Raw genomic sequence first — 115,343 nt, forward strand, 5'->3', positions numbered from 1 at the left:
TTGCGAGTCTGCCCAACCGTTGATTGGCAGCATCCACAAGATACCAGTTTTGTTCTATGGAGTCTTGGGGTGGAACGTAAGTTTTATTCATTGACTGAAGTCTGCAAAGGTTTGTAGGTTGTCATAGTGATTGACTTTTGATCTTGGGAATCATTTAAGAAATTATCTTTCGATCAATCATCAACATTGAGGACTAAATGTAAATTTAGGCATAGTGTCATGCCAGATTTCTGGTGGAAAAGGAAAGTTATCATAACCCACTCGCAAAAGACAAAGACCATGAGCGGGGGCAGCGTACTTAACTTCTTCTCGGAGTTCGTTCGTCCAAAGTTGGTTAAAATTTTCCAGCGATCGCTCACCTCGACCAACTTGGACTAACATCCCGACCAGTAGCCGCATCATCCCATAAAGAAACCCATTAGCCTGTACTTCTATATGAACGAATGGCCTATGCCGATAACAGATAGCTTCTTGTACATCCACCCAAGAGTGCTGCCGTTGGGATCCAGCCCGATGAAAAGCCGCCAAATGGTGATGACCAACCAAAGGACGGAGAGCCGCTTGAACTAATGATTCATCCAACGCTTCATAATAATAATGCCAAGTAAATGGCTGAACAAAAACATTGGGCTGTGAATCGGTGTAAAGGGTGTAGCGATACCGTCGCCACTTCGCCGAAAACCGAGCGTGCCAGTCTAAAGGGACTGCTGCTGATGCCAGAATTTGAATATCCTTGGGCACCGCATTATTCAAAACTGCTGCCCATTTATGGGCAGGAATTGAACTACTCGTGTTAAAGTGAGCGACTTGGGCGGCAGCATGAACCCCTGTATCAGTTCTACCGGCAGCATAGACTCCCACTGGTTCACCGAGGATCTCAAAAAGAGCTTTTTCCATCTCTTCTTGTACCGTTCTAGCTCTAGGTTGTCGCTGCCAACCATGAAAATTAGTGCCTAAGTATTGAAAAACTAAGGCAATTCTTTGGTTGGGGATAACACCAGTGGAATACATCATATTAGTCAACAGTGGCAAGTAAAAAGTCTGCAAGTTTGGTCAGAATATCTTTTTACCAGTCACGGATTTAAACTAGCTCAATAATTGCCATTTCAGCATTGTCACCCCGACGAGGGATGGTTCGCAGGATGCGAGTATATCCACCGTTACGATTACCGTAACGTTCTTTGGCTTGCTCAAATAGCGCATGAACTAGCTGTTTATCATACATATAGCCCAAGGCTCTCCGCCGAGCGGATAAGCTACCATCTTTGGCTAAAGTAATCATGCGTTCGGCTTCTGACTGCACTGCTTTAGCACGAACTTTCGTCGTGGTAATCCGACCATAACGAATCAATTCTGTACTCAGCGATCGCAACAGTGCTTTTCGCTGATCGGCGGGTTTACCTAGCTGAGGGACACGACAACGGTGACGCATAACGATTAAGTTTTACTGATGAACAATCAATTTATGAAATGAAAAATGCTTGGCAATGGGTGATCTTGAAAAATTTTTTTACAAAATCACCACAGCTTTTTCACCCTTGAGTCAAAAATCATAAAATACTAATACCTCCGGCACGCTCCGCGATCGGAAGATCAGCTACTAGACTTAGCAGATTTTTCTTGAGGCAACGTAATCCCTAAACGTTTTTGCAGAGCTTCAATCACTTCTTCTGCTGATTTTTGACCAAAGTTCTTAATTTCCAGCAGGTCTTCCTGACTGTAGCCAAGCAAATCTGCCACGGAGTTAATTTGTGCCCGCTTCAGACAGTTATAAGCTCGGACACTCAACTGTAATTCTTCAATCGGAATCTGACTGGTGGGATCAGAATCATCGGTAGATTCTTTGTGGGTCGATTCTAGATTGACTTCTTTAACCTGGGTAAACAGATCGACCAAAATATTCGCAGATTGGCTGAGTGCTTCTTGGGTTGAGATACTGCCATTTGTCCAAATTTCCAGAATCAATCGGTCTTGTTCTAGAGATTCCCCAATTCTAGCGGCCTCAACGGTATAGTTAACCTTGCGAACTGGCATAAATACCGCGTCAATCAAGAGAAAGTCCAAAGCCGTGTTATCTTCGCGATCGCGATCCACGGCTCGATATCCTTTCCCCTGTTCCACTCTAAATTCCATTTCTAGAGTGGCCCCTTCTGAAAGAGTCGCAATATACTGACTCGGATCAACAACTTCTACCTCTGAGGGCAACTCAAAGTTAGCCGCAGTAACAGTTGTTGAACCCTGAGCCAATAATCGACCAATCTGGGGTTGAGAGGAATGACTTTTGAGGACAATTTCCTTCATATTCAGGAGGATTTCCAAAACATCCTCCCGGACACCGGGAATTGTAGCAAACTCATGATTGACACCAGCAATGCGAACGGCTGTAACTGCTGCGCCTTCTAAATTGGACAGCAGAACTCTTCTGAGGGCATTACCGACAGTGATTCCTTGGCCCCGCTCCAGCGGCTCCAGAACAAATTTGCCGTACTGACTCTGGTTTTTGTCAGTGCTTGACTCTACACACTCAATCTGAAACTGCGCCACGGAGTGACCTCCCTTCTCCTTTCTCCCTGGATGGCTTTCATAGCCTTCCTAGCCTTCCTATTTTGGTGCATAAACGATCGCCAGCGATCCAGAAGCAAATTTAATCTGTTTGTCTCTGCCAACTGACGATGAGCAGATTGACTAATCAATAGCCAATAATTATGCTGAAAACCTAAAAACCAATTCCTAAACTCGACGACGCTTGGGTGGTCGGCAACCATTGTGAGGAATTGGGGTAATATCTCGAATCAAGGTAATTTCCAGACCAGCGGCTTGCAGCGCTCTAATGGCTGTTTCCCGACCCGATCCCGGACCACTAACCATCACCTCAACTTGGCGCATACCTTGATCCATGGCTCGACGGGCGGCATTTTCTGCTGCCGTTTGTGCCGCATAAGGAGTGCCTTTTTTTGCCCCTTTAAAACCACTGGAACCGGCTGAAGCCCAAGAAATCACTTCACCATTGGGATCGGTAATTGTGACGATCGTGTTGTTAAACGTAGACTGAATGTAGCCCACACCATTGGGTACATTTCTTTTTTGTTTACGAGATCCGCTCTTTTTAGTTGATTGTCGCGCCATATCTATAAATTTTTTCGACTATTTCATCAATCGCGATTACAGCAGAATACAGGTGGGCTTGTTTATCCCACCCTGGTCGCCACTGTCTATTTCTTAGCGGGAGCCTTCTTCTTACCGGCCACAGTGCGACGGGATCCCCGACGAGTCCGTGCATTGGTTCGAGTTCTTTGACCACGAACAGGCAAGCCCATCCGATGGCGACGGCCTCGGTAGCAGCCAATATCCATGAGGCGCTTGATATACATGGCCTCTTGGCGTCTGAGGTCTCCTTCGACTTGATAATTTGTTTCCACGGCTTCTCGCAAAGCCGCCACATCAGCCTCACTAAGGTCTTTGACTCTGGTATCTGGATTGACACCTGTTTGAGCGAGGACTTCTTTAGCCCGGGTTGGGCCAATTCCATAGATATATCGTAGACCGATTTCTACTCGCTTATCGCGAGGAAGGTCTACCCCGGCAATCCGTGCCACGCTTTTGTACTCCTTTGTCTTACGCTGTTGCTACAAATTTTGCGGGTGACAGATGTCTGGTTTAGACACCTGAAACTGAAGGTAAATGTACTAACCTTGGCGTTGTTTATGTTTGGGGTTAGAACAAATTACCATCACCCGACCACGACGACGAATGACGCGGCATTTCTCACACATTTTCTTGACAGATGCTCTAACTTTCATGTTGTTTTTGCAACACTACAAACTTAATATTATATCATTTTTGCCTAATTTGACAACAGGAAATTAGATTTACCTGTATTCTTTAACATAGATAGCAGAAGGCTGACCTGCTGTTACTTTTTCCGGAGACGATAAGTGATTCTTCCTTTGGTTAAATCATAAGGAGTCAACTCGACTTTCACGCGATCGCCTGGCAGAATTTTGATGTAATTTCGCCGAATTTTCCCAGAAATATGCGCTAAGACGTTAAAACCGTTATCCAGGTCAACTCGAAACATCGCATTAGGTAGGGATTCTGTCACCGTACCTTCCATTTCAATCAAATCTTGTTTAGCCAAATCCTCTTAACCTCCCTCCTAAAAATCTAGTAACCTGATTGCTCCAAAGTGCAACAAGCTGCTTTTAACTTAGTGAAATCGTCGAAAATAATGACGCATTTAGTTTTAGAACTTGCCAGCAGTAGAAGCCAAACGTTTATACACCTTAGCCCGGACTATCTGGATGTCAATTTCTGGAAATTTTATGAGAGCAACCAGTCAAGTAATTTCCCAAGAAACTGAATGACTGGCAAGCTCTCTGATTGGTGAGTGAGACATTAAAGAAAGAATTAATCGGATTACGGATGAATCACCTTTGTCAACTCTGAAGTCACCTCATCCATTGACAAATTGCCATTCACCGAAACAAGCTGATTCCGTTCCCGATAGTAATCAATCACCGGAGCGGTTTCGTGATGATAAATTTCCAACCGATGTCGAATGGTTTGTTCATTATCATCTTTGCGTCCCCGTCCCAACATCCTAGAGACCAAGGTTTCGTCTGGGACTTCCAGATTCAGCACACAATTGCACCTTTGATGAATTTCTGCTAAAAGATGATCCAAAAAAGATGCCTGAGAAACAGTACGGGGGAATCCATCAAGAATCCATCCCTTCGCCACATCATCATCTTCCAGACGATGCAGAACCAGGTCTAACATCAGATCATCAGGAACTAAATCCCCCTGATCCATATATTCTTGAGCTTTTTTACCCAGAGGAGTTTGCTCTTGCACAGCAGTACGCAGCAGATCCCCAGTAGAAATATGCGGAATTTCATAGAGATTAGCCAATCGCATGGCTTGAGTTCCTTTTCCCGCTCCTGGTGGCCCCAAAAAAATTAAGCGTGAAATTAAGCCGGTCACTACTGTTTCACCATTCCTTCATAACGCTGGGAAATCACATAAGTCTGGATTTGCTTCGCCGTATCAATGGCCACACCGACAATAATCAGCAGTGAAGTGGCACCCAGACCGCGAAATGTCTGCACTCTGGTTGCACTTTCCACCGCTGTGGGTACAATTGCCACCAGACCGAGAAAAATCGCCCCCAAAAAAGTCAAGCGATTCAACACCCGTTCTATATACTCGCTAGTCGTGCGTCCAGGACGAATTCCAGGAATACTAGCCCCCATCTTCTTCAAATTTTGAGCCATATCCACAGGATTGATAATCAAAGAAGCGTAGAAATAGCTGAAGAAAAGAATGAGCAGTAGATAAAACGAGACATAAAGCCAAGGCGTTGGACCACCTGGACTCAAGTAATTAGCCACTTGAATTAAAAAAGAATTATTGGCAAATTCTGCCAAAGATCCAGGGAGAATCAAAACCGCCGAAGCAAAGATAATTGGCATAACGCCACCTTGATTCAAGCGCAGGGGTAAATAGCTACTCCGCTCACGGTAAAGCTTTCGTCCCACCTGGCGTCGGGCGGATAAAATCGGAATTCTGCGGGTTCCTTCTTGGACAAAAACAATCCCGACAATCATAATCAGGAACACCAAAAGCAGAAGAATCACCCGACCAACAATCGCTTGATCTTGTTGAGCCAGTTCAATGGTTTGACCCAAAGATCGTGGCAGAACTGCCACAATATTCAGAAAAATTAACAGAGAAGCCCCATTGCCAACACCCCGCTCAGTAATCAGTTCAGAAACCCACATGACAAACATGGATCCTGCGGTCAGAGCGAGAGCGGTTTTAAACAAGAATACTGGGCCGGGGTTTTCCGCATAAGAGCTAACCCAAATGGCAATCCCAGTGCTTTGCAGCAAAGCCCATCCTAAAGAGACATAACGAGTAATCTGAGAGATTTTTCGCCGTCCTGCTTCCCCTTCATTTTTCTGCAAATCTTCCAAACTAGGCAAAGCAGCCGTTAAAAGTTGAATGATAATCGAAGCATTAATGTAAGGCAAAATGCCTAAAGCAAAAATTCCTAACGCCCGTAAGCCCCCGCCAGAAAATAAATCTAAAAAACCGATTAATGGGCTACCACTGACGTTTTGTTCAAATGCTTCTCGATCAATGCCTGGAACTGGTAAAAAGACCCCAAACCGCACTAAAATTAACATGCCAACGGTGACAAGCAGCCGACCTCTAAGGCCAGCTGCTTGAGCCATCTGCATAAAAGTCTCCTGAGCCGTTGGTGCCTTATCTCTACTAACAACCATTAAGGAGTCCCTCTACTTATAATTGCAGTGGCATCGCCAGGGTTAAGCACTTAAGCTGACATAAGGTATTTGACCTTATGTCATCATTAGCCGCTTGATTGGTTAGTTCATCTCTCAAGATGAATAATGCCCGCATCCTCTGCTAACCCCTAGCGGTATCCACAATTTCGCAACTCCCCCCTGCGGCTGAAATCTTGGCACGGGCATTAGCGGTAAAAGCAGCGGCTTTCACATGCAGGGCAACATTGAGTTCCCCATCACCCAAGATTTTCAGAGGGCCGTCATTGGTTGTAACAATGCCAGCCTCCATCAATGAGGCAAGTGTCACCTCACTGTTGGCAGAGAGAGATGCTAATTTACTGACATTAATAATAGTGTAATGTTTTCGATTGATGACAGTAAAGTGTTTTAGTTTAGGTATGCGACGATAAAGAGGCTGTTGTCCGCCTTCAAATCCGGGTCTAGTGCTGCCACCTGACCTAGATTTTTGACCGCGCATTCCCTTACCGGAACTCGCACCTTGACCAGCCGAAATCCCCCGTCCTAAACGTCGAGGACGCTTTGATGAGCCTTTTTTTGGCTGTACATCTTGCAATCTCATTACTTAAAACCCCTCCCGAGTAGGAACTTAAAATTTATGATGCATAGAGCTTTTCGATCGCAATCCCACGTTCTTGTGCCACATCCGCTAATGTGCGAAGACTATCGAGGGCTTCAACTGCTGCTCTAGCATTATTTAGAGGATTGCTGGAACCAAGTTGCTTGGCCAAAATATTGCGAACTCCGGCCAACTCTAAAACTGTTCTGACCGCTCCACCAGCAATTACACCAGTACCAGGGGCAGCCGGTCTCATAATCACTTTGGCTCCGCCACTGCTCCCATTGGCTGGGTGGGGAATTGAATTAGATTTATTCAGGGGTACATCAACTAGGTGCTTTTTGCCATCGGCCACCCCTTTTTTGACGGCGCCGATCACATCACCGGCTTTGCCAACACCTACACCGACTTGACCGCGTTCGTTACCGACAACCACCACAGCCCGGAAACTGAGTTTTTTACCGCCCTTTACCACTTTGGTAACGCGACGAATCTGAACTACCCGCTCTTGCCAATCGGTTTCTTTTTCCCGATTACGACTACTTTTTTTCCGACGATCTGCCATAATTTTGTCCGTTATCAGTGTTTCGTTTGCCGTGTACCGTTGACGCTTGATGAACTCTTTACATTTATTTAAAAAGGGAAGGTCAACGGGTCAACTTCCTGGATGATTAAAAATCCAAACCAGCTTCACGAGCCGCATCAGCTAAAGATTTAATCCGGCCATGATAAAGATTACCACCCCGATCAAAAACCACTTTTTCGATGCCTTTTGCTTTAGCACGTTGGGCAATCAGTTGCCCAACTTGAGCCGAAGCATCACAGGTAGCACCAGTGCTTAATTCAGGTTTTAATTCATGATCCAAAGTTGAGGCAGATACTAGGGTATGGTGCTTGGTATCGTCGATCACTTGAGCATAAATATGCTTATTTGACCGAAACACTGCCAAACGAGGACGTTCTGATGTCCCAAAGACCTTGCGCCGGACGCGCTGATGCCGACGCTGAATAAATTCCTTACGAGTCAGCTTCATAATCTATTTCTTCCCTGCCTTGCCAGCTTTAAGTTTAATCACTTCGCCCTCATAGCGAATGCCTTTACCTTTGTAAACTTCTGGGGGGCGTACCGCACGGATTCGAGCCGCTTGATTACCAACCAATTCTTTATCAATGCCGCTGACTATGACATTGGTATTGGTTTCTACGGCCAACTGGATGCCTTCAGGGGGAACAATCTCTACAGGTTTACTGTAACCAACGTTTAAAATCAGATTTCGGCCTTGGATTTGCGCCCGATAGCCAACTCCCTGAATTAATAAACGTTTTTGAAAGCCTTTGGAGACCCCCTCAACCATATTCGCAACCAATGTGCGAGACAAACCATGACGTTGACGGGCATTGCGAGATTCATCTCGCCGTTTCACCATCAGGGTATCATCCTGTTGTTCCACGATGACTTCAGGTGGTAGCTCTCTAGTGAGAGTCCCCTTTGCCCCTTTGACGGATACGTTCTGCCCCTCGATGGTAACCGTCACTTTGTCAGGAACTTTGATGGGGCGCTTACCAATTCGAGACATAAATCTTGTTACTCCTTGAGAATTTAGAATTCATAATTCAGTTTTTTTCAGGAAACTGTCCTGTGTGCGAAAAGCTGAATGCATGAGTTCTTTTCTACCAGACATAAGCCAGCACTTCTCCACCCAAGCCTTGGCTGCGGGCATCTCTGTCGGTCATAATTCCCGATGATGTCGAAATGATGGCAATGCCAATCCCGCCTAAAACCCGTGGTAACTCTTTCCTATTAGAGTAAACTCGTAAGCCCGGTGTACTTACTCGCTTTAGGGTTTTGATAATAGGCTGACGGTTTTTGCCTTTATATTTCAATGAAATCATCAAGGTTTTTTTGACGCCTTCCCCAACTTCTTTATACTCCGTAATAAAGCCTTCTTCCAAAAGGACTTTGGCAATAGAACGGGTCATTTTTGTTGATGGAACTTCAGTTGTTTGGTGCCTTGCCAGACTAGCATTGCGGATGCGTGTAAGCATATCTGCAATCGTATCGTTAGCCGCCATTATTCCCTCCTTAATTAACCCGCTATTTGTCCCGGAAGGGCATACCCATTTCTTTGAGCAAGGCGCGGCCCTCTTCGTCTGTGTTTGCCGTTGTGACGATTGAAATGTCCATTCCTCGGATTTGATCGATGCGATCGTATTCTATTTCTGGAAAAATTAGCTGTTCTCTCAAGCCTAGGTTGTAGTTGCCTCGGCCATCAAAGCTTTTTGGACTAATGCCGCGAAAATCCCGAATTCTTGGTAATGCTAAGTTGATCAAGCGATCCAAAAATGCATACATCCGGTCGGAACGAAGTGTCACCATGACGCCAATCGGCATTCCTTGACGGATTTTAAATCCGGCGATCGCCTTCTTTGCCCGAGTAACAACTGGCTTTTGACCCGTGATCAGAGCAATTTCTTGAATCGATGATTCCAGAGCTTTGGCATTCTGAGAGGCATCACCTAAGCCTCGGTTGACAGTGACTTTCACCACCTTCGGCACCTGATGGATGTTCTTGTAGCTAAATTGTTCCATCAATTTGGCTACAATTTTATCTTCATACCGATTTTTGAGTGTTTCTGACATAGTTTTTTAGGGTTTTACTTTTCCTGGTCTTTGTCAGGATCGTGATATACTTTTGCCCAATTTTTAGTGGCTTTTCCATAAATTTTGGGCGTTTTTTTGTTGTGCTTTAGTCAATAATTTCACCAGTTTTTTTGAGCATACGCACTTTCCGTCCTTCTTCGGTGAAAGTGTAGCAGACTCGGCTGGCTACTTCATTTTTAGTCGAATAAAGCATCACGTTAGAGCTATGAATCGGCGACTCAAAAGTTTCGATTCTACCGGATTCACCCTCTTGTTGAGGTTTGACGTGCTTAGTTCTAATATTCACGCCTTTCACAACCACTTGGCTAGTCTTGGGAAGTGCTTTAATAATTTCGCCAATTTTGCCTTTTTCTTTGCCAGCAATCACTTGTACAGTGTCACCTTTTTTAACGTGCATCTTGTAAGTGTTGGGCGCTTTGCTTTGCTTGGTCGCCATCAGAGTACCTCCGGCGCTAAGGAAACAATTTTAGTGTAGTTTTTATCGCGTAATTCGCGAGCCACCGGACCAAAAACGCGAGTTCCTTTGGGGTTCCCATCTTGGTTCACAATCACGGCAGCGTTGTCGTCGAACCGAATGCTCATACCACTGGAACGGCGAATTCCTTTACGAGTACGCACGACAACGGCTCTAACGATATCGGACTTTTTCACTGCCATATTGGGAATGGCATCTTTAACCACGGCAATAATTACATCACCTACACCTGCGTAAGTTCTGTTGCCACCTAAAACCCGGATGCACATTAATTTACGAGCTCCGCTGTTATCGGCAACATTAAGATAAGACTCTTTCTGAATCACCTTCAGTCTCCCTTTTTCCTAGCGTCCGCTGTCGCTGGTCTGATTAAGAATTTCGATGACCTTCCAGCGTTTGGTTTTACTCAGCGGTCGAGTTTCCTGAATTCGGACGCGATCGCCTTCATTACACTGGTTGTCCTCGTCGTGAGCTTTATAGCGCTTGGTTTTAACGACGATTTTTCCGTATTTAGCGTTGGGGGCGCGGTTTTCCACCGCCACCACCACCGTTTTATTCATTTTGTTGCTTACAACTAAGCCGACTCGTTCTTTAACTGCCATTGCAACTTACTCCTTAATCACCATTAACTCTCAACTGATTTCTGTTGGCTACGTTTTCTTTCCGATTCAACGGTTAGTAATTGAGCCAGCCGATGTTGAGCATGAGTGAATTCGTGAGTTTTCTCCAAACGGCGAGTTGCTTTTTGCAAACGAAGTTCAAATAGCTGTCGCTTTACGGTGATAACTTCCTTGACGATTTCTTCGTCGCTCAAAGCTCGCACTTCTGAAATCTTAGGCAATGCCATAATCTTAAGACTTCTCCTCTTCTCTGGTGATTACCTTGGTCTTAATCGGCAATTTATAAGCCGCCAATCTCATAGCCTCACGGGCTGTTGATTCTGGCACACCGCCAATTTCAAATAAAACTCGACCGGGCTTAATCACGGCGACCCAATACTCTGGGGAACCCTTACCAGAACCCATCCGGGTTTCTGCTGGACGCATAGTAACGGGTTTATCTGGAAACACACGAATCCAGATTTTGCCACCTCTGCGGATATAACGAGTCATTGCTCTACGGCTGGCCTCGATTTGTCGAGAGGTCATCCAGCAGGGTTCTAGAGCTTGTAAGGCAAACTCGCCAAAGTTGACTTGATTACCCCTTGTGGCTAGGCCCCTCATTCTTCCCCGCTGTTGCTTGCGGAATTTAGTTCTTCTAGGACTTAACATGACTTTTCTCCTGGGTTATTCCTGAGTGCAAAAACAAAGAATTATTTGTTTAACCTTTGTTTAACCTTCACCCGATCGGTCTTCAAATTGTTGGCGACGACCCTTCCGGCGTCGCGGACCTCCTGCACCGATGGCAGCGTTTTGTTCATCTTGTCCAGGAATAATTTCCCCTTTGAATATCCAAACTTTCACCCCAAGAATGCCATAAATGGTTTTGGCGGTGCAGTAAGCGTACTCAATATCCGCTCTCAAGGTATGAAGCGGCACCCGACCTTCCCGAGTCCATTCAGTGCGAGCAATTTCTGCCCCATTGAGGCGTCCACTGACTTGCACTTTGATCCCTTCTACCCCAGCTTTTTGGGCGCGTGTAATGGCTTGGCGGACTACTCGGCGGAAAGAAACCCGCCGTTCTAACTGTTGAGCAATATATTCCCCAATCAGGGTGGCATCAGCATCTACTTTGGCAACTTCCACCACGTTGATGCGGATTTGTCGATTGCTATTGCCTAACAATTCTTGTAAACCCGTTCGCAACGACTCAATCCCCGTGCCACCACGTCCAACCACAACCCCGGGTCGAGCGGTGCGGACTTCCAAATCAATTTGGTCGGCTTTTCGCTCAATGCGGACTTGAGAAATTCCCGCATTATTGAGGGTTTTTTGCACGTACTCGCGGATTACAAAGTCTTCTTGCAATAATTCTGAGTAGCGATTGCCATCGGCATACCAACGAGAACGATGTTCTTGAGTCGTTCCCAGCCGAAAGCCAATTGGATGAATCTTCTGTCCCACGGATAAAATCCCTTTAATGTTGTGCTGATTTATTCTTGGTTTATGACCGAAGAAGTCATAATTAATCTTCTTTTTCTTCAGGAGCCACTTTCACAGTAATGTGACAGCTTGGCTTGCGAATCATGTAAGCACGACCCTGGGCGCGAGGGCGATAACGCTTCAAGCTAGGGCCGCCGTCAGCAGATGCTTGAGAGACAACTAAGGTTGCCGGGTCTAAGCCAGCATTATGCTCGGCATTGGCAACTGCTGAACGCAGAACTTTTAGCACAGGATCACAAGCGCGGTAAGGCATGAATTCCAAGATAATCAACGCTTCTCTGTAGGAGCGACCGCGAATTTGATCGAGAACTCGTCGCACCTTATAGGGAGACATCCGAATGTAACGGGCGACAGCTTTTACTTCTTTAGTAGTATCAATAGGCATAGATTTCTCCTGTTGAATCCGGAATTGAATTTTGAATCATGGCTTGTGAATCTAGACAAAATGCCTACGCAAAATTCAAAATTCCCCCATTACCTCCGGGCTTTTTTATCACTTTTTGAATGTCCCCTAAAGGTGCGTGTTGGAGCAAATTCTCCCAGCTTGTGACCCACCATTTGTTCAGAAATATACACAGGCACGTGCTGCCGGCCATTATGAACGGCAATGGTATGCCCTACCATATCTGGAATGATGGTTGAAGCTCTTGACCAGGTTTTTACAACCTGTTTTTCACCTTTTTCATTCAATTTTTCTATTTTTGTTAGGAGATGGTCGGCAACAAAAGGCCCTTTTTTTAGAGAACGACCCATAGTCTTTAATGTCTAAATTTTGATCAGAATGAACGAACAATTAAGGCGTCACTAATTGATTGACGATTAATTCAGATTGACTCCTAAGAATCCATTCTGGATTAAACATTTCTGCCGCCCCGACGCCGCTTGGAAGAACTGCGACGACGACGGACAATCAAAGAGTTGCTTAATTTCTTTTTCTTCCGAGTTTTTGCGCCTAAAGCTGGTTTGCCCCAAGGGGTTACCGGTCCACTCCTGCCGATTGGTGCCCGACCTTCACCACCACCATGAGGGTGATCTACGGGGTTCATCACACTGCCTCGAACCTGTGGTCTGCGACCTTTCCAACGATTTCGGCCAGCTTTACCGATCTTGATGTTTCTGGCATCAATGTTGCCAACTTGACCGATGGTGGCGTAGCAATCTTTGCGGAATTTTCTGAATTCACCAGAAGGTAATTGCAGGGTGACAAATTCACCTTCTTTTGCTTTGATTGTCGCGCAGGCTCCGGCACTTCTCACCATTTGTCCACCTCGACCTGGTGTGAGTTCTACGTTGTGGACACTGGTGCCTTCAGGAATATTGCTCAGTGGCAAGGCATTGCCAATATTGTCCACCGGTGAGTTCGGTCCAGCGATGACCACGGTGCCAACTTTTAACCCTTCAGGATGAAGGATGTACCGCTTTTCTCCATCTTGATATTGGAGCAGAGCGATTCTGGCGTTACGATTGGGATCGTATTCAATTTCTACGACTTGGGCAGGGATATTGTGCTTGTCGCGGCGAAAGTCGATCATTCGATATAGACGCTTGTGACCACCACCGCGATGTCGGCAGGTGATGATGCCACGATTGTTCCGGCCTTTGGCACGGTGAATCCATACCGTTAGGGATTTTTCTGGCTCATTCCTGGTGATTTCCGCAAAGTCTGAACCTGACTTTTGGCGACTACCAGGAGTGTATGGCCGATAAAAACGAATACCCATAACTGGAGAATTTTTTCCTGACAATTGTTTGGTCTACGGATGAGACATGGATGTCTCTAAAATGTCGATCGCTTTTGAGGCGATCGCCTCGGAAAACTGATTAGACTTCCGGGAAGAAGATATTCTGTAAAGAATAGCCTTCTGCCAATGTCACAATTGCTCTCTTATATTGCGACCGATAGCCGACAAATTTACCAACTCTGCGTTGTTTACGCGGCGGTTGATGGGTGTTAACACTCTGAACTTTGACGTCAAAGATTTGTTCGATCGCTGCTTGAATTTCTGGCTTTTTGGCTTTAGAAACAACATCAAATGTGTATTTGTTTTGTTCCATTAGCATAGTCGCCTTTTCAGTCAGGATCGGGCGAATGACTAAATCTATGATGTCGCGAGCATGATATTTAGTCACTGTAAACCTCCTGAATTTTAGCAATCGCCGCTGCGGTCGTTACAATTTTGTCCGCTTCTAGCACATCATAAACATTCAGACTATCTGCCGGAATCATCTTCAAGGAAGGTACATTACGAGCGGACAAATAAATGTTTTCTGCAGGTTCTGCTAAAACTAATAGCACTTTTGCGTTAGATTCGATGCCCCAGCGATTCAAAGCACTCATTAGTTCTTTGGTTTTAGGCCGTGGCAGATTTTCCGCAAAACTTTCTACTACAATTAAGTCTTCGTAACGACTCTGAAACGCGGTTCTCAATGCTAACCGACGTTCTTTGCGGTTCATTTTGATGCCATAATCTCTGGGTTGCGGCCCAAAGATCACACCGCCACCTCTCCAGAGAGGCGATCGAATTGAACCGGCACGAGCTCGCCCTGTTCCTTTTTGTCTCCAGGGTTTTCTGCCCCCGCCTCGGACTTCAGCTCGGGTTTTACTGGCGGCTGTTCCCTGACGACCATTACACATAATCCGTCTGAGAGCCTTGTGGACAATATGAGAAGCATTTTCTTCTACGGCGACTTTTAATTCTAAAGTCGCTTGTCCAACTTCTTCCCCTTGCCAATTTTTTACGACACAGTTAACCATTTCAGATGTCCAAAATATGCCTGTTTGTCGATTGTTGATTGTTGATTGGTGAAATGGTCATTATGGTTGCAAAACAACAAGACGCTCATCACCGACAACGCAACCAACAACAATTTGGGCTTAATTTATTTGCCCACGATTTTGGTCGGGCGAATATTTACCAATGCACCAGGTTTACCGGGCACTGACCCTTTCACGAGAATTAGGTTGCGTTCTTTATCCAGTCGCACCACTGTCAGCTTTCTGGTTGTGACTTGTTTACCACCAAGACGCCCCGCCATTCTTTTCCCAGGATAGACCCGCCCAGGGGTTGTCCCAGCACCAATTGAACCGGGCTGGCGATGATTTTTTGAGCCATGAGACATTGGTCCGCGGCCAAAGTTATTCCGTTTTTGGTTTCCGGCGAAACCCCGACCAATGCTGTTCGATGTCACATCGATGATTTGTCCGGATTCAAAAATATCGACCCCAATTTCCTGACCTAGCTCATAATTTGCTGTGTCTTCTAGGCGATATTCACGCAAGTGACGCAGTAGCGGCGCTCCTGCTTTCCGCAGATGCCCCTGCTCAGGATTTGTCAAATATTTATTGACGGTTTTAGGCGTTTTGGTGTTTAGCTGACGGGTTTTGTCTTTGACTTCACCATAGCCCAACTGAATGGCACTGTAGCCATCAGTTTTTGGTGTTTTAATTTGTGTAACGACGCATGGCCCTGCTTGGATGACAGTGACGGGAATTGCTTTCCCTTCTTCGTCAAATACTTGGGTCATGCCGAGTTTTGTGCCGAGAATACCGACAGACACGGCTTTCTGGTCTCCCCTTTATCTGCACTACAATATGGAGCTTTTCAAGCAAGATCCACAGAATACACAAGCAAGTTCTCCGCTTTTGGGCGGCAAAGTTAGTCTCTTGGTCATCGACCTGAGACGGCTTTGTAGAATTTATGCAATATATCTAGAAGAAGAATAGAAACTATTCTTTGGTCGAGCGATTGCTCTAACCTTGCTTGGTTCTGGCCAGGACTTGAGTAGTAATCTGCTCAGTATCCTTGTACGGCCAATCTGAAAGCGTTGGTTAAGGTTTTTTAGCTAGGATGACGAGCGCTGATTGGCTCTGACTTTCGCTCCTAGATAAATGGATGCCGTTAACTTTGGCGATTTGATTGGCGGACGATATCGCCCATAAGCTCCGGTGGTGACTCTGTAATTAATCGCCGATTCATTGCTTTGGATTCACTTAGGCTGTTGTTCGCTAAAATTAGCTGATAGCGCTTTTAGCTAGTGAGTTTCCTTAATTCCTGAATGGCGATCGCTTAATTTGAGCCACAATTTAACAATATATATAATTTTTAGGCATTTGTCTAGTCTATCAAGAGATTTTTTTGACATTTCCGATCTTAATTTGCAAATTTTTATATAATTTAAATGTGTAATTATTTTTTTTTATTTGAGCAGGGTAGAAAATATGCAAAACGAGTCATAATGGGTAATGGGCTATGGATTTGATGCAGCAGGTAAAAACAGGGCAAAACTCGGGCTTTTTGGTGATAAAATACTGAAACCCGAGGATAGAGGGTCTATTCTGCTATTGGCAGGTTTAAAAAAATAAACATTTAAAATAACTATTTTATTCGAGCATAACCCCTTAGCCTCTATATCTGCTCTATATCTGGTCTATATCTAGGAGAGGCAATGGATGAGTTTGTTCTCCCAGATACTCCCAGATACTCCCAGATACTCCCAGATATCCAGCCAGATACTCCCAGATATCCAGCCAGATATAGAGGGTGGGGTGATGCCCGCTTGGTCAGTGCTGTTTTTTACACATCATTGATCGCTTACAGGAAGATCGGCAGTAGAAGCGGGAAAGCGAACCGCCCCTAAATTGTATTGATGTGTCACCGCCTCGGAACGGCACCCTACAGAGGCGTTGCGTAAGTCCTGACTTAATTAGTAGATATTTAAAAAGACTCGGAGACAGCCGACCAGTTATACTTTTTGAAGATTTTGGTTGTCTTACTCAGTCCGGCGGTGATTGATGAATTTCTTGTCTCCATCTGGGGGAAGATATGAGCAGATTAGCAGATCACCGTTGGTGAGTGAGTCGGCAAGCGAAAACTATCACAATAAAACAGATCGGGTAGAACTTAACATTTATGGCACTGATTACAACTGGCAAGCCACTGATTCGGGATCTGGAAAAAATGGGATCCGTGGCAGTGTATGCGCCTTTAGAAGGAGGATTTGAAGGTCGATATATCCGGCGGCTGAGAGCAGCGGGTTATACGAGTTTATCTCTTTCGGCTCGAGGACTTGGCGATTTGTCGATGTACTTAACTGGAGTTCACGGGGTTCGTCCCCCTCATTTGGGCAAAAAAGATATCCGCACTTATTTTATTCCGCCGATTTTGAATTATCACTTGGAAAAACTGCCACCTAAATCCAAAGGTTTGGTGCTATGGATTCTGGAAGGTTATGTTCTGTCTAGTCAAGAGATTGAATACCTGACGGTTTTACCGAGTCTGGAACCCCGTGTGAAACTGGTGGTGGAAATGGGTGGCGATCGCTCTTTCCGTTGGACTCCGCTCAAAGATATGTTAATTCCCACCGCTTAGAGTGGTGCGCTTAAGTCTAGAAACTCTGACATACTGCTAGGGTTTAATTAAGAAAAAACGAAAGGGAGAAACCCACAGGGAGTGCGATCGCACTCCCTTTTTTCGTGTTAGGACTAAAGGCACGGGAGATTGATGATTCTGTTCATTGAGCAACCATCAACCCTAGCATCCGAGCCGTAACATACTAAAGAATACGAAATAAAATAGAAGAGAAGCATTGACTTATCTGCTATCTCTCCCTATCTCTCATTGAATTTGATCAAAAATCAACAAAAGGATTATGACAGACCCAGGAATTTTGCAAAACCGTGACTACACCCTGATTATTGACAAAAGCGGGAGTATGTCGATCCAGGATCAACCGGGTGGCAGAAGTCGATGGCAAGAGGCTCAGGAGTCTACTTTGGCATTGGCGGCGAAATGTGAAGAGTTCGATCCCGATGGGATTACGGTTTATGTCTTTGCCAGACGCTTTAAGCGGTATGACAATGTGACGGCGAGTAAAGTGACTCAAGTTTTCCAAGAAAATGACCCGATGGGATCTACGGATCTCGCGGCAGTTCTGCAAGATGCGGTGGATAACTATTTTGCTCGGAAAGCAGCCGGTGAAGCTAAAGCTCATGGGGAAACGATCTTGGTGATCACAGACGGGGAGCCTGACGATCGCAAAGCGGTGATGGAAGTGATTATTAAGGCATCTCGAAAGATTGATCGAGATGATGAACTAACGATGTCTTTTATTCAGGTTGGCAAAGATCCACAAGCCCAGCGATTTCTCAAAGCTTTGGATGATGAACTCCAAAGTGTTGGGGCAAAGTTTGACATTGTGGATACGGTGACAATTGATGATATGGAAGATATGACTCTGGCAGAGGTCTTGCTCAATGCCATTATTGACTAGGAGAATTGATCTAACATGGAGGCAAGTATTTTGCAAAATCGTGACTATACCCTGATTATTGATAAAAGCGGCAGTATGTCGATTCCCGATCAACGGGGTGGTCGGACTCGGTGGGAAGAAGCCCAAGAGTCTACTGTGGCGGTGGCGAGAAAATGTGAACAGTTTGATCCCGATGGGATTACGCTGTATTTGTTTTCTGGTCGCTTTACCAGATATGACAATGTGACTTCGAGTGCCGTGGCTCAGATTTTTATGGAAAATGAGCCAATGGGTCGCACGGATCTCGCTGGAGTGCTGCAAGATGCGGTGAATAATTACTTTCACCGCAAAGCCCAAGGCCAAACTAAACCGGAAGGTGAAACCATTTTAGTGGTGACTGATGGGGAACCGGATGACCGGAAGGCGGTGATCCGGGTGATTGTTGAAGCGTCTCGGAAACTCGATCGGGATGAAGAATTGGCGATTTCTATGATTCAGGTCGGCAATGATGCCCAAGCCACCCGATTTCTGAAAGCTTTGGATGATGATCTCCAAGGAATTGGCGCCAAGTTTGACATTGTGGATACGGTGACGATTGATGATATGGAGAATATGACTCTGGCTGAGATGTTGCTGAGTGCGATCGCTGATTAAACTGCCGCTTTAACTAATAATCTGTTAGTTCCTGACTACAGCCCGTTTTCTCTCCAGGGGGAAGACGGGTTTATCGTTGAACCCGCAGAGGAGAAAACACATCGGTTAAAATATGGTAAACGGCAAGTTGTTTTAGAGTGATTTCTATGGATCCTATTGATAAACTTTTGGCTGAGGTGCAGGCAGAATACCAAGAAACCAAGACATCTAATCGGCCACAAAATCTGCAAAATCTGCAAAATCTATTAGAAAAACCAATCGAAAAACCAATCGAAAAACCAAGCGAGAAACCAATCGAGAAACCAATGGGGAAACCAACTCAGAGTTTGCCCAAAGCCACAACATCTTTTACTTCAGATCGAGGATTAGATAATTTGTTGGGTCAGGTGAAATCTGAATTTGACCAAGCCGATCGCTTTGAGGTGGAAAAACGAGCGGAAGAGTTGAAACAAGAAGCCCTGAAACAAGAACAAATTAGAAAGGAAAAACAGGCACAATTAAGGGGGGAAGCAGAGGAGTGGTTAAAGAGTTTAGATCCTTTGTCCGATGAAGGATTCTGGTTTGAACAGTTTGCAGAAAAATATCCGACGAGGTTAGATGCAGCGATCGCTTATTTAGAAGTGATTCCCGCATCTAACCTCGATGCACAATAAGTCATCGATCGGGCTGGATCTTGACTTCAAAGTATTACGGGTTTATTCTGTTTCGGCAATCAATGGTTGTGTCAGCAGTGGTTGATTGGCGATCGCCTCTAACCCCACTGAATCTTGACTTAAAAAATTTGCCCACTGATTGGCATACTGGCTGAAATTTTGCGGCGATTTCCGCCATAGATTCCCTAGAATATTTAAAGAGTCATACCAGATGCCATTTTTGGCATAAAATGCCGCCAATTCGATGCCAGTTTGATTCTGTGGTTGGTTCACAGTCATGGGCAAAGGTTCTACTCGTTTTACCCAGGAAGTAATCCGAGGGCTGTCCGGTCTCATGGTTTGATTACACATCAGTACCATTGACCATTGATAATTTTTACCGATTTCCAGAGAAGGGGCACTTTCGGGCAGCGAAAAGCTAATAATTCCCCCTGTTTGAGGGATAGAAAACTCGTTTTGATAAAGGGTCTGATTGTCTTGATCTATCAGGCTAAAAAATACTCTTTGTGCATTGGTTTCGGGAACATTCGCATAAAAAGTAGGCCGTTCAGCAATCGTTAACCCATGATTATTGTGGGGTATCAGAGGCAAAAAGTTTATCAATAAATTTTGGTTTTGTTCAGCCACATTATCCGATAAGCACAAAGATCCTCCGTCACGAGATGCCCCACCTACTGTATCTGAAGGTTGGTCTTCATCAGGGGGTTCAAAAGTCACTCTTGGTAATGGTTTTATTAATGTCAATGCCTGCTCTTGGCTGGAGAATGAGGCTGGGTTAGCCTGAGTTAATCCCTGATTAATTATAAGCAAAAAATTGAGGGATGCTCCTAGGTAACTCAAAGATAAAAATAAATATTTTTTCGTTGATTTACTCATTTTTTAAACTCCGTTTTTTTTTGTTTTTTTTTATTTAAGCTGGTTTTTGTCAAATAATTGGATGGGTTTATCCTGGCTAGAAAACTATCTAATTGATAATGTTTTTTAAAAAATCGACTGATTAACTATTTATCGGGTTAGACTTATTTTGAGAAATATCAAAAACCCGGTAAATTGAATGTGGAATTGCGGGGAAATCGCCGAGGGCTAAATAGCGGGCGAAGGCGATCGCGCCGCTGCGATGAGATATACGGATTAACCGATTATCAGATATGCAGATGATCTGTCAGGGTTGAACTAATCGGATATGCAGATGATCTGTCAGGGTTGAACTAATCAGAATGGATGATAGAGTAGGGATGCGGGAATTTGTCATCAGGTATGTCTTATTTTATCACAAGCAATATCACAAGCAATATCACAACCAATATCACCAGCAATATCACAACCAATTACCGATGAGGACAAACGGTGCCCAGAAAAAAGGGTGTTGAAATTGACTATTTTTTAAGACCGCAATTTGGGCTTGACGCAATGCTTCGGCTTTGCTGACTTTTGAGGTGGCGATCGCCCGGTAAAATTCACTCATTAACTCTACCGTTGATTCGTCTGACACTGACCACAGGGTGGCTAAGGTACTGCGGGCGCCAGAGCGCACGGCAACCCCGGCTAAACCTAAAGCCGCTCGGTTGTCACCCAAAGCGGTTTGACAAGCACTCAAGACTAATAATTCAATTTGAGAATCCTGACGATCTGAGGTGGGTCTGAGTAATTCATCTAATTCTTGGACATTAATTTTACCATCCCAGGTGAGGAGAAAGGTTTGTTCTGGGTTGGAACTAAATTGACCATGAGTGGCTAAATGCACTATCGGGAAGTGCGATCTATTTATTCTGGATTTCAAGTTAACTTTGGTAAAGTTTTGATTCAAGATGATTTCCCCGTCCACGTTTGCGGCAATTTGCTCTATTTCTAATTCGACTCCTGGTAGGGCGGCGAAATTCTGACGAGGTTTGCTGAGTCCACCGGATAAGACCTGGAGTTTTGTTTGTCGGAGCGATCGCGGGGAGAGTAATTGCAAACCGGGGGCGACAGCAATGGTATATTTTTCGATTAAATACTGTTGACCATCATAAAGAGCAGCCATAGGCAAATTCCGCAGGAAACCATCCAGGACAAAAACTAAAGTTTTGATGTCATTGGTGGCTAAGTCCGCAGCAGCAGGTTGAATTAACCAGTTATATATTTGTTGAGAAATCCGCAGTCGCTCCACGTTGTCATAGGCTGGATTGAGGGATTTTAGCCAGTGTTTCAGTATATTTTCTACTTGATGGGCTGGTATATGGGTTTCGTAGTAACTGAACCGTTGACCGGGCAAGGAAAGAATTACCCCTAAGCGATCGGGTAAAATAATCGGATAAATGACCGCAGCGCTGGGATCGACTTGATCGATTTGTTCGGGAAATACTTCTACACAGCTATTCCGAAAAAAGTTATCCAGTTCTGCGAGGTTTAGTGCTTCGATTATTTCTCTGGCTTGTTGGAGATTTTTTGCGGGATGTGTGCTGATATTTTCTGGGTAATTAAGCGCATCTAACCTCCGTGGGTGAGTTGCAGTATAGTTAGTATTTGTTAATAGCAATGCGACCAGTTCTCGATAGATGGGTTCGACGGTATCTTGAAAGGAAAATTGCAGTTCAGAACCCGCTGCCACCAGTTCTTTGCGGAGAGATTTTAGGGTTTGAAATGCTGAGGTATAAGCAGCGATCGCTTCTGGGATATTTCCTTGTTGTTTGTGAATTCTGCCTAGTTGCCATTGAGCCAGGGCGATAATATCCTGTGCTTGAATTTTTTCGGCTTGAATAATTGCTTGCTCAGTCATTTGACTGGCATCTGTCCATTGGGCTGCTTGTTCGTAAACCGATCCTAATTGCTTCAAAGCATAAGATTCGGCTCGGATATCTTCCAGGTTTCTCGCCCCTTGCACCGCTTGCGCCAAAATTAAGGCAATTTCTTTCAGGTTAATTAGTTGGTTTTGGTTGTTGATATTTGCTTGAGATACTTGATAATGTTTTGCTTTAATTTGAATTATTTTGATTAATTTACTGGCAAAGTTTACTTGGGCGTAAATTGAGAAGCGACTCAACGGTAAGCTGCTCAGAAGCGATTCTATGTGGGGAAGTAAAGCGATCGCTTCTGGCAGTTTTTCGGTTTCAATGAATAAGCTGAGTTGATTGATTTGGACTTCTAATTTACCGATTGTGGTAGTGGCGATGGTGGCAGCTTGTTGATAATATTTTTGGGCAACTTCTGGCTGTTTTAAGGCTCTGGAGGTGTTGCCTAAAGCAATTAATGTAGCACTGATTTCATCGGCGTTGCGAAACTGATGGCGGTTAAGTTGTTGGGATATGGCTAAACTGGTTTCTAATGCTTGTTGCGATCGCTCCCAGGAACCCATAATATATAAAGAAATACCAAAACTGCGTAAGCCTAGGGCTTTAATTGGCGATGCTGGCATCTGTGCCAATGTTTCCTCGATCTGGGTTAAAGTTTGCTGCGATCGCCGATACATTCCCAACTGTTGTAAAGCCTCAGCTTGGTTAATTTTACTGCCTAAAATTCCTTCTATGTCACTGATTTGACTATAGATTTTTTCCCCTTCTTGCCAAGTTTCTAACGCAGCAGCATTTTGCCCTCGATCGAACTGGATATGTCCCCAAGTATTTAATAATAGTGCTTCAACTTTTAGCTTTTTATTAGTCGTTTGCTCCAGGTTATTCAAGAGGTTGCCGCTGGTAAATATTGCCTGTTGTGCGTCTTCCCAATGGCCTAATTCTTGATAAATATTGGCCAGATAGATGCCGATTAATGCTTGACCAAGAAAATCGCGATCGCGTTGATAAATTTCGGCGGCTGACTGCAAAGTGGCGATCGCTTCTCGATACTGTCCACCTTCATATAATCTCTTGCCTCTGGTTAATAATTCGGCAGGATTGATTTCAGCGACTACCGATTTTTTTATATCGGTTGGGGCGGCCTGTTTTTGCCCGGTATTGAAGTTATGGCTAGGAAATGAGTAAGCAACCTGCTGATATTGAGTAATTTGAAAAGTTATTATAAGAGAGATTAAAATATAAATAAATTTATTTTTTAGATTTTTTAAATATTTATTAATGCATTTCATTTTCCCTGTTAAGCGATAAATAATTAACCGAAATTATTGAGGCTCAAACCGATAATCCGGTGATTTGATGCAATTTTAATTCAGCAGGTGGTTTGGTCTGCAAACCTAGAGAATAGGATTTTTAGACCAAACCCCGACATTTTTTCGCAAATCATTGAGAATATTCAGAATTGCGATGGTAGGGCGCATCAACAGCGATCGATAGGTCTAAATTAGACAGAAACCGTAAGTCTGAAAAAATTTAGAGTTCTAGGATAACTGGGGTGTGGTCGCTGGGCTTTTCCCAGGTTCTGGGTTCTTTATCGATTATACAGCTTTGGGCGCGATCGCTTAAATTTTCGGTGAGATAAAAATGGTCAATCCGCCAACCGCGATTTTGGGGAAAGCCGCCGCGACGATAATCCCACCAAGTATAATGTCCAGCATCAGGGTTAAATTTGCGGAAGGCGTCGGTAAAACCGAGATCGAGAATTGCTTGTAAACTCTGGCGTTCTTGTGGGGATGCCATAATCTCTGTATCTTTAGTTTGGCGATAAATATCTCGACTTTCTAAGGCAATATTAAAATCACCGCAAATACAGATATTAGGAGTTGTTTTCAGGGCTACTTCCAGGTACTCGCGCAGTACCTTTAACCATTGCAGTTTATATTCATATTTTTCACTGCCAACCTCACTGCCATTGGGGACATAAAGATTGAGAATCAAAATGTCTTCAAATATGCCAGCGATCGCTCTTTTTTGCTCATCTAATTCAGAAACCCGGTTGCTTGAAGAAACCTCAGAAACTTGAGAAACACGGTTGCTTGAAGAAACCGGGTTTCTATGGGCAAAACCGACGCTGACATTCTGGAGAGGAATTTTGCTAAAAATCGCGACCCCGTTGTAAGATTTTTGCCCGGAAATATAAAGATGATAGGCCAGTTCCTCGAAGGGCGATCGCGGAAAATCAGAGTCAATCACTTTGGTTTCCTGCAAACAAATCACGTCAACGGGATTTTTTTGCAACCAGTTAGTGAGATGTTCTTGACGAGAACGAATTGAGTTAACGTTCCAAGTGGCAATTTTCATTAATTTTGATGGTTGATAGTTGATGGTTGATAGTTGATGGTTGATGGTTGATGGTTGATAGTTGATGGTTGATGGTTGACAAACAACGAACAAACAACAAACAACAAACAACAAACAACAAACAACAAACAACAAACAACAAACAACCACCAACCATCAACCATCAACAATTAACTAAATATGACAAGTTAAGCCACCGGCTTTTTTGCTAAAGCGGAGGTTTTCCCGGTAGTCTACGGGACAGTCAATCACCGCAGGGACATCTTGTTCTAATGCTTCTTTGAGAATGGGCACTAAATCTAGGGTGTTTTCCACGCGGTAGCCTTTGAGTCCCATGCTTTCGGCAAATTTGACAAAATCAGGGTTGCCAAATTTAATAAAGTTGGATTCGTCAAATTGATTGTGTTGTTTCCACTCAATCAAGCCGTAGCCGCCATCATGGAAAATAATGGTGACGAAGGCAGTCCCCACCCGTAAGGCGGTTTCTAATTCTTGGCAATTCATCATAAAGCCACCGTCCCCGGTTGCGGCGATGACTTTGCGGTCAGGATAGACGAGTTTGGCCGCGATCGCCCCAGGAATGGCAATGCCCATTGCCGCAAACCCGTTAGAAATTAAGCAAGTGTTGGGGCGATCGCAGTGGTAATGGCGGGCAATCCACATTTTGTGCGCCCCTACATCAGAAATGAGAATATCTTCCGGCCCCATCACCTGGCGCATATCATAGACCAGTTTTTGCGGTTTGACCGGATAGGCTTCATCATGGGCATATTGCTCATAGTCGGCGCGAATATCATTGCGAAGTTGGCAACCATAAGGGGCGGCTTTGCCTTGGCGATCGGACCGCCGCAAAATTTCTAACAGGGAATCAGAAATATCTCCCACCACTTCCACTTGAGGAATGTAGCTGCTGTCAATTTCCGCATGATCTGCCCCAATATGGATAATCGGAATACTGCCTTGGGGATTCCACTTTTTCGGCGAATATTCAATCAGGTCATAACCGACGGAAATAATTAGATCGGTTTGTTCAAAAGCACAGGTAATTAAATCGCGCTGTTGTAGTCCCGTCGTCCATAATGCCAGGGGATGAGTGTAAGGAATCACCCCTTTGCCCATAAAAGTATTGGTGACAGGGATTTGCAAGCGAGTGGCAAATTCCGTCAGCGCAGCGGAAGCATGAGCGCGAATTGCCCCATTGCCCACTAAAATTAAAGGATTTTCGGCGCGGGAAATTAATGCTGCTGCTTCGTTGAGGCTTTGGTAAGAGGCATAACTTTTTTCTTGTTTGTCTTTAGTCAGAGGTTGCCCAACCACTGGCATGGCAGCAATATTTTCCGGCACATCAATATGGACAGCCCCGGGTTTTTCCGTTTGGGAGCGCTTAAACGCCCGCCGCACCAGTTCTGGGGTAATGCTGGGGCGGACAATTTGAGCATTCCATTTGGTGACGGGCTCAAACATGGCCACCAAGTCTAAGTATTGGTGGGATTCAATATGCATCCGGTCGGTGCCCACTTGTCCGGTGATGGCAACTAACGGGGCACCATCCAGGTTGGCGTCGGCGACCCCAGTCATTAAATTGGTGGCACCGGGGCCGAGGGTGGAGAGACAAACTCCGGCTTTGCCGGTGAGTCGTCCGTAAACGTCCGCCATGAAAGCGGCGCCTTGTTCGTGTCTCGTGGTAATAAATTGAATCGAAGAATTTTTCAGGGCTTGGAGGACTGCTAGATTTTCTTCTCCGGGTAGTCCAAATATATATTCAACGCCTTCGTTTTCTAAACAGCGCACCAAAAGTTCTGCTGTGTTCATTTCACCCATTGTGGTTTACCTCACGATTTTGCTTGATTGTAGAAACCGGGTTTCTTTAAACTATCTTTGTGACTCAGCCGAAGTGTTCATAGAAACCCGGTTTCTTTAATTCGGGTTTCTTTAAACTATCTTTGTCACTCAACCGAAGTGTTCATAGAAACCCGGTTTCTTTATTCGGGTTTCTTTAAGCTATCTTTGTCAGTCAACCTAGTAGGGGCGTTCTCGCATTCGCCCCTACTAGAAACCCGGTTTCTTTATTTGATCCAAACGGTTTTGACATTCACAAATTCGTGAATGCCTTGAATGCTGAGTTCTCGTCCGTACCCAGAACGCTTGATCCCTCCAAAGGGCAAGCGAGGGTCGGATTTGACTAAGCCATTGATAAAGACTGCACCAGCTTCCAGTTCTTTGATGAAGCGATCGCGTTCTGCCGCATTATTCGTCCAAGCACTTGCCCCTAAGCCAAAACAAGTGCTGTTGGCAAGGGCGATCGCTTCATCAATTCCTTTGACCCGGAATAACAATGCCACTGGGCCAAAAAATTCTTCCGTATATCCAGGGCAACCGGGGGGTAAGTCCGCTAGTAAAGTCGGGGCATAAAAGTTACCGGGGAGATCGCTTAAACGCTGACCTCCGGCTACAACCCGGGCGCCTTGAGAGACGCAAGCTTTAACCAGGTCATCGATTTCTTGTAAAATATCTGGAGTAGCCAGCGGCCCAATGTCTGTTTGTGGATCCATTGGGTCGCCTACTTGCAAGGCTTTAATTTTTTCGGCCATGCGTTGCTCAAATTCATCGGCGATCGCTTCTGCCACAATAAAGCGTTTTGCCGCAATACAAGATTGGCCATTATTAATCATTCGGGCTGTCACTGCCGTGGTCGCAGCGACTTCTAGATCCACACTTTCTAGAACAATAAACGGATCGCTCCCCCCTAATTCTAGGACAGTTTTCTTAATTTGCTTGCCACAATTTGCCGCTAAAGATGCCCCGGCAAATTCGCTGCCGGTTAACGTCGCTGCTTGCACCCGGTCATCTTCGACAATTTTGGCTACTTGACTGGCCCCAATTAATAAGGTTTGAAATACCCCTTCAGGAAAACCCGCTTTTTCCACAATTTCTTGAATGGCTAAGGCGCATTGTGGCACATTAGAAGCGTGTTTCAAAATCCCCACATTTCCCGCCATTAAAGCGGGGGCAAGAAACCGAAACACTTGCCAAAAAGGAAAATTCCACGGCATTACTGCCAGAATAATTCCCAAGGGGTGATAAGCCACAAAGCTTTGGTCGGCATCCGTTGCGATCGGCACATTAGCCAAAAATTCTGGGGCTTTTTCCGCATAAAAACGGCAAACTAAGGCACATTTTTCCACTTCTGCCACGGCAGATTTGAAAGTTTTGCCCATTTCCAGGGTCATCATGGCCGCAAATTCTGATTTGCGCTGTTCTAAAATATCCGCCGCTGCATTCATCCATTGGGCTTTTTGCTCAAAGGGTAGATGCCGATATTGTTTATAAGCCCTTTCTGCCGTCACCAGTTTCGCTTCTACTTCAGCGTCCGTTAGCGGTATAAAGGTTTTTATGGTTTCTCCAGTTGCCGGGTTAATCGTAGCGATACCCATTTGCTTATCTCCAAATCAACAATAAAACTTGTTGTTTGTTACTGGTTATTAGTTATTGGTTATTGGTTACTAGGTTTCTGATTCAAATAACCAATAACCAACAAGTATTGTTGGCTATTGGTTATTGGTTGCTGTTTATTCGGTTTCTGATGCAAATAACAAATAACAATTACAGAGTTTTATTGACTACCCTACTATTCTGTCAAAAATGCAACCCTTTAAATATTAAATTTTAGTTTTGTTTTGTAATTTTATTAATTATTAGTTATTAGTTATTTGTTATTTATTGGTTGTTGGTTGTTTGTTATTAGGCTTAAACGATAACAAATAACTAATAACCAACAACCAACAAACAGGAAACAGGGAACAGGCAACAGAGAACAGTGTTGCAGGGGAGCTTCAGGAGCTTCAGGAGAGAGTGAATAGTGAATAGTGAAAGGGAGGATGCATAGGAAAGAGGATGCATAGGAAAGAGGAAAGAGGATGCATAGGAAAGAGGATGCATAGGAAAGAGGAAAGAGGATGCATAGGAAAGATATTCTCTCCTCTCTTTTCTCTCCTCTCTTTTCTCTCTTGGCCATTCGCCCCTACGACTTTTCACTTTCCCCGTTCCACGCCACTTGCTAGACTTGGGGAGACCCCAAGATCGCAGTGGCTCCTGATAACTGTTCCCCGTTCCCCAACCAACAACTAACAACCAACAACCAACAAACAACTAACAACTAACAACTAACAACTAACAACAAATTATAAAGATGCTTGTTTGGCCGCAATCATCATTCTGACTACATCCTGCATCTTATATTTCGCTTGCCAACCAAGGACTTCTCTGGCTTTGGCGGGGTGTCCCCGACCGACGGCAATGTCCGTAGGACGATATAAGCTGCGATCGCTGGTGACATGATCGCGCCAATTGAGGTTGACACAGGCAAACGCTTCGGCGACAAAATCTTCTAATTTATTGCTTTCTCCCGTGGCAATTACATAATCATCGGGTTGTTCATGTTGCAACATTAAATGCATCGCCTCGACATATTCCGGCGCCCAGCCCCAGTCCCGTCTGATGGACATATTCCCTAAAGTCAGGGTTTCTTTACTCCCTTGGGCAATGCGGCAAGCAGCGGCGATAATTTTTTGGGTGACAAATCTTTCCGGTCTTAGGGGGGATTCGTGGTTGTACAAAATGCCGGAACAGGCAAATAATCCATAAGCTTCCCGGTAGTTGGCGACTTCCCAAAAGGCGGCTGCTTTGGCGACGGCGTAAGGGCTGCGGGGTCTGAATGGGGTGCCTTCGTCCGCAGAGCGATCGCTGGTATCCCCAAAACATTCACTAGATCCAGCGTTGTACAGTTTGATCGGTGCGCCGGTAAAGCGAATCGCTTCTAATATATTTAAGGTGCCCGTGGTGATGCTATCCAGGGTTTCTACCGGCTGGTCAAAGGATAAGCCCACGGAACTCTGACCGGCAAGATTATAAATTTCATCGGGCTGAATTTTGTTGATTACCTGCAAGACACTGCGAAAATCGGTGAGGGACATGGAGGTTAATTTCACCTGTTCCCGAATTTCCAACCGTTGAAGATTTCTAAAGGAGGACATTTGAGCATCCCGTGAAGTGCCGGTGACTTCATAGCCTTTTTCTAGGAGTAATTTGGCTAAATAGGCGCCGTCTTGCCCGGATATCCCACAAATCAGTGCTTTTTTCATTTAACTGTTAATTAACCTTTCTCAATTTTTACGATCGTCGATGCGATCTAGGTATAAAGTGGCTCGCATCAATGATAAACTATGTTTTGTCTACCCAGAATCGTGGGAAATTTTTCATTTTTTTAATTTTTTATTGAAATTGAGGGCGATCGCTAATTTTCAACCAATTTTAAGCCAATTTTCAAATTAAATCAAATTAAACTCCATGAGTCTGCCTTGGGGCGGTTTGTTATTTATTGAAAGTTTATCTGTGTTTATTATTTTTAACGTTCAATGACTACTATCGATCAAATTATTCAACAAGAACCGAATCCATTTGATGCCGAAACTTTTTGGTCGGGTAATTTTTGGCAAGAAGACCAAAATCCTGAATTTGTGGTGGAGTCAATCCATCAAGAGGCAATTAAGGCGATCGGACAAACTCTGGATCTGATTTCCCAGGATCATCGCACTCGGACGTTAATGCTGGAAGGAGAAACCGGATCTGGTAAGACATATTTGTTGGGACGGCTGAGACGTATGCTGAACCCAAAAGCCTTTTTTGTCTATATTGAACCCTTTACGGCAAGTGATTATATTTGGCGGCATATTTTACGTTACACCGTTGATAGTTTATTAGAAGTTCCCGCCGGAGAACAAGATTCTCAGTTAATTTTATGGCTAAAAGGTTTGTGGGGTTTTAAACAGCGAGGCTTGCTGGACTGGTTGCGCGGGGAACGCCTTATGGTGATTAAAAACCTCCGGGCAATTTACCCAGCGGGAATTTACAATGCCAATGAATTTTTTGGAGTTTTGTATGATTTAACCAATCCCAAATTAAAAGAGTTAGCTTGTGAGTGGTTGCGCGGCGATGATTTAGATGAAGAGCAGTTGAAATTGTTGCACGTTCAACATTCCATTGATACGGAAGATGCGGCCCAAAAAATACTGGCAAATTTTGGCCGCATCGCCGCTGAAAGTAAGCCTATTGTGCTATGTTTTGACCAAATTGATAATATTGCTCGTCTCAGTGATGGCCATATTGATTTACAAAGTCTGTTCAGCGTGAATTCAGTAATTCACAATCAAAAGCTGAAAAATTTTCTGGTAATTATTAGTATTATTACCGATACTTGGCGACAAAATGCCCATCGCATCCAACCAACGGATAAAGACCGCGTTGATGCTTCGATTGTATTGAAAAAAATTAACTTGTATGAAGCAGAAACTTTATGGAAAAGTCGCCTAAATCGGCTCTATCTTCAGGCAAATCCTCGGCCTGTTTCGTCCATTTATCCCCTGAGTCGAGATATCCTGGAAATTAAATTTCCCGGAGGAAAAACTCGTCCGCGAAATACGCTGATGTTGGGTCGGAAGTTATTTCAAGATTATAAACTTAGTTTGATGGAAAATGGCCATGCTGTTTCCAGGCAAAACGCAGAGGCAGGGGCAGAACCTTTAGAAATTTTGCAGGCTGAGTTAATTGTTGAAGACTCTCGTCCTTGGACTGTGCCAACTTTAGAGGCTTTGGCAGATGAAGCTGATGCCCAAGTGGAGAAAAATGGCTCAAATTTAGCGACTACGGCAGCGTTTAAGTTGGTTTGGTTGAGGAAGTTTAATCAAACGGTCGATCGCATTTCTCGGATTCGTCAATATTCTTCCCCAGAATTAGTTACGATGTTGGCTGAGGCGATCGCGGCGATTCAACCTGTGGAAATTCAACCTCGTTTTCTATCTTCAAGTCGGACTTATGCCAGTTATTCTCTCAGTTATCAATTATCGGGTAAATCAACTCAGGTGGGGGTGGTTTGGTCGGAAGATTTGAATATGGTGAAATTTTGCAATCTGATGAAGGTCTGCCAGGAGGCGATCGCCGAAAATCTCTGTCAAAATTTCTATTTAATTCGCTCGGAAAGCGTGGGAAATCCCACTAACCAAGGTTATCAACTGCACCAAAAACTATTTAGCCAGCCCCAGCATATCCATATTATTCCTGCTCTGAATTCGGTTCACTATTTAGTCACCTATCATGGTTTAGTTAATGATGCGATCGCTGGTGAATTAGTGGTCGGAGATACCACCCCTAATCTGGCTGAATTAGAATCCTTGATCCGCGAGTCAAATATTTTGTCAAATTGCCAATTATTGCAAGAATTAAGCCTAATTTCTGTCAATTCCGTGGCTGCCGATCCTGATAATTTGCTCAATGTCCAAGAATTTATCCTGAATCGATTAATGACTCAGCAGTGTATTGCCCGTCAGCGGTTAATCGAAGAATCCCGCAGTCAATTTAGCCCCGCAAGTGAGTCCCAAGTCCAAGGAATTATCGACCGTTTATGCCAAGAAAACGAAAAAATTAATATCTTAGACCCTAATGCCAAAATTGAGGAGCAATTAATTTATTTTGCTCAATAAATTAATTTGTTGTTTGTTGTTTGTTGTTTGTTGTTTGTTGTTGGTTATTTGTTGTTTGTTTTTGCCTAAATCGCCCGAATAACAAATAACTAATAACCAATAAACAAGAACAAAATTTAATCAAATGAGGTAATATTCTGTGACATCCATCCAGCAAATTATTCAGGAAACCTTAAACCCGTTTGACTCGACAACGTTTCGCCCAGGAAATTTCTGGCAGGAACAGCAAGAAACGGATTTAACTGTGGATTCAATTCATCAAGATGTGGTGCATGAAATTGAAGAATTATTGCAACAAGTCAACCAGGATCGTCGTACCAGAACTTTGTTATTAGCCGGTGATTCTGGGGCAGGCAAAAGTTATTTGTTAGGGCGAATTAAAGAAAGTTTGAATTGTCAGGCGTTTTTTGCTTACATTGGCCCGTGGCCGGAAAGTGATTTTATTTGGCGGCATATTTTACGCAATACGGTAGATAGTTTGATGTATGTGCCAACCGGAGAAAAATCATCTCAATTACTGCTTTGGATTAAGAGTTTATCGGCTGTTCACTCGGAAGGGTTTATGAAACGCTTTTTGGGTGAACGGCAGTTGTTTATCCATAATCTAAAAGGAATTTTTCCTTCAGGGATTTATAACCCCAATGAGTTTTTTGGGGTACTCTATGATTTGAGTAATCCTGACTTGTACCCGATCGCCTGTGAATGGTTGAAGGGCGATCGCTTAGATGAAGAAAGTCTCAAACTATTGCGGGTAAAAAATGCTATTGATACGGAAACCGCTGCCCGGAATATTTTAGGTAATTTGGGCAAAATTGCGGCGGTGACTCAGCCGATTGTTTTATGTTTTGATAATTTAGATAATATTGACCGGGCTTTAGATGGATTTATTAATTTACAAGCTTTGTTTAGCGTGAATTCTATCCTACATAATGAAAAGCTGAAAAACTTTATCGTAATTATTAGTATTGTCACGAATACTTGGAAGCAGCATCAAAAGCGGGTACAAGGGGCAGACCTTGCCCGAATTGATCGAGAAATTCGCCTGCAACCGATTAGTTTAGACCAAGCAGAAGCATTATGGGCAACCCGACTTTATCCCCTACATCAACAAGCAGAAATTCACCCGCGATCGCGCATTTATCCCCTGTCTCGCGATGCCCTAAATTTTAAGTTTCCTGGGGGAAAAACCAAGCCCCGCTATGTGTTGATGTTGGGACGGCAGCTTTTTCAAGAAGCAAAACAAGTCGGACTTGATGATTTTCATCAATCCCAACAAGAAAAATATCAAAAATATGCGGTTCATATTAGCAGACCGGATCCCTTAGCGGCGTTTAAATTACTCTGGCTGAAAGAATTTAAGAAAACCGAGCACAAAATTAGCCGAATTCGTCAGTTTTCCGCCCCGGAATTGATCAAAATGCTGCGAGAAGCTTTGGAAGCTTTACAGGTAATTGGCATTGAAGCGAAACTATTGCCTAGTCCCAAGTATGCTAGTTATTCTTTAAGCTACCATTTGCCGGTACAAATTGGCCGAATTGGGTTAGTTTGGACAGAAGATCCGAATTTAGTTGGGTTTTTTCATATGATGAAAGCTTGTGAAAAAGCTTTGCTGATAAACCGGTGTAAAACTCTATTTTTGATTCGGTCTGAAAATTTAGGCACCAGGAAAAATCAAGGCAATCAATTATATAGTAAAATTTTTACCGGATATCCCCATCGTCATTTATTACCGGATATGATTTCGGTGCATTATTTAGCAAGTTATCATAATTTGGTGAATGCGGCTTGTGCTGGTGAGTTGGTGTTAGGCGATCGCACTCCTAATTTAAAAGAGTTACAAGAGTTAATTAGAGAGTCTAATCTTTTACAAGATTGTCCTTTGTTGGATGCGTTGGGAATTTTTGCCGGTTATACTCGGATTGTTGGGGTGACTGGGGTTCCCCAAAGAAAAATTACTTCTGGTCAGGATCTTAGTCAGGAGTTGCAAAAGGTGAAAGATTATTTGTTGGCTTTAATGCAAACTCAGCAAATGATGGGTCGTTATGTGTTGATGCAAAATACTTTGGATCAGTTTCCTGATGTTGATGATGTGGTGGTTAATCAGTTAATTACTGAACTTTGTCAGGAGGAAAAAATGATAATTCTGGATGAAACGGCGCCAGTGCATTCCCAGTTACTTTGCTTGTTGAAGTAAGAGGGGCAACGGATTGGCAACGGATGGGTTAACTGATGGGATAAGAGATTGGCAAGGGATTGGCAAAGGATGGGTTAACTGATGGGATAACTGATGGGCAACGGATTAGCGTGGGGATGGGCAATAGATTGCGGATGGGATGAAAAGCTAATAACTTTTAGCTAAAAGTTATTAGCTTTTGGATTGGTGCTAGGATTCGGATTTGATGCTGTTTAATTGATGTTAGAGAAAACCAATGGATTCTAATGCAGTGAAATTTTTGTTAAATTTATTGAGTTTTCCCAATTATCGGGCGCCGATAAGTCACGTGAAACCTACGCCAAAAATGCAGGCAGCGGCACGAAATAAAATTTGTCGTGAATTGTGCGATCGCGATTTAGTGGCTTGTTCGGAACAGATTAAAACACTCAGGATTTCTCAGCAGGGTAAGACTTGGCTTAAATCGGCTCAACTACAGGGAGAATTAACCTTAGAAGAATTGAAGGTATTACAAGCCTGTTTAACGGAAAAAATTTCTCCGGGTAAAACCGGATTGCCTGCGGATTCTCGTCTGAAAATTATTGCAGATTTAGCCCGTCGTGATTTGTTGGTGCTTGAGCCAGAAATTGATGAAGTCTGGTTGACGGAAACCGGACAAAAGTTTTTAATTCAAGATTACGATCCCAGGGAGCAGTCGGGGAATATTCCTTTTAATATGTTAGCGGATTATTTGCGATTGGTTCATCAATTTTATCAACAGCCAGCCCCAAGACTCATCAATCATATCCCAAATCATATCCGAGGGGCGGTGAAAGCGAAGCTAATCCAGCCGTCAAAGCTGATGAATTACTCGGATAATTTTCCGATAAATGAACTGGATATTTTACAGACAATTCGCCAATTAGATATTCACTTAGGGGCGTTAAAAGATATGCCTACAGATATGCCCACAGATATGCCCACAGAAATGTCACCGATTCTACCCAGTGATGAGGATATTTTACAACTGATTTCACAGTTAGATCGGGAGTTGGGTACAGAAAATTATTTGCCAATTTTTCATCTGCGGGAAAAGTTACAAAGTTTATTGGTTAGGGAAGAATTAGACCAAGCTTTATATCGTCTGCAAGCCAATCAGGAAATTCAACTAAAATCCTTGGAGGAGGTTCTCCATTACAGTCCAGAGTATTTTGATGCGGCAATTCCTCAAGAAAAAGCATGGTCATTATTTTTCATTGTCAGGACTTATCCCTCGAAGGAAAAAATCAGGGGTGAGGATGAGGATGACAGGAAGGGTTTGATTACTTTTGATTAAAAAATGTTTAATTTTGAAAAAAAATGTGCCAATTGCCCCAATTTGAGCGATCCTAGTATAACGGGCTAATCAATACATATGAGGTGACATACAATGGATGCTAAAGAACTGAAGTTTCTGTTAAAGTTATTGAGTTTCCCTAATTACCGTGCTCCTCTGAGTGAAATTCAACCAACCCCGAAAATGCGATCGCCGGAACGAAATAGCATTTGTCGAGAACTACGCGATCGCGAGTTGGTTGCTTGTCGGGAACAAATTAAAAATTTGACCATTGCCCCTCCAGGCAAATCTTTGCTCAAAATTGACTCCACCAATTTGCCGGTGACTCCCGAAGAAATTAAAGTGCTGCAAGCAAGTAGTCAAGGGCCAATTACTCCGGGAAAAATCAATATTCCTAGTCAGGAACGGGAAACGGTAATTGAGGGTTTAGCTAATCGTGGCTTTATTAAGACGGAAAAAGAAATTAAAGAAGTTTGGTTAACCGAACGGGGTCAGCAATTTTTAATTGAAGAATATCAGTCTAATAGCAGTTCGGCGAATATTACTTTAAAAATGCTGACGGATTATTTGCGGTTGATGCGAAAAGTTCAGGTAAATTCTGCATATATTGCCACACCGAACCAGGCAATCTCATCGACAGTCGCTGCGGCAGATATTACGGCAGAAAAATCTGTGGGTAAACCAAGCGATCGCGAGATTTTGCAAATTATCAGCGATTTAGATCGGGGACTGGGAACGGAGAATTATTTGCCAATTTTTCACTTGTGGGAAAAATTGAAAGCTTCTATGTCTAAGGATGAGTTCGATCGCGCCCTTTATCGGTTGCAACGGGAAAATAAAATAGAACTAAGTTCTTTACAAGAAGGGATGAATTACACTCCAGAGCAAATTGCCGCCGGAATTCGTCTAGAATTCGGGGGCTATCTATTTTTTATCATCCTCAATTAAGAATGCGTGTTTGGGCAAAATTTATCGATGTTTTAGGTGGAATTAACTTATGGCAACTATTGATGACATTATTAAACAAGATGTGAATCCGTTCGATCCAGTGACTTTTTATACGAGTGATTTTTGGCAAGAATCACAACAGTCTGGATTGACGGTAGATTCAATTCACCAAGAGGCGATCGCAGAAATTACCGAATTACTGAACCAAGTCGCTAAAGATCATCAAACTCGCAGTATTTTACTACTTGGCGATCGCGGTTCGGGGAAAAGTTATCTGTTATCTCGACTCAAACAGCAACTTAACCAATCGGCTTTTTTTGCCTATATTGGTCCGTGGGTAGAACAGGGGCAAATTTGGCGACATATTCTCCGTTATACCGTGGATAGTTTAATGCAAAAGCCTGCTGGAGAAACCGAGTCCCAGTTATTGTTATGGTTAAAGAGTTTATCCGCATTTCGCGATCGCGGGCTGAAAAAGAAAATCTTGGGAGAAAGGGGTTTATTTATTCATAACTTGAGGGGAACCTATCCGTCAGGAATTTATAACCCTAATGAATTTTTTGGCGCCCTGTATGATTTAACCAATCCTGACTTATATTATACCGTTTGTGATTGGTTGCGCGGTGATGATTTAGATGAAGAAAGTTTAAAAGCGATTCGAGTCAAACGGTCAATTGACAATGAAACTGATGCCAAAAATATTTTAAGCAATTTTGGCAAAATTTCGGCAAATACTCAGCCCATTGTCCTCTGTTTTGACCAGATCGACAAAGTGGCAGAGACTGCCGGCCATGAAGAACTCCAAGCATTATTTACCGTCAATACCACCATCCATAATGAAAGGCTGAAAAACTTTTTCATTATTATTAGTCTGATTAAAAATACCTGGGAACAACATAAAAAAAATATTCTGGAAGCGGATCAAGATCGAATTTATAAAGGAGTTTCTCTCAAATCAATTACCTGGGATCAAGCAGAAAGCTTGTGGGCAAAACGGCTAGATTTTTTTCATCAACAAGCCAGCCCCAAACCCCCTTCACCGATTTATCCTTTAACTCGACAAGTATTGGAAGCAAAATTTCCTGCGGGGAAAACATTTCCTCGCTATGCCCTACAGCTTGCCCGCCAACTCTATCAGAATTATAAGTTAAATTTGGCCGTTGATGTAAAGCCAAATCCCCAACCAGAACCACCGCAAACAAAAACACCGCTAGACGCGATCGCCGCCTTTAATTTGCTTTGGCAGCATGAATTCAAAAAAACTCAGGAAAAAATCCTGAAAATTCGCCATTTTTCTAATTCAGAATTGATTCAAATGTTAAGAGAAGCCCTGGAAGCTTTCGAGGTGGCGAAAATTCAACCGCGACTGTTACCCAGTGAAAAATACCACAATTCTTCCCTGAGTTGTCAGTTGCCCCAAGTTTCTGGAAAAGTGGGATTAGTTTGGACAGAAGATAGCAATTTGATGAATTTTTTCCACTTTATGAATGCTTGCCATAAAACAATTAACCATAATCTTTGCCAAAAGCTATATCTGATTCGAGAAACCGGGTTGGGAAATGCCCAAAATAAAGGCTACACCCTTTACAAGCAAATTTTTACCGGGATGCATCATGTGCATATTATTCCCTCCCTAGAATCAGTGCATTATTTGGCCACATATCACAGTTTAGTTAATGCGGCTGCGGCTGGAGAATTAGTGGTAGGCGATCGCACTCCGAATATTCCTGAACTGCAAAGTATTGTGCGCGAAGCTAAAATATTGCATGATTGTCAATTATTACAAGATTTAGGAATTTTTGCCCAAACTCAAAGCAAGCAACCAGACTTGGTGAACCCCAAAGACGAACAATTACTCAAAGCCAAGAAATATATGTTGAGTTTAGTAGAAACTCAGCAACTTTTGGGGCGGTCTATTTTAGAAAATAATATGCTGACTTTTGATATGCGGCTGACTCCAGAAACCATTAATCAATTGATTTGTGAATTGGTAGACGAGCAAAAAATTCAGGTTTCCGATCCGGGGACAAACCGGGCTGATCAATTTATTTTTTGGGTGCCTAAATCTGCCGTATAGAGATTAAAAAACCGGGTTATTTGAACTTAATTTAGCTTAATTTAAAACCCGGTTTTGGCTAAATATTTAAACGTAAATAATCAATTATTCATTTTTTTCGACTAATGGTTTATTGGCAAAATGCCCAAGATATTCAACAGTTGATTAGGGAATTAACCCACTCAAAAATTATCTGGGCTGATACAGAAGTGGCTGATTGGCAGACACAGAAACCCCGACTATCTTTGATTCAAGTATTGAGTGATCGCGCGGACTTGACTGGGAAAAATGGCTATATACTAGATGTATTGGATCGACCAGATTTGGTGACATATTTTATTCAGCAAATTATGGTCAATCAGAGAATTGAAAAGGTGTTTCATAATGCCAGCTATGATTTAAAATTTTTGGGCAAATCGCAAGCCAAGAATGTGACTTGTACTTTAAAAATGGCGAAAAAAATTGGCCGCAATCGCCTAGGAGTGACCAATTTAAAACTCAAAACTTTAGCCGCCGAACTGTGCCATTTTGCGGATATTCACCCCGAATCACAAACTAGCGACTGGGGTCAGCGTCCCCTGAGTCAAGCACAACTAAATTATGCTAAAATGGATGTGGTTTATCTGTCGCAAGTTCATCAGTATTTACTGCATAAATTAAAACCAGAACATCCGAATTATCAGGAGAACTTTATGCCTCAAGAAAAATCAGCAGCATCAACGGCTTTGACTGCCACAGATTTACGAGTTGCCTTTGAATGTCCTCGGTTATTTTACTTGGGTCAGCGGTTTGGAGGAATGACCCTATTTTTACCCCCCAATGAAATGGGAGGCATTGGCAACCCTTTTCACGATTTAGCGAAAAAATTTACTCTTTTAATTCAGGAAAACCCTCGGTTTCAAGATAGTTTAAATTTGCCCATTGACCAGATTAACCCCAAAACTGTGGCGCTTCAGATGCAACAGCTTTTTTATGAGTTGGTCTTTTTGCCCTATCTGCAAAATGCGATCGCCCAAGAACCGAAAAAAATCGCCACATTAAATCAAATTTGGCAAGGATTACAAGGACTAATTCGTCGCTATGCGGAAATTTTAGTGGCAAATCGACGTGATTATTCTGCTGAACAGGTGATTAATCAAACTTTTGTGAGTCAAGAATTGACTATTCAGCATTTATTTCAATTACCGGATGGAACAAAACAACTGGTTAAGGGACAATTAGATAGTTTAATTTTGAAGGGCGATCGCCTTTGTGTGGTGGAATATAAAACATATCAACCGGCAGATTTAACGGCGCAATTAGCCCAAGTTGCTTTATACAGTTATATGTTATTCCAAGAGAAAAAACAGCCGATAGACTCTGCGGTTTATTGCGTTCTGCCAGAATTTAAAGAATTGCTGTTTTCTTGGGAAGAATTAGAAGCAAAATTTCACCAGCTTATTCCCCATAAATTAGCCCAAATGCGGCAATGGTTAATCTGGGAACCGCCACAACCGAATCCTCCACCTCCGACTCCTCAGTCGCAACTTTGTGAGATTTGTTCTCAGCGGAATAAATGTCAGAGTTTTTTTGCAGAAAATCCCGCCCAATTTTCTATTCAAAAAGTGAGCAATCCCCCCCAAACTCCCCTTAAAAAGGGGGGGATAGAGGAAAATATTGCCCAACAATTAATCAAAACTTTGGCATCTTTTAAAATAGGCGTCGATTATTTAGGGGCTGCGGTAGGACCAGCATTTATTAGAGTAAAACTGAAACCGCATCTGGGGGTAAAAGTGGCTGGTTTAGTCAAATTATCGGCGGATTTACAAGTGCAATTGGGGATTAATTTTCCCCCGATGATATCCCCACAAGCCGGTTATGTGAGTGTGGACTTGCCCCGCAGCGATCGCCAAGTAGCCCAGTTTGAAAGTTATATTCAACAGCAGCAAAATCCTATTGATGCGGAGGTGAAAATTGCCATTGGTATTGATTTAGATGGTCAGCTAATTGAAGCGGATTTATCTGACCCCAATACTTGTCATTTTTTGGTGGGGGGAACCACAGGCAGCGGCAAAAGTGAGTTTCTGCGATCGCTGTTATTATCTTTACTTTATCGCCATTCTCCTGACCAGTTAAAAATTGCCTTAGTTGACCCCAAACGGGTGACATTTCCCGAATTTGCCCAGATGCGATGGTTATATTCTCCTGTAGTCAAAGATAGCGAAGCTGCCATAGAGTTAATGACTGAATTAGTGGCGGAAATGGAATCGCGTTATCAGCGTTTTGAGTTGGCTGGTTGTGCCGATATTCAAAGTTATAATCAGAAAAAAACTAATCAGCAGTTACCGAGAATTGTTTGCATTTTTGACGAGTATGCTGACTTTATGGCTGAAAAAGAAACCCGTAGTGAATTAGAATTAAGTATTAAAAGATTAGGGGCAATGGCTAGGGCGGCGGGCATCCATTTAATTATTGCCACTCAACGGCCAGAAGCGAAAGTTGTCACCCCGATTATTCGCTCAAATTTACCCGGACGAGTTGCCCTGCGGACTGCCAGTGAAGCGGATTCTATGATTATATTAGGAGGGAAACAAACGGCGGCGGCTTATTTATTAGGTAAAGGGGATTTACTATATCAAGTAGGCGCACAGTTGCAGCGATTACAAAGTTTATTCGCGGCAAATTTTCAGATTTAATCTAGTTTAAATAGTCATTTAATTGGTTATTGGCTGTTAGGGTAAAATGTAAGGGTCAAAAGTTAGACCCTTACCGCGAAATCTGCATTTAAGAGGGCAAGCGGACTTGATTACCAATTAAAGATAAAAACGCATTACCGAAATGCTGAATTTCCAGGAAACCCAATGGGTCAGCCGGTTTATAAATCCTAAAAGTTTTCATAATTCCCAAGGTTGCTGCACTTTCTAATGGGCCAATAAATCGACAATCTCGATCTAAAAAATATGGTTGTTGTGCCCAATAAGCCATTTGTTTGGCATTTAAAAAATAACAGCCAGAATGGGGGTTGAGGGCGCGACGAAATAGCACCGGCTGTTCCATAATAAATCCCTTGAGTTCTGGTTTTTCTTGCACATTTTGAAATTGCTCCGTGGCTTGGGAAATGATGTCTCCATCTACATAAGCTTTAGTGATGGGGTTTAAGGCGCCGATTTCATAGCGATTCGGTTGGAGCAGATTGCGATCGCCTGCTTGTTTGGTAAACCAATTTAATTTAATGAAAAACCAAGGGTCACGCAAGACTAAATCATCTTCTAAATAACAATAATAGTCATAGTAACCGAGGCGATCGCGCAACAGGGCTTGACATTCAAATGCTAACATCATCGGTTCCGCATTAGTGGGATAATGATGATAGAAATTTTTCGGGATTGGCAGTTGGTCTAAAACATGACGATTTTGGGTGGTACAAACGACAATATCAACATCTGATGCTTGCGGTTCATTCACCGGCAAAGCCACACATTGAGCAATATCAATCAGGCATTGAGATTGACTAAATACTCCCCGTAAATTGGTTAAGCAATTGGTTAAAGCGGTAATCCGAGGTCGAGGATCTTTAGAGAGAGAACCATGTTTTCCGCCGCCTTCCGAGTTAAAGTAATGAGCAATGGTAAAGAGAATTTTCATAGTTTTTAATCAATAAACAACTCTGGAACCCTGACGCGCAATTCTTGGTTTAATTCCGGTAGGCGATCGCGCATTTCACAATACCAGTCGAACCGTTGGCGGTAATGCTGAGAAAGCAGGCGATTTTTAGCCACCCATTCATAAGCATTGCTGGCTAAATATTGTCGCATTTCAGGGTTTTTAATCAGTTTTTCTAGCTTCAGTTCAAACTCTTCAGGCGATCGAAAAATAAATCCGGTTTTTCCTTCAATAATACTGTTTTCATAGACCGTCGGACTAGCCAATACTGCCACCCCATGACCGGCACATTCAATAAACTTGAGGTCAGATTTCATGCTGTTAACCCGGTTAAAATTGAGGGGCAACAAAGCAATATCACAAGTATGAAGAATTTCTTGATATCGCTCATAAGCACAAAATGGCTCAAATTCTTTATTAGGAATTGCCAAAGCCTCAAAAAATTGTTGGTCATGGAGCACTTTGACTTTTACTTGTGGCGAATGCTGGGCTAATACCCGATTTAAGGCTGGCATTATAGGTTGCCAATCTGCTTCTCGGTTTAATGCCCCAAAAAAGATCGTTACAGTGTCTTTGGAGTAGGTGCGGGGTGCGGGCAAATAGGCAAGCTGATTTTGGAAGACCGCCACATGAGGATTATGTTGCCGCAAATAGTCCGCGAGGAGTTCGGTGGAAGTTTGGACACAGTGGCAACCTCGGTAACTGAGAAACCGATTTTGGGCATATTCCGGTCGTCGTAGGGGGTCATCATCAATTTCCGCCACGATTAAGTAACCCTTTTGCAAGAGATGTCTGAGTTTTGGCAGGTAGTCGGGATAACTCATAATGGTGCGCTGCCAAATAAATACTTTTTCTTCCCCAGCTAATGGGACATTTAAATCCGCTGATTTGACGCTGGAGATGGTGCGAACTCCGGGAATTGTGGCGCTGAGGCGATCGGGTTCTAAGACTCGGACGCGATCGCACGCAGTAGGAGCCATTAAAATAGTTTGAATCAGCAATCTTCTGGGTGCTTCTGGAGATTTGCTGGCTCGGACTATATATTGAGTAGCTTTAGTTTGGGTGGCAAACGTAGCCGCTGAAATGCCCAACCCTTGTAAAGCAGGTGCCATAATTTGTTGAAACTTCTCAAATTCGGCTGTGCTTTGGCCTTTAGTCTGAATTTCGTAGAGATATAATCCCGCTTGAGTGAATAGTTGCTTAATACTTTCTAAGGTGAAAAAGCGCAACGGTAAAGGCGATTTCCCGGCGATCGTTTGATTCTCTTCCGGTTCCCATTTTCCTCGCAGGAGTTTAACAATCCGATGCCAATGTTGGGTATTAGGAATATTCGCCAAAACTTGACCATCGGGTTTCAGCCAATTGACCGATTGCTGGAGGATATCCCAAGGATTAATCACTTGCGGAAAAATATCATTGAAAATAATACAGTCAACGGTGCCATCGGTGATTTCCGTGGTAGATAAATCCAGACTATCTAAATCAGTGGCGATCACCATATCAAATTTTTGCTCGGCGATTTTGGCTTGGTCAGCATTTTGGTCAATGCCAACATACAAGCAATTCGGATTAATCCGTTTATACTCTGCCCCAGTTTCCCCCGTACCACAGCCAAATTCCAGAATAATATTCGCATCTGCTGGAATCAGTTTCAGCAAATCCAGATTGACTTTTTGTGTTCGATCCATATTTTTAGAGTGATTTAATTCTCATATGTTAGATTTTATAACGATTCAACCCGATGGTCATTTGTCCTTTGTCATTTTTCAACGAAACCGCCAACAACAAAGGATCCTTTTCTCCCCTGCCGACGGCAGGCCCCTCCGCCCCTCCGCTTTTTCTAAACAAACAACTCTGGAAAGCGATCGCGCAATTGTTGATTTAATTCCGGCAGGCGATCGCGCATTTGGACATACCAATCGCGCCGTTGACGATAATGTTGGGAAAGTAAGCGATTATGAGACACCCACTCATAAGCATTTGCCGCCAAAGTTCGCCGCAATTGAATATTAACAATTAACTCTTCTAACTTCAGGGCAAAATCTTCAGGCGATCGATAAATTAACCCGGTTTTCCCTTCAACGATTGTTTTTTCATACACCGTCGGACTTGCCAACACTGTCACCCCATGTCCAGCACATTCAATAAACTTCAGATCCGATTTCATCTGATTAAAGCGAGTTGGATTTAAAGGTAACAAGGCAATATCACAAGTTCTTAAAATTTCTTGATATCGCTCATAAGGACAAATGGGTTCAAATTGTTTTTGCGTGGTCGGCAATGCATCAAAAAATTGCTCATCATAAATTACCTGGAAACGAAGCCGATCTTGATATTTTTGCACCAGGCGATTAATTGCTGGCATAATCAGTTGCCAATCCTCTTCTCGACGAAATGCCCCAAAAAATATCGTTACCGAATTATCTTCAGGGTAAATCCGTGGTTCGGGCAAATAGGGCAACTGATTAGGAAAAACTGCTACATTAGGATTAAATTGGCGCAAATATTCTCCCAATGTTTCCGTAGAAGTTTGGACACAGTGACAACCCCGGAAATTAAAAAACTGACCCTGGGCATATTCGGGACGCCATAAGGGATCGTCATCGGTTTCGGCGACAATTAAATAATCTCGTTCTAGTAAGGCTTTAATTTTAGGAATGTCGCCGGGATAACTCAGCATTGACCGCTGCCAAATAAACACTTTTTCTTCTTGAGGTAGGGCAATATTTAAATCAGCAGTTTTCACCGTTGCCACCGTTCTAACTCCGGGAATTGTCCGGGTTAAAGCATCGGGTTCAATTACTCTAATTCTATAAACTGGCCACGAACCCATCATATTAGTTTGAATCAGTAATCGCCGGGGCGGTTGGGAGGATTTTGTAGCGCGAATTATATATTGAAAAGCCCCGGTTTCTGTGGCAAATATTCCTGAATTAATCCCTAATGCTTGAACCACGGGCGACATAAGTTTTTGAAATCGATGATATTCTTCCGCTTTGCGTCCAATGGTTTGAATTTCATCGATTTGTAATCCCGCTTGCATAAATAGTTGTTTAATACTATCTAAGGTAAAAAAATGCAGGTGAGTGCGGTCTAAGATGCCTTCGTCTTGGTATTCCCATTGTCCCGCTAAAAGACGGGCCAGCGATCGCCAATGTTGAATATTAGGAATACAAGCGAGGATTTGACCATCATCTTTTAACCATTGACAATGGTGTTTCAGGGTCATCCAAGGGTCGATCGTATGTTCCAGAACATCCCCATAAACCAAACAATCAACAGTCCCCTGGGGAATGTTAATATCTGTTTCCAGATTTTCGGCATTGCTGACAATTACTCGGTCAATTCTGGTGGCGGCAATTTCCGCCGCTTGGAGATTAATTTCTATGCCAATATATTGACCATGAGGATTAACCCGCTTATATTCCTGACCTAATGCCCCAGCGCCACAACCCACTTCCACGATGACTTGGGCATCACCGGGTAGCAGTTTGAGTAAGGTGGGGTTGATGCGATCGTAGTAATCTAAATTAGCAGCATTCATTTGATAATTGTTGTTGGTTGTTGGTTGGTGGTTGTTGATTGTTGGTTGGTGGTTGTTGATTGTTGGTTGGTGGTTGTTGGTTGTTGGTTGTTGGTTGTTGGTTGTTGATTGTTGATTGTTGATTGTTGGGTAGGGATTCTTTTGTTGTTGGTTGTTTAAAAATATAACAAATAACCAATAACAATCAAAAAACAAAAAAATTGTGAATTATTTTCAGTGTTTTTTTTGGATGACAAGTGTTATTTTTATTGGGTATTTTTTGTGGGATATTTGTTAATTTTTGACCAAAAAATACGCCAGAACAAAAGAATCCCTACCCAACAACAAAAGAATCCCTACCCAACAACAAAAGAATCCCTACCCAAAAACCAACAACAAAAGAATCCCTACCCAACAACCAACAACAAACAACATTGTTAATTATTCTCGAGATTTAATTCTCAGCCAAAGCCGCAATTACTTGATCGTGAATCGTGCCATTACTCACTACGATCCCCCGGTTATTCATCATCTTGCTGCCTTCAGCAAAATTCAAAGGCTGACCATACATATCCGAGACTCGACCACCGGCTTCTTCCACCACGATCGCCCCTGCGGCATGATCCCAAATATTCTCCCGATAATCGGGATATTTTGGCGAAGGCAACCGCAAATATAACGCCGCTTTCCCGGAAGCCACAATGCCATATTTCGCCTGAGAATCCACTCGGAATGACTCCGTAGTAATCCCCACTGCTTGCGCGATCGCATTTTGCTTAGACTGGTCGCCGTGGGCAGCTTCCACACTTTCCACAAATCGGAAATTAGCCACATCATCTGCCATCACCACCTGCAACCGTTGGGGTTCACCTCCGGACAGGGGAACCATTGTCGCCCCCTCACCCCGGACTGCCACATAAAGCGCCCCGGTTTGTCCCCCATCCAAGGGCATCGCCGGACAAGCCAAAACCCCCACTTTCACCTCGCCATTTTCGACCAAAGCTAAAGCCACCGCATATTGATCCTGACGCAAAAATCCTTTTGTGCCATCAATCGGATCCAAAGTCCAATAGCGAGATGAAACTTGACCATTGCCATGATCGATCCAACGAGTCACATCTTCTGGGGTGGCATCCGGTGACAATGCCTGGACATAATGGGTTACTTTGGTTAAAGTTTCCGCCATTTCTGGTTTGCGTAATTCTTTGGCATCTTCTTCTCCCACCACCGGATCGTCGGGAAATGCTGCCGCCAAAGCTTGACAAATAATCGCCTGGGCGCCAAAATCCGCCACGGTCACGGGGCTTTTATCTTTTTTTTCGATCGCCTGGGGAATATCCGCCCGGACTTGTTCGCAGAGTTTTGCCGCTGCGGTTGCGGCGGCGATCGCTACTTCTTTTTCTTTTGCGTAAGTCATAATAGATAATTAGGTTGGATTGGAAGAGTTAAAAAATTTTCTCTTTATTTAAAGTGCATCCGCACCGATCAAGAGAATTCTCGTTCAAATAAGCCCTCATTACCTTAGCAAATCCACATAATTGAGGAAAGAGGATGCTGATGAAAGAGGCAGGAGGAAAAATCTCTTTTCTCTCTTCTCTCTTCTCTCTCCTCTGTTTGTATAACTTTGGTCGCCACTGCATTCCCCATGAAATATTCTCTCGCCATCAATACAACGACTGCCGAACTAGGCTTATGTCTCAGCGATTTTCGGGAAGATTTTCGCTGTCAAACTTGGAACTTAGGACAGGAACTATCCACCTTAATGCATCAATGTCTGGCTGAGTTTATCCAGCCGCAACCCTGGCAAGATTTCCAGTGGCTTGCCGTCGCCAAAGGGCCGGGAGGTTTTACCGGGACTCGGATTGGTGTAGTGACAGCCAGAACTCTGGCCCAGCAATTAGAAATACCTTTATTTGCGATTTCCACATTAGCGGCGGTGGCTTGGTCTGCGGTGCATCCCACCTTGCATCCCATCCCCACCAGCGCCGCAGAATTGCCTCAGTTATCGGTGACAGAGGAGAAAAACATGGGGAGGGAGAAAAGCGATCTGGCGATCGCGAAGCGGCGCGGATGCGCCATAGCCGTACAAATGCCCGCCCAACGGGGTGAATTATTTGTGGCCATTTATAGGGTAAATTCTCAGGGCATAGAGGCACTTTTAGACGATACGGTGATGACCCCGGAAGCATGGCAAGAAACCTTGAGTCAATGGCATCACCTGGATCAAAAGATTTCCCTTCCGCCCGGTTCTGGTGCCTCCGTTGCCACCATCCTGCAACTTGCGGATTTGGAGTGGCAACAGGGCAAACGACCTCACTGGTCAGATGCCCTGCCATTTTACGGTCAACATCCGGTTGCTTTGTAAAGCTTCCAGAGAAAAATAAAAATGCTGTATCAGCTTTTCGCCAGTTGCGATACTTTTCGGAAAGGAAAATAGCCCGCGATTAATCCGCGATTAATTAATATTAATTAAATATTAATTAAATATTAATTAATTAATTGGCACTCGATTCATCGGTGCTATTGGCAGAATTAGTCGCTGCGGCTTTTTCTTTTTCCCGCTGTTCTCGTTTTTTCTTGTCCGCTGCCAGGATATCCTGCATTACTTGCCTTGCTTGGGTCATTTTTTCCAAGTTGCTGGAATATAATTCCAAGTCTTTGGTGATTTTGTCTGCGGGCAACTTCAGGGCGGCAGCGATTTTTTCCAAGGCGGGAGTGCGCTGCTTTTCGTCTTTGAGCATTTCGGGATTGACTATTTCCACAATGCTGAATAGACCAATAGCAAATATACGACTGTATTTAAATTTAGGATTAGCCGCGATCGCATCGAGAACCCCTTGGAATTCCCCGGACTCTGGCAGATTAATTTCTTTACTCAGCCATGCCAATAAATTCTCCGAGGAGAGACTTTTGGCAAATTCTTGTAATTTTTGAGCATCTTGGCGATATTTCTCAGGATCTTGTTCTACGGCTTGACAAATGGCATCAAAAATAGAAGTCCGATCCGCTTCGGGACGATAGCCTTGCATAAAACGGTCATAAGAAGTCACGACCCCCAGGGCATAAATGGGGTCATAGCGAAAATCTACATTGACCGAGAGTAAGTGCATCTCCACCATCAACTCTTCTACAAATCTTCTGTAGATAGAGTTGAGCGGACGAGAGTGCATCGTGTAAAAGGCGCGTTTGGTATCTGATACTGTGCGGACGTTATTATTCACACTGGTGGCTATGAAAAGGGACGCGATCCCATTGTCCACTGTTCGAGTCACTTTGCCAAGAAAATCAATGGGGATCGCTCTCGAAATCAGGGATAACAATAGTCAGCGAGTCCAGGGAAATCAAGATCGTGAAGCGTAGCTATCGCTTTGGGATCGCGAATCGCCCGATAATACAGACATAAAAAACATCGGCCTAGGCGATCGCCCGCTAAAAACTTCAAATCGTTGGCGATCGTGGCCAGATTTTCCCCGCAGACAACTTTTCCGCTTCCGTCTTTTTGCCGGATTTGAGCGAACGCTAAAAAGAATCTGAGATTTTAGACTATTTAAGAAAATCCAAAATCCCAAATTCCTTATCAGCCACCGACAATACTTGAGCCAGCGTCCAGCGCTTCTTCTTCTGTTTCAAAGATTTCAAACACGGAATCCATCATAGTCACCTCAAAAACCAACTTGGCTTCGGGATGAACATTACAAATTCGGAAGCTACCTTTCACTTTGTCAGCATCTCGCATTCCTGCCACCAAAGACGTGAGACCAGAACTATCAATAAAGTTAACCTGACCTAAATTCACGACAATATGGCGACTGAGTTTAGAAATACACTCCTGCAACTTGAGACGAAATTGCCAAGCGGTGGTAATGTCCAGCCGTCCAGTTGGGGCTAAAACAATTATCTTAGTCCCATCTGGGATAGTGTGTTCTTTTTGCTCGATGTGGATCACAGAGCCTCCCTAATACGCTAATTGCCTACCTGCCTTCAGCAGTTTAGCTTAACCGATACCTTTTTGCTAACTTTCATTAACAAATGCAAGATGCTCACGCATCCAGGGCGTATCTACCAAAGCCCGCAAGAATATCCCGCGAGCGCCATTTACGTCTCGATCCATCACCTTTCCATCAAGATCCGACTTAATGGTTTTCGCCCCGCCAATTGCTCGAATCTCACCAGTCCAGCTAACCGTTTTGCTGGTGTACCCTTCACAGACATCCACCACCAGAGACCCGCGCTCTGTTGCTTTATGTTTCAGGAATTGCTCGAAACGGTAATGCCCAAATGAAAGCATATTCCGCACAGTCTTTGAGCGGATTTTTCTTGTGGCCTTGCGGCTCATATTTGAAGTCTCAAACGTTGGCAGGAGAATTACATCAAAGTTGTCTACCAGAAATCTGGCGGCAATGCGGATGCAATTCATCTACCAGGTTGCGAATCCTCGCCCTGATCCTGTCAGCGGCTTTTTTCATCCGCCGCCGTTGCGGGGCGCTTACACAGCTAAATCGAGAAATCAGATCGTCGAGGTGATGACATAGACGTTGAATCCTGGAGAAATCTGACTCTCCTATCTTCCCGACTTTCTGTTCAGAAAAGAAGGTTAGGAATGTTCTAACTCCAGGGTCTAAGGCTACCACCCGCCCTTGGTTGTCGGGCTGATGGGTGGTAGGCCCGGATGAGGGGACGCACAGATAATACTGCCCGCGGACACGAACTAACCGACAGTCCCCAAAGTTTTCCGGCAACTCTTCTGCATAGTCAAGTTGACCCAAAATTGTGTGGTATATGCCCCGAGGCTTAACGGCAGATTTTGGGATATAGCATGACTGGTAAGGGTTCTTTCTGGATCTCAAAGAGACCTGCTGACAGCAAAGAGTCTTTTTGTACTTCGCTTTAGCATTGCTGACCGCCTTGCAAGCGTCCTTAACCGCTATCGATTTAATTTGGTAAGGCACGGAAGAGCAAAACTCTGGCAATGATTTCAATATGTCGCCTTTAATGGCTTTCCAGTTAGCCTTGGTGTCAGGCTGCTGGAGGTACTTTACGGTGGTATTAAAGACGAGTCTTGATACCCCAAACCATTGCCTAATCAGATTTCTTTGAGTCGCATTTGGATAGATCCGGATCTTGCTTGATTTTCTGACCGTATTTCCTGAGTCCGTGCATTCTGCAACTGAAGACATGAATGATGGACAGAAGATCGGCGGTAAGTTCTGAGTCGGGGCTGTGAACAGTGTTGTCGAGAACCACGATTTTTCCACCGTTTTGCTCGACCATCCACTCAATAAGCTCGAATCCGAATCTTGCCAGTCTGTCACGGTAGGCAACAACAAGCGTGAACTGGTCTCGGCGCATAAGTCGTTCCAGTAAGGTTTTAAGTCCTTTCCGCTTGAAGTTGAGTCCCGATCCGATATCTTTGATGATTTCGGCTTTTGGGAACAGGGAGACCATGTAAGCAACTTGTTTATCCAGGTCGTCTCTCTGCTTAGTGCTGCTAACTCGGCAATAGCAAATCTGATAGTCGGTCTTAGGCTTTGACTCGTAAATAAAGCTGTCAACGTCAAATAGACGTTGATTTGCCGCATTTCTGATTGAGTAAATCCGACCTTGATCTGCATATTTCCGGAGTGTGTTGGGGTGCAAGCCCGTCCGTTTTACCGCTACGCGGAGAGGAACTAAGCTCATACCCTATATTAGCATATATAAGCAAATGTTAGGTAATCATGCACTGTTAATTAACCTTTAGAGGTAGTATCACTCTGACTCCATTCGGCCCAATTTTGTGGCTTTAAGAAAAATTCGGTTAATTCGGCTTCTGGGGTATTGGGTTCTGGTTCATAGCAATATTCCCAACGTACCAAGGGAGGCAGAGACATCAAAATCGACTCCGTGCGGCCATTAGTCTGGAGGCCAAAAATTGTCCCGCGATCGTACACCAGGTTAAATTCTACATAACGACCCCGACGATAGAGTTGGAAATTCCGTTCGCGATCGCCATAAGCCATGCCACGGCGCCGTTGCACAATCGGCACATAAGCAGGTAAAAAAGCTTTGGCACAATCTTGGACAAAAGCAAACAACTCTTCCCAGCCGCGAGGTTCAGGAGCGCCAATTTTTTTACTATACTCAGCAGCAGCCTTCGTCGGATGTGGCCCACGATACAATTCCCCTTGACCATCTTGGTAATCAAAGAAAATCCCGCCCACCCCACGCATTTCTTGACGATGGTTCAAATAAAAATACTCATCGCACCAATGCTTAAACACCTGATAATACTCTGGGTGGTGAGCATCACAAGCTTGTTTCAAAGTTTTATGTAAATGCGCCGCATCTTCAGCAAAAGGATAATAGGGGGTTAAATCCAAACCGCCCCCAAACCACCAAACCGGGCCTGCTTCAAAATAACGATAGTTGAGGTGTACCGTCGGCACATAAGGGTTGCGGGGGTGTAACACCATCGAAGTCCCGGTAGCATAAAAACCGTGACCTTCGGCTTCTGGACGTTGTTTTAAAATCGAGGGAGGCAACTGGTGTCCCCAGACTTCGGAAAAGTTCACGCCACCTTGTTCAAACACATCCCCATCACGCATCACTCTAGAGCGACCACCGCCACCTTCTGGGCGGTCCCAAGCATCTTGTTTAAATACGCCAACGCCATCGACTTCGGTTAAGCCTTGACAAATATCATCTTGGATCGATCGCATAAACTGGCTGACCCGTTCGCGGGAGTTTTCCGGGGGCAAAAACTTATTTTGAACTGTCTCAGTCTGGGGAGAAACCATGATCATCCTAACAAAACCTCCTGTACCCTCTATCTGTTTTACAACTGCGCCCATGCTCTGACACAACATGGCCTGGATGACAAAGCTATTTTATGGGCTAGGTGCCCTGAATTGAGAACGTGGTTAAGAATTCTTAAAATTTTATCTTTACATTGCTATATATTTATATTTGGATTCACAAATCTACATAATACGCAAAGAAAAGATACATTGGTAGGTAGGTAAAAATTCATACAATCCTGAGCAGGGGTAGCCAAAATCTAGCCAGAAAGTTTTTTTAGACCCCTGCTTATCTAAAATTACCCAACAATTAAACTGCCCAGGGTGGAGAACCTTATGTCCGTACAACTGAGTGAAAAATCTGTGTTAGAAGTCTTGCAACCTGTTCAAGACCCCGAACTGCAAAAAAGTTTGGTGGACTTAAACATGATTCGCAATGTCAAAATCATCGACGGTCAAGTCAGCTTTACCTTAGTCTTGACCACCCCAGCTTGTCCATTACGCGAATTTATCGTTGAAGACTGCCAAAAAGCGGTTCGTACCTTACCAGGGGTTAAAGATGTCACCGTAGAAGTCACCGCCGAGACCCCCCAACAGAAATCCTTGCCAGACCGTCAAGGCATTGATGGGGTGAAAAATATTATCGCCATCTCCAGTGGCAAAGGTGGCGTCGGCAAAAGCACCGTCGCCGTCAACGTCGCCGTATCCCTCGCCGCAGCGGGGGCGAAAGTCGGATTACTGGACGCGGATATTTACGGCCCCAACGCCCCGACCATGTTAGGGTTAAGCGAAGCTCAAGTCATGGTACGCCAAGGGACCCAAGGAGAAGTGCTCGAACCCGCCTTTAATCATGGGGTGAAATTGGTTTCAATGGCCTTTTTGATCGACAAAGATCAGCCCGTGATTTGGCGCGGCCCCATGTTAAATGGGGTAATTCGCCAGTTTCTCTATCAAGTGCAGTGGGGCGACCTGGACTATTTAATTGTGGATTTACCCCCAGGAACAGGAGATGCTCAATTAACGATGGTGCAGGCTGTCCCAATGGCCGGGGCAGTCATTGTCAGTACCCCACAAACCGTGGCCTTGTTAGATGCGCGGAAAGGCTTAAAAATGTTCCAGCAGCTTAATGTACCCGTGCTGGGCATTGTGGAAAATATGAGTTATTTTATTCCCCCAGATTTACCGGATAAGCAATATGACATTTTTGGGTCTGGCGGTGGCGCAAAAACTTCCCAGGAATTAGGGGTGTCTTTACTGGGTTGTGTGCCCTTAGAAATCGGCTTACGAGAAGGAGGCGATACCGGATTGCCCATTGTCGTCGGTTCTCCAGAGTCCGCTTCGGCTAAGGCACTGCGTGAAATTGCCCAAAAAATTGCGGCGAAAGTTTCCGTGGCCGCCCTGACCTAAGCTGTAATGTAATGACTAAACAGGTAGGGGCAGGTTTTAAACCTGCCCCTACAGATGTTTTATATCAACCATAAATTCAGATCGCGAAACAGATCGCCTATAGGGGCAATTCATCAATTGCCCCAACTCCCCTGGTTTAAAAATATGGCTTAAAAATAGGGGGTTGGGCGCTGTGTTGCAGAAATGGCCATTTATTTATCGCAATTTCTGGCCAGAAATTGCCAGAAATTGATATCACTTCTGGTTTTTTTATGATTATTGCGTAAGCATTTAAGCACAAATCCGATTGGGTGAACAAAACATAATCTGGATTGCCTTGTTGAAATTATTAACTAAAATCTAACTAAAATCTTAAGTGATATATTTTAGGTTTAAGTTCTTTGGGTAGGGATTCTTTTTCCCCTAGGGCGAAAATATGTTGCACAATTCTCTTGGAAAAAGTTGGCTCGGCAAGCCAAAGCGTCGGCTTAACTTCAGATTTCTCAAATCCTTACAAGATATAGACTGGTTTTTGATGATTCTGTCAATTGTACTGACTCTGGTTGGTACAGTGGCCATCCACAGTACGGAACTGGATACGCCAGATTATCAAACCTCGTTTCAGCACACTTTAGTTGGTGCCATTGGTCTAGGTTTGGCGTTGATGATTGCCCGATCAAATTACCAGAATCTCCTGAATTGGAAGTGGGTGATCTATGGCATCACGAATATTTCTTTGCTGCTGGTGATGTTTATCGGCACTACGGCATTGGGGGCGCAACGCTGGATTACCATTGGCGGATTTAATATTCAGCCCTCGGAATTTGCTAAGTTAGGGATGATTATTACCCTAGCGGCTCTCCTGGAACAAAAGACGGCTGAAAATATCCCAGCAATTGTCAAAAGTCTTTCGATTACCGCCTTTCCTTGGTTGTTGGTATTTATCCAGCCGGATTTGGGAACTTCCTTGGTTTTTGGTGCGATTATCTTGGCCATGCTCTATTGGGGAAACGCTAAACTCGGTTGGGTGGTGCTGATGGTTTCGCCTTTGGTGTCGGCTATTTTGTTTGGGGTCTATTTTCCCGGATGGTTGGTTTGGGTGAACCTGATGGGGGTTGTGGCTTGGTTTACTTTGCCTTGGCGTTGGATTAGCAGTTTGCTGGCTACGGCGATCAATGTGATTTGCAGTGAACTGGGAGTAATATTGTGGGGTTTGCTGAAGGACTATCAGCGCGATCGCTTGATTTTATTTTTGGCTCCAGAAAAAGATCCCCTCGGCGGTGGCTATCACTTGATTCAATCTCGGATTGCCATTGGTTCGGGACAACTCTGGGGCCGCGGATTGTATCAGGGGACTCAAACCCAAGGGTCTTTTATTCCCGAACAACATACGGATTTTATCTTTTCGGCGATCGGCGAAGAGTTTGGTTTTGTGGGCGCGGTCTGTTTGATTGTTCTGTTTTGGCTGTTTTGCCTGCGTTTGGTGATCGTAGCCAGTACAGCCCCAGATAATTTTGGATCTTTGATCTGTATTGGCACTCTGGCCATGATTGTGTTCCAATTGGTGGTGAACTTGGGCATGACCATTGGTTTGGCCCCGGTGACTGGGATTCCTTTGCCTTGGATCAGTTATGGGCGTTCGGCTTTGTTGACTAATTTTATGGCGATCGGGATTGTGCAGTCAGTGGCGCGGCAACGTCCCAAGAAGCGATCGCGATATTAGAGTCGTAACACTTGATATTAGAAATCCGGTTGCTGGGTCTGTCCCTGTTAATATCCAACAATTTTTCAGGGCAGGGCTTTCGCCCTAGCTGTAAACTAGGTAAATGTCCATCATTCCTTTGAAGAAATTATGATTCTGCCCGGATCTGCGGTTCGTATTAAAAATATCAATGACACTTACTATGGTTTTCAAGGACAAGTTCAACGAATTACCGATGGTAAGGTGGCAGTGCTGTTTGAAGGTGGCAACTGGGATAAGTTAGTCACTTTTCGCTTGTCTGAGTTGGAACTGGTAGACGCAACTACCACGAGTAAAGGAAAGTAAATTAATTGTTGACTGTTGATTGTTGATTGTTATTTGTTATTTGTTATTTGATTAACAACCAACAAACAACAATCAACAACCAACAAATAGGGAACAGGGAACAGGGAACAGGCAACAGTGGTGAATAGTGAATAGGGAATAGGCAACAGTGGTGAATAGGGAATAGGGAACAGGGAACAGGGAACAGGGAACAGGGAACAGGGAACAGGGAACAGGCAACAGGGAACAGGGAACAGGCAACAGGGAACAGGGAACAGGCAACAGGGAACAGGGAACAGGGAACAGGGAACAGGCAACAGGGAACAGGGAACAGGGAACAGGCAACAGGGAACAGGGAACAGGGAACAGGGAATAGGGAATAGGGAATAAAAAATAGTAAATAATGAATAGTGAATAGTGAATAATGAATAGTAAATAATAAATAGTAAATAATGAATAGTAAATAATGAATAGTAAATAATGAATAGTAAATAATGAATAGTAAATAATGAATAGTAAATAATGAATAGTAAATAATGAATAGTAAATAATGAATAGTAAATAATGAATAGTAAATAATGAACAGGGAATAGGGAACAGGCAACAGTGGTGAATAGTGAATAGTGAATAGTGAATAGTGATACTTCTTTTAACTTTTCACTTTTAACTTTTCACTTGTAGGGGCGAATGGCCATTCGCCCCTACGACTTTTCACTTTTAACTTTTCACTTGTACGGGCGAATGCGCTCGTCGCCCCTACGACTTTCCCCGTTCCCTGATAACTGTTCCCCGTTCCCCAACCAACAACCAAAGAATCCCTACCCAACAACCAACAAATAATATGCGCCTCCCTCTGCCTCAATTCGCCACGGAAGATCGCCACCCAAATCATATTGCGGAAGTAATTGAAACTTCCACGACAGAATTTTTGGCTCAATGTTTGGAACCGGATGATTTAAATTTTCCGGCGATGCCCCCGTTTGGCAGTTGGGTGAGGGCCGTTGATGAGGAGTCCGGCAATCAAGTTTATGCGGTGGTTTATTATGCCACCACGAGTCCGATCGATTCAATTCATCGGGCTCGGGCTTTGGGGTTGTCTTTGCAAGGGTTACGGGAGCAACAACCCCAGATTTTTGCTATGCTGAAAACGGAGTTTCGCGCCGTGATTGTGGGGTTTGCATCCCCAGGGGCAAGCGGGAATGGGTCTAAACCAGCAGGCGATTCCGCAGAGCGGATCGCGAATGCGAATCGCATCTATCAGTATATTCCTCCCCGTCCGCCACAAATCCATCAAGCAGTTTACCAATGCGAACCCCAGGAAGTGATTCACTTTACGGAAGAGTTGGACTTTTTGCGGATTTTGCTTCAGTTAATGGGAGTTCCCGTGGATGCCCTGGTTGCCGCTGTGATTCGGGAAGTTTACCAGCTACGACAGCGCGATCGCCAGTGGTTAGTTAAAGCCGGTCGTAATCTAAGTATGCTGCTTAAAGATGATTACGATCGGCTTCGATTGATTTTACGTCAGCTTCAGCCTTAATCATTTACTGAATTCGATCTAGTGCGCGTTCACCGCCCCACTTTTGCACAATAATATCATCGTAGTCATCAGCGACTTGGAGCACGGCATTGACGGAAGATTCTAGTTCTTTTTGATCGCAGGTAGAACCCACAATACTATGTTCAAAGAGAATATCTCCGTGTTCGTCTACCCCAAACGCCCCAAACAGCATTTGGCTATTTTCTTTGAGCAAAAAAAGCATCAGATCGGGGGTGAGTTCTGCCCCGGTTACGACATAAGAACGGGTATTAATAATGGCATCATCCTCTCCCCAGGGAAACACCAGCACTTCCACTAAGGCTGACCCCATAAATAGTCCTAATCCCGGAACATCTGGACGAGCACAGGGAAACTTGCCGAATAATTCCCGCATCCATACAGCGACTTTGTTATAACAAGATTCTTGCATTGAGTTTTGAAATTCCATATAAATTCTCCTTGCGGTGGGATTGACTTGATAGATGCTTTTTATCATTATCGGGGGATAGGGGCTATTGAAAGGATTTTGTAGCATTTCTCAATAAATCAAGTAAATATGTTGTTATATGGCATCTGTTATTTAGTATTATTTATTTTTAAATTAAGCGTGTATTCTTGAATATTTGATTAACGCAGTTTTATCCCATTTATCTCATTAGACAATTCTTGCTTTCATACTGGATCTACCCCTAACCCCCCTTTCCAAGGGAGGATTTTTATAATTTTGCCAGAATTTTCTATTGATTCCGATTAATATAGATTGATTCACCCATTCAGTCAATAAATCTATGACACAATCAAACCAACCAAAGCCAACTGCAACGGCTAACCGTTCTCTTGCAATCGCACTCTGGATCTTTTCTGCCATCTATATTTATCTTTTATTGTTGTCTCCCAGTCAACAATTATTGCCCGGTGAACCGATTTGGGACATTCAGCCAGAAACCTTCACAGAAATTGTCAATGAATCCATTAACTTTTTCTTTATTCTGCCTTTTTTAAATGCCTTGGGGATTCATTATATGGAAGCCCCAGTGGTGCATCCGTCTTTGGAAGCCTTATTTAATTTTGCGGAAGCTTGGATATTTATGTTTTTGCCGCTTTTGCTGGCAGATCCTCGCGGTCAAGTCATGCCAAAAATTATTATTTGGAGTCTGGCTATGTTTCTAACTAATACTTTTTTAGCCCCGTATATGGCAGCATTGACCATGAGTAAACCCACCCCAGAAACCCCGATGAAAAAAGGGTTATTAGCGCGAATATTTGGCTGGACGGGTCTAATAATTGGGATGATTTCTCTGATTTGGACTGGTTTCGGTCGGCCAGAGTTTGGCGATTTGACGGCACGCTGCCAATTTTTTATTCACTCTTTAATGATCGATCGCCTCACCATTGCCTTTTGTATAGATATAATTCTTTTTGGCATATTTCAAGCCATGCTTATTGGCAATATTGAACCTCCTGGGAGTGGGAAACGTTGGCTCAGATTTTTGCCATTTTGGGGATTAGCGATTTGGCTGATTATTTAAACAAATAACCGTGGAAACATCTATAAAAATGACATCAACTAACCAAAAAATATCGTTACCCAAAATGGGTTGTGGAACTTGGGCATGGGGCAATCGCCTGCTCTGGAATTATGAGCCAAGTATGGATGGAGAATTGCAGGAAGTTTTTAACTTTTGTGTTAAAAACGGCGTCACTTTATTTGATACGGGAGATTCTTATGGCACTGGAAAATTAAAAGGCCAAAGTGAGAAACTCTTGGGAAAATTTGCTCAGGAATATGCCGGTGATAATCAGGATAATATTTGTTTGGCCACCAAATTAGCCCCGTATCCTTGGCGATTAACCCGAAAATCAATGGTTGCGGCGGGTAATGCTTCGGCAAATCGCTTGGGGACTGGGGTTGATTTAGTGCAGATGCACTGGTCTACGGCCAACTATTTACCCTGGCAAGAATGGCCTTTGTTAGATGGATTGATGGATTTATATGAACAGGGGAAAGTCAAAGGTGTGGGACTCTCTAATTATGGCCCAAAACGCTTGAAACAGGTTTATCAAAAATTTCGCGATCGCGGCATTGCCATTACCAGTTTACAAGTGCAATATTCCCTGTTATCGACTTATCCCGTCACCGAGTTAGGACTGAAAGAAGTTTGCGACGAGTTGGGCATTCAATTGATTGCTTATAGTCCTTTAGCTTTGGGTTTGTTAACGGGCAAATTTTCGGAAACTGGCCTATTTCCCAAAGGTCTACGGGGTTTAGTCTGTAAGCAGTTATTGCCGGGAATGCGTCCGTTGTTAAGTTGCTTAGAGGCGATCGCTAAATCCCGATATAAAACCATGTCCCAAGTTGCTTTAAATTGGTGCATTTGTAAAGGGACTATCCCCATTCCAGGGGCAAAAAACCTCAGACAAGCCCAAGAAAATATTGGGGCATTAGGGTGGCAATTAGACTATGGAGAAATAGCCGAATTAGATAAAGCTGCTGCCCAGGTAGAGAAACCAATGGTACAGAATATCTTTCAAAGTAAGTAATTGATTGGTGATTGGTGATTATTTATTGGTTGGTGGTTGTTGGTGCGTGGGATTTTCATAGCAACGAATAACTAATAACCAATCACCAATAAATAATCACCAATCAATTTACTGCTGAAGAAGTTGTTGTAACTGTTGTACTTTCTCCACGGATAAGCCGGTATATCCCACTACTTGTTCCACGGTCATGCCACTGGTTAACAAGTTACGGGCGACTTGTTCGAGTCCTTGTTCGAGTCCTTGTTCGAGTCCTTGTTCGAGTCCTTGTTCGAGTCCTTGTTCGAGTCCTTGTTCGAGTCCTTGTTCGAGTCCTCGTTCCAGTCCTCGTTTAAGTCCTTGTTCAAGTCCTTGCTTTATGCCTTCTTTGAGTCCTTCTACTAAGCCTTCTTGTTTACCTTCGAGTTTAATTTCTTGATAAATGACTGATTCGCGCATAATTTCTTGCCTCAAGACTCGTTGAATCAAATCTTTCTCTAATACTAGACCAGCCAGAATCGAACTGGCCGCAGCTATATTTGACTGTTGTCGCCCCTCGCCGATCGCCTCGATTTTGGCGCTGACTTCTCGCAACACATCCGCTTTATTTTCCCCAGCGGTTAACACCGCAAAAGGCAATAATCCCGGAGACTGTAAAAATAACTCCGTGGGTTGTTCCCACAGACGAATCACCTCAAATTGGTGCTGAGTTTTTTCCAAGGTAAAACTATTTTGATAAACCAATGGGGAAGCGCTTTCCCGCAGATAAATCACCACTTGTTGCATGGTTTTCCCTGGATAGCGGCGATATACCCGCAAGCGATAGTCGGCCATGCGAAAAGGAATATCTGATTCCGGTTTCGTTTGAAATTCCGCATGGAGCACTAAGGAGGTAGACTGCCGCAAGATTAAGGAATCAGTCCGAATCGGTTCGAGAGAAAGTTCTTTCGGACTGAGTTCTGCCAGGGGAACTGGTTCGCCAAGCAACCAAGTGGCGATTTCGGTGGGAAACTCTTCCGCCAGAAATTTGCAAACGTTGTCGTACATTAGATAGGTTGCTCCTTGATTACTTCTTATTTTATCATTACTTCTTTGATGTACATCTAAAAAAATATGGAATGAGGTGATTATTAGATAATTAACAATCAACTCATTCCAGAGATTTTAATTCCAATTCAAGAGAAAATTATCCCTAAAAATCTGAGTTATTTGGTTCATAACTTTGGGCTAATTTGAGGCGATCGCAGGCGGCAATTAAAGCTTGGCGCACTTGCTCAAATCCCGTGCCCCCGTAGCTATTCCGGGCGGCTACGACTTGGCGAGGAGTAATGGCATGATAGATATCTTCTTCAAAGGCTGGGTGAATACTTTGCCATTCAGTAATGGTTAAATCCTTGAGTAATTTTCCCGCAGCCAAAGAAGTTTTCACCACTTTACCCACTAAGTTATAAGCTTCTCGGAAGGGGACACCTTTGCTGGCTAAATAATCCGCTACATCGGTGGCATTGGAAAAATCTTCTTCTACCGCAGCGGCCAGTCTTTCCGTTTTAAATTCAATGCCTTCTTGCAACAAAATTGTCATTGCTTCCAGGCAACCTTTGACCGTATTCACGCTATCAAATAGCGCTTCTTTGTCATCTTGCAAGTCTTTATTGTAGGCTAAAGGTAGCCCTTTCATTAATACTAATAAGGCTTGTAAATGCCCAAATACTCGCCCAGTTTTCCCGCGCACTAATTCGGGAACATCAGGATTTTTCTTTTGGGGCATAATACTGGAACCCGTGGCACAACTATCTTTGAGGGTGACAAAGCCAAATTCTTGGGAAGACCAGAGAATAATTTCCTCGGATAATCGGCTGAGGTGTACCATAATTAAGCTGGCAGCGGCCAAAAATTCTATGGCAAAATCGCGATCGCTCACCCCATCTAAACTATTAGCATAAGGGGCAGAAAATCCCAATTGTTCAGCGGTATAATGGCGGTCAATGGGGAAAGTTGTGCCCGCCAAAGCCCCAGAACCGAGGGGGGAAATATTCACTCTTTTGTAAACATCTCCCAACCGTTCCCAGTCCCGGGCGGCCATTTCAAAATAAGCCAATAAGTGATGGGCTAAACTTAAAGGTTGTGCCCGTTGTAAGTGGGTATAACCGGGAATTAGAGTTTCTACATTTGGTTCCGCTAACTTTAGTAAAACGCTTTGAAATTCTAAGAGTTGATGACGAATTTGGGTAATTTGATCGCGCAAATATAGCCTAGTATCCGTGCCTACTTGGTCATTGCGCGATCGCGCCGTATGCAGCTTTTTACCCACATCGCCAGTAATTTCAGTTAGGCGTTTTTCTACCGCAAAATGTACATCTTCGGCGTCAACACCGGGAGTAAATTTACCTTCTCGATATTCGCGACGAACCTGTTCTAAACCTGCTATGAGTTTTTCCCCTTCTTCGGGGGAAATAATGCCAGTTTTTACCAGCATCTTGGCATGAGCCTGGGAGCCTGTGATATCATATTCAATTAATTGGATATCAAAACCAATACTGGCATTAAAACGGGCGATCGCTGGATGTAATGCGGATTCAAATCGCTGACTCCAAGTGTTCTTTTTTTCAGTCATTTTCAATACAAGATTCCTTTCTGATTGACGAATTTTCCTGCTTGGTAAAGCCTTTATCGGATTATCTGCCGATGATGCCTCTAAAGACAAAACCGAGAACCAGCCCCACCAATAATGCCCAAACTTGGCCGGTTGAGACAAAGTGCTTCCAGTTAGTGGCAATTTGACCCATAATATCTGGGTCATTGACCTGTTGAGCAATAATCATTTGGGGCTGGGATTGTTGTAAAAAACTATGCCTCAGTTCCTGCGGCAATTCTGTATGATTTGAGGCAACGGGGGTTAATTCCATTTTCGGGATTACTTGAGTCATTGTTTCCTCCCCTTTGCTGAAAAAATTTAGGATTTCTGAGTTCAATGGAAAAACCGGCGATCGCCTGAAGATCGCCTGGGTTCATTGGTCAGGATTAATCGGTCAAAACCTAACCGCGAACGGTCTTGAGTCAACCAGGGATTTTTTCTCGGTGGCAAGAGGCTAATTTTCGCACTGCCGATAGTTTTCAGTTCGCCTCCTGAACCTGCATCACAATTAAAGTCATATCATCACTATTATAATGACTTGCCCCAATAAATTTTTGCACCTTATCAAAAAGATAATCGAGAGTTGCTTGGGGAGTGGGACAATGCAAACAAGCCCAGCGAAATGCTTCGATCAGGTTTTCTTCATCAAAGCGATCGCCATGAGCATTCGCTGCATCCGTAAAGCCATCGGTATAATAAATGACGCGATCGCCGGGATGTAACTGAATCCGATCCTCTTGATATTGGCTATCCACATCTAAGCCAATCAACATCCCCAAAGTATCTAAACGCTGAATTGTTTGGGTAGAAGCCTGCCACAACAACGGGGGATTATGGGCAGCATTACTATAAGATAAAAATCGCGTTTGGGGATCGTACTCGGAATAAAACAGGGTGACAAAGCGATTAGAATTTTCCAAATCGGTGTACATCACCCGATTCAAATGCTGCAAAATTTTCGCGGGGGAATGACCATTGTGTACTTCAGCCCGCAACATTCCTCTGGTCATGGTCATAATCAAACCAGCGGGAACCCCTTTGCCCATCACATCGCCAATCACCACACTCCAGACTCCCCCTGGGTTGCCACCATGTTGCTTCGGGCTGATTTGGTCGTGACTGCTGGGGATAAAATCGTAATAATCCCCGCCAACGCGGTTAGCGGTTTTACAACGGGCGGCCAGTTCTAATCCTTGAATTTTCGGACAATGACGCGGGAATAATTGGCGTTGAATTTCCGAGCCAATTTCTAACTCCCGATCTAAGCGTTCTTTTTTCCGCAATTCTGCGGTTAGTTCGTCATTTTCAATGGCCACGGCGGTTTGATCCGCCACCAGTCGCATTAATTTTTGTTTGGTGGGAGTCCAAGCATATTCTGGATCGTTACTAAAGACATAAAGTCGCCCCCGTTCAGAATTTTTCAACAGAATGGGAATGGCAAACAGTTGAACTTGTGGTTCAAAGTAACTTTTGATTTGATAATCAAATTTAGCCAGGAGCGATGAGTTGCCTGATGTTAAGGGGAAGTTTTGGGTCATTTTATGGGCGATCGCCTCAATTGCTGCCCGAATATCTGGGCAAGCATGACCATCGAGGCAATGTTCTCGGAGCAATTTAATTTGGCCATTGGGCTTAAATAAAACGAGCGCGGCTCCATCACTATCGGTGACTCGACTAGCCACCAAAGGAATCAATTCTAAAAACTGATTCAGATTGTTAAAACTGCGTAGGGCAAAACTCAAAGACCCCAATAAATCTTGAATTTTATTTTGTTCTCGATGCCAACAGGCTAACAATTCTTTTAAAGCCAAAACGGGACTGACACCAGGGGTGGTATCAGCTTCAATTATTACCGGCGGTATAATTGCGGCGCTATTTTCATTAATTAGCGTCGAGATTTCTTCGCGATCGCTGCTATTACTAGGACGATCTTCGGGTTCATAAGGCGGTCGAGGAAGAGGCGCAGCAGTCATTAATTCACATTTGAGTCAGTTGATGTACAATCCCTTGATTTTTGTTAGGATAAATATCCCTGAAATCTATCTAAAACCGGGCTTTCCTTGTCAAAAAATTAGTCAGATTATCAATATTTCTGGAAATCGGAGATTTTTTTATCTTCAACTGGTTGAGTATAGCCGGGAGTTTTGCCTCCCGGCAATGGGATTTGATACCGAGCATATCAGAGAATATTGTGTAATCTTCATCTCGGTCAAATCTTGGCTGGTTTATTTCTGAAAATCAATCGCGATCGCGCCCTAGCCATTGAGCATCGCTTCCACGAACTCATAACTAGCAAATGGTCGCAGATCGTCAATTCCTTCACCGGCACCGATAAAGCGGATCGGCAGACCCATTTGCTGGGATACCGCCAGAGCTATGCCACCTTTAGCAGTTCCGTCCAGTTTTGTCAAGATAACTCCAGACAAATTAATCGCTTCCGAGAAGACTTCCGCTTGACGCAAGCCATTTTGTCCCAGGGTAGCATCCAGGACAATCAACGCCTCGACGATGGTGTCCGGGGCTTTTTTGTCAATAATTCGCCGAATTTTGCTCAGTTCCTCCATGAGATTTTTCTTATTTTGCAGCCGTCCGGCGGTATCTACGAGCAGCAATTCCGTACCACGGGATTGCGCCGCTGCGATCGCATCAAAGACCACCGCTGCCGGATCCGTATTCTTACCGGGGTTGGCAATCACTTCCACACCGCTGCGCTCACCCCACACCTTCACCTGTTCCACCGCTGCGGCCCGGAAAGTATCCGCTGCGGCAATTAAGGTTTTATAACCAGATTTTTGGGCTAGGTGAGCTAATTTGCCAATGGTGGTAGTTTTGCCTGCCCCATTCACCCCAGCAATTAACCAAATATTCAGCCGGTCTTTTTCTGGAAACAGCATCCGGTTTTCCCGATTTTGGTTCGGTGCATCCAGAATATCTCGGAGAATTTGTTTCAAATAGGCGATCGCCTCTTTCGGGGGTAAAGCTTCTTCTCGCAGCTTATTTTGCAGCGCCTGAATAATATAATCAGTCGCCTCAATGCCCACATCCGCTTGCAACAGGGCGGCCTCAATTTCCGTCACCGCTTCCCGGTTCAATGGGCCTGCACCTACAATCGACTTCAGTTGATTAATTAAGCCTAAACGAGTCTTATCTAACCCCTGTCTCAGCTTTTGCAGCCAGTTAATTTCCTCAATGGAAACTTCATCCGGGCGCCGTCCCTGACGGGCCAAGACTTCCGCTGACCATAAAAATTCCTCATCAAATTCCATCCCTGGAACTGCTGGGGTCTTAACCGCTGGCTTGGTGTAGTCTTCCTCAACCGGCGTTTCCATCGCCGTTTCCGCCAACTGTTTCAAGCGTTCTTGGCGTTCCGCTTCTGCCTTAGCCCAGTTCAATATGGGTTGGGGAGCCTCCGGCGCCGTTTCCGTTTCCGCTGCCGTTTCCGCTCCTGTTTCCCCTGCTTCGGTTGTTGCCGCTGTTTCCGTTCCTTCGGGTTCTAATGTTGCCGGAACTTCAGTGACAGTTGCTTCAGTGGCTTTAGTTGCTTCACTGACTGGGGCTGTGATTTCTGCGGTTTCGGCGGTTTCTGCTGGTGGCGGAACTTCCGGGACAGTTATTGGAGCCGCGATCGGGGATGCGGTGGCTTCGGGTTCAACAGTTTCGATTGTTTCTATTTCGATTGTTTCTGATGTTGATGAAACTTCCGCCTCTGGGGTCGCTTCCGGTTCAACCAGATCGATCGCTGATGCCGCAGACTCTACCACGGGGGATTCATCCGGTGGTTCCTGGGGAAGAGTACCGCTTTCTTTTGTTGATTCAGAAACCGTTGCCTGGGTGGGTTGTTGTTGCTTTTGAAGATTTTGATAAGCCGCTTTCGCCCACTTCAGGTACTCATCCTCAGAATCTTCTGATGAATCAGTCGTTGGTTCCGGGGCAGAATCTGCGGGATCCGGGGCTTCTTGTTTTGGTTTTTCTTCAGGCTGTTTTTTGTCATCAAACTGACGGCGAAACCAATTAAATACCATTTCAATTATCCTAATAGGCTATTAAGAATTTGAGACATCAATTATGAGGCTTATATGAGGCTTATTTTGTTTGATTCATTCCTATAATTTCCCTGCGTTATATCAACCCATTCAATAAAAATTAAATAAACCATTCCTGGTCTTTTTGGTTAGGGATATTACAGACCCAAAAAATTTTCTCCTATTCCCCCAAATATATCTCACCGAATTGCCGGACTTTTTTCTCGTACTTTAGCTTTTTATCTCATTACTAACGCGCCGCAACACGCCATTAATAAATCTATGAGAATCCTCATCGCTATAGCGCTTGGCAATTTCAATTGCTTCATTAATAGCTACTTTTTCAGGAGTACCAAGATAAGCCATTTCTGCTAAGGCCATTCTTAAAATATCTTGATCGATGCGGGGGAGCCGACTTAATTGCCAATCAACCATTGATTGATTAAGTTTTTCATCAATCTCTCCTTGATGCTCATTGACTTTGCTGAGAATCTCTAAAGCGTAATTTCTGACTTCCTTTTGATTAGAAAGTTGGACTAACTCAGGAATTTCTATGGCAAAACTTAAGCGATTAATCGCTGTTTGAGTATGTTCGATCGCCTGATAAACCATTGCCCGGGAACTTTTCAGAGTGGTGGCCTCTATTTCACTATTAATTAGGCGATCGCTGCCTCGTTTAATTTCTGAGGCTGCCGTTTCCAAAATCTCGTGGGCTTCGGTTGCCAAAGTTCTCACTGCTGCCACTAAAATATCTTGCAGTTGTGCCATGGCCAATTTTTTTTGGTTGTTGGGGATCTGACTGAGACTGAGCAAAGCTAGTTCACGGGCGATTCGGCGAGGTTGCATGGTTTCAGTAATGTATAAATAAAATAAATGAAAAGGGATCTAAGTCAATAAATTGACAGATTGGCAGGGGGAACAATCCGATATCTTAACGACCCTGCCAAACCAAAAGCATATCCTATAAAATCTGTAATGAATTGACAGGTTTGTCAAGTCATCATCAAAAGATCCTTGACAATTTAGAACGAATCAGAATTGAGGCCAGATTCGGCCAGATTTGGCCAGATTCGGCGAGATTCGGCCAGATTCGGCCAAATGAGAACAGATTAGACAAAAGGACGACAGAAATTAGGCAGCCAATGGATAGAACCTGAAATATCAAATATTTAAGGCCAGAAGATTGGCTGAATTGACAAAAAAGTTAAGTATATTCCTCTTCTGTTTGAATTTGAGAAATATTAGAGGTGGGCATCAAAGATTCCAATTTAATTTTTTTAGCCGATTCTGCGATCGCTAAGTTGGGTGTACTCGGAGAAACAATCCCCCCGGAAATGATCAGTTTAAATGCTTCTTCCACAGAGATAGGTATGGGCAGCACTTCTTCTTCTTTCACAATGGCATACCAACCACTGGTCGGATTGGGGGTCGTCGGGATAAACACATTGAGCATTGGGCCGGAAAACTGGGCTTGAAAATCTGGACTCATCGTTCCGGTGACAAATCCGAGTGCCCAGACGCCTTTCCGGGGATACTCCACCAAAACCACACGGCGAAACTTATCCTTGGAATCCTGAAGTAAAGTTTCCAGTAATTGTTTAAGGGTTTTGTACACGGAACCGGCAAAAGGAATGGCCTGAAGAATCCCTTCTCCTAGGTCAAGCAGCCATCGACCGACAATATTCCGCGCCATTAAACCAATGAGCAAGATGCCGAACAAAGGAACTGTTAGTCCGACAAAAACATTGAGAAGATTGACTAAGATTGGATCCAAACCATCAAAAGGATTTAATCTTTTGGGAATTCGGGTCAGCATATCAATGACCCAAGTGGCCATATTGAAACTTAGCCAAATGGTGGTCGCCAAAGGAATTACGACCAACAAACCGGCGATCAAGTCATTTTTAAAGTCTTGTTTGAGGCGTTGCAACACAGCTAGACCCTACTCCTTCTACTACAATAAGTCGATTAGGCTGATTGTCATTTGTGTTAAATTGAATGGGTCAACGGCCAATTTTATCGATGATTAAATCTGATTATAGCTAGTTAGCAATGCCGTTGATCTCGAAATGGCTGCAATGTAATTGTGCTGGCGCCAGTTAGGGGATAGACTCTTTTATTGAGCCATAATAAAAGCGTCCGAAAGATCCGAAACATTTTCGGGTACGGCAGAAACACCGCAACAAAAGCAGTTTGTGAGATTTTGTCCGCCTGGTTTTTGGCATCTTACAGGAGAATCCGCCGATGTCAATTAGTCCGGTTCAGCAAAATCTGCTCTTTTATGAGAGATTGTAAAGAATTATTTCACACTTTGGCCAAAAGGCGATCGGCTTTGAGGGATTTATGGGAGATATGGCAGGGAGGATTTTTGTCTATGGCTATCCCTGGCTGAACCATATGAGTCAATATCACTCTTCGACTCCCAGATTAAACAATGATTAAACGATTAAACAACGATTAAACAACGATTAAAGAAAATTTAGTCTAACTGCTCGAAGAACGCACCGGATCTGTCCCTTTGGCGGTCTTGCCATTAGAATCGTTGACCGCGATGTTCGATCGCGCAATAGGCATATTTTGCAGTTCCCAAACTTTTAGCAAAATCAGATACTCATAAAACGCTTGTAAGGTACACCAGGCAAAACCTGGGCGACCATCTAAGCAACCTCCGAGTAAAAAATACATATAAAAAAACCGCACCAAGGGTCGAAAGGGCAAGCGCAGGGATAAGTCCTTGAGGGCACGGCGTTTTTCGACTTCTGATTTACCAAAAAATAAATTTTGCCAAGAGACAGAACCAGATTTGAGTTGCCGCATGGTTTCGGCGGCTTCATCGCTAGAATAGCGGTTGTGTTTTTCAATCCAGCGATTTAATCCTTTGCTACAGGTGTAATGGGGATAGGTTTCTTTGAGAAAACCTGTTCGCCCATCACAGACTTCTCGTTCGGTATGGCCATAGTCCGTAAACCAGACTTTATCTTTGCGGAATAGGCGCATTTGATAGCGAGGATACTGGGTGCTACGGCGAATCCATTGATTCATAAAGATGACTCGCTCGGCGACATAGTAACCAATATATTCTTTACTTTTAATGGCTTGCAGGCATTCTTGGAAAAGTTCTGGGGTCATCCGTTCATCGGCTTCTAGGATATAGACCCACTCATGTTTGGTTTCCAGTTCCCGCAACATCCAAGTGCGTTGCCTGCCATGACTTTCAAAGGGGTGTTGGACGATGCGGACTGGATACTGTTGGGCAATTTCTATGGTGCGATCGCTACTGAGGGAATCCACCAGAATAATGTCATCGGAGAGCATCGCTGACTCAATACAAGCCGCAATATCAATTTCTTCGTTGTGGGTGAGGATATAGATAGAGAACATGAGTGCATTGCCGTTTTCTTTACAGAAATTAGGGGGAATGAAGATGATTGTTATTGGTTATTGGTTATGGGTTATTGGTTATTCATGAATTGCTGGCCAATAACCCATAACCAACAACCAATAACTAACAGCCAATAACTAACAACCAATAACTAACAACCAATAACCAATAACCAATAACAAATAATCAATATTATCTAGGTCTACCACCAGCACGACCGCCGATAAAGCCCAGATTTTTTAACCCTGTCCAGCCAACTGCACTATAGGCGGCTGCCAGCAGTAAACTACTGATCCCAGTTTGCAGTCCTGATTTTACGGATCTGATTTTGGCTTGTGCTTCCCGTTCATCCTGTCGCTGACGAATCTCTTGTAACTGTTGATTTTGAATGGCTTGGGCGCTGAAGTTTTGATTGACGAATTGATCCACATTGGAGGGATTCTCTTGAAAGGTTTTAAGTAATTGTTTTTCCTGTTCGGTGACTTCTTCGCTTTCTAGTCTTTGTTGCAACAATTGCGGGTCGGAAATCAGTTTTTGCAGTTCAGTTTTAAATCGGTTTTGGATTTCAGAAATCTGTTGTTGACCCTGGGTACTGCCAATTCGCTGGGCTAAGACCGCTTCTTGTTGGGCGGCTTCTTCGCGAATGCTTTGCAGGGCGGCAGATCGCTCCATACGGACATTATTGAGGTGCAGGGGAAATAGCAGCAGAAAAATTAAGCCAAACACCGTAGAAAAAATTAATGCCCAAAATCTTAAGTCTAGTAACGCCGGACGAGAAATTTTGGAGGTTCCGGCATTACTTTCAATCCAAAACCCCAGCAAAACTAAGGCAACGCCCATGAGTGGAATCACTCCTCGGTCTACTAATTGAGTGGTGTAGCCTAGTTGCCACTGTCTATTTAGGAGTTCCGGCGGAAAGGCCAAAATTAAATAGTCTAATACAGAAGAAACGATTAAAAGTAATCCCACCACTTTCATGGTCAGGGATGCAACGGCAGAAGATGGATTCATAAGTTTTCAGTAATTTTAGGGGTAAGTTTTGTAAGTGCTTGTCTCAGGGTGTTTGTCTCAGGTTGTCAGTCCGATAGCTTTGGTTTTGAAAAGCCAACGGGAAATTTTTTCCAGTTCCAATTTTACAAGCATCTTTAGTAGCATCCCTGTTGATTCAGTGAATTTACGGTTGTCTGTTGTGGCAAAATGGTTATTTTTTGCTGATTTCCCTATTTCCTCGATACCACTGAACCAGGCGATCGGGGGAAACTCCGAGATAATAACCAATAATCATTAGCTGATTAATGACTGTGGTTTTCAGGAGTCCCAGTTTCTGCCAGCGTCGGGCTGAGGTGCGTACCGCTACAGGGGCGATCGCAATTTTTCCCAGTTTTTTTAATCGGCGCATTAGTTCAAAGTCTTCCATAATGGGAAGTTGAGCAAAGCCACCAAGTTGACGAAACACTTCGGATCGTAAGAATATTCCCTGGTCGCCGTAGGGTAGGGACAACCAGTGCGATCGCCACTTTACCCCAGTTTCGATCGCCCGTAGACCCCATCCCTGACTATCAATGCAAAGTTCAAAAGCTCCGGCAATGACTTCCGGATCTTCTAACTGTTCTAACACGATCCGATCGAATCTCTGAGGCAATTGGGTGTCTGCGTGCAAAAATAATAAGATTTCGCCGATCGCTCGTTTGGCCCCTGCGTTCATTTGATTAGCCCGACCGGGGGTAGTGGAAATGACTTGAACCCCTAAAGATTGGGCAATTTCCCCGGTTTTATCTTGACTGCCACCATCCACCACAATGATTTCTAGGCTATTGCTATGTTGGTTTTCTGGGGAAATATTTGCCCGAATTTGTTGTAGGGTGGTTTCGATTATGGCAGCTTCATTGACGACAGGGATAATAATCGATATTTTGGGTCGGGAATAGACGATCTGGGGATGGTTGATTAAGATATGTAAATCTTCGGGGCGATCGATGTCAGCTAATTCCGGCAAAAGTTGCCAAGGAAAGCCTAAGTTTTTGGCAATGGTCAGTGTTTGGAATAATACGCGATCGCTGCCCCAATCAATGCCAGTGAATAACTCTGGAATTAACCGCCGCAAACCGATTAAATAGTATCCCCCATCAGCGGCTTGACCGAGGATTAAATCATGGGATTGTAGCTGGTCAAAGGCTTGTTTTAATCTGGCTGCATCGAGGTCAGGACAATCAATCCCAATAATAATAACTCGTTCCATGCCGATATTAAATGCGTCAGTAAATGCCGCCAACATTCTAGCCCCTAAATCTCCTTCTGATTGCGGTTGATAAGTTATTGTATCTCCCCCGCCCAGCCATAATTGCATTTTCGCTTCATTCCCCCCGGCAAAGCGAATTTCTATAACCAGATTTTCTAGGGAAAAATCCGATAACTTTTTGGCTTGTTGCAGAGTATATTCAGTCATAAGCCGCTGCAAATCAGCCGCACCCTCTGGGCCGAGGGCAGGAATTAAGCGAGTTTTGGTTTTTCCCGCTTCAGGATATCGGGTAAAAATAATCAGTTTGTCAGTCAATTTACTTGGGGTTTTTAGTATGATATGAATAATATTTATTATTACCACAAAGACACAAAGAACACGAAGATATTTATCCTTTATATTTATCCTTTGTGTCCTCTGTGTCTCTGTGGTTAAAGAAAAAATCGCTTAAATATGATAAAATTAGTTATCTCAAAATTTTATTTAACCCTATCCGGGATCATTTCTAGGAATAACCTTTTTTATCCACGAAAAAATTATGACGCGATTCTGGCGATTGACTATTTGGCTATTTTCATGGACTATTGTAGCATTTATCCAGGTGCAAAAAATACCAGAGCCATCAAAAGCGGCATCAACCATGCCGAAATCAGTAATTGATAATCAGCTTTTGGTAGAGGGGGACGATCGTCTTGATTTTGGCAGACATTTCCGGGAAATGGCTGTTGAAGGTTCTATCATAATTTATGATTTGAAAAATCAGCGGTTTTCTGAACATAACCCCCAACGAAATATGACAGCTTTTCCCCCGGCATCAACTTTTAAGATTCTCAATTCTTTGATTGCTTTAGAAACTGGGGCGATCGCCGATGAGATTGCCGTTTTGACTTGGGATGGAATTGAACGAGAACTTCCCCAATGGAATCGAGACTTAAATATGAAAGAGGCATTTAAACTTTCTGCGGTTTGGTTTTATCAAGTTCTCGCCCGTCGAGTGGGATACGCACGAATGCAAGAATGGGTGAGTAAAGCCGCTTATGGTAATCAAAAGATTGGCGATAGAGAGGATATTGATAAGTTTTGGTTGGATGGTGAATTACGCATTAGTCCTGAAGAGCAAATTCAATTTCTCCGTCGTCTATATGATAATAAATTACCTTTTTCTGAAAAGTCAATAGCGATTGTTAAAGATATTATGATTAATGAAAAAACGCCAGAATACACTATCAGAGCAAAGACAGGGTGGTTCGGTTTTGGCAACGATGCGATCGCCAATATTGGCTGGTATGTTGGTTATGTGGAAACCGGAGATAATGTTTACTTTTTTGCCACTAATATTGATATTCGCGATGAGAAAGATGGAGCGGCTCGAATCCAGTTGACTCGTCGCTGTTTACAGGATATGGGAGTGCTTTGATTCCCGGCTTTCCTGAACGATTATCTATTGCCTTAATAAGCAGAGAAAATATTTTAACCACAAAGACACAAAGAACACGAAGATATTTCCCCTTTGTGTCCTCTGTGTCTTTGTGGTTACAGAAAAAATCGCTTAAATATGCTAAAATTAGTTATCAAATAATCAGGCTTAAATTGTGGATCAACTTAGATCGGGGTAAACATCAATGGTTAATTTTGTCAACTTAAGACAAACCGGCAGCGGTTGGGAGTTTGAAAGTGAAGCGGCTTTAGAGGATTTTCTGGAGGAAAATTTACCGGCTTTATTCGGGCTACACCCTTTGAAAAGGCAACATTATGTGAATGAGCAATTTTGCGATATTGTCGCCGCTGGGGATAATAAAAATTTAGTGATTTTGGAGTTGAAAAATACCGAGGATCGCTATGTGGTGCAACAGCTAACTCGTTATTATGATGGGTTGCGGGAACAACAAGCATTTAGCGACCAAGTAGACTATAGTCAGCCCGTTCGGTTAGTGGCGATCGCGCCCAGTTTCCACCGGGACAACTTGATTGACCGAAAATATCATACTTTGGCTTTTCAATTCCTGAAGTTTTCCGTGATTTCAGAAGATGAAAAATTCTATTTTCAGATCATTGATATAGATACAGAAGAACAATCGATATTACAAATCAGTCAAATTCAGACGCAAGAACCTGGGGTAATTGCTAGTCCACCTAGAAGACTTCAGACAATGCTGACTCAATGTAATGACCAGACCAAGTATGAAATTCTCAGAATCCGTGAACATTTACTAACCTTTGATAGGAGAATGCAGGAATTCTCTAGTAATGGAATTATCAAATATGGTAATAATCAGGGAAAAAGCAGTAAAATCTGTGCTGAATTATGTACCGATAGTCAATCTAATATAATTTTATTTTTATGGCTGCCTTACAAAGGAGGCAAAAGTCAGAGAGTTGGACGGGCAAGAATTTGGACTGATTGGCAGGGTCACGCTTTAATCGAAGGATATGTATCAAGTGGAATTGGGGCTCAAATCACATCACAGAAAAAAGTTATAGCAAATTTAATTGAAAAATTTAATCCTGAAGATTATCAGTCATCAGTTTATTGGAGAAATGCACGAAAATGGAACCGATATTATTTAAAAGAATTTAAGAGAATACAAAAGCAGATAGAAGAAGAACAGCCAATTAGTTGGGAGGATCTTAAATTGCGAGACAAGTTACAACAATTTTTAGAAGAATTGCGACGAGAAAAATTAAGTTTGAAAAATCCATGTAAACCATTAAATTATTTAGTGGATTTATCTTTGAATAAATGGTTAGAAAGATTATAGTTATTTCGGCTTTGTGAAATTCAAAGAGATTGTTGAGATTTTCAGTAATTTTATTTTATAGGCATGAGTGGAGCGATAACGCATCCGCGCCGCTTCGCGATCGCACCCAAGAGACAAGACAAGAGTGATTTGTTTCCCTGGTTCAACCTGGAAGCAGAAAATATTATTACCACAAAGACACAAAGAACACGAAGATATTTCCCCTTTGTGTCCTCTGTGTCTCTGTGGTTCAGATTTACCACAAAGACACAAAGAACACGAAGATATTTCCCCTTTGTGTCCTCTGTGTCTCTGTGGTTCATATTTACCACAAAGACACAAAGAAGACGAAGAGATTAAAACCGATCTTTGTGTTTTTGTGGTAACAAATAATCTTGGTGTAGCCCCGAATATGGGTATTTATAACCCGATCGCGCTCTAACTTAGAATTAGACCGTGTTTACTTTGCACAGTTCTACCTTGCCTCCTTCAAATACTTCAACCATGAGTTGATAGCCTTCCATCAATGACATTCCGACAAGAGGTTCTGAATCAGCTTCATCAATGGGGATCGTCAGATAAACCCCATCCCAAAGTACAACGGCTTCGTAGATGTTAAAAACGCATTCACTACCATCACCGAGAATAGCGCGTCCCCGTCTTTTCCATTTCAGGTTTAAGCGATCGATCAAATCTGGAGACAATGAAAGCCAACCATTAAAACCTGTGTCTACGATCGCATCTTGTGTGTAAAATTTGCCATCAGAGCCACATATTGAGAGCGAGAGAATCGCCTCAAAATCCCCGTTGACAATTCCTGCGATCATACAGTTCTTTTGGTGCCTCCGCCGAATCGACGAACATAGCGAGAACCAATACGGACAATCCATATTTGAGCATCTGGGTGACGATCTTCCAGGCGATCGCAAGCGGCTATTTCACTCGCATCAACCTCAAAATCTTGAGTTTCAAGGTCGATCGCGACAATTTTACCTTCATTACCCAATTCGACTTGTGGGCGTATTTGAGTTTGATAAATCAGATCACCGCGTTGGGCAAATTCTTCTTTGCTATACCGAGGTTGACAAACTGCCATGATTTTGATTTCTCCTTAATGGAAACCTTCTATGTCATTGTGCGGGGCAATTTTTATTATAACACAATATAACCACCAATCACGGATTGATGTCAACCTATTTTTCACGACTATTTATTAAAAATAATTTAACAATTACCACAAAGACACAAAGAACACGAAGAGATTTCCCCTTTGTGTCCTTTGTGTCTTTGTGGTAAACCTGAACGACTTCAGACAGAGAGAACGAAGAGATTAAAAGCGATCTTTGTGTATTTGTGGTAGAAAATAATCTTGGTGGAATTAGTGGAATTTTTTGAAATCAATTATGTCCCAAACTATTTGGATCGCCCGACACGGAAACCGCTTAGATTTTGTTCGCCCGGAATGGTTTGATACCGCCGATCGCCGCTACGATCCGCCCTTGTCTAAGGATGGATTTGTCCAAGCCAAACAACTGGCACAACGCTTAAAAGGGGAAAATATCCGGCATATTTTTGCCTCTCCTTTTTTGCGAACGGTGCAAACTGCCCATGCCGTCGCGGAAGCTTTAGATTTACCCTTGAAACTAGAATGGGGAATCTGTGAATGGCTAAATCCTGAGTGGATGTCTACTAAGCCAGAAACCGCACCTTTGGCAGAGTTGGTTAAAAAATATCCTCGCATTGACTTAAATTACCAATCTTATTTGGTGCCCCAATATCCCGAAGCCCCAGAATCAGTTTGTTTAAATCGGGCGGCGAAAACTGCCAGTTATTTGGCGGCTACTTTTTCTGAGGATATCCTGCTGGTGGGACATGGGGCGACGGTGTTGGGCAGCACAATGGGCTTTATTCCAGGAGTGACGGATTTTGATATTCGGACGCCTTTGTGTTGTTTGGTGAAGTTGGTTCGCGAGAATGACCAATGGGCGATTCCGCAAAGCGGATCGCATTGGCGAATCGCACTGAACGGGGATACGTCCCATCTGGATGAACCAATATCAAGCAGAACTACTGCTTGGTCTATCAAATAATTGTGAAGTGTTGCTACGTCTCGACGCCAATCAGCAATCAGGGTCTTTGGCATCGGAGTTGTCAGCAAACCCTTAAAAAAATATGACAAAAATTAGCAAATCTTTTCGAGTTCTTGACATTCATTCTCTACAGTTGGGGAAATAGCCAAGCTCAAGGGTGCATTCGCTGGCAAATATGACGAACGGGATTTGTAAGAAGCCTGGTAAAAAATATCCCCAGCATCTTACGCCCGGGCGATCGCCTCCACATCTTACTAGGGGCGATCGCCTTTACCCAGTCATAGTGGCAGCCAACATCGGCACCTACGTCCTGCCCTAAATGCGCCCATTAGCTTACAGGGATAACAACCACATGAATTCCAGTCTGATCCTGTCCAATATCCTCAACCCGCCCGTCTTATTTTTCTTTTTGGGTATCTTAGCGGTTTTATTTAAATCTGACCTAGAAATCCCCCAACCGTTGCCCAAGCTATTTTCCCTCTATCTGCTGCTGGCGATCGGCTTTAAGGGAGGCTATGAAATTGACGAAAGCGGTATCACTCCAGCGATCGCCCTCACTCTGCTCGCCGCTATATTGATGGCGTCTATAGTACCCATTTACTCATTTTTCATCCTGAAAATCAAGCTGGATGCCTACAACGCAGCAGCGATCGCTGCCACCTACGGTTCCATTAGCGCCGTTACCTTCATCACCGCGAGCTCTTTGCTCACCCAACTTCACATCAACTTTGGCGGTCACATGGTCGCCGCCCTCGCCCTCATGGAATCTCCCGCCATCATTGTGGGTCTGATTATCGTGCGTATTTTCACCAGTAAAGACAATGAAAACGGTAGCTTCTCTTGGGGAGAAGTCCTGCGGGAATCCTTCCTCAACAGTTCCGTATTTCTCCTCGTAGGCAGTCTAATCATTGGTATTCTCACTGGCCCCAAAGGTTGGGAAAAGTTAGAGCCATTTACCCAAGGAATTTTTTACGGAGTCCTCTGTTTCTTCTTGCTGGATATGGGACTGGTAGCCGCCAAAAGAATCAAAGACTTGCAAAAAACCGGCTCCTTTCTCATTGGCTTCTCCGTCCTAATGCCAATTGTCAACGCCATTATCGGCATCCTCATTGCCAAAGTAATTGGACTCAGTGAAGGCAACGCCCTTCTGTTTGCGGTCCTCTGCGCTAGTGCCTCTTATATCGCCGTTCCCGCTGCCATGAGAATGACCGTTCCTCAAGCTAATCCCAGCCTTTACGTTTCAATGGCTCTCGGCATTACTTTTCCTTTCAATATCATTGTAGGGATTCCCGTGTACTTAGAAATCATCAAAAAATTGGGGTTCGTCCTCTAAACATTATGGAAATCGTCAAAAAAGTAGAAATCGTCACCATTTCTTTGGAAATGTCCAAAGTCCTAGAAGTTTTAGAAGAAGTAGGAATTACCGGCTATACCGTGATCCGGGATGTCATCGGCAAAGGAGAGAGGGGGCTGACCGCCAACGATTTAGAAAAAGATGTCCTCAGCAACCGCTACGTGATGACCGTATGTACCGCAGAACAAGAGGAGTTGCTCGTAGAAGCCATCCGCCCCATCCTCAAAAAATTTGGCGGCGTTTGCATTGTCTCTGATGCCAAGTGGATCAGACATTAAGTTGATTTTACTCTAGGAGGATTTCGATGCCTATTCAGCGAATCATTCAAGGGTTAAATCAGTTTCACGACAACTACTTCATCAGTCACCAGGAACTATTTGAGCAGCTTTCTCACGGTCAGTCTCCTGAAGTTTTATTCATCACCTGTTCTGATTCCCGGATTGATCCCAATCTCCTGACCCAAACTCAACCCGGAGAACTATTCATCATTAGAAATGTGGGTAATCTCATTCCTCCTTATGGTGCTTTAAATAGTGGCGAAGGTGCGGGAATCGAATATGCAGTGCAAGCATTGGGTATTAGAGAAATTATCATCTGCGGTCATACCCACTGCGGGGCGATGAAAGGACTGCTACAACTGGGGAATCTTGCCGAAACCATGCCCTTGGTTTATGACTGGTTAAAGCATACTGCGGAAGCTACGCGCCGCCTGATGTTTGATAATTACAAAGACTATGAACCGGATAAGCTGTTGCGGTTGACTATCGAGCAAAACATTCTAACTCAGATAGAAAATCTAGAAACTTATCCGGTGATTCGTTCTAAGCTGCACAGTGGCAACCTTCATCTCCATGCCTGGGTTTATGAAATAGAAACGGGAGAAATCCTGGCTTACAACGCTAGTATGGGAAAGTTTATCCCGTTGGAGAAAGAGCCATTTCCTGTTCCCGATCCTCTGGCCAATATGAATAATTTTCACTAGCTATTCTGCCCGGATCAGGTTGAATATTTTACTTGTGACTATATCGAGTTGCAATTTAGATATTTTACTCACCTAAATTTAAAGGTTATTTTAAAATTAAAATAGCCTATTTTTTATTAAAATTAATTCATCTAATTTACCTGAATTATGAAAGAAAAATATTGGCAGCCAATGATTTATGACAAGATGATGAAGGGGCAACAATGGTTTTTATCGACTGCCGAAAGAGCTTTAGAGGAAGCATACCAAGCGGCATTGAATATAAAGACCATTGAATCGGAAGAATTGCGACAGCAACGGGAAGCATCATCCCGATATACTCCGAATGTTAGAGATTATTTTCGGGCTGATATTCAGAAACAAATCCAAATTATTAATCTGCGAATGGCGGAGTTTAAAATCAGTCGTTACTTGCTGAATATTTCTAATAAAGCTTTTTTGGAAAAACTGAGAGTTATTGATGATGTGCTGGGTAATTACAAAAATTTAGAACCTGATGATTCATCGGCATTGCTTCCCACCCAGCCGGAGCCACAGCCGGTTAACCCTGATTTTAAAACTGTAATCGTCAAGGCGAATATATCCGCTCCCAATCAAAGTTCTGAAAAAATGGATAATCTCACGGATAAAACTGGGGTGCTGCCCCGGTCAATTGGCAGAACCTTTAAAAAAATTAAGACCGATTTAAATCCTAATGCGGAAGCAGAGGTTATTCAGAAATTTCGCAGTTCTAGAAATAAAACCAAAACATCTATCTCGTTTTTGGTGGTGCTGATTCTGGTGCCAATTTTAACCCAGCACGTTTCAAAAATATTTATATTTTCTCCTTTAGTTAATCAATATTTTGAAAATGAAACAGGACAAATATTTCTCAATTATGAGATGAAGGAGGAGGCATTTCAAGAGTTGCAGGCATTTGAAGAGGAAATCAAATTTACCAGCTTACTTGGGGCAACTCCCAAGCTTTCTGTTGAGGAGATAGAGTCTTTGGTTAAAGAGAAAGCCGTGGAAATTGCCGAAGACTTTCGCGGCAAAAGTCGCAGTGCGGTGAGTAATATTTTTGCGGATATTCTGGCGACGTTTTCTTTTGGTTTAATTTTGGTGACTAATCGAAAAAAAATTGCGGTACTGAAGTCTTTTTTAGATGAAATTGTGTATGGGTTGAGTGATAGCGCGAAGGCGTTTGTGATTATTTTGTTTACGGATATTTTTGTGGGGTTCCACTCCCCCCACGGTTGGGAGGTAGTTTTGGAGGGGTTGGCAACGCATTTGGGGATAGCGGCAAATAAAAGTGCGATTTCTCTGTTTATTGCCACGGTGCCGGTGGTTTTGGATACGGTATTTAAGTATTGGATATTCCGCTATCTCAGCCGCATTTCTCCTTCGGCGGTGGCGACGTTGAGAAATATGAATGAGTGAGTAAATTTTTTGGTTTAGGTGGGGGAAGATGCGGGCAATCGGACGGTGAAACAACTGCCTATTCCCAATTGGCTGGTGACATCGATCGCCCCTTTATGTTGCTGGACGATCGCCCGGGCGATCGCTAACCCCAAACCAGACCCTCCTTGCCCATAAGCGCGAGTGCGATCGGCTCGCCAAAAGCGCTCAAACACCTTTTCCACATCTTCCTCAGCAATCCCTACCCCTGTATCCCGCACTTCCACCTCAATATAAACCCCAAAGTTAATCGCACTCAGTGATATTGTTCCTCCTGCCGTGGTGTAGTGCAAAGCATTTTGAATCAAATTCACAAACAACCGTGTTAGCTGCCCCTCATCTCCGGCAACATACAGATTTTCCCTAATCCTTCCATATAATTTAATTTGCTTTGCCTCAGCTTGTGTCTGATAAAGATTGATTAACTTTTGTAAAGTGGTTGTTAAATCCACATTCTCCCAATCTCGGCGGAGTATTTGCACCGATAGGTCGGCATGACCATCGGTGCGTGCTAAAAAGAGTAAATCTTCCGTAAGCTGCGTCATCTGGTTGGTGGCGCTGGCGATCGCCTCAAATTTTTCCCCATCGGTGTTCCGCATCCCCTCTGGATACCGCAAAGCCACCATCACATTACTTTTAATCGCCATCAGAGGACTACGCATTTCGTGGGAAGCATCCGCCGTAAACTGTTTTAACCGCTGAAAACTATCCTCGATCGGCTGCATCGCCTGACGAGTCAGCCAGACACCCCCTGCCCCACTCAAAAGCAAGGCCATCAAAATTCCCCCAGCCAATCCGCAATCCAACTTTTGAATGATTTGATCCACCTCGGTTAAAGATTGACTCGCTCTAACGTACCCCACAATCTCACCGCCATTACTCCCCATCATTGGCAGAGTTACCGCCTCAAGCCTCGGTGTCTCCTGAAATTGAACTGCCTCTCTTTTCTCCAAAGGCAAATTCACGATATAGACTCCTTGTTGAGCCATCAAATTTCCCGCCCGATCAAACCACTGTAGGGTCTGTTCGTGTTGCATCAAATCCCGTTCATAGAAAAAATTATCATTAATATGATTAAATTGAATTTTTCCCTGTTCAAACGCTACCGCCGCCGACCCTTCCGCCAATGCCCTTAACGTCTCTGTCAGTTGGCGCATCAGAATCCGCGTAAATATCCCCCGCACGGCGATCGCAAACACCACCAGAATAGAGGCAAACACCAGTAGATACGACATTAACAACCGATGCCTAATCCCATTAAACATCAAAATTTACCCCATTATTTAGGTAGGCATTATTTAGGAGAAAATCGATAGCCAACCCCGTAAACCGTCGAAATCAATTCCTCTTCAATTCCCGCAACTTTCAGCTTGCGGCGCAAATTTGTCAGGTGAGTCTTTACCGTTTCTTCTCCCGATGACTTATCTAATTCCCACAATTTATCCAACAACCCTCCCCTGGTTAAAACTTTATGGGGGTTGCTCAAAAAAAACTTTAATAAGGTATATTCTTTCGGGGTTAGCGCTAGAGGTTTACCGTTACAAGTCACCTCATGGTTACTGGGATTGAGTTGCAAATTTCCATAACTTAAAATCGCGGGGCGGATTTCAGGACTACGCCGGGAGACAGCCCGAATTCGCGCCGATAATTCTTCCAGTTCAAACGGTTTGACTAAATAATCATCAGCCCCAGCATCTAACCCCATGACTTTATCCGTGGTGGTATCCCGCGCCGTAATCATTAAAATAAAACCCCTGTAATTATTGCTACGCAAATGTTTGCACAGACGGATTCCATCTAATTTCGGCAGCATTAAATCCAACAAGATTAGATCATACTCTACTGTTTGGGCATATTCCCAACCTTGTTGCCCATCGCACACCACATCCACAATATAATGCTGGTGTTTTAAGTCTTCCGCTATAGGCCGAGCAATTCTATCATCATCTTCTACAACCAAGATTTTCATAACTTACCGCTGTTTGCCCAAACAATAAAGTAGGTGAACATAATTAATTGCACTTTTCGTTCCCCACCGTAAATCCTTGGATTCCCGCCTTCGCGGGAATGACAGTTTTTCTTTTGATATGGTCTGTGGTGCATTTATTTCTGCCCGTCTACTAAGATTCATACAGCAATTCTTCGCCACCTAAAGTGACGGAGCAATCTCGATCATCTAAAATCCCCCTGGTCGCGTCTATTATATGAGAGTTTGATGCTGATCAACAGTGGTCATCAGTCCTTTGTCCCTTCTGGGAAGGTGGTATTCTGAAGGATAACAGACAACGGAGATACCTCCCACCTCACGGAAATCGAAGCTGTTATAAGGTTAAATTGAATCGATTTCTTTAGTTTAATCAGACAATATGACTTTATTACTGGTCGGCGATGTTGGCGGCACAAAAACTCTATTGCGGTTGGTGGAAATGCCCACGGGGGAAACATCTACTACTGCTTCTCAGCAGAAAAATCTCTATGAAGCACTTTATACCAGTCAGGAATATCCTGATTTGGTGCCAATGGTGCGAGAATTTCTGCAAGCAGCCGCCGCAGCATCGGGCAGTTCTCCCACCCCTACTAAGGCTTGTTTTGCGATCGCCGGGCCAGTGGTGGGCCATACCTCAGTCTTAACTAATTTGGCATGGTCTTTGACTACCGAACGATTGGAACAAGAACTGAATATTGCCCATGTGAGTTTAATTAACGATTTTGCAGCGGTGGGTTATGGGCTGTTGAGTCTGACCCCAGAAGATATTTTAACTTTGCAACCGGGTAGACCCCAGTCAACGGCACCCATTGCCGTTATTGGTGCCGGGACTGGATTGGGAGAAGGATTTTTAGTTCGCTTGTTAGATGATTATCATGTGTATGCCACCGAGGGGGGTCATGCGGATTTTGCCCCTCGTACCGATATGGAGTTTGAATTGTTGCAATATTTCCACCAGCACTATCATTTGGATCGGGTATCCGTAGAACGAGTGGTTTCTGGACAGGGCATTGTGACGATTTATCAGTTTTTATGCGATCGCGCCCAAGACCTCGATCGCGATCGCTTATCTGCTGCCAGCGAACATTCGACAAATCTGGGGGCAAATCTGACCAAAAAAGACCGCCATCTTTCCGCTGCGGAAATTTCTCAAGCGGCTTTAGAGAAAAGTAATCCCATTTGCCAGCAAACGATGGAATTATTTATCGAAGCTTACGGGGCAGAAGCGGGAAATCTCGCTTTAAAATTACTCCCTTATGGTGGCTTATATTTAGCCGGAGGAATTGCCGCCAAAATCTTGCCCTTAATTAAAGAAGGCGATCGCTTTTTGAACGCCTTTAAACAAAAAGGCCGTATGAGCTCTTTATTAGAAAGAATCCCCGTCCATATCGTCAAAAATCCCCAAGTGGGACTCCAAGGGGCGGCGGTTTGTGCGTCACGCTTATAATCCCACCCATTATAATCTCACCCATGCCCCCAGGCTCCCCTTCATGCCTGGGGGTTATTTGTGGTTAGTTACGAGTAACTGTTATGCAACCCCCCGGCAGATTGATTGACAAAAAATTTTTACAGTTAATTTGCATAAAAAAAATCTCTAATTTTTTGCTAAACATAGATTTTTTTTGCAGATTAGTAGTTATTTATCTAGAATAAATAGAAAATATCCTAAAACCTCTTGACACTTCCGGCAATACTTTGTTACATTTATTTACATAACGTTACAAAACTTAAGGAAAACACCAATGACTATCGTGATTAGCTTATTCGTGGTTGGTTGGATAGCGGCGGCTGTGCTCGGCACTCAGGCTTATTTCTTGGGTGAACAAACCAAGCCCATTCACGAACGTAACTGGCGTTCTGAGTCTTTTGCCCAGTTGTCTAAATCCGTAACTGGCAGCGAGATTGACTACAGCAAGAGAGTTCCAGCTTTTGCAGTGGATGCTTACACCAGCCAAAACCTGCCCAAATAATTAGCCGTGGCAGGATTTCCCAACCAGAGGCGATCGCGCATCCGCGCCGCTTCGCGAACGCGCTCACCAAAAATTAGTATCCCGTGGGGCGATCGCAGAAAAAAATCAGTCATCAAGAGCAAAAAGGGGCTTTCATAGCCCCTTTTTGCTCTTTGGCATCAGGCTAAAATAAAGAAAATGCTTTAAAAAATCAGGCGGATCTAATTCACAGCCCAACTGGGACACCGGGAACTGATATCACCAAATCACCAGAAAAACTGTCCTAGAAACAGCAGAGATATTTTACAGTATAGAAAGGGTGAGCCGGTATTTCACCCAGATTCAGGTGTTGAGGTGGTGAGTTATGACAATTGAAGAGATTATTTACCTGATTGAGGCAAAAAGCGAAAAAGAGTTAAGACCCGTAGAAAAATTAATCCTTGAGCAAGCGTGGGAAGGGAAGACTTTTACGGATATTGCCACCCTGTCGGACTATGGTGAGCATTATCTGAGAAAAACTGCTTCCTCGTTGTGGAAGTCACTTTCGGAAATTTTTGGCGAGTCACTCACCAAGGGTAATTTTCGCGGCATCCTGGAAACCCGCGCCCTATGCTCCAATGAACAACTATTAATGGAGACTTTTTACGCCAATAAATCTTCTGAACAGTCACCGCCATTTCCAGGGAGTCCACTGCCCTTGTGGTCTAAGTTTTATATTCATCGCCCAGCAATTGAAGAACTAGCTTATGCAGAATTGATAAAATTAGGCAGCGTCATTCGCATCAAAGCCCCAAGAAAAATGGGAAAAAATTCTTTGCTGTTGCGAATTATGAATCGGGGGAATAGCTTAGGCTATCGGGGGGCTTTTTTAGATTTTCAGCAAGCGGAAAGTGGGACTTTTGAAAATCTGGATAAATTTTTACGTTGGTTTTGTGCCACCGTGACGCTACAAGCGGGTCTGACCCCAAAATTAGACGCCTACTGGGATGAAACTATTGGCAGTAAGGTTAGTGCGACTTTATATTTCCAAGCATATCTTTTACCAGCGGTGAGTAGCCCGTTTATTTTAGGGCTAAATGAAGTGAATATTTTATTTCAATACCCGGCGATCGCCTGCGATTTTTTTCCCATGCTGAGAAGCTGGCATGAAGAGGCGAAATATGTAGAAATTTGGCAACGACTCCGGATGATTGTGGTTTATTCTACAGAAATTTATATCCCCTTAAACCTGAATCAATCTCCGTTTAATATTGGTTTACCGATTAAACTAACTGAATTCAACCTAGAACAAGGGAAAGATTTAGCCAAAGCGTATAATTTACCTCTGAAGGCAGCCGATTTGCAAAAGCTAATCGATCTGTTAGGGGGACATCCTTATTTAATGCAGTTGGCTTTCCATCACTTGAGCCAAGAAGATAAAGCATCAACGGGTAAAACCAACCTTGACGATCCAAAACATTTAAGTAAAGCTTTAAAACATATTTTAGAAACGGCTACAAATCAAGCCGGTATTTATCGAGATTATTTGCGAAGTCTCTGGGCAAATATCCATGATCATCCGCCTCTTTTTGCCGCATTTAAACAAGTGCTAGAAAGCAATGAAGCGGTAGAATTACCGGATATTATTGCTTACAAGTTGGAAAGCTTGGGACTGATTAAGATGTCAGGAAAACTTTGTAGTGTCAGCTTGCCATTGTATCGCCTATATTTTTCCGATCAACTCTCCCTTGAACAAAATGCCAAAGTGAGTTTAGTCACGAATAATCAATGGAACTTGATCGAACAGTTAGCGAAATATAAGCAAGCGGTAGATCAATTTATCTATCGAGATAACCTAACAGGTTTCACTAATGGCAAACATTTCAAAAAGCAGATGGAGCAAAAATGGCTGGAGTGGAAAGATCAGCCGGTTTCCCTGATGATTTGTCAGATTGACTTTTTGCATTTATATAATCAATTTCATGGTAATGAAGCCACGGATGACTGTTTACAGAAGGTCGCTGGAGTAATTGGTAACTGTGTCGAGCAGCCATTAGAGTTTATCGGGCGTTTGGGTGAGGCTAAGTTTGCTATATTTTTACCGGGGAAGACCCAAGGGCAAGCGGAAAAAATTGGTCGGCAGATTTGTGAACAAGTCAAAGGGTTGGCGATCGCCCATAATAATTCTAGTATTGATGGTCTTCCAGAAACGATCACCGTGAGCATTGGCGGATCCAGCCGGGAGGCTAGGCAACCTGAAGTCACCTTAGAAATTATGCTCAATGAGGCAGAAACATACTTGCAGCAAGCACAAAAATGGGGAGGAAATCGCATGGTCAACAGTGTTTCTTTATTAGAAAATTTTTCTACGCCTTCGGGTTCTTCGGAAACTTCCGTGACTCCATAAGATTTAATCAGAACCGCGATCGCTTAGTATCCTATATTAACTATGATTTTCGTTTCTGTTCTACCACCTTTGATCTAACATAACTGATTCAAAAAATATTGTATGAGCCTCGATCAACTCCTGATCTTAATTACTGTTGCCCAGCAAAAAAATTTGACTCCGGCACAAAACCTAGTGTTAGGAGGCTCCTGGCATGGGCAAACATATACTCATATCGCCCAACAATCTATCTATGAAGCGGATTACCTCAAAACAACAGCAGCGAGATTATGGCAAATGATTTCTCAGTTGTTGAATGTACCGATTACTAAGTCAACTTTCCGTTCTGTGGTGGAAACTTATGTTTTGACCCCGGAACAACTCGCTTTAATCTCGATTTATAACCAAGATCAATCTCCTAGCTTTATTTTAAAAGAGACTAAAAATCCAGGTAATTTGGCGATCGCCAAATTTCCGTCTCCCTGGGAGAACCAGTCCGCCAATAGTCTGAATTCCTTAGAATATCCCAGTGGACCTGTTCCGGTAGAATCACCCTTTTATATCGAACGACCACCCATTGAAACAACCGCTTATCAAGAAATTACCAAACCGGGCAGTATTCTGCGGATTAAATCTCCCAAACAAATGGGTAAATCTTCCCTGCTGTTAAAAATTTTTGAGCAAGCAAACCTTTTAGACTATCACACAGTAAATATAGACTTTTGTCAAGGAGACGAATCGATTATTTCTAATTTAGATAAATTGTTACGCTGGTTTTGCAGCCTGCTCGGTCAAAAGTTAAACATCCCCGCCAATTTAGAAGAATGCTGGGCAAGCACAATGGGCAGTAAGGTGAACTGTACCTTATATTTTGAACGGCATCTCCTGCCAAAAATTAACCGTCCACTGGTTGTAGCTTTCAATGAGTTAAACCGACTGTTTAAATATCCTTACATTACTCAAGAACTTTTAACCATTGTGCGGTCATGGAGCGAAGAAGCCCAAAAATATGCTCCTTGGAATCATTTAAGATTTGTGTTACTTTACTCTCAAGAAATTTACCCAGAATATCCTCTATATACTTCTGCTTTAAATATCGGTTTACCCTTAACTTTAACGGACTTTACTCCAGAACAAGTTAATCAGTTAGCCCAACGTCATGGAGTTTGCTGGAATTCGGCACAAATCGAAAAACTCATGGCAATGGTTGGCGGACATCCTGCCCTGATCCGATTAGCATTTTATCACCTCGTCAATCCCCTAAAGTTTAATACAGAATCCATGAGTCTAGACCAGCTATTAGCGTCAATGGCGAATCCCTTCGGAATTTATCGAGATCATTTGCATGATTTGCGGCAACATTTTCAAGAAAATGAGGAATTAAACCGCGCATTTCAAGGATTGTTAACCGAGGAAAATCCCATCAGCTTACTTCCTGAATTAGCCGATCAATTAGAAAGTCTTGGGGTGGTGAAAATCGATCAAAATTGTCAAGTCACTGTTCGGTGTGAATTATACCGTTTATATTTTAGTAATGCCCATAATATAGGGGAAAATTCCTGCGGTAAAATTACGGATACAGAAGGAAAAGTCTCTAGCGGGGAACGCTTGCAACAAATCGAGCAGGAATATCAAGGATTCCAGCAGCAGATTTGTCATCGAGATCCGTTAACCAATCTGGTCAATCAACTGGGATTTTATCAGTATATTAGCAGGTATTGGCAAGAGTTTATTGACAATCAATTACAACTTTCAGTGATTGTAGGTAGTCTGGACTATTTTCACCTCTATTATCAGAACTTTTATTATGATAAATATGGCAAAAATATCGGCGATGCTTATTTAAAAAAAATTGCTGATTTGCTGCGTCAGATAGTTGATTATCCGGGGAAGATTATGGCTCGATTTGAACCGGGAGAATTTGTCATATTTTTACCCAGTGTTTCCGCCGCTGACGCCCTAGAATTGGCGGAAGAAATTAGAAAACGGGTGAAAGCTTTGGGGTTAGTGCACGATCATCTGCTGATGGGAGGACTGCCCGATACGATCACCATGAGTTTAGGGGTGGCGAGTATTCAGGCGAAGGCTCAAAATTATCCAGATTACCTGATTAGAACCGCGAATTTGGCTTTGGAACAATCAAAGAAACAAGGGAGCGATCGCACCTCTTTTGAACCAGCTTTTGAACCAGCTTTTGAACCAGCTTTTGAATCTATTGAGTTTTCTTAGTTTCTGACTACGCCGATTATGCAAAATATTATCCGTGATGATTTATATCAAGTTGGGGGGAGTCTGAGATCTGATGCTTCTACTTATGTGAGGCGCTCGGCAGATGCTCAACTGTATAATGCCTTAAAAAAAGGTGAATTTTGTTATGTTTTCAACTCCCGTCAAATGGGGAAATCCTCACTGCTGGTGCAAACCCGACATCGGCTGCTGCAAGAGGGATTTCAATGTGCCACGGTGGATTTAACTCGCATTATCACGGAAAATATTACCTCAGAACAATGGTATAAAGGCTTAATTTTTGATTTGTGGCGAGGATTTAATTTATTTGATAAATTCGATCTAAAGTCGTGGTTTATTTCGGTAGATGGCTTGTCAAATGTCCAAAAACTTAGTCAGTTTTTGGAAGAAATTTTAATGAATCAATTTGCCAAGCAACCCCTGGTAATTTTTTTTGATGAGATAGATAGTTTAATCAATTTTGATTTTTTAACCAATGATTTTTTTCCGTTGATTCGCTCTTGTTATAATCAGCGATCGCTGAATCGAGAATATGAACGTTTGACCTTTGCTTTTTTTGGGGTGACGACTCCAGGAGATTTAATTAGAGATCCCCAGAAAACTCCATTTAATATTGGTCAACCCATCGACCTTCACGGCATTAACCTGGATGATGCTAAACCCTTAGCCCAAGGATTAGTCGGCATTGTTCCCCAACCCGAAACGGTGATTAAAGAAATTTTTGATTGGACGGGAGGACAACCTTTTTTAACTCAAAAACTATGTCAATTAGTGGTGCATCATATCAAGTATTATCGGGAAATAAATCCTGGGAATGGGGATAATTGGGAAAAATGGATTTCCCATTTGGTGCGATCGCAGATTATAGAGAACTGGGAGTCCCAAGATGAGCCGGAACATTTAAGAACCATTAAAAATAGAATTTTAAACAATGAAAATCGGGCAGCCAGACTTTTGGGTATTTATGAGCAAATTTTGCAGAAAAAACAGATTAAATTTAATGATAGTCGCGATTATATTGAATTAGAACTAAGTGGATTAGTTTATAAAAAAAATGGATATTTAACCATTAAAAATCGAATTTATGAGCAAATTTTTAATCCAGCTTGGGTCACGGAACAACTGGATAAAATTCGGCCATATTCCTCTGCATTGCGGGCTTGGCTCAAGTCCGGTCAACAAGATGAATCTTGTTTGTTACAAGGTCAAGTATTACAAGATGCTCTTGCCTGGGCATTGGGCAGAAGTTTGAGCGATTTAGATTATAAATTTTTAGGAGCTAGTCAAGATTTAAGTAAACGATCCGCCCAAAATGCCTTAGAAGTGGTCGAACTAGCCAGCCAGATGTTGTCTCAAGCTCGGTATCAGGTAAAACAAGAAAGTTTTCAACCCAAAAAACGTAGAATCACTCATCTGGCGATCGCCTTTACTTCTGCGTTGGCCGTGATTTGTTTGCGTTGGACGGGACTGTTTCAACCTGTAGAATGGAGTCTTTACGATCAATTTTTTAGAATCCGTCCTTTAGAACCTATCGACCCTAGAATTGTCATTGTCACTATTGATGACGCTGATTTAACCAAAGTTCAAAAATGGCCATTTCGCGATGAAATATTAGTTCGGGCTATTGAAAATATAAAAAAACAAAATCCCGCAGTAATTGGTTTAGATTTATATCGAGACTTACCCGTTGAACCGGGTTATCAAAAATTAGTCAAACTTTTTAAATCCACCCCAAATTTAATTGGGGTGCAAAAAGTTGTGGGACGGCAGGTTCTTCCCCCGGAAATTTTGCAAGATTTGGGACAAGTGGCTATGGCTGATATGGTGTTAGATCCTGATGGAAAAGTCCGTCGAGGATTGTTGTCTGTAAGAATCTCAGAAGGAGAGAATCAAATCGCTTTGAGTCTAGGAAGCCAACTGGCAACTGAGTATTTGGCCAGGAAGGGAGTGATGCTGCAAAGAATTGGTGAAAATAAACTTCAGCTAGGGAAAGCAACGATTGTGCCATTTCGACCTTATGATGGCAGTTATATCCGATCGCATAGTGGCGGCTATCAAATTTTGCTGAATTTTCGTAGCCCACAGAATAATTTTCACTCGATCTCTTTTGCCGATGTCCTGGATAATACAATTGCACCGGATTGGCATCCACCAGATTCAAAGAAACTGCCTCTGGAAGATTGTATTATTTTAATTGGTGCGATCGCTGAAAGTTTAAAAGATGTGCATCACACTCCCTACACGACCAGTTGGACAGAAAGTTTGAATTTGACTCCAGGGGTGGTAATTCATGCTAATGTCACCAGTCAACTTATTAGCGCCGCCCTCGATGGACGACCGATGATGAAAGTTTGGAGTGAAGGTCAAGAATGGATGTGGATTTTGATTTGGTCAGTCATTGGGGCTGGATTTAGTTGTCTGATTAAATTAGAAAAATTTACTTTTTTTTCAACGGTAATCGCAGTGTTATTATTGGTATTATTTTGTTATCAGGCATTCATTCGTGGCTGGTGGGTGCCTTTATTTCCCCCGATATTGGCAATGATTACCAGCGCGATCGCCACCACAATCTTGTGCCATCAACAGTTAGAAAAACTGCAATTACGACGGATTTTAGAATTGCTCATATGCCAACAGTTAAATCATCCCACGGCGGTCAAAATTGCCATTCAATACCTTAAAGAATCTGAAAGTAGTCAAAATCAGGAATTGTTAGATAAATGGTTAAAAGAACTGCGTGAATAGTCATTACCGATCATCTTTAGCTAAGAATTTTTGTAATACCTGGATTAAAGTTTGTTCTAAATTAGTAGAAATTTGCAGGGGAATACTGCCAGACCGGACGTGCAAATCTCTCTGAGGAAACGGAATTTCAATCTCATGTTGAAGCAGTAAATGCTGAATTTTAAAATTTAAATCGCTTTTAATCGTAAATAATTCGCTAGGTTGGTCAATCCAGACCAGTAATTCAAAATTTAAAGAATTGTCTCCAAACCCTAAAAACATTACTTTGGGTGGCGGAACTAGCAAGACGAGAGGGTGACTTTTTGCCGCTTCTAAAAGAGTTGATTCGACGACTTGAACATCAGAACTATAGGCGACTCCGATGGGAATATGCAGACGAGAAACGGGGTTGCTATGACTCCAGTTAATCACTTCATTTTCCAGAAACCGAGCATTGGGTAAAATAATGGAAATCCGATCTAAAGTACGGATGGTGGTACTGCGAGCACCGATATATTCAACAATCCCAGTGTAACGGCCAACTTCTACAAAGTCACCGACTTGAATGGGTCTTTCAAATAGTAAAATTAATCCGCTGGCAAAGTTTTTGGCGATATCTTGGAAACCTAGACCGATAACAATACCTAGGGCACTGGCAAGAATGGTTAAAGAACTTAAGTCTAAACCCCAGATTTGCAGCACAACCACGGTGCCAAGGGCGATCGCGCTGTAGCGAAAAATGACGGCAATTACTTCTTGTGTACCTCGGTTCATGCCCGTAATTTGTAATATCCGAGATTTAAATAAATCTGTGGCTTTCCAAGAAAGATTTACCAATCCAAATAATAAAAAACCTAAGAGCAAAATATCCGGGATAGAATACGCTTGTTGACCGAGGGTAAGAATTGGTGAAGTAAAAGTAGTAATTAGAGCATTGACAATCAGATAACTCCATTGTCGAGTCACCGGGAATAAATTGCTAATCCCCAACGCGGCGAAAAGCCAAATCACGACGCGAGCAGTGCCAATAGTCAGATTACGGAGTAAATCTAAAGAGTTAATCAGGTTCCGTTGTTCGCTGTCTTCCGTGAGATTTGGTAGTGAAATTTTTTGCCAAAACTGCCGTAGTAATTTATCTGATAAAGAGTGTAAGCTAATGGCGGCAAACACAATTGCCGCCGAATAAATTAATCCTTTAACAATAAAATCAAACTGGCGTTGTTGTTTCCCGGTAGTTAAAGACTGCTGAATTTTGTCAGCCCATTCCTGAGCTCTTTCTTGGGGAGTCCTGGGCGCCGCATCACCGGAAGTCACAGTCAACAACTGCTGGTTATTGAGCGAAATAATCGTCAACTGATTATTAGATTGATTCACTTTCACTTGTACCGGATTCTCAGAAGCCACAGCTTCTTCTAATTTCTCTGAAATTAACTGCGCCCGAAGCTCTGCTGAATGTTCTGCTGTATCCGTGACAAAAAACAGTTCTTGACCATCTAAAGTTACTGGGGCTTTAGCTTTTTTTAGATATAACTCAATCCAATTATTGAAAACACTGGCGATATATTGCCGATCTGAAAGTTGCCCCTCGACGAAGGGCAAGCTAGGTGCGGTTCCCACTCTGGAGGAAACTAACAATGCATCCGAAATCCTGGGTAGATTAAGGGTCATCCCTTTGGGCGAAATCCATAATACCAGCACCATTCCCAAAACACCACAAATTATCCAGCGGAGAAGTCGATCAACTGTGGTCAGCTTAGTCAGACTTCGGTTACGGTAATTGCTCACGGAGTTAATCCTTATATTTAGTCAATATTTAGTCAATAGTTAGTCAATATTTAGTCAATACATTCACAACTCACTTTTCACTACTCACTATACAAGCGGGAGCGATCCATGATGCGATCTACCCGATCGATAATATTTCTCAGATAGCGGCGATCGGTTTGCCATAAGCTTTGCCGTTGATAGACCGAGTTTTCTGGAAACAGAGAACTCAGGGAAGTATTGACCGTTTGCTTCCTAGATACGGAGATGACTTGAGGAATGAAATTGTGTAGGATGATGTCCCAGCTTGGGGTTAACAACTCATCAATGGTTTCCCAAATTCCTTCGAGGCAACAATTCCCCGAATCTGGCGATCGCACCTCTCTGTACCCATAAATCCTCAAACTCTGGAGAATAACTATCTCCTTGAATTACCGTTTCCAGTCCCTTGGCGATTGTACCGTTGTACATAACGATTTTTTTACCAAATTGTCACCAATACGCCAAATAATGTCTGACCTTAGATTCAGATGCAACAGGCTATTTTCACTCAAAAATCAAAATGCTCCTATAATAACCACTCTATGCAGCCCGTTTCCGGCAAGACATCCGCCATAAGGCGTATTTTTTTACTTGAATCTTGAAGATTTTTTAAGCATTATTCCTTAACAAGGCTTAACATTACTTAATAAAATAATTAAATTTTTATTAAAAATTTAATTAAAAATATCATAAGCATAGCCCGTTTCCAGTAAAGGGCTATGCTTGGCACGGCGTTACCCAAAAAATCAAATCATAATCAAATCGTTTTTCCCGCCGCTAATCCCCATCTAAATCTTAAGGTTAAATTACCCTGATTAAATTACCCTTAACGTTGGGCTAATTGCGGATGCTTTCCGGTTTGTCCGGTCATTAAACGCAAGGCAAAAATTTTAATCGGTGGTACATTTTGCAAAAACCATAAACCCAGTCGCCGCAGAGGCACCAGGGGAAACCATTTGTTAGAAAATATCCGATCCAAAAAGTCAGTAAATCCTAAAATTGTGAGGTTTTCCCATTTGCGCCAACGTTCGTAACGTTTCAGCACAGTTTCACTGCCAATATCTTCCCCTTTTTTATAGGCATTGATTAATACTTGAGCGATCGCCCCCACATCGCGAATGCCCATATTCAAGCCTTGACCTCCCACGGGATGACAAGAATGGGCGGCATCACCAATTAAGGCTAATCGGTGTTTTACATAGCGATCGCTTTGCATCAATTGCACCTGAAACACAAACCGATTGCCTAATAATTCTAACTCTCCCATTTGGTCGCCATAGCGTTTTTTCAATTCCGCTAAAAATTGGCGATCGTCCAATTCTGCTAAAGCTTTCGCCTCCGCATGAGGGGCTGTCCAAACAACATTGCAACGATTTCCAGGCAACGGCAAAATCGCAAATGGCCCGCTATATTGGAATTTTTCATAAGCAATATTATGATGAGATTTTTCGGGCTTAATTTTCGTGGTAATGCACGATTGCCAATACTTCCAGCCTTTAGTAGAAATTCCCGCTGCTTCCCGAATTGGGGATTTTTTGCCATCGGCAGCGACTAATAAACGAGTACGGAATTTGTGTAGAGGCGCGTCACTAAGATTGGCTGAATTATCTTCAGAAAGCGACCGTGTTTCTATCACCACCGCATCTCGTTGATAATCCACTTTCACCACTTCAGCGGGACAAATCCAAGACACATTAGGGCAATCATGTAGAAATGCCTGCAACTCCGTAATCATTGGCCCATGTTCTGCCACATATCCCAAGTGATCGCGATTTAAATCACTAGGATAAAATTGCACAATTCCCGGATGGTCAGCATCAGAAAGGCGAATTTGGTTAAACTGGTTGATTTTTGGCAAAATTCGCTCCCAAACGCCGATTTGCTCAAAAATTTGCCCGGTCAGCAGGGTCAATGCATAGACTTGCTGACGGGAAGCGGCTACAGCTTGAGGCTGGGCTTCAATCAACGCCACTTTCAGCCCCGAATCTTTTAATGCTGCTGCCAGGGTTGCCCCACTAATTCCCCCCCCGACAATAGCAATATCATAGTCAAATCCAGGTTTGGGGCTGGTTGGTTCGGTCAATTCATATGTCACCGTTGGCTGATCCTGTTGCATATCTAACTACGTTTCTTAAGATTGCTTTACATTTCTTTACTATTTTGCCGTAAATTTAGTCTATTCGCATTTTCGGAGCGATCGCTTTTTGGGGTGTGGGGTGTGGGGGAAGAGTGAAGAGTGAAGAGTGAAGAGTGAAGAGTGAATAGTGAATAGTGAAGAGTGAAGAGTGAATAGTGAATAGTGAATAGTGAATAGTGAATAGTGAATAGTGAATAATAAATAATAAATAATAAATAATAAATAATAAATAATAAATAATAAATAATAAATAATAAATAATAAATAATAAATAATAAATAATAAATAATAAATAATAAATAATAAATAATAAATAATAAATAATAAATAATAAATAATAAATAATAAATAATAAATAATAAATAATAAATAATAAATAATAAATAATAAATAATAAATAATAAATAATAAATAATAAATAATAAATAATAAATAATAAATAATAAATAATAAATAATAAATAATGAATAATGAATAATGAATAATAAATAATGAATAATGAAGAATGAAGAATGAAGAATGAATAATGAAGAATGAAGAATGAAGAATGAATAATGAAGAATGAAGAATGAATAATGAATAATGAATAATGAATAATGAATAATGAATAATGAATAATGAATAATGAATAGTGAATAGTGATATGGTGATATGGTGATATTTATTTTGTACGGGCGAATGGCCATATAGCCTGACGGATTATGCTTCGCAAGGACGCCCCTACGACTTTTCACTTTCCCCCCACACCCCACAGACAACAATCAACAATCAACCATAAACAACCAACAATCAACAACCAACAATCAACCATCAATATCAGAAATTCGGCGAGTAAAAAATCGGCCAATTCCGTATAAAGCTAAGGTCATCCCCAGCATTTCTAGATATTCTTCTAAACCAATTCGGAGTTTTTCCATCGCCCCATATCCAGTATTTAACACTTGGAATTTAAGTAGCTCCAATCCCAAAGCACCGAACAAAAAAGTAAAGATGCCGAAACCGACCAAAAATGCCGCAAAAGGATAGAATTTCCAAGTGGCTTTTAAATCTTTGAACAATAAAACCAAGGTCGCGATCGCTATGGCAATATACAGATAAATATAAATATTGTACCAACTGCGACAGTTTTCTATCAGCAGCCAACAAAAAGGTTTATAAAAATGTTGATGAACCTTAAAAGTTTCATCAATCACAGAAACATAAAATATAATCAAACCCACGGTTATCGCCAACCGGCGAGAAGGTTTTTGACCGGGATAACTCCGATAAAACGCCAAACCCATAAACCCGCAAGCGACAAAAAATAATTGCACCGCTGAAAACAAAGAGGGCAGATTTTGAAATCCATTAAAATCGATGATCGCCGGACTTTTTCCCCACAACCAGACAGTAATTAGATAAATGGATAATAAAACTAATTCAAAGGCTATCAAAGTCCCTAACAATAAATTATTCAATCGGGCGACTTGATTTGCGCTAATTTTGATTCTATTCATAAAATTAACTGTTTAATTATTAGTTTCTTAATTTGTGTTTAAGATTAAAATAAGAGAATCGATGCTTGTAATGTGGGGATAGTCAGGCGACCATCCATATCAAAAAGGGCATAAACTTCTCGGTTCAGTAACACACCGCCCAGGTAAATTGTCGCGATCGCTACTTCGCAGAAAATTAAGCCACTAATCCAGTAGTGGATCGCCCGTTTAATCAGTTGTGAGTTGATATTCATTGATATAAATTTCTCGGTTAATTGTAGATCGGCTGTGTATATTAACTTACCAAATGGTCATTAATTCCTGACAATTCCGGCATCGGCATCGCAAAACCTCTTAATTCATCTTAGAATATCTTAGAATATCTTAGAATATGTTAGCATATAAATATCCGCGAATCGATCGCCATTCCCCTTGATCGCGAGGTAGTGGCAAAATTACGCCAGGAAATCCAGCAAGGGAATACGATTTTATATTTAGGATTTAGGAGATAATGCCGGGGAAATTGTCTGCGATCGCCTCTTAATCGAACAACTTACCCTAGAAAAAATCACTTATGTAGTCAGAGTAAATCTGATTATTAATCATGTCACAATTGGCGATGATCAAATCGTAGGAATCACCGAAATTGTCCCGGTAATTCACAACGGTTCTGATGCCCCTGGAACAGTGTTATCAGTTTGCTTTTAAGCCCTAAATCCATGCCGGAATGCTTCGCCCATACTGAAAACCGCAGGAAAAAATATGAAAACTAAAACATCATTGTTTGGTTTAATTACTGGGATAATTTTGGCAGTTTTTCCTCAGACCGTGAACGCCAATCCCTTAACCGCAACAGTGGAAAAAATTACCGATGGCGATACCGTTGTTTTGAATCAAGGAGGGAGATCGATTACCACTCAACTTGCTTGTATTGATTCTCCTGACTGGGTCAATGGACAACCAGAATCAAACGCCCAAAACTCCAAAAATCGTTTAACTCAACTGATTCCCGTTGGTTCATCGGTGCAATATTATGATTTGGGAACCATTAACAGTGGCCGAGTTTTAGCGGTGATTTTTAGCGGAAATCGTAATATTAATTTACTTATGGTCGCCGAAGGACAAGCCCAATTACATAATAGTTTCCGCCAAACTTGTCGAACCTCTGCGGATGCCCTCGCGGACGCGGAAAGTAATGCCAAAAATCAACGGTTAGGAATGTGGAATAATTAAGGATATTGATTCAGATCAATGGATTAGGGGCGGGTTTCAAACTCGGTTTATTGAAAAAACCCGGTTGCTTCAAGAAACCGGGTTTTTGCGCCTAAATTCAACCGGGGGAATTAGACAGTAGTAGTCAGGTTATAAGGTTGGGTCAATTTATCAAGCTGTTGGACTAATAAACTGAGGAATAAACCCACGTCGGTGACAACTCCCGTTGATTCCACCGAACCGCGATCGCTCAGTTTAGTCACCACTGCGGGGTTAATATCTACGCAGACCATTTTCACTCCTGCTGGGGTCATATTGCCCACCCCAATGGAGTGCAACATGGACGATAACATCAGAATCATGTCGGTATTTTTCAACAGATGAGTATATTCTGCTTGGGCTTTAATCAGATCCATTTGAGTATCCGGTAACGGCCCATCATCCCGAATAGAACCCGCGAGAGAGAATGGCACATTATTCTTGACGCATTCATAGAAAATGCCACGAGTCAGTAAGCCTTGATCCACCGCAGCGGCAATGCTGCCACAACGACGAATGGAGTTAATCACTTTCAGGTGATGTCGGTGCCCACCGCGAACGGCGACTCCCCGTTTCATGTCCACACCGAGAGAAGTACCCATTAAAGATTGTTCTATGTCATGGACTGCGATCGCATTCCCACCGAGGAGGGCTTGCACATAACCTTCGCGGATCAATTTGGCTAAATGTTCGCCACCTCCGGTATGGATCACCACTGGGCCTGCGGTGACGACCACTTTGCCACCGCGATCGCGAACTTGCCGCAATTCCCAAGCCACTTGTTCCACCACCAACTCGACCCGGCGTTCGCTGGACACACTGCCGGACATAAAGCTAAATTCCTGCTTACTGTCGCGGGTTTCTGGCTTGCGTACCGTGCGGATCCCTTGCACATCCACCACCACATCTTCCCCGACTTCTAAATCGCGCAGGAGTTTGCACCGGGCTACCGGGCCTTCGGCAGTATGGGTAATCGCGATCGCGCCATCCATCCGCTGATTTTGCAATCGAATCCACTGTCCGTGAACGCGGACTTCCGTCGGATAAATCGTCGTCACATAGAAATCATCTGGGGCGACACCATTTTGCAACACCGGCTGTAGTTGGGCATCCCGTTCATCTTGGGGCAAATTCACCGCACCCAAATTAATTAACTGGGAAACGATTTCTTCCATCATGCCGTGAGACGGGGCCGAAACCTTAACCTCTGCTTTAGAGGTACTTTGGCGCTGTTCTCCCAACTGAAAACTCAGGACTTGGAAACTGCCGCCTCCTTCCACAATTTTATCCAGAGCCCGGTTCATCAACCCAGAATCAAGCAAATGTCCTTCCAGGCGAATAATCCGACTTTCCACCGGCACATTGGCATGATGCTCAACTTGAATGGGTTCCGTACTCCGCAAGGTCAAACACTTGGCAGCGCCTCCCGCTTTGATAAATTCATTCAGAGGAGTTTCGATCACTTGGAAGCCAACTTTCGCCAACTGCTGTTTTAGGTCATTACTGACTTGGTTCATCACCACCGTATGACCAATATTCACCGCATTGCAGGCAAACTTGACCGCATCAGCTTCTTGAATGGCGATCCGTTTTTCAGCGGGTACGCGCATTTCAATAATGCGGTTGGAGTAGAAGTCAAAAGCCGGAGGATAATAGAGTAAATAACCTCCCGTCAGAGGACAGAAGCAAGTATCTAGGTGATAGAAACGTTCATCCACCAGTTGCAGGGAAACCACCTCAATATCTAACCATTTGGCTAGATAAGAGTGAGAGTCTAGTTCTGAACGGAAACCATAACCCGCCCATAACCAGTTGCCGCCGCGATCCAGTAAAGCATCTCCAGCCCCTTCAAAGGGTAAATCTTTCGGCAATTCATAAACGGTGTAGCCTTGTTTTTGGAACCAATCTTTAAAATAGGGTTCTTCTCCTTGGCGTTCTTTGTGGAAAAACCGGCTGACAACCGCCACTTGACCCAAAACCACACCAGCATTAGCGGTGAAAACCATATCTGGCCAACCCTGTTGGGGCTCCACCAGGTCAACGATCGCGTGTTCTTTGAGGACTTTGTAGAGACCTTCCCATTGTTCTGTGGCGCGATCGCGTGAGGATTTGTGAATATTCCCCTCCATCCACGGATTAATTACATAGTCCACTTCGTAGTGGTGGGGAGGGCACATGAGAATGCGAATATCAGAAGACATATTTACGCGCTAATTAATGAGTAATTTGTACGGAGAGTCAATTTAGTTAGTAATTTTGTGTCACCGTCACACAAAACTAACGGCTCTGGTTAGCAGAACTTTTTTCAGAAATCTGGAATGTTTGCAGTCAGCAAGCCAACTTTTCATTTTATCACAGCATTCCGGGCGCAATGCTTCCGTCCTGACATTTGTTTGTAAATCTTGTGAATATTGTTCAGTCTGAATATTCTGGGGATTTCTGCGGCTTGCCGGGGATGATTTGCCGGGGAGAAACTCTTCAGGGGGTCAAGTCCCTAGGTCGCTGAATTATTTTTTTGATATTTTCGCTAATCTGGCTAATTTAAATCCACAAAAAAACGCTATTTTTAATATTAAAAAATATTTTTTTTAGAATTAATTAAATATCAATTAACTTAAATTAAATCTTATTAATAAAGCACCTTAAATATATTTAAATTACCATCAATATATTGAAATAATCGATGCAAAACCATCAAGATGTGGCGATAGGTAGTTTGATGTATTAAAAGTTCTTAAAAGGACAATCTATCCGCTTACTTTGTCCCTAACCGCACCGTCCACCAATCCAAAAAAACCCCCAGGTGAAACCTAGGGGGGAGCCATAAGGGTGCATTTATATATAAGATTTCGACTCTACTTTGCCCTAATCCGGAAATTTGGCAAAAGTTGAAAAAAATTTTTCCCCTGGGCAAAAAAACCCCCCAGGGGAAACCTAGGGGGGAGCCATCAGGGTGCATTTATATATAAGATTTCGACTCTACTTTGCCCTAATCCGGAAATTTGGCAAAAGTTGAAAAAAATTTTTCCCCTGGGCAAAAAAACCCCCCAGGGGAAACCTAGGGGGGAGCCATCAGGGTGCATTTATATATAAGATTTCGACTCTACTCTGCCCTAATCCGGAAATTTGGCAAAAGTTGAAAAAAATTTTTCCCCTGGGCAAAAAATCTGACTCCCAACCGATCGCCTCCCTAGGCTAAATCCCCGAAATAGCCGGTTTTCCAATGAGTCCTGGGGATTCATTGGAACTTGTAAATCCCTGCGATCGCAACTAAACTGAAATTTTCCTAGAGTAAAGGAGATCGTGATGGCTTGGTTAAAAGCTTTGGCTGAAGATGCCCTAAAGACCGGAGGACGACAAGTGGTAGAAGTTGCCCAACGCAAAATTCTGCTGCTTAACCATGAGGGTCAAGTCTATGCGATCGCCAATCAATGTCCTCATTTAAAATTGCCCATGAATAAAGGCAAAATCACTGATGGTGCGATCGTCTGTCCTTGGCACCGCAGTGCCTTTGACCTTTGCAGCGGCGAAGTCAAAGACTGGACACCCTTTCCCCCGGTCGTAGGCAAAGTCATGGCAATGGTTTCCGCAGAAAAAACCCTGCCGGTTTTTCCCACTCGTATAGAAGACGGCAGTATTTGGGTTGATGTCGAATAAATTTCTGGCTTCTACTGCCCAATCATTGATTCATTGATTCGGAAACATCTCATATTTCGCGATCGACGGGTAGGGGCTTTCGCATTCGGGCAAAGGATTTATGAGCAAAAAGCCCAAAATTTTTACCCGTAGGCTGAAAGCCTTCTCGAAGAGTATGCGAAAGCCCTTACAGATAAAAGACGATATAAAAGACGCATATTCTAACCTCCAAGGCGCGATATTGCATCCGCAACGCCGAAGCGCGATCGCCTACTTCCGTCTTATAAAAGATAAAATAAACATAAGTTATCAAAAAATATCAAAAATTAACCCAATCAAAAATGATTACCTCAGAACCGATTATTTTAAACCTAAAAACCGTCAACCTAAGCGACGAGCAATTTTATCAACTCTGCCAAATCAATGAAAATTGGCGACTAGAACAAACTGCCCAAGGAGAATTAATCATCATGCCCCCAGTTGGAGGAATTAGCGGGAACCGAGAATCGGATTTAAACGCAGATGTAGTAATTTGGAACCGTCAAACACAACTCGGAAAAGTGTTTAGTTCATCCACAATTTTCATCTTACCCAATGGGGGTAAACGCTCCCCGGATGTGGCTTGGGTTGCCAACTCTCGCTGGTCAGCCCTTACCGTGGAACAACAAGAAAAATTTGTGCCAATTTGTCCTGATTTTGTCATAGAATTAAGGTCGCAGACTGACTCATTAAACCAACGGCAAGAAAAAATGCAGGAATATCTCAATAGTGGTTTACAATTAGGGTGGTTAATCGACCCGCAAAACCAACAAGTAGAAATTTACCGACCAAATCAACCCAGAGAAATCGTTAAACTGCCCACCACTTTATCTGGGGAAAATATCTTACCGGAATTTACGCTAGAATTGCCGGTTTTTTGAGCATAAATCAAAAAAATGTAGCCGGAATGCCAAAGCCATTACAGATAAAAGATGCATCTTATAAACTGATATACGCGATCGCCTACTTCCGTCTTATAAACGCTAAAATAAACAAAAATGCAAAATTATTCTCAAAAGCGCCCCTTTTTAAGGGCGGTTGGGGGGATCGATCCGGTATGAAATCGAGAATTGTCTAATAAACACAAATTATCAAAAATTAGCCCAATCAAAAATGATTACCTCAGAACCGATTATTTTAAACCTAAAAACCGTCAACCTAAGCGACGAGCAATTTTATCAACTCTGCCAAATCAATGAAAATTGGCGACTAGAACAAACTGCCCAAGGAGAATTAATCATCATGCCCCCAGTTGGAGGAATTAGCGGGAACCGAGAATCGGATTTAAACGGGTTTCTTTGGCTGTGGAACCGTCAAACACAACTCGGAAAAGTGTTTAGTTCATCCACAATTTTCATCTTACCCAATGGGGGTAAACGCTCCCCGGATGTCGCTTGGGTTGCCAACTCTCGCTGGTCAGCCCTTACCGTGGAACAACAAGAAAAATTTGTGCCAATTTGTCCTGATTTTGTCATAGAATTAAGGTCGCGGACTGACCCATTAAACCAACTGCAAGAAAAAATGCAGGAATATCTCAATAGTGGTTTACAATTAGGTTGGTTAATCGACCCACAAAACCAACAAGTAGAAATTTATCGACCAAATCAACCCAGACAAATCGTTAAACTGCCCACCACTTTATCTGGGGAAAATATCTTACCGGAATTTACGCTAGAATTGCCGGTTTTTTGAAATCAATTCTTCAGTAATTTGGTATGATACCCTGCTACTCTTCGGGATCTACTCCTAAAGTAATTGTAGAGTGGGCAGCGGCGATCGCGCTTAATTTAAGAAGACCATTTTTATAGCTGCCCACCTCCTACATAATTAATGGTGGGCAGCTATGAAAATTTATTGGTTTGGATCATAAATTGTCAAATGCTGCCCACCCTACAAAAATACTACAAAAATACAAAATTGCTAAACTTCCGGTTCTACCCCTAAAGCCCGTAATTGGGCAGCAAGGCGATTCGCTCTTTGTCTTTCCTGCTCGGCTCGTTGTCGTTCCTGCTGAGTGGATTCCTGACTGGTTAACAATATGTCACCGTCAGCGTCCCACCACCGCAGCCAGGGAAACAGTTGGTTTTGGTATTCTCCCTGCCAAATCCCTAACTCTACCTTTAAGGGTTCAATGGGATAATGACCACGGCTATTAGGAGTCATTTTTTGATAGCGACCATTGACTAAGTGATACATCTCGATCTGGGCTTTATTGACCTCATAAATTCCATAAAAAGGAATTTGAATGGCTCTTTCATATACCCAAAATTTACCCTTAATAGGAGTTTTATCCCGTTCTTCTTCGCCATTACCAGAGACAAATTCTAAGGCAATGACAGGCTCGATGGTTTCCTTCCACATAACAAAGGAACGGCGAACTTGACCATCAATGGTAGGAGGGACATGGGGAACATAGAACCAATCGGGAGCAATAGCCCCCTTTTCTGGAGATTCTGGCGGCTCTGGTAATCGCCAATAAATACCACAATCTCGACCAATACAATAGTTACCATCGGGATGTAATTGCTCTAAAAGAGGAGTAATAGAGTCGGTTAAGAGATCACCCTGGGGAGGTTCTTGGTAATTTTTCACAAAATCTCCGTTTTGATCTGGTAATTGGGTATGGTCGGGTAAAGGGGGAGTCCCATGTACCATTGGGGAGGGTTCCTGAACTGTGGCTGATTGTTGTACAGTTTGGGTAATTGAACTCATCTTTATTCCCCTATTTTTGTTCTCTTATGTTTATTCTCTAGGTTCAATTTTATCGCTTTTGGTTAGAAATTATGCCGGATCTCTATGCCGGATCCCAATGATATTCTCGGACTGATATTCCCGGACTGATTTTCCTGGACTGATTTTCCCCGTCTCTGCTCTGCGATCGCACAGGATATCCGCGTATTAAAAGCATTTTGAGCGAACATTAGACGTGACGCTCGGAATGCTGGGATGTGAAATTAAAGTTCTTTGACCCCGAAAATGGTTTGCGAGCAAAGCGGGTTTTTTTCTTTACGATTGATGTGAGCGATCGCACTCCAGTCACATTAGGAGAAGTGCGTTCTTGGGCTGTTTCTAAATAGAGCATCAGGGGCGATCGCTCCTAGGTCAATCGAATATTTATTTGATATTTTATTTGATCTATTTTACCGGGTACTTTCTGTCACCTCAGTCAGGGAAGATGGCTGAGGTTTTACCTTAATTCCTCGGTACTGAATCTCAAAATTCCTAGTGGTTTCACTCTGTACTTGAGTATGCTGAGGGGAATGGGTTTTTAACACTTGACCGCGATATTTGCCGATAATCATTTCGGCTTTCTTCACCTCTTCATTAGCTGCGATAGCATTTTTCGGCTGCACTTCATAATTAATCCCCCGATAACTCATATTAATTTTGGGGTCTGCTGGGGATAAATCATCCTCAAGATCCTCGGTTTTCTGCCAAATCCGAATATTACTCAGTAGAACTAGAAGTAACAATAAAAATTGAAACTGCCAAGGTGCGATAACTAAACTAACAATTAAACTCACCACTAAAATTGCCGTAGCGATATAGGCAATTTCGTCCGTTGCGTGCTTCAAAATATAGTAAACAACTAAGGCAAGTCCTAGTGGAATTATAAAATACCAAGCCATAGCGATCGCCTCTTAAAAAATAAATTGGGACTGGGCGATCGCTGTCCCTGATTTTACCTTTTGCCCTCAGCAAACCAGAAAAACCAAGAATAAAGGCGATCGCCCCAAAAAACATCCGGGCAGGCAAAAAAGCCCGCCGCAGACAAACTTAACTAACCATCGCCAAACAGAGCGATTCTTTCAACAAATCAACCTTATCAGTTTTTTCCCACGGCAAATCTAAATCAGTCCGTCCGACGTGACCATAAGCTGCCACATCTTGGAAAAAGCGCCCACCACATTCAACGGGCAAATACTGCAAATTAAACGTCTGAATAATCCCCGCTGGACGCAGTTCAAAATGCTGTTTCACCACTTCCAACAACTTATCCTCATCCACCTTAGCGGTGCCAAAAGTCTCAATCATCATGCTCATCGGTTTTGCCACCCCGATCGCATAACTTAATTGCACCTCGCACTTATCCGCCAAACCAGCGGCCACAATATTTTTCGCCACATATCGGCAAGCATAAGCCGCACTGCGGTCTACCTTCGTGGGGTCTTTCCCGGAAAAAGCGCCCCCACCATGACGGGAATAGCCACCATAAGTATCAATAATAATTTTACGACCTGTCAGCCCCGAATCCCCTTGGGGTCCACCAATCACAAACTTACCCGTGGGGTTCACCAGAAACTTCGTCTCGGCATCCGGTTTAATATCAATATCCGCAAACGCAGGTTGCACCACCGCTGACCAAAGGTCTGCTTTAATCTTCGCCTGCACCGCTGTATTATCGGTCAAATCGCCAATCGTCGCCGTATGCTGGGTCGAAATCAAAATCGTGTCAATTCCAACGGGCTTACCATCCTCATAAATCACCGTCACCTGAGTTTTGCCATCGGGACGCAGGTAAGGCAATTCTCCGGTTTTCCGCATCTTGGCCAACTGCCGGGAAATCCGATGGGCCAGGGAAATGGGCATCGGCATCAGTTCCGGGGTTTCATTGCAGGCATAGCCAAACATCAAACCCTGATCTCCGGCCCCGATCGCATCCAACTCTTCCTCGCTTTTTTGTTCGCGGGTTTCCGCCGCCGAGTCAACCCCTTGGGCAATATCAGCGGATTGTTCATCCAGAGCGACTAACACCGAACAGCTATTCGCGGAAAAACCATTGTCCGCATCAGTATAACCAATTTCGGCGATTTTTTTCCGAGCCAGATCCACATAATTGACTTGAGCCTTACTGGTAATTTCCCCAGTAATCAACACCAAGCCCGTATTCACCACCACTTCCGCCGCCACACGGCTTTTCGGATCTTGTGTCAACAAAGCATCAAGAATCGTATCGGAAATCTGGTCACAAATTTTATCAGGATGACCTTCCGTCACTGATTCCGAGGTAAAAAGATATCTACGAGACAAGGATAAATCCTCCAAACTATATAATAAGTAGCCAAAAAGCAATTGACCGATTAACCAAATATCCCCTAAGTAGGATTGCTCAATTATTAAGCTTTCACTGATCGATGTCTATATCTTCCTTATGAAGGATATAGATTTAGCAGATGACTTGAATTTGATCGAGTTGAGCAATCGTCACATCTGCGTCTTGCAAGTCTTTTCCTGCCCGTGAACCTTGACAAATCCCAATACAACCAGCGGCTCCGGCCTGCTTGGCCATTTCCATGTCCAAGGGCGAATCGCCCACCATTAAAATTCTAGACGGTGCCACCCCCAAAGCTTCACAGGCTTTGAGAAACAAAGCGGGATCTGGTTTACTCAGATTCGCATCCACTCCCATTGATAGCTGGATATATGGACTTAACTGGTAATGGGACACAAACTGTTGCACCCGTTGCGTTGTGTCCGCTGAAAGAATGCCCAACTTCAACCCAGCCTCTGCGAGTAACTTTAGAAGTTCCAAACAGCCGACAAACAAAGGAGGCTGGGCATCTTTTGCGAACATTTGATCCGCTTCCGCAAAAGCCTGACGCGCAATCTTCAAAGATTCTAGCCAGCCTCGACCTGTTTCGGCAATATAAGCCGCTGCCGCAATTTCATTGTCCCTTCGGCTACCGACAGCCATCAAGCCATCAGGATCGAGGCGATCGTCTTGGATGCCAAACGCCATCAACAAGGGATCGCCCACACCCGGAATTTGGGCATCGATTAAGCGCGATCGCTTATATCCCAGACTCCGCCAAAAACTAGCCGCATCTACCAGGGTGCCATCTTTATCAAAAATAACTGCTTGAATTTGCTCAAACTTGACATCCCGACACTGAATGATGGTCAAAGCTTTCAACTCCTATCAGCATAATCATCATGCTAAAAAAATCGGATTTGGGATCAAATATCTGATTAACCGTCGGAGGGGTCAACGGCCGTTGACCCCTACACCTGAAACAAAAAAAAGAGGGAAATTCCCTCTTTTTGCAGGCCACTTGATAATCGTCCCTTGGGACGATTATTGGCTGCAAATGGTCGTCGGATTGATTTCTACTCTTCGGCGGAGGGAAATTCCTCGATCGCTGTAGTTTCGGCAGTTTCCACCGCATCAGGGACAGAAATCGCTTCAGGAGCTACCGTCACTGATGAAGCCGCACTGGGCTGTGATGCCTCTGGCTGTTGACCTTGTTGAGCCGCCATCATTTGTTCGCGGAACTTAGCCGCCATTTCTTCGGCCTTGTCATAAACAAGCTGACGGTTTTTCACCATATCACCGGCTTCCGGTTCCAGTTGCTTGGTTGACAGAGAAATCCGACCCCGTTCGGCATCTAGATCAATGATCATCACCTTGACTTCATCATTGACATTGAACACACTATGGGGAGTATCAATATGGTCGTGGGAAATTTCTGAAATGTGGAGCAGACCGCTGACACCACCGATATCAATGAACGCACCATAAGGCTTGATGCCTCGAACGGTGCCCACCACGACTTCCCCGACTTCTAAGCGGTTCATCTTGCGCTCAACCAATGCCCGTCTGTGGCTGAGAACCAGACGATTGCGGTCTTCATCCACTTCTAAGAATTTCAAGGGCAATTCTTGTCCTACCAGGTCTTCTTTGGGAGTCCGGGTACTAATGTGGGAACCGGGAATAAAGCCCCGCAAGCCTTCAATGCGAACCAGCGCCCCACCTCGATTTGTGGCAAAAACTTGCGATCGCACCGTAGCATCTTCTGCTTGGAGTTGCCGCACCCGCTCCCAAGCCCGCATATATTCAATGCGTCGGATGCTCAGGGTTAACTGGCCATCTTCGTTTTCATCGGTGAGAATAAAAAATTCACGAGTTTCATTAGACTGCAAAACTTCTTCGGGAGAGTCAACCCGATTGATTGACATCTCTTGAATCGGAATATAAGCAGCAGTTTTAGCACCGATGTCAATCAGAGCGCCCCTCGGCTCCAGACTAAACACTGTACCGGCCACTGTATCGCCAGGGCTAAAGTGATAGTCATACTTATCCAGCAGAGCCGCAAAATCTTCGTGAGTAAAGCCAATATTTCTGGCAATTGTATTCTGATTGACCATGGGATTTTTTTTAGAATGTTCTCCGTATTAATTGTGCGTTTTGTTGATTGATGTTTGGACAATCCCAAAATGAACTGGGAATTTTGGTTATACCGGCTCACGCATCGACTCAATTCTGACTAGAATCAAATCAATAGGAGCGTTTCCTAGACATTATTTCAGGAGTGGCTATCTTGCATCAATACTTCAAGTAAAAAGACAAAACAGTTGCTACTGTTGGCTTTTTACCTAGATCCTAATCGAAAGCGATTAGGTTTTTGGCTTCTATATTCTTGGTGAATTTTATTTATGAGCCGAGCTTCGGTTCCTAAAATTCGCCCTATTCGCCTATAGTTACTTTTACTGGAATGTCGAACACAGCCACTAGAAAGCCTATCTTATGTTGTCCTGATGCTGTGTTCAAGCCTATCCACTTTTTCTGGAAATAAACTTTTCCAAAAAAATAGACAGACTTGTTAGTAATTAACCTGAATAAGAAGTTGATTATCAGACTTCGGTTCCAGCAATTGTTTTATCCCTGCGCTTTTTCAGAAGCGATCGCTTTCCTTAACTCAGGATTTGGCTGAATGTACACCCGGAGGCTGACCAGTGGGATCCATCCCCTTAGATTTGGTCAGGGAACACAGACAATCTGAATCTTTGCTCACAGAAATCATTAATTGGTGTGAGCCAAGCAGAGCGAGAACCCAGGGTTTCTATGCTCGATGAATCAAGTTATCTAGCTGTATGCTGCTAAAGCGCATTAATTCTAGCATCCGAATTCGGTTGCTAGAAATTTTTTTTGCTCATACCCAGGCGGTGGCAAAGCCAAATTAAAAATGCTTGGACTATATGCCATCGGAATGGGGGGTCTATGGAGAGAATCTGCTCTCTGAAATTTCAGTGGAGCAAGTCAAAGGCTGGGGATCTATGCCCTTGCAGTAGTTGCATCAGGCTTGAAGTCTAGTCTTTGACTTGATAGATTTTCACCCAGATTAGATATTATAACCTGGAAAGACATCCCTGAGTATAGGCGAAAAAAATGGCGATCGGCAACCACCTAAACCACCTTTCATTGCTGACCTCTGGTTCTAACCATTGGCAGATCGGCCGTAATGAAGATCGAGGCTGGTTAAGGATCGGAGAAATTATCGGGAATTGAGGGTCAGATCGTCCTCACAAGGCAGGACATCTAGGGCATCTAGGACATCTGAATTTGTCTGTGGGGGTTGAGTCAGTGTCTCAGAGCTATCTTGCTGCCTCTGGAGATGATTTAAGGTCTCGATAAAATCCCGAATACCTTGAAATTTTCTATAAACTGAGGCAAATCGGACATAAGCGACCTCATTGAGTTGTGCTAATTGAGCCAGAACGATCTCACCAATTTCACTGCTACTGACTTCTCTCATCACCGCTTGTTGAAGTTGTGCTTCAATATCATCGACGAGAGCTTCAATCTTGGCCGCACCGACACCAGTTTTTTCGCAAGCCCGAACAATACCCCGTAATAACTTAGAGCGATCGAAAGACTCCCGATAGCCATTTCTTTTGATCACTGTCACGGGTACAAATTCAATTCTTTCATAAGTGGTAAAACGACGTTTGCACTCTAGACATTCTCGCCGTCGGCGGATACTTTGACAAGATTCTGCGGCTCGTGATTCTAGAACCCGACTGTCTGTATGTTGACAAAATGGACAGCGCATAATTTTTGTCCTCTGGTCAAAACGGGCTGAGTGTGGAATCCATGATGGATTGGTTGCTGAGTGATTTGCCGATCGCTCCTGGGAGGAGATAACCGTTGCCTGGAGCGATCGCTGGCAGGCGGTGAGGTTTTGAGGGTTTTGCTCTCTGATGAGTGATTTTTGCTTTTAGCAATTCGTGTTAGAAATTATTTTAGGCAAAAAAACGCATATTTTTTGGTGCGATCGGGAAATATTTTTTCAGGTTCTATCCTTCTCAACATCAAAAAGGATCAACAAAACAGTTACAAAGGCTGGGAATCGCCAGTTTTTTGGCTAATCAATTAAACAAAAAATTCTGAGCCAACCTCCGACCCGCAGGCTCAGGCATCTGCGATCGCCTGAAAGCGAGTTCATATGGGGGTGGCTCAGTCAAAAAAGCACTCAAGGTTTTACCTGTGACTACTTTTCGATTCTTGGAGGCTCACGAAAGGCGATCGCAAAAAACAGAACTCCCAGAGCCAAAGTCAGCATTAAGATGTAAGCGACGCTTTGCATAATGTCAAAACTTCCCAATAATTGCTTTTACATTAGTTTACCAAGAATGTATGAAAAAGGTCTAACAAACTCTAAACACGCAGAATAGAATGCTTGTCAGACCTTTTTCCCAAAAAATCATCAGCCCATAAAGAACAATTAAGCTTTTGGCTGAGTCCGCGTGGTCTTGTCACCAACTTTGGCAAACAGACCCCACTCCACTTGCTCTTCCAAATCTGCTTCCACACCGGCAAACACATCCCGGAAAATAGTCCGAGAACCATGCCAGATGTGACCGAAGAAGAACAACAGAGCAAAACAGGCGTGTCCAAAAGTAAACCAACCGCGAGTGCTGGTACGGAACACCCCATCAGAACCGAGAGTTTCTCGGTCAAACTCAAAAGGTTCGCCCAATTGAGCCTTACGAGCGTACTGTTTCACTACGGCTGGATCGGTAAATGTTTGACCATCCAACTCACCACCATAGAAAGAAACTTTCACGCCGGTTTGCTCAAAGCTATACTTAGATTCTGCACGGCGGAAAGGAATATCAGCCCGCACAATGCCATCAGCGTCCACTAAGACCACTGGGAAAGTTTCAAAGAAGTTGGGCAGACGGCGCACGAACAACTCGCGACCTTCATTATCCGTGAACGCAGGATGACCTAGCCAACCTTGAGCTAGTCCATCACCATTGTTCATCGGGCCTACCCGGAACAAACCACCCTTGGCAGGGTTATTGCCGATATAGTCATAAAAAGCCAGTTTTTCGGGAATTGCAGCCCAGGCTTCAGATTGGCTCTTACCTTCGGCCAAACTCGCTTGCACGCGACGCTGAATTTCTTGCTGATAATAGCCACTATCCCACTGATAACGGGTCGGTCCAAACAGTTCGACTGGGGTAGCAGCGGAGCCATACCACATGGTTCCAGCGACGACGAAAGCTGCGAAAAATACAGCGGCAATACTGCTAGAGAGAACCGTTTCAATGTTCCCCATCCGCAGGGCTTTGTAAAGTCTTTCTGGGGGACGAACCGTTAAGTGGAAAATTCCGGCGATAATTCCCACAATACCCGCAGCGATGTGGTGAGCCACGATCCCACCGGGATTGAAGGGGTTAAAGCCATCGGGTCCCCACTCTGGAGCCACAGGTTGGACATGACCTGTCAAACCATAAGGGTCAGAAATCCACATTCCAGGCCCGAACAGACCAGTCAGGTGGAAAGCACCGAAGCCAAAGCAAAGCAGACCAGATAAGAACAAGTGAATGCCAAACATTTTTGGCAAGTCTAAGGCAGGTTCACCAGTTCTCGGATCGGTGAAAAGTTCCAAATCCCAGTAAACCCAGTGCCAAACTGCGGCTAAGAACAGCAAGCCAGACAGCACAATGTGAGCACCGGCAACACCTTCAAAGCTCCACAGACCAACATCGGAGACGGATTCTCCGGTAATGCTCCAACCCCGCCAGGAATCAGTGACCCCCAAACGAGCCATGAAGGGCATGACAAACATACCTTGTCGCCACATGGGGTTGAGAACGGGATCGCTTGGATCGAAAATGGCGAGTTCATAGAGGGCCATAGAGCCAGCCCAGCCTGCCACAAGGGCAGTATGCATCAGGTGTACAGCAATCAGACGGCCTGGATCATTCAGCACGACTGTATGTACTCGATACCACGGTAGTCCCATTGACTCCGTTTCCTCCTCAATGTGAGATTTTTACTTTTACGCTTTTTCAGCTTTTTATTAATATTTCCTAAGCCTACTAGCAAGAGCGGCTAATCTCCTGCTGATCGGTTAGGGAAGGTTAACGGCTGCCTTCCATCAAATATGATCGGCATTTAAAGAAGTGTATCGATTGTGGGAAACAATTGCAAGCACTCTGAGATAGTCAATTTAGATTAATTGGCGATTTGCCGGATCCTAGATGCCCCAATTTAGCCCATCCGGGTTATCTGCGCCGATCTCGACCTATTTCACAAGTGGCTTGTAAAGTACACAGCCACTCGATCACTTGATCTGAGTTCATTAACCGTTTAATCAGCACTTGGCCGATACTACTTTCTTTGGGAACCAACTCAGGGAGCGGTTTAACTTCGAGCATCAATACAGCGTCTTCTACCCGGTAAAGCCACATCTTCTCCCCTTGCTCGATAATCGCCAGATTCATTTTCTCAATTTCTGGTTCGCGCCGCCAAGCTAAAGCGTTCCATAGTCCGCCAACTCCCCAGACCCGTCCAACAGTCCAACCTTCGGTTAAGAAAAAATATTTCACGGTTCCCTATCCATGTGAATGACATATAGACATATAGATCAACTTGGCTGGCCTGAGTTGAGGCCAATGTAGCAAAAAATACACAATTTTTCTCTGGCCGCCAAGCTTTGCCCAGATTTAATCTGACTAGATCCTATGCTTTCCAGGGTTGCCTTTGAGCCAAAAAGCTGCACACATCAAGGAGAAAAAACCAAAAATACGGTGACAAAAATTACCAGATCAAGTTACCAGATCAAGTTACCAGATACTTGAGTAAGTAGTTGAACATCATTTAAAACCTTTGACACCTACTTATTTGTTTCAATTCTATGACTTAATCTTTTGTCATAATCTAACATATCGCTCTGCTTTTGCTAAAATCAGATATAATGGTTTTTTGGTGTATATCGCTTTTTTTTCTAAAAATTTTAATTAACAAAAGTTAATTTTTGCCTAATTCAGTAAGATTAGCTGTTTGACTAATTAGTAATATTTTTTTATTTTGTTATTTATATTAATTAAATGTTTTAGTGATCGCTGATAATTGCAGCACAAAAAAATGTTTTTATTTACAGGAAAAAATCATGAATCAAAAGTTCAATATATCGGCCATTAATGTTCCAACAGGTTCATTAACAATATTTCCGATAAATCTCATTTACGGTGAAATTCAATTACTATTGTCTGCTGCCAAATTACAAGGAAGCCAAAAATATTCTGGCAATTGTAGAACAACTAACCCGGTTATTAAATTCAGTGATTTCCGGCCAATATGAGTGAGTTAATTGCGCTGGTTAGCGATTGATTCTGTTGCTACTAAACTTAGTAATTAAGGGAATGTATGTTTAAACGCATAAAAATCGAATTTATTAGTCTGGTATTTTGCTTTATTCTCTGTGCAGAATTGTTGCTTAAGCAATATCGCTTAGAGGTTGGGGTTAGTGATGCCAGCTTGACTTATAACGATCTCAGGATCGGTGCTGAGTATATAGCTTTGAATATACTCT

Annotated in this window: 109 protein-coding genes and 2 pseudogenes (1 of these 111 only partly in view); 35 read left to right on the forward strand and 76 right to left on the reverse strand. The window is 43.4% G+C overall.

The genetic code is table 11. The annotated features are described in order from the left end of the window. The 28 genes from rplM to rplC all read right to left on the reverse strand — a co-directional run. A protein-coding gene (gene rplM / locus ABWT76_RS19030) for a 50S ribosomal protein L13 (protein ID WP_054469437.1) crosses the window boundary here: on the reverse strand, positions 1-91 show its beginning. The gene continues 365 nt to the left of window position 1, outside the view; the window shows 91 of its 456 coding nt (coding positions 1-91); its start codon is at positions 89-91; its stop codon lies off the left edge, out of view. Positions 92-180: 89 nt separating this feature from the next. Continuing rightward, a complete protein-coding gene (gene truA, locus ABWT76_RS19035; protein WP_354634801.1) occupies positions 181-1,014 on the reverse strand; it encodes a tRNA pseudouridine(38-40) synthase TruA in 834 nt (277 codons plus the stop codon). A 67-nt stretch (positions 1,015-1,081) separates the two neighbouring features. After that, complete coding sequence (rplQ, locus tag ABWT76_RS19040) at positions 1,082-1,432, reverse strand: 50S ribosomal protein L17 (RefSeq protein WP_354634802.1); 351 nt, start codon at positions 1,430-1,432, stop codon at positions 1,082-1,084. 161 nt (positions 1,433-1,593) lie between these two features. Beyond that, the gene (locus ABWT76_RS19045; RefSeq protein WP_054469434.1) at positions 1,594-2,544 is read right to left on the reverse strand and encodes a DNA-directed RNA polymerase subunit alpha; all 951 of its coding nucleotides are present in this window, start codon (positions 2,542-2,544) and stop codon (positions 1,594-1,596) included. A 186-nt stretch (positions 2,545-2,730) separates the two neighbouring features. Next, positions 2,731-3,126, reverse strand: coding sequence for a 30S ribosomal protein S11 (gene rpsK / locus ABWT76_RS19050; protein WP_054469433.1), 396 nt, complete (start codon positions 3,124-3,126; stop codon positions 2,731-2,733). An 86-nt stretch (positions 3,127-3,212) separates the two neighbouring features. Further along, positions 3,213-3,596, reverse strand: coding sequence for a 30S ribosomal protein S13 (gene rpsM, locus ABWT76_RS19055; protein WP_054469432.1), 384 nt, complete (start codon positions 3,594-3,596; stop codon positions 3,213-3,215). Positions 3,597-3,686: 90 nt separating this feature from the next. Beyond that, positions 3,687-3,800, reverse strand: coding sequence for a 50S ribosomal protein L36 (gene rpmJ / locus ABWT76_RS19060; RefSeq protein WP_012593611.1), 114 nt, complete (start codon positions 3,798-3,800; stop codon positions 3,687-3,689). A 113-nt stretch (positions 3,801-3,913) separates the two neighbouring features. Then, on the reverse strand, positions 3,914-4,138 hold the full coding sequence (infA, locus tag ABWT76_RS19065) for a translation initiation factor IF-1 (RefSeq protein ID WP_008191178.1): 225 nt from the start codon (positions 4,136-4,138) through the stop codon (positions 3,914-3,916). A 278-nt stretch (positions 4,139-4,416) separates the two neighbouring features. Further along, complete coding sequence (locus tag ABWT76_RS19070) at positions 4,417-4,971, reverse strand: adenylate kinase (RefSeq protein WP_054469446.1); 555 nt, start codon at positions 4,969-4,971, stop codon at positions 4,417-4,419. Between the two features lie 11 nt (positions 4,972-4,982). Next, on the reverse strand, positions 4,983-6,287 hold the full coding sequence (gene secY, locus ABWT76_RS19075) for a preprotein translocase subunit SecY (protein ID WP_054469431.1): 1,305 nt from the start codon (positions 6,285-6,287) through the stop codon (positions 4,983-4,985). Positions 6,288-6,429: 142 nt separating this feature from the next. Continuing rightward, positions 6,430-6,888 (reverse strand): 50S ribosomal protein L15, encoded by a 459-nt coding sequence (gene rplO / locus ABWT76_RS19080; RefSeq protein WP_054469430.1) that lies wholly within the window; start codon positions 6,886-6,888, stop codon positions 6,430-6,432. Positions 6,889-6,922: 34 nt separating this feature from the next. Then, on the reverse strand, positions 6,923-7,450 hold the full coding sequence (rpsE, locus tag ABWT76_RS19085) for a 30S ribosomal protein S5 (RefSeq protein ID WP_054469429.1): 528 nt from the start codon (positions 7,448-7,450) through the stop codon (positions 6,923-6,925). A gap of 106 nt (positions 7,451-7,556) precedes the next feature. After that, entirely contained in the window at positions 7,557-7,919 is a 363-nt protein-coding gene (gene rplR, locus ABWT76_RS19090; protein WP_054469428.1) for a 50S ribosomal protein L18, read from the reverse strand. A gap of 3 nt (positions 7,920-7,922) precedes the next feature. Continuing rightward, positions 7,923-8,462, reverse strand: a complete 540-nt coding sequence (gene rplF, locus ABWT76_RS19095) for a 50S ribosomal protein L6 (protein ID WP_054469427.1) — start codon at positions 8,460-8,462, stop codon at positions 7,923-7,925. 94 nt (positions 8,463-8,556) lie between these two features. Beyond that, positions 8,557-8,958 carry a 30S ribosomal protein S8 gene (gene rpsH, locus ABWT76_RS19100; protein WP_054469426.1) on the reverse strand — a complete coding sequence of 134 codons (402 nt, stop codon included), beginning with the start codon at positions 8,956-8,958 and terminating at the stop codon, positions 8,557-8,559. A 22-nt stretch (positions 8,959-8,980) separates the two neighbouring features. Beyond that, positions 8,981-9,526 (reverse strand): 50S ribosomal protein L5, encoded by a 546-nt coding sequence (gene rplE, locus ABWT76_RS19105; protein WP_054469425.1) that lies wholly within the window; start codon positions 9,524-9,526, stop codon positions 8,981-8,983. A gap of 106 nt (positions 9,527-9,632) precedes the next feature. Continuing rightward, positions 9,633-9,983, reverse strand: coding sequence for a 50S ribosomal protein L24 (rplX, locus tag ABWT76_RS19110; protein WP_054469424.1), 351 nt, complete (start codon positions 9,981-9,983; stop codon positions 9,633-9,635). Further along, complete coding sequence (gene rplN, locus ABWT76_RS19115; protein ID WP_054469423.1) at positions 9,983-10,348, reverse strand: 50S ribosomal protein L14; 366 nt, start codon at positions 10,346-10,348, stop codon at positions 9,983-9,985. Before rplN ends, rplX begins: the two co-directional genes overlap by 1 nt. Positions 10,349-10,366: 18 nt before the next feature. Further along, positions 10,367-10,624: a 30S ribosomal protein S17 gene (rpsQ, locus tag ABWT76_RS19120; RefSeq protein ID WP_054469422.1), complete on the reverse strand. Its 258-nt coding sequence runs from the start codon at positions 10,622-10,624 to the stop codon at positions 10,367-10,369. 23 nt (positions 10,625-10,647) lie between these two features. Further along, positions 10,648-10,869 carry a 50S ribosomal protein L29 gene (rpmC, locus tag ABWT76_RS19125; RefSeq protein ID WP_054469421.1) on the reverse strand — a complete coding sequence of 74 codons (222 nt, stop codon included), beginning with the start codon at positions 10,867-10,869 and terminating at the stop codon, positions 10,648-10,650. Between the two features lie 4 nt (positions 10,870-10,873). Then, positions 10,874-11,293: a 50S ribosomal protein L16 gene (gene rplP / locus ABWT76_RS19130; RefSeq protein ID WP_054469420.1), complete on the reverse strand. Its 420-nt coding sequence runs from the start codon at positions 11,291-11,293 to the stop codon at positions 10,874-10,876. Positions 11,294-11,353: 60 nt separating this feature from the next. Further along, complete coding sequence (gene rpsC, locus ABWT76_RS19135; RefSeq protein ID WP_054469419.1) at positions 11,354-12,085, reverse strand: 30S ribosomal protein S3; 732 nt, start codon at positions 12,083-12,085, stop codon at positions 11,354-11,356. Positions 12,086-12,146: 61 nt separating this feature from the next. Beyond that, positions 12,147-12,509 (reverse strand): 50S ribosomal protein L22, encoded by a 363-nt coding sequence (rplV, locus tag ABWT76_RS19140; RefSeq protein WP_054469418.1) that lies wholly within the window; start codon positions 12,507-12,509, stop codon positions 12,147-12,149. A gap of 89 nt (positions 12,510-12,598) precedes the next feature. Further along, positions 12,599-12,877, reverse strand: a complete 279-nt coding sequence (rpsS, locus tag ABWT76_RS19145) for a 30S ribosomal protein S19 (RefSeq protein ID WP_054469417.1) — start codon at positions 12,875-12,877, stop codon at positions 12,599-12,601. A 101-nt stretch (positions 12,878-12,978) separates the two neighbouring features. After that, entirely contained in the window at positions 12,979-13,845 is an 867-nt protein-coding gene (gene rplB / locus ABWT76_RS19150; RefSeq protein ID WP_054469416.1) for a 50S ribosomal protein L2, read from the reverse strand. Positions 13,846-13,945: 100 nt separating this feature from the next. Further along, positions 13,946-14,254 carry a 50S ribosomal protein L23 gene (locus tag ABWT76_RS19155; RefSeq protein ID WP_054469415.1) on the reverse strand — a complete coding sequence of 103 codons (309 nt, stop codon included), beginning with the start codon at positions 14,252-14,254 and terminating at the stop codon, positions 13,946-13,948. Then, positions 14,247-14,879, reverse strand: a complete 633-nt coding sequence (gene rplD, locus ABWT76_RS19160; protein WP_054469414.1) for a 50S ribosomal protein L4 — start codon at positions 14,877-14,879, stop codon at positions 14,247-14,249. Before rplD ends, ABWT76_RS19155 begins: the two co-directional genes overlap by 8 nt. 125 nt (positions 14,880-15,004) lie before the next feature. Further along, complete coding sequence (rplC, locus tag ABWT76_RS19165; RefSeq protein ID WP_054469413.1) at positions 15,005-15,682, reverse strand: 50S ribosomal protein L3; 678 nt, start codon at positions 15,680-15,682, stop codon at positions 15,005-15,007. Between the two features lie 1,352 nt (positions 15,683-17,034). Between rplC and ndhN the strand changes: the two genes are divergently transcribed. The 4 genes from ndhN to ABWT76_RS19185 all read left to right on the forward strand — a co-directional run bounded on the left by ndhN (position 17,035) and on the right by ABWT76_RS19185 (position 19,680). Next, on the forward strand, positions 17,035-17,493 hold the full coding sequence (ndhN, locus tag ABWT76_RS19170; RefSeq protein ID WP_054469412.1) for an NAD(P)H-quinone oxidoreductase subunit N: 459 nt from the start codon (positions 17,035-17,037) through the stop codon (positions 17,491-17,493). A 295-nt stretch (positions 17,494-17,788) separates the two neighbouring features. Continuing rightward, positions 17,789-18,394 carry a VWA domain-containing protein gene (locus ABWT76_RS19175; protein ID WP_054469445.1) on the forward strand — a complete coding sequence of 202 codons (606 nt, stop codon included), beginning with the start codon at positions 17,789-17,791 and terminating at the stop codon, positions 18,392-18,394. Positions 18,395-18,421: 27 nt separating this feature from the next. Beyond that, positions 18,422-19,027 (forward strand): VWA domain-containing protein, encoded by a 606-nt coding sequence (locus tag ABWT76_RS19180; protein ID WP_354636425.1) that lies wholly within the window; start codon positions 18,422-18,424, stop codon positions 19,025-19,027. Between the two features lie 146 nt (positions 19,028-19,173). Beyond that, positions 19,174-19,680, forward strand: coding sequence for a salt stress protein, Slr1339 family (locus ABWT76_RS19185; RefSeq protein ID WP_054469411.1), 507 nt, complete (start codon positions 19,174-19,176; stop codon positions 19,678-19,680). A 42-nt stretch (positions 19,681-19,722) separates the two neighbouring features. On the opposite strand, the gene ABWT76_RS19190 is transcribed toward ABWT76_RS19185, so the two are convergent. The 6 genes from ABWT76_RS19190 to ABWT76_RS19215 form a co-directional block, all read right to left on the reverse strand. After that, a complete protein-coding gene (locus ABWT76_RS19190) occupies positions 19,723-20,556 on the reverse strand; it encodes a DUF928 domain-containing protein (RefSeq protein WP_054469410.1) in 834 nt (277 codons plus the stop codon). A 442-nt stretch (positions 20,557-20,998) separates the two neighbouring features. After that, a complete protein-coding gene (locus tag ABWT76_RS19195) occupies positions 20,999-23,740 on the reverse strand; it encodes a CHAT domain-containing protein (protein ID WP_354634803.1) in 2,742 nt (913 codons plus the stop codon). A gap of 241 nt (positions 23,741-23,981) precedes the next feature. Next, the gene (xth, locus tag ABWT76_RS19200; RefSeq protein ID WP_190879914.1) at positions 23,982-24,809 is read right to left on the reverse strand and encodes an exodeoxyribonuclease III; all 828 of its coding nucleotides are present in this window, start codon (positions 24,807-24,809) and stop codon (positions 23,982-23,984) included. 174 nt (positions 24,810-24,983) lie between these two features. Continuing rightward, entirely contained in the window at positions 24,984-26,621 is a 1,638-nt protein-coding gene (locus ABWT76_RS19205; RefSeq protein WP_054469443.1) for an acetolactate synthase large subunit, read from the reverse strand. Positions 26,622-26,875: 254 nt separating this feature from the next. Continuing rightward, positions 26,876-28,243 (reverse strand): NAD-dependent succinate-semialdehyde dehydrogenase, encoded by a 1,368-nt coding sequence (locus ABWT76_RS19210; protein WP_054469407.1) that lies wholly within the window; start codon positions 28,241-28,243, stop codon positions 26,876-26,878. 747 nt (positions 28,244-28,990) lie between these two features. Beyond that, positions 28,991-29,950 (reverse strand): GDP-mannose 4,6-dehydratase, encoded by a 960-nt coding sequence (locus ABWT76_RS19215; RefSeq protein WP_054469406.1) that lies wholly within the window; start codon positions 29,948-29,950, stop codon positions 28,991-28,993. A 273-nt stretch (positions 29,951-30,223) separates the two neighbouring features. Here ABWT76_RS19215 and ABWT76_RS19220 point away from each other — a divergent pair, with 273 nt between their 5' ends. The 6 genes from ABWT76_RS19220 to ABWT76_RS19245 all read left to right on the forward strand — a co-directional run bounded on the left by ABWT76_RS19220 (position 30,224) and on the right by ABWT76_RS19245 (position 41,511). Further along, positions 30,224-32,344: a P-loop NTPase fold protein gene (locus tag ABWT76_RS19220; protein ID WP_054469405.1), complete on the forward strand. Its 2,121-nt coding sequence runs from the start codon at positions 30,224-30,226 to the stop codon at positions 32,342-32,344. 139 nt (positions 32,345-32,483) lie between these two features. Continuing rightward, the gene (locus tag ABWT76_RS19225) at positions 32,484-34,538 is read left to right on the forward strand and encodes an ATP-binding protein (protein ID WP_354634804.1); all 2,055 of its coding nucleotides are present in this window, start codon (positions 32,484-32,486) and stop codon (positions 34,536-34,538) included. Positions 34,539-34,773: 235 nt separating this feature from the next. Then, a complete protein-coding gene (locus tag ABWT76_RS19230; RefSeq protein ID WP_354634805.1) occupies positions 34,774-35,832 on the forward strand; it encodes a hypothetical protein in 1,059 nt (352 codons plus the stop codon). Positions 35,833-35,925: 93 nt separating this feature from the next. Next, a complete protein-coding gene (locus ABWT76_RS19235) occupies positions 35,926-36,780 on the forward strand; it encodes a hypothetical protein (protein WP_354634806.1) in 855 nt (284 codons plus the stop codon). Between the two features lie 49 nt (positions 36,781-36,829). Beyond that, positions 36,830-38,857 (forward strand): ATP-binding protein, encoded by a 2,028-nt coding sequence (locus ABWT76_RS19240; protein WP_354634807.1) that lies wholly within the window; start codon positions 36,830-36,832, stop codon positions 38,855-38,857. 104 nt (positions 38,858-38,961) lie between these two features. Beyond that, complete coding sequence (locus ABWT76_RS19245; RefSeq protein ID WP_054467140.1) at positions 38,962-41,511, forward strand: DNA translocase FtsK; 2,550 nt, start codon at positions 38,962-38,964, stop codon at positions 41,509-41,511. Between the two features lie 88 nt (positions 41,512-41,599). On the opposite strand, the gene ABWT76_RS19250 is transcribed toward ABWT76_RS19245, so the two are convergent. From ABWT76_RS19250 to ABWT76_RS19265, 4 genes are all read right to left on the reverse strand, one after another. Further along, positions 41,600-42,460 (reverse strand): hypothetical protein, encoded by an 861-nt coding sequence (locus tag ABWT76_RS19250; protein ID WP_054467141.1) that lies wholly within the window; start codon positions 42,458-42,460, stop codon positions 41,600-41,602. A 5-nt stretch (positions 42,461-42,465) separates the two neighbouring features. Continuing rightward, entirely contained in the window at positions 42,466-44,166 is a 1,701-nt protein-coding gene (locus ABWT76_RS19255) for a methyltransferase domain-containing protein (protein WP_354634808.1), read from the reverse strand. A gap of 152 nt (positions 44,167-44,318) precedes the next feature. Next, entirely contained in the window at positions 44,319-46,022 is a 1,704-nt protein-coding gene (locus ABWT76_RS19260; RefSeq protein ID WP_354634809.1) for a methyltransferase domain-containing protein, read from the reverse strand. Between the two features lie 433 nt (positions 46,023-46,455). Next, a complete protein-coding gene (locus ABWT76_RS19265) occupies positions 46,456-47,418 on the reverse strand; it encodes a 3'(2'),5'-bisphosphate nucleotidase (RefSeq protein ID WP_054467144.1) in 963 nt (320 codons plus the stop codon). A gap of 228 nt (positions 47,419-47,646) precedes the next feature. On the opposite strand from ABWT76_RS19265, the gene tsaB reads away from it, so the two are divergent. Further along, positions 47,647-48,366 carry a tRNA (adenosine(37)-N6)-threonylcarbamoyltransferase complex dimerization subunit type 1 TsaB gene (tsaB, locus tag ABWT76_RS19270; RefSeq protein WP_054467145.1) on the forward strand — a complete coding sequence of 240 codons (720 nt, stop codon included), beginning with the start codon at positions 47,647-47,649 and terminating at the stop codon, positions 48,364-48,366. A 130-nt stretch (positions 48,367-48,496) separates the two neighbouring features. On the opposite strand, the gene psb29 is transcribed toward tsaB, so the two are convergent. The 6 genes from psb29 to hemF form a co-directional block, all read right to left on the reverse strand. Next, positions 48,497-49,273 (reverse strand): photosystem II biogenesis protein Psp29, encoded by a 777-nt coding sequence (gene psb29 / locus ABWT76_RS19275; RefSeq protein ID WP_255353209.1) that lies wholly within the window; start codon positions 49,271-49,273, stop codon positions 48,497-48,499. A 305-nt stretch (positions 49,274-49,578) separates the two neighbouring features. Further along, positions 49,579-49,947 (reverse strand): STAS domain-containing protein, encoded by a 369-nt coding sequence (locus tag ABWT76_RS19280; RefSeq protein ID WP_054467146.1) that lies wholly within the window; start codon positions 49,945-49,947, stop codon positions 49,579-49,581. Between the two features lie 66 nt (positions 49,948-50,013). Further along, the gene (locus tag ABWT76_RS19285) at positions 50,014-50,418 is read right to left on the reverse strand and encodes a zinc ribbon domain-containing protein (RefSeq protein ID WP_354634810.1); all 405 of its coding nucleotides are present in this window, start codon (positions 50,416-50,418) and stop codon (positions 50,014-50,016) included. Then, positions 50,372-51,178: a helix-turn-helix domain-containing protein gene (locus tag ABWT76_RS19290; protein WP_354634811.1), complete on the reverse strand. Its 807-nt coding sequence runs from the start codon at positions 51,176-51,178 to the stop codon at positions 50,372-50,374. Before ABWT76_RS19290 ends, ABWT76_RS19285 begins: the two co-directional genes overlap by 47 nt. Continuing rightward, entirely contained in the window at positions 51,081-51,680 is a 600-nt protein-coding gene (locus ABWT76_RS19295) for an IS607 family transposase (protein WP_054467147.1), read from the reverse strand. Before ABWT76_RS19295 ends, ABWT76_RS19290 begins: the two co-directional genes overlap by 98 nt. A gap of 50 nt (positions 51,681-51,730) precedes the next feature. Continuing rightward, on the reverse strand, positions 51,731-52,783 hold the full coding sequence (hemF, locus tag ABWT76_RS19300) for an oxygen-dependent coproporphyrinogen oxidase (RefSeq protein ID WP_054467148.1): 1,053 nt from the start codon (positions 52,781-52,783) through the stop codon (positions 51,731-51,733). Between the two features lie 330 nt (positions 52,784-53,113). On the opposite strand from hemF, the gene ABWT76_RS19305 reads away from it, so the two are divergent. The 4 genes from ABWT76_RS19305 to ABWT76_RS19320 all read left to right on the forward strand — a co-directional run bounded on the left by ABWT76_RS19305 (position 53,114) and on the right by ABWT76_RS19320 (position 57,726). Beyond that, positions 53,114-54,184, forward strand: a complete 1,071-nt coding sequence (locus ABWT76_RS19305) for an Mrp/NBP35 family ATP-binding protein (RefSeq protein WP_054467149.1) — start codon at positions 53,114-53,116, stop codon at positions 54,182-54,184. Positions 54,185-54,698: 514 nt separating this feature from the next. Continuing rightward, positions 54,699-55,886 (forward strand): rod shape-determining protein RodA, encoded by a 1,188-nt coding sequence (gene rodA / locus ABWT76_RS19310; RefSeq protein WP_231636831.1) that lies wholly within the window; start codon positions 54,699-54,701, stop codon positions 55,884-55,886. A gap of 129 nt (positions 55,887-56,015) precedes the next feature. Further along, positions 56,016-56,210: an NAD(P)H dehydrogenase subunit NdhS gene (locus ABWT76_RS19315; RefSeq protein WP_054467151.1), complete on the forward strand. Its 195-nt coding sequence runs from the start codon at positions 56,016-56,018 to the stop codon at positions 56,208-56,210. 820 nt (positions 56,211-57,030) lie between these two features. Next, the gene (locus tag ABWT76_RS19320; RefSeq protein ID WP_054467152.1) at positions 57,031-57,726 is read left to right on the forward strand and encodes an HAS-barrel domain-containing protein; all 696 of its coding nucleotides are present in this window, start codon (positions 57,031-57,033) and stop codon (positions 57,724-57,726) included. A 4-nt stretch (positions 57,727-57,730) separates the two neighbouring features. On the opposite strand, the gene ABWT76_RS19325 is transcribed toward ABWT76_RS19320, so the two are convergent. Next, positions 57,731-58,174 (reverse strand): YbjN domain-containing protein, encoded by a 444-nt coding sequence (locus ABWT76_RS19325; RefSeq protein ID WP_054467153.1) that lies wholly within the window; start codon positions 58,172-58,174, stop codon positions 57,731-57,733. Between the two features lie 340 nt (positions 58,175-58,514). Here ABWT76_RS19325 and ABWT76_RS19330 point away from each other — a divergent pair, with 340 nt between their 5' ends. Together ABWT76_RS19330 and ABWT76_RS19335 are read left to right on the forward strand one after the other, a co-directional pair. Beyond that, positions 58,515-59,255, forward strand: coding sequence for a hypothetical protein (locus ABWT76_RS19330; protein WP_054467156.1), 741 nt, complete (start codon positions 58,515-58,517; stop codon positions 59,253-59,255). A 28-nt stretch (positions 59,256-59,283) separates the two neighbouring features. Next, a complete protein-coding gene (locus tag ABWT76_RS19335) occupies positions 59,284-60,267 on the forward strand; it encodes an aldo/keto reductase (protein ID WP_354634812.1) in 984 nt (327 codons plus the stop codon). A 108-nt stretch (positions 60,268-60,375) separates the two neighbouring features. Here the strand turns inward: ABWT76_RS19335 and ABWT76_RS19340 are convergent, their stop codons facing one another. From ABWT76_RS19340 to ABWT76_RS19385, 10 genes are all read right to left on the reverse strand, one after another. Further along, the gene (locus ABWT76_RS19340) at positions 60,376-61,290 is read right to left on the reverse strand and encodes an Rpn family recombination-promoting nuclease/putative transposase (RefSeq protein WP_054467161.1); all 915 of its coding nucleotides are present in this window, start codon (positions 61,288-61,290) and stop codon (positions 60,376-60,378) included. Positions 61,291-61,435: 145 nt separating this feature from the next. Continuing rightward, positions 61,436-62,857 (reverse strand): argininosuccinate lyase, encoded by a 1,422-nt coding sequence (gene argH / locus ABWT76_RS19345; RefSeq protein WP_190877216.1) that lies wholly within the window; start codon positions 62,855-62,857, stop codon positions 61,436-61,438. Positions 62,858-62,918: 61 nt separating this feature from the next. Further along, a complete protein-coding gene (locus ABWT76_RS19350) occupies positions 62,919-63,170 on the reverse strand; it encodes a hypothetical protein (RefSeq protein WP_054467164.1) in 252 nt (83 codons plus the stop codon). Positions 63,171-63,357: 187 nt separating this feature from the next. Further along, positions 63,358-64,851, reverse strand: coding sequence for a GAF domain-containing SpoIIE family protein phosphatase (locus ABWT76_RS19355; RefSeq protein WP_054467165.1), 1,494 nt, complete (start codon positions 64,849-64,851; stop codon positions 63,358-63,360). Positions 64,852-65,133: 282 nt separating this feature from the next. Continuing rightward, positions 65,134-66,900 (reverse strand): signal recognition particle-docking protein FtsY, encoded by a 1,767-nt coding sequence (ftsY, locus tag ABWT76_RS19360; protein WP_054467167.1) that lies wholly within the window; start codon positions 66,898-66,900, stop codon positions 65,134-65,136. Positions 66,901-67,131: 231 nt separating this feature from the next. After that, the gene (nusB, locus tag ABWT76_RS19365; RefSeq protein WP_054467168.1) at positions 67,132-67,746 is read right to left on the reverse strand and encodes a transcription antitermination factor NusB; all 615 of its coding nucleotides are present in this window, start codon (positions 67,744-67,746) and stop codon (positions 67,132-67,134) included. Between the two features lie 358 nt (positions 67,747-68,104). Beyond that, on the reverse strand, positions 68,105-68,833 hold the full coding sequence (locus tag ABWT76_RS19370) for a DUF502 domain-containing protein (RefSeq protein ID WP_054467170.1): 729 nt from the start codon (positions 68,831-68,833) through the stop codon (positions 68,105-68,107). Between the two features lie 551 nt (positions 68,834-69,384). Beyond that, on the reverse strand, positions 69,385-70,281 hold the full coding sequence (locus ABWT76_RS19375; protein ID WP_082348915.1) for a glycosyltransferase family 2 protein: 897 nt from the start codon (positions 70,279-70,281) through the stop codon (positions 69,385-69,387). A 193-nt stretch (positions 70,282-70,474) separates the two neighbouring features. After that, on the reverse strand, positions 70,475-71,293 hold the full coding sequence (locus ABWT76_RS19380; protein ID WP_054467172.1) for an HpsJ family protein: 819 nt from the start codon (positions 71,291-71,293) through the stop codon (positions 70,475-70,477). A 190-nt stretch (positions 71,294-71,483) separates the two neighbouring features. Further along, positions 71,484-72,836, reverse strand: coding sequence for a TIGR04283 family arsenosugar biosynthesis glycosyltransferase (locus ABWT76_RS19385; protein ID WP_354634813.1), 1,353 nt, complete (start codon positions 72,834-72,836; stop codon positions 71,484-71,486). 223 nt (positions 72,837-73,059) lie between these two features. On the opposite strand from ABWT76_RS19385, the gene blaOXA reads away from it, so the two are divergent. Further along, on the forward strand, positions 73,060-73,938 hold the full coding sequence (blaOXA, locus tag ABWT76_RS19390) for a class D beta-lactamase (protein ID WP_354634814.1): 879 nt from the start codon (positions 73,060-73,062) through the stop codon (positions 73,936-73,938). Between the two features lie 205 nt (positions 73,939-74,143). Continuing rightward, the gene (locus tag ABWT76_RS19395) at positions 74,144-75,280 is read left to right on the forward strand and encodes an endonuclease NucS domain-containing protein (RefSeq protein WP_354634815.1); all 1,137 of its coding nucleotides are present in this window, start codon (positions 74,144-74,146) and stop codon (positions 75,278-75,280) included. A gap of 428 nt (positions 75,281-75,708) precedes the next feature. Here ABWT76_RS19395 and ABWT76_RS19400 read toward each other — a convergent pair whose 3' ends face one another. Together ABWT76_RS19400 and ABWT76_RS19405 are read right to left on the reverse strand one after the other, a co-directional pair. Next, positions 75,709-76,086, reverse strand: a complete 378-nt coding sequence (locus ABWT76_RS19400) for a clan AA aspartic protease (RefSeq protein ID WP_354634816.1) — start codon at positions 76,084-76,086, stop codon at positions 75,709-75,711. After that, complete coding sequence (locus ABWT76_RS19405) at positions 76,083-76,355, reverse strand: hypothetical protein (protein ID WP_190877226.1); 273 nt, start codon at positions 76,353-76,355, stop codon at positions 76,083-76,085. Before ABWT76_RS19405 ends, ABWT76_RS19400 begins: the two co-directional genes overlap by 4 nt. Before the next feature lie 307 nt (positions 76,356-76,662). Here ABWT76_RS19405 and ABWT76_RS19410 point away from each other — a divergent pair, with 307 nt between their 5' ends. The 5 genes from ABWT76_RS19410 to ABWT76_RS19430 all read left to right on the forward strand — a co-directional run bounded on the left by ABWT76_RS19410 (position 76,663) and on the right by ABWT76_RS19430 (position 81,104). Beyond that, positions 76,663-77,349, forward strand: coding sequence for a histidine phosphatase family protein (locus tag ABWT76_RS19410; RefSeq protein ID WP_354634817.1), 687 nt, complete (start codon positions 76,663-76,665; stop codon positions 77,347-77,349). 352 nt (positions 77,350-77,701) lie between these two features. Next, the gene (locus ABWT76_RS19415) at positions 77,702-78,682 is read left to right on the forward strand and encodes a sodium-dependent bicarbonate transport family permease (protein WP_054467178.1); all 981 of its coding nucleotides are present in this window, start codon (positions 77,702-77,704) and stop codon (positions 78,680-78,682) included. A gap of 5 nt (positions 78,683-78,687) precedes the next feature. Further along, positions 78,688-78,981: a P-II family nitrogen regulator gene (locus tag ABWT76_RS19420; RefSeq protein WP_054467179.1), complete on the forward strand. Its 294-nt coding sequence runs from the start codon at positions 78,688-78,690 to the stop codon at positions 78,979-78,981. 26 nt (positions 78,982-79,007) lie between these two features. Beyond that, positions 79,008-79,685 carry a carbonic anhydrase gene (locus ABWT76_RS19425; protein WP_054467180.1) on the forward strand — a complete coding sequence of 226 codons (678 nt, stop codon included), beginning with the start codon at positions 79,008-79,010 and terminating at the stop codon, positions 79,683-79,685. 147 nt (positions 79,686-79,832) lie between these two features. Next, positions 79,833-81,104, forward strand: coding sequence for a proton extrusion protein PcxA (locus tag ABWT76_RS19430; RefSeq protein ID WP_354634818.1), 1,272 nt, complete (start codon positions 79,833-79,835; stop codon positions 81,102-81,104). Positions 81,105-81,118: 14 nt separating this feature from the next. On the opposite strand, the gene ABWT76_RS19435 is transcribed toward ABWT76_RS19430, so the two are convergent. After that, complete coding sequence (locus tag ABWT76_RS19435) at positions 81,119-82,357, reverse strand: cell wall metabolism sensor histidine kinase WalK (protein WP_197285321.1); 1,239 nt, start codon at positions 82,355-82,357, stop codon at positions 81,119-81,121. A gap of 59 nt (positions 82,358-82,416) precedes the next feature. Next, positions 82,417-83,091, reverse strand: a complete 675-nt coding sequence (locus tag ABWT76_RS19440; RefSeq protein WP_054467186.1) for a response regulator transcription factor — start codon at positions 83,089-83,091, stop codon at positions 82,417-82,419. A gap of 397 nt (positions 83,092-83,488) precedes the next feature. Here ABWT76_RS19440 and ABWT76_RS19445 point away from each other — a divergent pair, with 397 nt between their 5' ends. Next, positions 83,489-84,556, forward strand: a complete 1,068-nt coding sequence (locus ABWT76_RS19445) for a glucokinase (RefSeq protein ID WP_354634819.1) — start codon at positions 83,489-83,491, stop codon at positions 84,554-84,556. A gap of 295 nt (positions 84,557-84,851) precedes the next feature. Further along, complete coding sequence (locus ABWT76_RS19450) at positions 84,852-85,079, forward strand: photosystem II protein, Psb35-related (protein ID WP_054467188.1); 228 nt, start codon at positions 84,852-84,854, stop codon at positions 85,077-85,079. Here ABWT76_RS19450 and ABWT76_RS19455 read toward each other — a convergent pair. Then, positions 85,052-85,192, reverse strand: coding sequence for a hypothetical protein (locus ABWT76_RS19455; protein ID WP_156331836.1), 141 nt, complete (start codon positions 85,190-85,192; stop codon positions 85,052-85,054). The two genes, ABWT76_RS19450 and ABWT76_RS19455, sit on opposite strands and share 28 nt — an antisense overlap. Positions 85,193-85,422: 230 nt before the next feature. Here ABWT76_RS19455 and ABWT76_RS19460 point away from each other — a divergent pair, with 230 nt between their 5' ends. From ABWT76_RS19460 to ABWT76_RS19470, 3 genes are all read left to right on the forward strand, one after another. Next, positions 85,423-87,444, forward strand: coding sequence for an AAA-like domain-containing protein (locus ABWT76_RS19460; RefSeq protein ID WP_354634820.1), 2,022 nt, complete (start codon positions 85,423-85,425; stop codon positions 87,442-87,444). A gap of 102 nt (positions 87,445-87,546) precedes the next feature. Beyond that, entirely contained in the window at positions 87,547-89,652 is a 2,106-nt protein-coding gene (locus ABWT76_RS19465) for an AAA-like domain-containing protein (protein WP_354634821.1), read from the forward strand. A gap of 18 nt (positions 89,653-89,670) precedes the next feature. Then, complete coding sequence (locus tag ABWT76_RS19470; RefSeq protein ID WP_354634822.1) at positions 89,671-92,415, forward strand: CHASE2 domain-containing protein; 2,745 nt, start codon at positions 89,671-89,673, stop codon at positions 92,413-92,415. Positions 92,416-92,418: 3 nt separating this feature from the next. Here ABWT76_RS19470 and ABWT76_RS19475 read toward each other — a convergent pair whose 3' ends face one another. The 6 genes from ABWT76_RS19475 to ABWT76_RS19500 all read right to left on the reverse strand — a co-directional run bounded on the left by ABWT76_RS19475 (position 92,419) and on the right by ABWT76_RS19500 (position 98,066). Continuing rightward, positions 92,419-94,179: a mechanosensitive ion channel domain-containing protein gene (locus tag ABWT76_RS19475; protein ID WP_354634823.1), complete on the reverse strand. Its 1,761-nt coding sequence runs from the start codon at positions 94,177-94,179 to the stop codon at positions 92,419-92,421. An 80-nt stretch (positions 94,180-94,259) separates the two neighbouring features. Then, on the reverse strand, positions 94,260-94,538 hold the full coding sequence (locus ABWT76_RS19480; RefSeq protein ID WP_054467192.1) for a hypothetical protein: 279 nt from the start codon (positions 94,536-94,538) through the stop codon (positions 94,260-94,262). Then, positions 94,483-94,629: a hypothetical protein gene (locus tag ABWT76_RS19485; protein WP_156331839.1), complete on the reverse strand. Its 147-nt coding sequence runs from the start codon at positions 94,627-94,629 to the stop codon at positions 94,483-94,485. The genes ABWT76_RS19480 and ABWT76_RS19485 overlap by 56 nt, the downstream gene beginning before the upstream one ends. 397 nt (positions 94,630-95,026) lie before the next feature. Further along, on the reverse strand, positions 95,027-96,316 hold the full coding sequence (locus ABWT76_RS19490) for an FAD-dependent hydroxylase (RefSeq protein WP_354634824.1): 1,290 nt from the start codon (positions 96,314-96,316) through the stop codon (positions 95,027-95,029). An 824-nt stretch (positions 96,317-97,140) separates the two neighbouring features. After that, a complete protein-coding gene (locus tag ABWT76_RS19495; protein ID WP_054467199.1) occupies positions 97,141-97,833 on the reverse strand; it encodes a hypothetical protein in 693 nt (230 codons plus the stop codon). A 44-nt stretch (positions 97,834-97,877) separates the two neighbouring features. Next, entirely contained in the window at positions 97,878-98,066 is a 189-nt protein-coding gene (locus tag ABWT76_RS19500; RefSeq protein WP_054467200.1) for a hypothetical protein, read from the reverse strand. Positions 98,067-98,328: 262 nt separating this feature from the next. Between ABWT76_RS19500 and ABWT76_RS19505 the strand changes: the two are divergent. Next, a pseudogene (locus ABWT76_RS19505) lies at positions 98,329-98,520 on the forward strand (hypothetical protein); the annotation flags it as partial. Positions 98,521-98,574: 54 nt separating this feature from the next. Next, entirely contained in the window at positions 98,575-99,045 is a 471-nt protein-coding gene (locus ABWT76_RS19510) for a thermonuclease family protein (protein WP_354634825.1), read from the forward strand. Between the two features lie 110 nt (positions 99,046-99,155). On the opposite strand, the gene ABWT76_RS19515 is transcribed toward ABWT76_RS19510, so the two are convergent. Then, the gene (locus ABWT76_RS19515; RefSeq protein WP_354634826.1) at positions 99,156-101,264 is read right to left on the reverse strand and encodes a TIGR00300 family protein; all 2,109 of its coding nucleotides are present in this window, start codon (positions 101,262-101,264) and stop codon (positions 99,156-99,158) included. Between the two features lie 1,105 nt (positions 101,265-102,369). Here ABWT76_RS19515 and ABWT76_RS19520 point away from each other — a divergent pair. From ABWT76_RS19520 to ABWT76_RS19530, 3 genes are all read left to right on the forward strand, one after another. Beyond that, positions 102,370-102,720 (forward strand): Rieske (2Fe-2S) protein, encoded by a 351-nt coding sequence (locus ABWT76_RS19520; RefSeq protein ID WP_054467203.1) that lies wholly within the window; start codon positions 102,370-102,372, stop codon positions 102,718-102,720. A 320-nt stretch (positions 102,721-103,040) separates the two neighbouring features. Then, a complete protein-coding gene (locus ABWT76_RS19525; RefSeq protein WP_354634827.1) occupies positions 103,041-103,619 on the forward strand; it encodes a Uma2 family endonuclease in 579 nt (192 codons plus the stop codon). A gap of 232 nt (positions 103,620-103,851) precedes the next feature. Then, on the forward strand, positions 103,852-104,430 hold the full coding sequence (locus ABWT76_RS19530) for a Uma2 family endonuclease (protein WP_354634828.1): 579 nt from the start codon (positions 103,852-103,854) through the stop codon (positions 104,428-104,430). 228 nt (positions 104,431-104,658) lie between these two features. Here ABWT76_RS19530 and ABWT76_RS19535 read toward each other — a convergent pair whose 3' ends face one another. Then, positions 104,659-105,393: a Uma2 family endonuclease gene (locus tag ABWT76_RS19535; protein ID WP_197285326.1), complete on the reverse strand. Its 735-nt coding sequence runs from the start codon at positions 105,391-105,393 to the stop codon at positions 104,659-104,661. A gap of 278 nt (positions 105,394-105,671) precedes the next feature. On the opposite strand from ABWT76_RS19535, the pseudogene ABWT76_RS19540 reads away from it, so the two are divergent. After that, a pseudogene (locus tag ABWT76_RS19540) lies at positions 105,672-105,815 on the forward strand (hypothetical protein); the annotation flags it as partial. A 63-nt stretch (positions 105,816-105,878) separates the two neighbouring features. Here the strand turns inward: ABWT76_RS19540 and ABWT76_RS19545 are convergent. From ABWT76_RS19545 to ABWT76_RS19580, 8 genes are all read right to left on the reverse strand, one after another. Continuing rightward, the gene (locus tag ABWT76_RS19545; protein WP_190877248.1) at positions 105,879-106,367 is read right to left on the reverse strand and encodes a DUF4278 domain-containing protein; all 489 of its coding nucleotides are present in this window, start codon (positions 106,365-106,367) and stop codon (positions 105,879-105,881) included. 148 nt (positions 106,368-106,515) lie between these two features. Continuing rightward, positions 106,516-107,769 carry a methionine adenosyltransferase gene (metK, locus tag ABWT76_RS19550; protein ID WP_054467249.1) on the reverse strand — a complete coding sequence of 418 codons (1,254 nt, stop codon included), beginning with the start codon at positions 107,767-107,769 and terminating at the stop codon, positions 106,516-106,518. Positions 107,770-107,905: 136 nt separating this feature from the next. After that, complete coding sequence (locus tag ABWT76_RS19555; RefSeq protein ID WP_054467212.1) at positions 107,906-108,643, reverse strand: HAD family hydrolase; 738 nt, start codon at positions 108,641-108,643, stop codon at positions 107,906-107,908. 203 nt (positions 108,644-108,846) lie between these two features. Further along, positions 108,847-109,884 carry a 30S ribosomal protein S1 gene (locus ABWT76_RS19560; protein WP_054467214.1) on the reverse strand — a complete coding sequence of 346 codons (1,038 nt, stop codon included), beginning with the start codon at positions 109,882-109,884 and terminating at the stop codon, positions 108,847-108,849. A gap of 1,127 nt (positions 109,885-111,011) precedes the next feature. After that, positions 111,012-111,569: a transcriptional regulator NrdR gene (gene nrdR, locus ABWT76_RS19565; protein WP_054467216.1), complete on the reverse strand. Its 558-nt coding sequence runs from the start codon at positions 111,567-111,569 to the stop codon at positions 111,012-111,014. Between the two features lie 438 nt (positions 111,570-112,007). Then, positions 112,008-112,103: a photosystem II reaction center protein T gene (locus ABWT76_RS19570; RefSeq protein WP_072160801.1), complete on the reverse strand. Its 96-nt coding sequence runs from the start codon at positions 112,101-112,103 to the stop codon at positions 112,008-112,010. Between the two features lie 138 nt (positions 112,104-112,241). Then, the gene (psbB, locus tag ABWT76_RS19575) at positions 112,242-113,771 is read right to left on the reverse strand and encodes a photosystem II chlorophyll-binding protein CP47 (protein WP_054467217.1); all 1,530 of its coding nucleotides are present in this window, start codon (positions 113,769-113,771) and stop codon (positions 112,242-112,244) included. A 262-nt stretch (positions 113,772-114,033) separates the two neighbouring features. Further along, positions 114,034-114,357, reverse strand: a complete 324-nt coding sequence (locus ABWT76_RS19580; protein ID WP_054467218.1) for a hypothetical protein — start codon at positions 114,355-114,357, stop codon at positions 114,034-114,036. Between the last annotated feature and the right edge of the window lie 986 nt (positions 114,358-115,343).

This window comes from Planktothricoides raciborskii GIHE-MW2 (assembly GCF_040564635.1).
Classification (GTDB): Bacteria; Cyanobacteriota; Cyanobacteriia; order Cyanobacteriales; family Laspinemataceae; genus Planktothricoides; species Planktothricoides raciborskii.

Excerpts from the sequence above, each read along its gene's own strand:
- truA (WP_354634801.1), bottom strand. The coding sequence starts at position 1,014 with ATGATGTATTCCACTGGTGTTATCCCCAACCAAAGAATTGCCTTAGTT.
- rplQ (WP_354634802.1), bottom strand. The coding sequence starts at position 1,432 with ATGCGTCACCGTTGTCGTGTCCCTCAGCTAGGTAAACCCGCCGATCAG.
- rpsK (WP_054469433.1), bottom strand. The coding sequence starts at position 3,126 with ATGGCGCGACAATCAACTAAAAAGAGCGGATCTCGTAAACAAAAAAGA.
- rpmJ (WP_012593611.1), bottom strand. The coding sequence starts at position 3,800 with ATGAAAGTTAGAGCATCTGTCAAGAAAATGTGTGAGAAATGCCGCGTC.
- secY (WP_054469431.1), bottom strand. The coding sequence starts at position 6,287 with ATGGTTGTTAGTAGAGATAAGGCACCAACGGCTCAGGAGACTTTTATG.
- rplO (WP_054469430.1), bottom strand. The coding sequence starts at position 6,888 with ATGAGATTGCAAGATGTACAGCCAAAAAAAGGCTCATCAAAGCGTCCT.
- rpsE (WP_054469429.1), bottom strand. The coding sequence starts at position 7,450 with ATGGCAGATCGTCGGAAAAAAAGTAGTCGTAATCGGGAAAAAGAAACC.
- rplR (WP_054469428.1), bottom strand. The coding sequence starts at position 7,919 with ATGAAGCTGACTCGTAAGGAATTTATTCAGCGTCGGCATCAGCGCGTC.
- rplF (WP_054469427.1), bottom strand. The coding sequence starts at position 8,462 with ATGTCTCGAATTGGTAAGCGCCCCATCAAAGTTCCTGACAAAGTGACG.
- rpsH (WP_054469426.1), bottom strand. The coding sequence starts at position 8,958 with ATGGCGGCTAACGATACGATTGCAGATATGCTTACACGCATCCGCAAT.
- rplE (WP_054469425.1), bottom strand. The coding sequence starts at position 9,526 with ATGTCAGAAACACTCAAAAATCGGTATGAAGATAAAATTGTAGCCAAA.
- rplX (WP_054469424.1), bottom strand. The coding sequence starts at position 9,983 with ATGGCGACCAAGCAAAGCAAAGCGCCCAACACTTACAAGATGCACGTT.
- rpsQ (WP_054469422.1), bottom strand. The coding sequence starts at position 10,624 with ATGGCAGTTAAAGAACGAGTCGGCTTAGTTGTAAGCAACAAAATGAAT.
- rpmC (WP_054469421.1), bottom strand. The coding sequence starts at position 10,869 with ATGGCATTGCCTAAGATTTCAGAAGTGCGAGCTTTGAGCGACGAAGAA.
- rplP (WP_054469420.1), bottom strand. The coding sequence starts at position 11,293 with ATGTTAAGTCCTAGAAGAACTAAATTCCGCAAGCAACAGCGGGGAAGA.
- rplV (WP_054469418.1), bottom strand. The coding sequence starts at position 12,509 with ATGCCTATTGATACTACTAAAGAAGTAAAAGCTGTCGCCCGTTACATT.
- rpsS (WP_054469417.1), bottom strand. The coding sequence starts at position 12,877 with ATGGGTCGTTCTCTAAAAAAAGGGCCTTTTGTTGCCGACCATCTCCTA.
- rplB (WP_054469416.1), bottom strand. The coding sequence starts at position 13,845 with ATGGGTATTCGTTTTTATCGGCCATACACTCCTGGTAGTCGCCAAAAG.
- rplD (WP_054469414.1), bottom strand. The coding sequence starts at position 14,879 with ATGGTTAACTGTGTCGTAAAAAATTGGCAAGGGGAAGAAGTTGGACAA.
- ndhN (WP_054469412.1), top strand. The coding sequence starts at position 17,035 with ATGGCACTGATTACAACTGGCAAGCCACTGATTCGGGATCTGGAAAAA.
- ABWT76_RS19185 (WP_054469411.1), top strand. The coding sequence starts at position 19,174 with ATGGATCCTATTGATAAACTTTTGGCTGAGGTGCAGGCAGAATACCAA.
- ABWT76_RS19190 (WP_054469410.1), bottom strand. The coding sequence starts at position 20,556 with ATGAGTAAATCAACGAAAAAATATTTATTTTTATCTTTGAGTTACCTA.
- ABWT76_RS19195 (WP_354634803.1), bottom strand. The coding sequence starts at position 23,740 with ATGAAATGCATTAATAAATATTTAAAAAATCTAAAAAATAAATTTATT.
- xth (WP_190879914.1), bottom strand. The coding sequence starts at position 24,809 with ATGAAAATTGCCACTTGGAACGTTAACTCAATTCGTTCTCGTCAAGAA.
- ABWT76_RS19205 (WP_054469443.1), bottom strand. The coding sequence starts at position 26,621 with ATGAACACAGCAGAACTTTTGGTGCGCTGTTTAGAAAACGAAGGCGTT.
- ABWT76_RS19210 (WP_054469407.1), bottom strand. The coding sequence starts at position 28,243 with ATGGGTATCGCTACGATTAACCCGGCAACTGGAGAAACCATAAAAACC.
- ABWT76_RS19215 (WP_054469406.1), bottom strand. The coding sequence starts at position 29,950 with ATGAAAAAAGCACTGATTTGTGGGATATCCGGGCAAGACGGCGCCTAT.
- ABWT76_RS19220 (WP_054469405.1), top strand. The coding sequence starts at position 30,224 with ATGACTACTATCGATCAAATTATTCAACAAGAACCGAATCCATTTGAT.
- ABWT76_RS19230 (WP_354634805.1), top strand. The coding sequence starts at position 34,774 with ATGGATTCTAATGCAGTGAAATTTTTGTTAAATTTATTGAGTTTTCCC.
- ABWT76_RS19235 (WP_354634806.1), top strand. The coding sequence starts at position 35,926 with ATGGATGCTAAAGAACTGAAGTTTCTGTTAAAGTTATTGAGTTTCCCT.
- ABWT76_RS19240 (WP_354634807.1), top strand. The coding sequence starts at position 36,830 with ATGGCAACTATTGATGACATTATTAAACAAGATGTGAATCCGTTCGAT.
- ABWT76_RS19245 (WP_054467140.1), top strand. The coding sequence starts at position 38,962 with ATGGTTTATTGGCAAAATGCCCAAGATATTCAACAGTTGATTAGGGAA.
- ABWT76_RS19250 (WP_054467141.1), bottom strand. The coding sequence starts at position 42,460 with ATGAAAATTCTCTTTACCATTGCTCATTACTTTAACTCGGAAGGCGGC.
- ABWT76_RS19255 (WP_354634808.1), bottom strand. The coding sequence starts at position 44,166 with ATGGATCGAACACAAAAAGTCAATCTGGATTTGCTGAAACTGATTCCA.
- ABWT76_RS19260 (WP_354634809.1), bottom strand. The coding sequence starts at position 46,022 with ATGAATGCTGCTAATTTAGATTACTACGATCGCATCAACCCCACCTTA.
- ABWT76_RS19265 (WP_054467144.1), bottom strand. The coding sequence starts at position 47,418 with ATGACTTACGCAAAAGAAAAAGAAGTAGCGATCGCCGCCGCAACCGCA.
- tsaB (WP_054467145.1), top strand. The coding sequence starts at position 47,647 with ATGAAATATTCTCTCGCCATCAATACAACGACTGCCGAACTAGGCTTA.
- ABWT76_RS19285 (WP_354634810.1), bottom strand. The coding sequence starts at position 50,418 with ATGAATTGCATCCGCATTGCCGCCAGATTTCTGGTAGACAACTTTGAT.
- ABWT76_RS19290 (WP_354634811.1), bottom strand. The coding sequence starts at position 51,178 with ATGTCTTCAGTTGCAGAATGCACGGACTCAGGAAATACGGTCAGAAAA.
- ABWT76_RS19295 (WP_054467147.1), bottom strand. The coding sequence starts at position 51,680 with ATGAGCTTAGTTCCTCTCCGCGTAGCGGTAAAACGGACGGGCTTGCAC.
- hemF (WP_054467148.1), bottom strand. The coding sequence starts at position 52,783 with ATGATCATGGTTTCTCCCCAGACTGAGACAGTTCAAAATAAGTTTTTG.
- ABWT76_RS19305 (WP_054467149.1), top strand. The coding sequence starts at position 53,114 with ATGTCCGTACAACTGAGTGAAAAATCTGTGTTAGAAGTCTTGCAACCT.
- rodA (WP_231636831.1), top strand. The coding sequence starts at position 54,699 with ATGATTCTGTCAATTGTACTGACTCTGGTTGGTACAGTGGCCATCCAC.
- ABWT76_RS19315 (WP_054467151.1), top strand. The coding sequence starts at position 56,016 with ATGATTCTGCCCGGATCTGCGGTTCGTATTAAAAATATCAATGACACT.
- ABWT76_RS19320 (WP_054467152.1), top strand. The coding sequence starts at position 57,031 with ATGCGCCTCCCTCTGCCTCAATTCGCCACGGAAGATCGCCACCCAAAT.
- ABWT76_RS19325 (WP_054467153.1), bottom strand. The coding sequence starts at position 58,174 with ATGGAATTTCAAAACTCAATGCAAGAATCTTGTTATAACAAAGTCGCT.
- ABWT76_RS19330 (WP_054467156.1), top strand. The coding sequence starts at position 58,515 with ATGACACAATCAAACCAACCAAAGCCAACTGCAACGGCTAACCGTTCT.
- ABWT76_RS19335 (WP_354634812.1), top strand. The coding sequence starts at position 59,284 with ATGACATCAACTAACCAAAAAATATCGTTACCCAAAATGGGTTGTGGA.
- ABWT76_RS19340 (WP_054467161.1), bottom strand. The coding sequence starts at position 61,290 with ATGTACGACAACGTTTGCAAATTTCTGGCGGAAGAGTTTCCCACCGAA.
- argH (WP_190877216.1), bottom strand. The coding sequence starts at position 62,857 with ATGACTGAAAAAAAGAACACTTGGAGTCAGCGATTTGAATCCGCATTA.
- ABWT76_RS19350 (WP_054467164.1), bottom strand. The coding sequence starts at position 63,170 with ATGACTCAAGTAATCCCGAAAATGGAATTAACCCCCGTTGCCTCAAAT.
- ABWT76_RS19355 (WP_054467165.1), bottom strand. The coding sequence starts at position 64,851 with ATGACTGCTGCGCCTCTTCCTCGACCGCCTTATGAACCCGAAGATCGT.
- ftsY (WP_054467167.1), bottom strand. The coding sequence starts at position 66,900 with ATGGTATTTAATTGGTTTCGCCGTCAGTTTGATGACAAAAAACAGCCT.
- nusB (WP_054467168.1), bottom strand. The coding sequence starts at position 67,746 with ATGCAACCTCGCCGAATCGCCCGTGAACTAGCTTTGCTCAGTCTCAGT.
- ABWT76_RS19375 (WP_082348915.1), bottom strand. The coding sequence starts at position 70,281 with ATGTTCTCTATCTATATCCTCACCCACAACGAAGAAATTGATATTGCG.
- ABWT76_RS19380 (WP_054467172.1), bottom strand. The coding sequence starts at position 71,293 with ATGAATCCATCTTCTGCCGTTGCATCCCTGACCATGAAAGTGGTGGGA.
- blaOXA (WP_354634814.1), top strand. The coding sequence starts at position 73,060 with ATGACGCGATTCTGGCGATTGACTATTTGGCTATTTTCATGGACTATT.
- ABWT76_RS19395 (WP_354634815.1), top strand. The coding sequence starts at position 74,144 with ATGGTTAATTTTGTCAACTTAAGACAAACCGGCAGCGGTTGGGAGTTT.
- ABWT76_RS19400 (WP_354634816.1), bottom strand. The coding sequence starts at position 76,086 with ATGATCGCAGGAATTGTCAACGGGGATTTTGAGGCGATTCTCTCGCTC.
- ABWT76_RS19405 (WP_190877226.1), bottom strand. The coding sequence starts at position 76,355 with ATGGCAGTTTGTCAACCTCGGTATAGCAAAGAAGAATTTGCCCAACGC.
- ABWT76_RS19410 (WP_354634817.1), top strand. The coding sequence starts at position 76,663 with ATGTCCCAAACTATTTGGATCGCCCGACACGGAAACCGCTTAGATTTT.
- ABWT76_RS19415 (WP_054467178.1), top strand. The coding sequence starts at position 77,702 with ATGAATTCCAGTCTGATCCTGTCCAATATCCTCAACCCGCCCGTCTTA.
- ABWT76_RS19420 (WP_054467179.1), top strand. The coding sequence starts at position 78,688 with ATGGAAATCGTCAAAAAAGTAGAAATCGTCACCATTTCTTTGGAAATG.
- ABWT76_RS19425 (WP_054467180.1), top strand. The coding sequence starts at position 79,008 with ATGCCTATTCAGCGAATCATTCAAGGGTTAAATCAGTTTCACGACAAC.
- ABWT76_RS19430 (WP_354634818.1), top strand. The coding sequence starts at position 79,833 with ATGAAAGAAAAATATTGGCAGCCAATGATTTATGACAAGATGATGAAG.
- ABWT76_RS19435 (WP_197285321.1), bottom strand. The coding sequence starts at position 82,357 with ATGTCGTATCTACTGGTGTTTGCCTCTATTCTGGTGGTGTTTGCGATC.
- ABWT76_RS19440 (WP_054467186.1), bottom strand. The coding sequence starts at position 83,091 with ATGAAAATCTTGGTTGTAGAAGATGATGATAGAATTGCTCGGCCTATA.
- ABWT76_RS19445 (WP_354634819.1), top strand. The coding sequence starts at position 83,489 with ATGACTTTATTACTGGTCGGCGATGTTGGCGGCACAAAAACTCTATTG.
- ABWT76_RS19450 (WP_054467188.1), top strand. The coding sequence starts at position 84,852 with ATGACTATCGTGATTAGCTTATTCGTGGTTGGTTGGATAGCGGCGGCT.
- ABWT76_RS19455 (WP_156331836.1), bottom strand. The coding sequence starts at position 85,192 with ATGACTGATTTTTTTCTGCGATCGCCCCACGGGATACTAATTTTTGGT.
- ABWT76_RS19460 (WP_354634820.1), top strand. The coding sequence starts at position 85,423 with ATGACAATTGAAGAGATTATTTACCTGATTGAGGCAAAAAGCGAAAAA.
- ABWT76_RS19465 (WP_354634821.1), top strand. The coding sequence starts at position 87,547 with ATGAGCCTCGATCAACTCCTGATCTTAATTACTGTTGCCCAGCAAAAA.
- ABWT76_RS19470 (WP_354634822.1), top strand. The coding sequence starts at position 89,671 with ATGCAAAATATTATCCGTGATGATTTATATCAAGTTGGGGGGAGTCTG.
- ABWT76_RS19485 (WP_156331839.1), bottom strand. The coding sequence starts at position 94,629 with ATGTACAACGGTACAATCGCCAAGGGACTGGAAACGGTAATTCAAGGA.
- ABWT76_RS19490 (WP_354634824.1), bottom strand. The coding sequence starts at position 96,316 with ATGCAACAGGATCAGCCAACGGTGACATATGAATTGACCGAACCAACC.
- ABWT76_RS19495 (WP_054467199.1), bottom strand. The coding sequence starts at position 97,833 with ATGAATAGAATCAAAATTAGCGCAAATCAAGTCGCCCGATTGAATAAT.
- ABWT76_RS19500 (WP_054467200.1), bottom strand. The coding sequence starts at position 98,066 with ATGAATATCAACTCACAACTGATTAAACGGGCGATCCACTACTGGATT.
- ABWT76_RS19510 (WP_354634825.1), top strand. The coding sequence starts at position 98,575 with ATGAAAACTAAAACATCATTGTTTGGTTTAATTACTGGGATAATTTTG.
- ABWT76_RS19515 (WP_354634826.1), bottom strand. The coding sequence starts at position 101,264 with ATGTCTTCTGATATTCGCATTCTCATGTGCCCTCCCCACCACTACGAA.
- ABWT76_RS19520 (WP_054467203.1), top strand. The coding sequence starts at position 102,370 with ATGGCTTGGTTAAAAGCTTTGGCTGAAGATGCCCTAAAGACCGGAGGA.
- ABWT76_RS19525 (WP_354634827.1), top strand. The coding sequence starts at position 103,041 with ATGATTACCTCAGAACCGATTATTTTAAACCTAAAAACCGTCAACCTA.
- ABWT76_RS19530 (WP_354634828.1), top strand. The coding sequence starts at position 103,852 with ATGATTACCTCAGAACCGATTATTTTAAACCTAAAAACCGTCAACCTA.
- ABWT76_RS19535 (WP_197285326.1), bottom strand. The coding sequence starts at position 105,393 with ATGGTACATGGGACTCCCCCTTTACCCGACCATACCCAATTACCAGAT.
- ABWT76_RS19545 (WP_190877248.1), bottom strand. The coding sequence starts at position 106,367 with ATGGCTTGGTATTTTATAATTCCACTAGGACTTGCCTTAGTTGTTTAC.
- ABWT76_RS19560 (WP_054467214.1), bottom strand. The coding sequence starts at position 109,884 with ATGGTCAATCAGAATACAATTGCCAGAAATATTGGCTTTACTCACGAA.
- nrdR (WP_054467216.1), bottom strand. The coding sequence starts at position 111,569 with ATGCGCTGTCCATTTTGTCAACATACAGACAGTCGGGTTCTAGAATCA.
- ABWT76_RS19570 (WP_072160801.1), bottom strand. The coding sequence starts at position 112,103 with ATGCAAAGCGTCGCTTACATCTTAATGCTGACTTTGGCTCTGGGAGTT.
- psbB (WP_054467217.1), bottom strand. The coding sequence starts at position 113,771 with ATGGGACTACCGTGGTATCGAGTACATACAGTCGTGCTGAATGATCCA.